The organism is Shewanella sp., assembly GCF_041630135.1.
In the GTDB taxonomy this organism is placed as follows: domain Bacteria; phylum Pseudomonadota; class Gammaproteobacteria; order Enterobacterales; family Shewanellaceae; genus Shewanella.
In genome coordinates this window covers 1-115343 of record NZ_JBFKLW010000003.1, presented here as the reverse complement: position 1 = coordinate 115343, position 115343 = coordinate 1, and the positions used below count along the sequence as shown (strand labels likewise).

89 protein-coding genes and 8 tRNA genes (1 of these 97 running past the window's edge) are annotated in these 115343 nt (G+C 50.5%); 41 read left to right on the top strand and 56 right to left on the bottom strand.

What is annotated here, in order from left to right; genetic code table 11:
* From ABYK60_RS01790 to ABYK60_RS01780, 3 genes are all read right to left on the bottom strand, one after another.
* Positions 1 to 1657, bottom strand: the 5' portion of a protein-coding gene (locus ABYK60_RS01790) for an error-prone DNA polymerase (protein ID WP_372870202.1). 1433 nt of this gene lie to the left of the window's left edge; only the first 1657 of its 3090 coding nucleotides appear in the window; its start codon is at positions 1655 to 1657; the stop codon falls past the left edge of the window.
* Positions 1657 to 3315, bottom strand: coding sequence for a DNA polymerase Y family protein (locus ABYK60_RS01785; RefSeq protein WP_372870201.1), 1659 nt, complete (start codon positions 3313 to 3315; stop codon positions 1657 to 1659). Before ABYK60_RS01785 ends, ABYK60_RS01790 begins: the two co-directional genes overlap by 1 nt.
* An 86-nt stretch (positions 3316 to 3401) precedes the next feature.
* Positions 3402 to 4097, bottom strand: a complete 696-nt coding sequence (locus ABYK60_RS01780) for an ImuA family protein (RefSeq protein ID WP_372870200.1) — start codon at positions 4095 to 4097, stop codon at positions 3402 to 3404.
* A 492-nt stretch (positions 4098 to 4589) separates the two neighbouring features.
* Here ABYK60_RS01780 and ABYK60_RS01775 point away from each other — a divergent pair, with 492 nt between their 5' ends.
* Both ABYK60_RS01775 and ABYK60_RS01770 read left to right on the top strand, forming a co-directional pair.
* The gene (locus ABYK60_RS01775) at positions 4590 to 4952 is read left to right on the top strand and encodes an MGMT family protein (protein WP_372870199.1); all 363 of its coding nucleotides are present in this window, start codon (positions 4590 to 4592) and stop codon (positions 4950 to 4952) included.
* A 14-nt stretch (positions 4953 to 4966) separates the two neighbouring features.
* Positions 4967 to 5713, top strand: a complete 747-nt coding sequence (locus ABYK60_RS01770; RefSeq protein ID WP_372870198.1) for a DUF3108 domain-containing protein — start codon at positions 4967 to 4969, stop codon at positions 5711 to 5713.
* A 72-nt stretch (positions 5714 to 5785) separates the two neighbouring features.
* On the opposite strand, the gene ABYK60_RS01765 is transcribed toward ABYK60_RS01770, so the two are convergent.
* Positions 5786 to 6592, bottom strand: a complete 807-nt coding sequence (locus ABYK60_RS01765; protein WP_372870197.1) for a class II glutamine amidotransferase — start codon at positions 6590 to 6592, stop codon at positions 5786 to 5788.
* Between the two features lie 239 nt (positions 6593 to 6831).
* On the opposite strand from ABYK60_RS01765, the gene fadE reads away from it, so the two are divergent.
* Positions 6832 to 9279 (top strand): acyl-CoA dehydrogenase FadE, encoded by a 2448-nt coding sequence (gene fadE / locus ABYK60_RS01760; protein WP_372870196.1) that lies wholly within the window; start codon positions 6832 to 6834, stop codon positions 9277 to 9279.
* Between the two features lie 457 nt (positions 9280 to 9736).
* On the opposite strand, the gene ABYK60_RS01755 is transcribed toward fadE, so the two are convergent.
* The 3 genes from ABYK60_RS01755 to hutH form a co-directional block, all read right to left on the bottom strand.
* Positions 9737 to 11686: a cation:proton antiporter gene (locus ABYK60_RS01755; protein ID WP_372870195.1), complete on the bottom strand. Its 1950-nt coding sequence runs from the start codon at positions 11684 to 11686 to the stop codon at positions 9737 to 9739.
* An 867-nt stretch (positions 11687 to 12553) separates the two neighbouring features.
* Positions 12554 to 14566 carry a urocanate hydratase gene (locus ABYK60_RS01750; RefSeq protein WP_372870194.1) on the bottom strand — a complete coding sequence of 671 codons (2013 nt, stop codon included), beginning with the start codon at positions 14564 to 14566 and terminating at the stop codon, positions 12554 to 12556.
* A 17-nt stretch (positions 14567 to 14583) separates the two neighbouring features.
* Positions 14584 to 16077: a histidine ammonia-lyase gene (gene hutH, locus ABYK60_RS01745; RefSeq protein WP_372870193.1), complete on the bottom strand. Its 1494-nt coding sequence runs from the start codon at positions 16075 to 16077 to the stop codon at positions 14584 to 14586.
* 204 nt (positions 16078 to 16281) lie between these two features.
* Here hutH and ABYK60_RS01740 point away from each other — a divergent pair, with 204 nt between their 5' ends.
* Positions 16282 to 17175, top strand: coding sequence for a LysR family transcriptional regulator (locus tag ABYK60_RS01740; protein WP_372870192.1), 894 nt, complete (start codon positions 16282 to 16284; stop codon positions 17173 to 17175).
* Between the two features lie 51 nt (positions 17176 to 17226).
* Here ABYK60_RS01740 and ABYK60_RS01735 read toward each other — a convergent pair whose 3' ends face one another.
* A complete protein-coding gene (locus ABYK60_RS01735) occupies positions 17227 to 17655 on the bottom strand; it encodes an Lrp/AsnC family transcriptional regulator (RefSeq protein WP_372870191.1) in 429 nt (142 codons plus the stop codon).
* A 152-nt stretch (positions 17656 to 17807) separates the two neighbouring features.
* On the opposite strand from ABYK60_RS01735, the gene ABYK60_RS01730 reads away from it, so the two are divergent.
* Genes ABYK60_RS01730 through ABYK60_RS01715 form a run of 4 tightly spaced genes read left to right on the top strand, consistent with a single transcriptional unit; the run spans position 17808 to position 22469 of the window.
* Positions 17808 to 19025, top strand: a complete 1218-nt coding sequence (locus ABYK60_RS01730) for an aspartate aminotransferase family protein (RefSeq protein ID WP_372870190.1) — start codon at positions 17808 to 17810, stop codon at positions 19023 to 19025.
* 59 nt (positions 19026 to 19084) lie between these two features.
* Positions 19085 to 20131, top strand: a complete 1047-nt coding sequence (astA, locus tag ABYK60_RS01725; protein ID WP_372870189.1) for an arginine N-succinyltransferase — start codon at positions 19085 to 19087, stop codon at positions 20129 to 20131.
* Positions 20128 to 21615, top strand: coding sequence for a succinylglutamate-semialdehyde dehydrogenase (gene astD / locus ABYK60_RS01720; RefSeq protein WP_372870188.1), 1488 nt, complete (start codon positions 20128 to 20130; stop codon positions 21613 to 21615). The genes astA and astD overlap by 4 nt, the downstream gene beginning before the upstream one ends.
* A gap of 50 nt (positions 21616 to 21665) precedes the next feature.
* Positions 21666 to 22469 carry a DUF1338 domain-containing protein gene (locus ABYK60_RS01715; protein ID WP_372870187.1) on the top strand — a complete coding sequence of 268 codons (804 nt, stop codon included), beginning with the start codon at positions 21666 to 21668 and terminating at the stop codon, positions 22467 to 22469.
* 136 nt (positions 22470 to 22605) lie between these two features.
* Here the strand turns inward: ABYK60_RS01715 and ABYK60_RS01710 are convergent, their stop codons facing one another.
* The 8 genes from ABYK60_RS01710 to ABYK60_RS01675 form a co-directional block, all read right to left on the bottom strand.
* Entirely contained in the window at positions 22606 to 23193 is a 588-nt protein-coding gene (locus ABYK60_RS01710; protein ID WP_372870186.1) for a cytochrome c3 family protein, read from the bottom strand.
* Between the two features lie 8 nt (positions 23194 to 23201).
* On the bottom strand, positions 23202 to 23675 hold the full coding sequence (locus ABYK60_RS01705) for a nitrate reductase cytochrome c-type subunit (protein ID WP_372870185.1): 474 nt from the start codon (positions 23673 to 23675) through the stop codon (positions 23202 to 23204).
* A gap of 11 nt (positions 23676 to 23686) precedes the next feature.
* Positions 23687 to 26176: a nitrate reductase catalytic subunit NapA gene (napA, locus tag ABYK60_RS01700; protein WP_372870211.1), complete on the bottom strand. Its 2490-nt coding sequence runs from the start codon at positions 26174 to 26176 to the stop codon at positions 23687 to 23689.
* 2 nt (positions 26177 to 26178) lie between these two features.
* A complete protein-coding gene (locus ABYK60_RS01695; RefSeq protein ID WP_372870184.1) occupies positions 26179 to 26436 on the bottom strand; it encodes a chaperone NapD in 258 nt (85 codons plus the stop codon).
* A gap of 42 nt (positions 26437 to 26478) precedes the next feature.
* Positions 26479 to 26640, bottom strand: coding sequence for a periplasmic nitrate reductase, NapE protein (locus tag ABYK60_RS01690; protein WP_372870183.1), 162 nt, complete (start codon positions 26638 to 26640; stop codon positions 26479 to 26481).
* A 400-nt stretch (positions 26641 to 27040) separates the two neighbouring features.
* Positions 27041 to 30910: an ATP-dependent RNA helicase HrpA gene (hrpA, locus tag ABYK60_RS01685; protein WP_372870182.1), complete on the bottom strand. Its 3870-nt coding sequence runs from the start codon at positions 30908 to 30910 to the stop codon at positions 27041 to 27043.
* A 108-nt stretch (positions 30911 to 31018) separates the two neighbouring features.
* Complete coding sequence (locus tag ABYK60_RS01680; RefSeq protein ID WP_372870181.1) at positions 31019 to 31435, bottom strand: CBS domain-containing protein; 417 nt, start codon at positions 31433 to 31435, stop codon at positions 31019 to 31021.
* A gap of 128 nt (positions 31436 to 31563) precedes the next feature.
* The gene (locus tag ABYK60_RS01675; protein ID WP_372870210.1) at positions 31564 to 32568 is read right to left on the bottom strand and encodes an isoaspartyl peptidase/L-asparaginase family protein; all 1005 of its coding nucleotides are present in this window, start codon (positions 32566 to 32568) and stop codon (positions 31564 to 31566) included.
* A gap of 207 nt (positions 32569 to 32775) precedes the next feature.
* On the opposite strand from ABYK60_RS01675, the gene ABYK60_RS01670 reads away from it, so the two are divergent.
* Positions 32776 to 34581, top strand: a complete 1806-nt coding sequence (locus ABYK60_RS01670; protein ID WP_372870209.1) for an autotransporter assembly complex family protein — start codon at positions 32776 to 32778, stop codon at positions 34579 to 34581.
* Positions 34578 to 38567 (top strand): translocation/assembly module TamB domain-containing protein, encoded by a 3990-nt coding sequence (locus ABYK60_RS01665; RefSeq protein ID WP_372870180.1) that lies wholly within the window; start codon positions 34578 to 34580, stop codon positions 38565 to 38567. Before ABYK60_RS01670 ends, ABYK60_RS01665 begins: the two co-directional genes overlap by 4 nt.
* A gap of 136 nt (positions 38568 to 38703) precedes the next feature.
* Here the strand turns inward: ABYK60_RS01665 and rplY are convergent, their stop codons facing one another.
* A complete protein-coding gene (gene rplY / locus ABYK60_RS01660; protein WP_372870179.1) occupies positions 38704 to 38991 on the bottom strand; it encodes a 50S ribosomal protein L25 in 288 nt (95 codons plus the stop codon).
* A gap of 378 nt (positions 38992 to 39369) precedes the next feature.
* Here rplY and ABYK60_RS01655 point away from each other — a divergent pair, with 378 nt between their 5' ends.
* Entirely contained in the window at positions 39370 to 39807 is a 438-nt protein-coding gene (locus ABYK60_RS01655) for a hypothetical protein (RefSeq protein ID WP_372870178.1), read from the top strand.
* On the opposite strand, the gene ABYK60_RS01650 is transcribed toward ABYK60_RS01655, so the two are convergent.
* Positions 39731 to 40279: a DUF882 domain-containing protein gene (locus tag ABYK60_RS01650; protein WP_372870177.1), complete on the bottom strand. Its 549-nt coding sequence runs from the start codon at positions 40277 to 40279 to the stop codon at positions 39731 to 39733. The two genes, ABYK60_RS01655 and ABYK60_RS01650, sit on opposite strands and share 77 nt — an antisense overlap.
* Positions 40280 to 40409: 130 nt before the next feature.
* The gene (locus tag ABYK60_RS01645; protein ID WP_372870176.1) at positions 40410 to 41762 is read right to left on the bottom strand and encodes a murein L,D-transpeptidase; all 1353 of its coding nucleotides are present in this window, start codon (positions 41760 to 41762) and stop codon (positions 40410 to 40412) included.
* Between the two features lie 199 nt (positions 41763 to 41961).
* Between ABYK60_RS01645 and ABYK60_RS01640 the strand changes: the two genes are divergently transcribed.
* Entirely contained in the window at positions 41962 to 42237 is a 276-nt protein-coding gene (locus ABYK60_RS01640; RefSeq protein ID WP_372870175.1) for an HU family DNA-binding protein, read from the top strand.
* A 282-nt stretch (positions 42238 to 42519) separates the two neighbouring features.
* Here ABYK60_RS01640 and ABYK60_RS01635 read toward each other — a convergent pair.
* The 8 genes from ABYK60_RS01635 to ABYK60_RS01600 form a co-directional block, all read right to left on the bottom strand.
* Positions 42520 to 42606 (bottom strand) — tRNA-Leu (locus ABYK60_RS01635).
* A 34-nt stretch (positions 42607 to 42640) separates the two neighbouring features.
* A tRNA-Cys gene (locus ABYK60_RS01630) sits at positions 42641 to 42714 on the bottom strand.
* A 30-nt stretch (positions 42715 to 42744) separates the two neighbouring features.
* A tRNA-Gly gene (locus tag ABYK60_RS01625) sits at positions 42745 to 42820 on the bottom strand.
* A gap of 189 nt (positions 42821 to 43009) precedes the next feature.
* Positions 43010 to 43558, bottom strand: coding sequence for a CDP-diacylglycerol--glycerol-3-phosphate 3-phosphatidyltransferase (gene pgsA, locus ABYK60_RS01620; RefSeq protein ID WP_372870174.1), 549 nt, complete (start codon positions 43556 to 43558; stop codon positions 43010 to 43012).
* Positions 43559 to 43605: 47 nt separating this feature from the next.
* Positions 43606 to 45432, bottom strand: coding sequence for an excinuclease ABC subunit UvrC (gene uvrC / locus ABYK60_RS01615; protein ID WP_372870208.1), 1827 nt, complete (start codon positions 45430 to 45432; stop codon positions 43606 to 43608).
* Positions 45429 to 46073, bottom strand: coding sequence for a UvrY/SirA/GacA family response regulator transcription factor (gene uvrY, locus ABYK60_RS01610; RefSeq protein WP_372870173.1), 645 nt, complete (start codon positions 46071 to 46073; stop codon positions 45429 to 45431). The genes uvrC and uvrY overlap by 4 nt, the downstream gene beginning before the upstream one ends.
* Before the next feature lie 287 nt (positions 46074 to 46360).
* A tRNA-Ser gene (locus ABYK60_RS01605) sits at positions 46361 to 46451 on the bottom strand.
* A gap of 321 nt (positions 46452 to 46772) precedes the next feature.
* Positions 46773 to 46863, bottom strand: a tRNA-Ser gene (locus tag ABYK60_RS01600).
* A gap of 182 nt (positions 46864 to 47045) precedes the next feature.
* Here ABYK60_RS01600 and ABYK60_RS01595 point away from each other — a divergent pair.
* The gene (locus tag ABYK60_RS01595) at positions 47046 to 48776 is read left to right on the top strand and encodes a S16 family serine protease (RefSeq protein WP_372870207.1); all 1731 of its coding nucleotides are present in this window, start codon (positions 47046 to 47048) and stop codon (positions 48774 to 48776) included.
* Between the two features lie 78 nt (positions 48777 to 48854).
* Positions 48855 to 49370 carry a bifunctional 3-hydroxydecanoyl-ACP dehydratase/trans-2-decenoyl-ACP isomerase gene (gene fabA / locus ABYK60_RS01590; protein WP_372870172.1) on the top strand — a complete coding sequence of 172 codons (516 nt, stop codon included), beginning with the start codon at positions 48855 to 48857 and terminating at the stop codon, positions 49368 to 49370.
* 118 nt (positions 49371 to 49488) lie between these two features.
* Here the strand turns inward: fabA and rmf are convergent, their stop codons facing one another.
* From rmf to rlmKL, 5 genes are all read right to left on the bottom strand, one after another.
* Positions 49489 to 49665 carry a ribosome modulation factor gene (gene rmf / locus ABYK60_RS01585; protein WP_372870171.1) on the bottom strand — a complete coding sequence of 59 codons (177 nt, stop codon included), beginning with the start codon at positions 49663 to 49665 and terminating at the stop codon, positions 49489 to 49491.
* Between the two features lie 185 nt (positions 49666 to 49850).
* Positions 49851 to 51728 (bottom strand): DUF3466 family protein, encoded by a 1878-nt coding sequence (locus tag ABYK60_RS01580; RefSeq protein WP_372870170.1) that lies wholly within the window; start codon positions 51726 to 51728, stop codon positions 49851 to 49853.
* A gap of 25 nt (positions 51729 to 51753) precedes the next feature.
* The gene (locus ABYK60_RS01575) at positions 51754 to 53670 is read right to left on the bottom strand and encodes an ABC transporter ATP-binding protein (protein ID WP_372870169.1); all 1917 of its coding nucleotides are present in this window, start codon (positions 53668 to 53670) and stop codon (positions 51754 to 51756) included.
* A gap of 44 nt (positions 53671 to 53714) precedes the next feature.
* Positions 53715 to 53948 carry a glutaredoxin family protein gene (locus ABYK60_RS01570; RefSeq protein ID WP_372870168.1) on the bottom strand — a complete coding sequence of 78 codons (234 nt, stop codon included), beginning with the start codon at positions 53946 to 53948 and terminating at the stop codon, positions 53715 to 53717.
* Positions 53941 to 56067: a bifunctional 23S rRNA (guanine(2069)-N(7))-methyltransferase RlmK/23S rRNA (guanine(2445)-N(2))-methyltransferase RlmL gene (gene rlmKL / locus ABYK60_RS01565; RefSeq protein ID WP_372870167.1), complete on the bottom strand. Its 2127-nt coding sequence runs from the start codon at positions 56065 to 56067 to the stop codon at positions 53941 to 53943. The genes ABYK60_RS01570 and rlmKL overlap by 8 nt, the downstream gene beginning before the upstream one ends.
* 312 nt (positions 56068 to 56379) lie before the next feature.
* Between rlmKL and ABYK60_RS01560 the strand changes: the two genes are divergently transcribed.
* The 3 genes from ABYK60_RS01560 (at position 56380) to ABYK60_RS01550 (ending at position 56711) form a co-directional block, all read left to right on the top strand.
* Positions 56380 to 56456: transfer RNA gene (locus ABYK60_RS01560), tRNA-Met, on the top strand.
* Between the two features lie 47 nt (positions 56457 to 56503).
* Positions 56504 to 56591, top strand: a tRNA-OTHER gene (locus ABYK60_RS01555).
* Positions 56592 to 56634: 43 nt separating this feature from the next.
* Positions 56635 to 56711 (top strand) — tRNA-Met (locus ABYK60_RS01550).
* 220 nt (positions 56712 to 56931) lie between these two features.
* Here ABYK60_RS01550 and ABYK60_RS01545 read toward each other — a convergent pair.
* The 17 genes from ABYK60_RS01545 to ABYK60_RS01465 all read right to left on the bottom strand — a co-directional run bounded on the left by ABYK60_RS01545 (position 56932) and on the right by ABYK60_RS01465 (position 80594).
* Positions 56932 to 57504 (bottom strand): DsrE family protein, encoded by a 573-nt coding sequence (locus tag ABYK60_RS01545; RefSeq protein ID WP_372870166.1) that lies wholly within the window; start codon positions 57502 to 57504, stop codon positions 56932 to 56934.
* A 106-nt stretch (positions 57505 to 57610) separates the two neighbouring features.
* Complete coding sequence (locus tag ABYK60_RS01540) at positions 57611 to 58300, bottom strand: SDR family oxidoreductase (protein WP_372870165.1); 690 nt, start codon at positions 58298 to 58300, stop codon at positions 57611 to 57613.
* Positions 58297 to 59187: a CLCA_X family protein gene (locus ABYK60_RS01535; RefSeq protein ID WP_372870164.1), complete on the bottom strand. Its 891-nt coding sequence runs from the start codon at positions 59185 to 59187 to the stop codon at positions 58297 to 58299. The genes ABYK60_RS01540 and ABYK60_RS01535 overlap by 4 nt, the downstream gene beginning before the upstream one ends.
* Before the next feature lie 42 nt (positions 59188 to 59229).
* Complete coding sequence (locus ABYK60_RS01530; RefSeq protein WP_372870163.1) at positions 59230 to 59469, bottom strand: hypothetical protein; 240 nt, start codon at positions 59467 to 59469, stop codon at positions 59230 to 59232.
* A 204-nt stretch (positions 59470 to 59673) separates the two neighbouring features.
* A complete protein-coding gene (locus ABYK60_RS01525) occupies positions 59674 to 60207 on the bottom strand; it encodes a cell division protein ZapC (protein ID WP_372870162.1) in 534 nt (177 codons plus the stop codon).
* Between the two features lie 180 nt (positions 60208 to 60387).
* The gene (gene pyrD / locus ABYK60_RS01520) at positions 60388 to 61407 is read right to left on the bottom strand and encodes a quinone-dependent dihydroorotate dehydrogenase (protein ID WP_372870161.1); all 1020 of its coding nucleotides are present in this window, start codon (positions 61405 to 61407) and stop codon (positions 60388 to 60390) included.
* A 139-nt stretch (positions 61408 to 61546) separates the two neighbouring features.
* Positions 61547 to 66388 (bottom strand): NAD-glutamate dehydrogenase, encoded by a 4842-nt coding sequence (locus tag ABYK60_RS01515; RefSeq protein ID WP_372870160.1) that lies wholly within the window; start codon positions 66386 to 66388, stop codon positions 61547 to 61549.
* A gap of 275 nt (positions 66389 to 66663) precedes the next feature.
* On the bottom strand, positions 66664 to 68970 hold the full coding sequence (locus ABYK60_RS01510; protein ID WP_372870159.1) for an RND family transporter: 2307 nt from the start codon (positions 68968 to 68970) through the stop codon (positions 66664 to 66666).
* Between the two features lie 44 nt (positions 68971 to 69014).
* Positions 69015 to 70022 carry a WD40/YVTN/BNR-like repeat-containing protein gene (locus ABYK60_RS01505; RefSeq protein ID WP_372870158.1) on the bottom strand — a complete coding sequence of 336 codons (1008 nt, stop codon included), beginning with the start codon at positions 70020 to 70022 and terminating at the stop codon, positions 69015 to 69017.
* A gap of 67 nt (positions 70023 to 70089) precedes the next feature.
* Positions 70090 to 71454 carry a DUF1329 domain-containing protein gene (locus ABYK60_RS01500; RefSeq protein WP_372870157.1) on the bottom strand — a complete coding sequence of 455 codons (1365 nt, stop codon included), beginning with the start codon at positions 71452 to 71454 and terminating at the stop codon, positions 70090 to 70092.
* Positions 71455 to 71466: 12 nt separating this feature from the next.
* Positions 71467 to 73536 (bottom strand): DUF1302 domain-containing protein, encoded by a 2070-nt coding sequence (locus ABYK60_RS01495; protein WP_372870156.1) that lies wholly within the window; start codon positions 73534 to 73536, stop codon positions 71467 to 71469.
* A gap of 310 nt (positions 73537 to 73846) precedes the next feature.
* The gene (locus tag ABYK60_RS01490; RefSeq protein ID WP_372870155.1) at positions 73847 to 74065 is read right to left on the bottom strand and encodes a DUF2835 domain-containing protein; all 219 of its coding nucleotides are present in this window, start codon (positions 74063 to 74065) and stop codon (positions 73847 to 73849) included.
* A gap of 60 nt (positions 74066 to 74125) precedes the next feature.
* Positions 74126 to 76684, bottom strand: coding sequence for an aminopeptidase N (pepN, locus tag ABYK60_RS01485; RefSeq protein ID WP_372870154.1), 2559 nt, complete (start codon positions 76682 to 76684; stop codon positions 74126 to 74128).
* A gap of 161 nt (positions 76685 to 76845) precedes the next feature.
* Positions 76846 to 78888: a carboxy terminal-processing peptidase gene (prc, locus tag ABYK60_RS01480; protein WP_372870153.1), complete on the bottom strand. Its 2043-nt coding sequence runs from the start codon at positions 78886 to 78888 to the stop codon at positions 76846 to 76848.
* Positions 78889 to 78917: 29 nt separating this feature from the next.
* Positions 78918 to 79580, bottom strand: a complete 663-nt coding sequence (gene proQ, locus ABYK60_RS01475) for an RNA chaperone ProQ (RefSeq protein WP_372870152.1) — start codon at positions 79578 to 79580, stop codon at positions 78918 to 78920.
* A 249-nt stretch (positions 79581 to 79829) separates the two neighbouring features.
* The gene (locus tag ABYK60_RS01470) at positions 79830 to 80291 is read right to left on the bottom strand and encodes a GAF domain-containing protein (RefSeq protein ID WP_372870151.1); all 462 of its coding nucleotides are present in this window, start codon (positions 80289 to 80291) and stop codon (positions 79830 to 79832) included.
* Positions 80292 to 80309: 18 nt separating this feature from the next.
* Complete coding sequence (locus ABYK60_RS01465) at positions 80310 to 80594, bottom strand: YebG family protein (protein ID WP_372870150.1); 285 nt, start codon at positions 80592 to 80594, stop codon at positions 80310 to 80312.
* Positions 80595 to 80793: 199 nt separating this feature from the next.
* Here ABYK60_RS01465 and ABYK60_RS01460 point away from each other — a divergent pair, with 199 nt between their 5' ends.
* The 4 genes from ABYK60_RS01460 (at position 80794) to ABYK60_RS01445 (ending at position 85222) form a co-directional block, all read left to right on the top strand.
* Entirely contained in the window at positions 80794 to 81417 is a 624-nt protein-coding gene (locus tag ABYK60_RS01460) for a paraquat-inducible protein A (RefSeq protein WP_372870149.1), read from the top strand.
* The gene (locus tag ABYK60_RS01455; RefSeq protein WP_372870148.1) at positions 81414 to 82043 is read left to right on the top strand and encodes a paraquat-inducible protein A; all 630 of its coding nucleotides are present in this window, start codon (positions 81414 to 81416) and stop codon (positions 82041 to 82043) included. The genes ABYK60_RS01460 and ABYK60_RS01455 overlap by 4 nt, the downstream gene beginning before the upstream one ends.
* Positions 82030 to 84642 (top strand): MlaD family protein, encoded by a 2613-nt coding sequence (locus ABYK60_RS01450; protein WP_372870206.1) that lies wholly within the window; start codon positions 82030 to 82032, stop codon positions 84640 to 84642. The genes ABYK60_RS01455 and ABYK60_RS01450 overlap by 14 nt, the downstream gene beginning before the upstream one ends.
* 406 nt (positions 84643 to 85048) lie before the next feature.
* On the top strand, positions 85049 to 85222 hold the full coding sequence (locus tag ABYK60_RS01445; protein ID WP_372870147.1) for a hypothetical protein: 174 nt from the start codon (positions 85049 to 85051) through the stop codon (positions 85220 to 85222).
* Positions 85223 to 85299: 77 nt separating this feature from the next.
* Here the strand turns inward: ABYK60_RS01445 and ABYK60_RS01440 are convergent, their stop codons facing one another.
* Positions 85300 to 86256, bottom strand: a complete 957-nt coding sequence (locus ABYK60_RS01440; RefSeq protein WP_372870146.1) for a pyridoxal-phosphate dependent enzyme — start codon at positions 86254 to 86256, stop codon at positions 85300 to 85302.
* Between the two features lie 212 nt (positions 86257 to 86468).
* On the opposite strand from ABYK60_RS01440, the gene ABYK60_RS01435 reads away from it, so the two are divergent.
* A complete protein-coding gene (locus tag ABYK60_RS01435) occupies positions 86469 to 86876 on the top strand; it encodes a YccF domain-containing protein (RefSeq protein WP_372870145.1) in 408 nt (135 codons plus the stop codon).
* On the opposite strand, the gene ABYK60_RS01430 is transcribed toward ABYK60_RS01435, so the two are convergent.
* Together ABYK60_RS01430 and ABYK60_RS01425 are read right to left on the bottom strand one after the other, a co-directional pair.
* A complete protein-coding gene (locus ABYK60_RS01430; RefSeq protein ID WP_372870205.1) occupies positions 86877 to 87593 on the bottom strand; it encodes a substrate-binding periplasmic protein in 717 nt (238 codons plus the stop codon). It abuts the gene before it with no gap.
* Positions 87594 to 87806: 213 nt separating this feature from the next.
* A complete protein-coding gene (locus ABYK60_RS01425) occupies positions 87807 to 88166 on the bottom strand; it encodes a DUF6508 domain-containing protein (RefSeq protein ID WP_372870144.1) in 360 nt (119 codons plus the stop codon).
* Between the two features lie 169 nt (positions 88167 to 88335).
* On the opposite strand from ABYK60_RS01425, the gene ABYK60_RS01420 reads away from it, so the two are divergent.
* A complete protein-coding gene (locus tag ABYK60_RS01420; RefSeq protein WP_372870143.1) occupies positions 88336 to 88806 on the top strand; it encodes an EVE domain-containing protein in 471 nt (156 codons plus the stop codon).
* A gap of 65 nt (positions 88807 to 88871) precedes the next feature.
* Positions 88872 to 89159, top strand: a complete 288-nt coding sequence (locus ABYK60_RS01415; RefSeq protein WP_372870204.1) for a hypothetical protein — start codon at positions 88872 to 88874, stop codon at positions 89157 to 89159.
* Positions 89160 to 89203: 44 nt separating this feature from the next.
* Here ABYK60_RS01415 and ABYK60_RS01410 read toward each other — a convergent pair whose 3' ends face one another.
* Both ABYK60_RS01410 and ABYK60_RS01405 read right to left on the bottom strand, forming a co-directional pair.
* Entirely contained in the window at positions 89204 to 89998 is a 795-nt protein-coding gene (locus ABYK60_RS01410; protein WP_372870142.1) for a TIGR00266 family protein, read from the bottom strand.
* 93 nt (positions 89999 to 90091) lie between these two features.
* On the bottom strand, positions 90092 to 91006 hold the full coding sequence (locus tag ABYK60_RS01405; protein ID WP_372870141.1) for a LysR family transcriptional regulator: 915 nt from the start codon (positions 91004 to 91006) through the stop codon (positions 90092 to 90094).
* Positions 91007 to 91197: 191 nt separating this feature from the next.
* Between ABYK60_RS01405 and ABYK60_RS01400 the strand changes: the two genes are divergently transcribed.
* The 7 genes from ABYK60_RS01400 (at position 91198) to ggt (ending at position 100557) form a co-directional block, all read left to right on the top strand.
* A complete protein-coding gene (locus ABYK60_RS01400) occupies positions 91198 to 92358 on the top strand; it encodes a homogentisate 1,2-dioxygenase (protein ID WP_372870140.1) in 1161 nt (386 codons plus the stop codon).
* A gap of 44 nt (positions 92359 to 92402) precedes the next feature.
* Positions 92403 to 93440, top strand: a complete 1038-nt coding sequence (gene hppD, locus ABYK60_RS01395) for a 4-hydroxyphenylpyruvate dioxygenase (RefSeq protein WP_372870139.1) — start codon at positions 92403 to 92405, stop codon at positions 93438 to 93440.
* A 311-nt stretch (positions 93441 to 93751) separates the two neighbouring features.
* Positions 93752 to 95218: a multiheme c-type cytochrome gene (locus ABYK60_RS01390; protein ID WP_372870138.1), complete on the top strand. Its 1467-nt coding sequence runs from the start codon at positions 93752 to 93754 to the stop codon at positions 95216 to 95218.
* Between the two features lie 51 nt (positions 95219 to 95269).
* Positions 95270 to 95836: a NapC/NirT family cytochrome c gene (locus ABYK60_RS01385; protein WP_372870137.1), complete on the top strand. Its 567-nt coding sequence runs from the start codon at positions 95270 to 95272 to the stop codon at positions 95834 to 95836.
* A gap of 188 nt (positions 95837 to 96024) precedes the next feature.
* On the top strand, positions 96025 to 97968 hold the full coding sequence (locus tag ABYK60_RS01380; protein WP_372870136.1) for a methyl-accepting chemotaxis protein: 1944 nt from the start codon (positions 96025 to 96027) through the stop codon (positions 97966 to 97968).
* Positions 97969 to 98033: 65 nt separating this feature from the next.
* Positions 98034 to 98654 carry a LysE family translocator gene (locus tag ABYK60_RS01375; protein WP_372870135.1) on the top strand — a complete coding sequence of 207 codons (621 nt, stop codon included), beginning with the start codon at positions 98034 to 98036 and terminating at the stop codon, positions 98652 to 98654.
* Positions 98655 to 98784: 130 nt separating this feature from the next.
* Positions 98785 to 100557 carry a gamma-glutamyltransferase gene (gene ggt / locus ABYK60_RS01370; RefSeq protein ID WP_372870134.1) on the top strand — a complete coding sequence of 591 codons (1773 nt, stop codon included), beginning with the start codon at positions 98785 to 98787 and terminating at the stop codon, positions 100555 to 100557.
* A 94-nt stretch (positions 100558 to 100651) separates the two neighbouring features.
* Here the strand turns inward: ggt and ABYK60_RS01365 are convergent, their stop codons facing one another.
* Positions 100652 to 102127: a dipeptidase gene (locus ABYK60_RS01365; RefSeq protein ID WP_372870133.1), complete on the bottom strand. Its 1476-nt coding sequence runs from the start codon at positions 102125 to 102127 to the stop codon at positions 100652 to 100654.
* Positions 102128 to 102444: 317 nt separating this feature from the next.
* Here ABYK60_RS01365 and ABYK60_RS01360 point away from each other — a divergent pair, with 317 nt between their 5' ends.
* Positions 102445 to 104631 carry a M3 family metallopeptidase gene (locus tag ABYK60_RS01360; RefSeq protein ID WP_372870132.1) on the top strand — a complete coding sequence of 729 codons (2187 nt, stop codon included), beginning with the start codon at positions 102445 to 102447 and terminating at the stop codon, positions 104629 to 104631.
* Between the two features lie 266 nt (positions 104632 to 104897).
* Complete coding sequence (locus tag ABYK60_RS01355) at positions 104898 to 106952, top strand: bifunctional 2',3'-cyclic-nucleotide 2'-phosphodiesterase/3'-nucleotidase (RefSeq protein ID WP_372870131.1); 2055 nt, start codon at positions 104898 to 104900, stop codon at positions 106950 to 106952.
* 505 nt (positions 106953 to 107457) lie between these two features.
* Here ABYK60_RS01355 and ABYK60_RS01350 read toward each other — a convergent pair.
* On the bottom strand, positions 107458 to 108414 hold the full coding sequence (locus ABYK60_RS01350) for an integron integrase (RefSeq protein WP_372870130.1): 957 nt from the start codon (positions 108412 to 108414) through the stop codon (positions 107458 to 107460).
* Positions 108415 to 108736: 322 nt separating this feature from the next.
* Between ABYK60_RS01350 and ABYK60_RS01345 the strand changes: the two genes are divergently transcribed.
* From ABYK60_RS01345 to ABYK60_RS01310, 8 genes are all read left to right on the top strand, one after another.
* On the top strand, positions 108737 to 109012 hold the full coding sequence (locus ABYK60_RS01345) for a hypothetical protein (RefSeq protein WP_372870129.1): 276 nt from the start codon (positions 108737 to 108739) through the stop codon (positions 109010 to 109012).
* Positions 109013 to 109154: 142 nt separating this feature from the next.
* Positions 109155 to 109595, top strand: coding sequence for a hypothetical protein (locus ABYK60_RS01340; protein ID WP_372870128.1), 441 nt, complete (start codon positions 109155 to 109157; stop codon positions 109593 to 109595).
* Between the two features lie 114 nt (positions 109596 to 109709).
* Positions 109710 to 110324: a hypothetical protein gene (locus ABYK60_RS01335; protein ID WP_372870127.1), complete on the top strand. Its 615-nt coding sequence runs from the start codon at positions 109710 to 109712 to the stop codon at positions 110322 to 110324.
* Between the two features lie 101 nt (positions 110325 to 110425).
* Positions 110426 to 110986 carry an NADAR family protein gene (locus ABYK60_RS01330; RefSeq protein ID WP_372870126.1) on the top strand — a complete coding sequence of 187 codons (561 nt, stop codon included), beginning with the start codon at positions 110426 to 110428 and terminating at the stop codon, positions 110984 to 110986.
* A 581-nt stretch (positions 110987 to 111567) separates the two neighbouring features.
* Positions 111568 to 112806, top strand: a complete 1239-nt coding sequence (locus tag ABYK60_RS01325; RefSeq protein WP_372870125.1) for a hypothetical protein — start codon at positions 111568 to 111570, stop codon at positions 112804 to 112806.
* A 630-nt stretch (positions 112807 to 113436) separates the two neighbouring features.
* The gene (locus ABYK60_RS01320) at positions 113437 to 113703 is read left to right on the top strand and encodes a hypothetical protein (protein WP_041416881.1); all 267 of its coding nucleotides are present in this window, start codon (positions 113437 to 113439) and stop codon (positions 113701 to 113703) included.
* A gap of 115 nt (positions 113704 to 113818) precedes the next feature.
* On the top strand, positions 113819 to 114145 hold the full coding sequence (locus ABYK60_RS01315) for a hypothetical protein (RefSeq protein ID WP_372870124.1): 327 nt from the start codon (positions 113819 to 113821) through the stop codon (positions 114143 to 114145).
* 87 nt (positions 114146 to 114232) lie between these two features.
* Positions 114233 to 115294 carry a hypothetical protein gene (locus ABYK60_RS01310; protein ID WP_372870123.1) on the top strand — a complete coding sequence of 354 codons (1062 nt, stop codon included), beginning with the start codon at positions 114233 to 114235 and terminating at the stop codon, positions 115292 to 115294.
* The last annotated feature ends 49 nt before the right edge of the window (positions 115295 to 115343 follow it).

Genomic DNA, 115343 nt, shown 5'->3' with positions numbered 1-115343 from the left:
GCATGCCAAAGGGCTGCTGATGGCGACTGATAAGCTCGAAGCACTTGCGAATGGCAGTCAGCATCCCCAGCGCCAGCACGTCTACTTTCAGCAGTCCCAGCGCCTCCAGATCGTCCTTATCCCACTGAATAACGGTTCTGTCTTCCATGGCAGCGTTTTCGACCGGCACCAACTCAGAGAGTGGCCCGGCAGAAATCACAAAGCCGCCCACATGCTGGGATAAATGACGCGGAAACCCAAGCAAGGACTGCACAAGCTCGCCAAACATGTCGGCGCCGGGCAAATTCGCGGCCAATTGCTCGCGCCAGGGATGGCTCGGGTCGCGCCTGTCGATGCCCTGAATCAGCCTCGCCACCAGCTCTCTGTCCAACCCCAGCACCTTGCCCACCTCCCCCATGGCGCTTTTCAGCCGGTAGGTAATCACGCTCGCCGCCAACGCAGCCCGGTGGCGGCCGTACTTGCGATAAATGTACTGGATCACTTCTTCACGGCGCTCATGCTCAAAGTCCACGTCGATATCCGGCGGCTCGTGACGCTCTTTGGAAATAAAGCGCTCAAACAGCATATTGACCCGGGTGGGATCCACTTCGGTGATCCCAAGGCAAAAGCACACCACAGAATTAGCCGCCGAGCCACGGCCCTGATGCAGAATCCGCTTGCGTCTGGCAAAGCGGACTACGTCGTAAATAGTGAGAAAAAAGTATTCGTATTCAAGCTCATGGATAAGCTTAAGCTCGGCCAGGTATTGACGTTTTACCGCCTCCGGCACCCTTATGCCATAGCGGCGCCGGGCCCCTTTGGCCACCTCTTGGGCAAGGTATTCACTGGCGCTAAACCCGGCTGGCACCAGCTCAGCCGGGTACTCGTACCTGAGCTCATCCAGCGAAAACCGGCATTGGCGGGCAATCTTCTGCGTGTTGGCAATCCACTCCTGCGGATAACGGCGATGAATACTGGCAAGGGGCCGCAGGTAATGCTCTGCGTTCTGACACAGCAGCCCTTCAGCTTCATCAAGCCTCAGGCCCAGACGAATACAGGTGATCACATCCAAAAGCGGCTGACGCGCCGCACTGTGCATCCACACATTACCTGCCGCCACACAGGGAATGCCACAAAGCGCGGATAAACGCATCAGATAGCGTTGCCACAGACTGCCTCCCGCCTCCAGACACTGCTCGGCCAGTAAATACAGCTTGCCCTGCCACGGCGACAACTGCCGCGCCAGATGTTGCTGAGCCGCACGCCATTGCTGCTCAGCACCGGCGATATCCCCCTGATTATGGGGCATGTTCGGCCGCCACAGCAGCACACAATCAGCCACTGGCAGCAACACATCATCCAGACTGATACGATACTCGCCCTTGGGAGCCCTTCTGCGGCAACGGCTGATAAGGCCACACAAGTGACCATAGCCACGGCGACTCGTGGCCAGCAGCACAAAGGTGCCTTCAGGCAGGCGAAATTCACTGCCTACAATCAGCGCTATCCCAGCCTCCACCGCGGCCATATGAGCCTTAACCACACCAGCCACCGAACACTCATCGGTAATGGCGATGGCACTGTAGCCAAGCCTTGCCGCTTCAGCTACCAGCTCATGCGGATGCGAAGCACCCCGTAAAAAACTGTAGTTACTGATGGCATGAAGCTCGGCGTACATTAAAACCAGCCCTGCAAATAAAGTCCTGTGTCACCCTCGCGGCGAAACACCCAGCACAGACCGCCGTCCACATGGCGGGCAAGATAATAATCCCGCGCAGCAGCCTGGGCTTGCGATTTATCCTGCCACCAGGGTTCACGAACTCGCTCCGGACCACGCAATAAAGTAAAGAGTCCCTCTTCGACCACCTCTGGCTGTGGCAATAACCAGGGCGGGCGACAGGCAAATCCCATGCCCGGCGAGGCGTTCCCCTGGAGAGAGTCAGCTGCTGGTATAACCGCCGAGATGGGTAACAAACGGAATGAATGCTCGGGCAGCAACGCAGGCTTTGCCTCCAGACGCCTGACCTTATCAGCACCCAACCTCGCTTCCAATCTGGCAAACAGGCTCAGGCTGGCTCTGTGACTGTCTGTCAGGGTGGCTTTGGACAGTACGCTTCTGGGGACAAATCGGCATTTGTGCAGCGTCAGCGCTATGACAGGAGCCACTAAATGGAAACGCTCAAGCTGCAAACGACACAGGGCAAGTAACCCTTCAGCACTGAACTCGGCAAAGGGATAAGCCAGATGTAAATGAGCACAATCCTGGTGCTTGTCATCCGGGAGCACGGCTTTACAAGCGTTTTTTTCAACACCAACACAATCGCGATAGTGCAGCACCAGTTCCAGCATGGACACCGCCAACTGACGCTGACGCAAAAATAGTGATAACTCTGAAAACATACGCCCAAGCACAAACACCAAAGCATCGAAACTGGCAGCCTCGTACATCAGCTCCACCCGTTGCTGATAACGCTCGCCAGGACAATAAAAGCGCTGTGGATGTTCAAGTCTGCCATCCAACCGCCCCATTAGCTGGATAAACTCTGGGCCAAAACGGATCCCAAGTTCAGCACGGGGTAGCTGAGTCAAAGCGCCTATGGTCTCAAGTCCCATGCCCTGCAACCGTTCCAGCAAAAGCTCCGGGACAGGCAGACTGGATAAAGAACATGACATCATTTGGCTGACCTCATGCTTTACAGCATTTTTGGAGGAAGGCTGAAGCTGTTCTGCTGCCAACATCTTCTGCGCCTGGGGAAAACGCTGCAGTGACTTCCGGGGCATAAAGCGTGAATGCGCGCTTGAGTGAGGCAAAGCCCCTGTTTCCAAGGGATTGCACTCAGAGACAAAGACCGGGCAGCTTCGAGCAAGCACACCGGCAGCCACTGGGGTGTCAGCAAAGGCCATGGCAAAACAACAGCCAAGACGCGACAACGTCGACATCAGCGTCTGGCCAAGAGCCTGCTCTCCACCAAACAACCTGGACATGGAACCCACTTCCAACAGCAGTACATCCCGGCAACGTTCAAAATGCAGTTCAGGTGCCGGAGGTGGCACCACCCGGGCGCTGAAACTATAGCCGTGGCGACACAGCCAATCGCAGCCTTGTTGATGCAGCGAGGCTTCATAGGGGAACGGCTGCAGATCCGGACACAGCTGCGCCGCACTGCCCATACTCTGACCAGCCACCACCCCGGCACTGGCCGCCTGCGGGCAGGCTTTAAGCACACGCGCCTTTATCACATCGTAAAGAATAAGCGGCACTGTTGACGCCAGCCCCTGCACATGGCGCTGATAATCAAGCTCCCAGTTGGGCAGCCATACACCAAGCCAACGCATCAGTCAGCAACCTGAACAGATCTATCACTTGTTAGCCGATAACCCAGACAACACTCATTGATACACCCCATGCTTTATCCCTCGGCTCAGGCACTGCCCCAAGGCCCTTGTACCACCTGCAATGATGATTGCGGGGGTAAGTAACGCACCAGCAGCGGTGAAATACCATCTATCAGCAACTTGTCCTGTGGTTTGCCGCCACGGCGTTTAAGCAGAGTCAGTTCGAGTCTGCCACCGTCCCCACCTGGAGTTAATCCCAAACGCAATGGCAAAGGGTTGCCCTCAGTGGCCTCGATAACCGAGATAATCGCCAGGCACCGGCCCTTTTCTGCGGCCAACTGCAAACGCCGTGCTTCTGTCAGACTCAAACGGTCGAGCCATCCCAGCAGCAGTCTGCAACCACCACTGGCCAGGCTCTGCTCCATAGCCCAGAGTCTGTCTTTGCGCACATCGACATCCACCAAACAAAAGCCCTCCGGGCGCAGGCCATGTTGCAGTAAATATTGTGGATTCAGCTGCCATGGGGCACCCACCACAATAACCGGCTCATCATTTTCGCCCTGAATACGCTTCAGCAAGGGGGTTAGCAGCAACAGCAATTGCGAACCCTGCACCGGGCAACTGAGTTCACACACACCATGGCGCGGCCAGCCGTTATCGGGCAAAGCATCATCTAAAGTCTCAAAACCTGTGGTATAGCCGGTTTGCTGGCAAGTCTGCTGTCCAAGCCAGATATCCTGGCGACCAAGCAGTCTGGAAATATCTTGTGGACTGGTCTTCATAGGGCACCCTCATTCAAACCTGACATCTAAAGCCAAACCAATGATACTGTATAAACATACAGTACACCAAGTTTGGCTTACTTGCCAACCCTCTGAGCCCTCTCCCTGATACCTAAGAGATAAATGATTTTTAATGTGGCTCATAACAGATGTCATGGCCTGGCCTTCTTCCCGATCTAACTGACTGAAATAACGTCTTCAGCACATCCTGTCGGCGAGTCCATCACTGGCATGGTCAGATTAAAACCATGAAAAAAACAAAATTACTACTTATAAATCAATGCGATGACACCAAAATTCACCATCAGATGCTTAGCTGTCAGTACGAAGCTTTTTACAGGGGGGCCGTAATGCCGGAGGGTTCTCACTTGTTTGATGGGGATATATTTACAGTGCGCCACCCACTCGGCAGGCTGGAAGTTATACGGTCGCAGCCAATGCCACTTAAAAGACTGGCTGCTGCCGAAAAGGCCATTTAGTATAGGTGCATGAATGCTTTTGGAAAGTGTATGGATGTCGGCCCTGAGTCCAAGCCGGATCTGGCATATAGTGACCCTTATTCCCGAGGGCAAGGTAATGAGTTACGGCAAAGTAGCCGATCTTGCCGGTCTGCCCGGCCGCGCACGCTATGTATCAAGAGCACTTAAGCTCGCGCCGGATGACCTGGCACTGCCCTGGCACAGAGTAATAAACAGCCAGGGAAAAATTGCCTTCCCCAAAGACACTGAACCCTTTCGATTGCAGCAGGAAAGCCTGCGTCTTGAAGGTGTTATCGTGAACCAAGGCAAGATCAACTTGTCTGAATATGAGTGGCAACCTGACATGGCCACCCTTATATTGAGTCTGCCTTACTGACGCCAAGGAGTTGTATGCGCCAATTTTTGTTATCTGTCGCCCTGCCACTGCTGAGTTTGAGTGCCCTCGGCGGTAATGCCTTTGCCCAAAACTCACTGTCGCCATTTGAGGCCGACTACAAGGTGTTGTACGGCGATATTGGTTTGGGTAAAGCCCATTTCAGTCTGCCTGCACCCGAAGGCAACTATTACGAATATAACTTTACCTGCGAACTGAGCCTGCTTTTTTTAAGTGACGAACGCACTATCAAGAGTAAATTCCGTCGTACCGACCAGGGTCTTGAACCCATGGTATTTATGCATCAGCGCACAGGTACCGGCAGTGATTTCAGCGAACAGGTCGCCTTCCTGAAAGACAAGTCCATTGTTCGCAGCAACTACAAGGGCGAACATGTAGAGCTGCCGTTTGAAAACAAACTCTACGATACCATGATGGTGCAGTTGCAGTTCCGCCAGGATCTGATTGAAGGCAAAGATACCCTCGAATACCACATGGTAAAAGACAACGAAATTGACGATTACTCATTCAAACGTATTGGCGAGGAAATGCTGAATATCGACGGCACCGAGTACCGCACCCTGCGCCTTGAAGTCATTCGCGACAGCAAAAAGCGCAAAACCGTGGTGTGGATGGCACCGGATTTAGCCTATCTGCCGGTACGCATGACTCACTTTGAAAAAGGCGACAAACAACTGGATGTACAGTTGACCGGTTACCGCTTTACCGACACGACGGCCACACCGCTGGCGACTACCCCTTAAACGACACACTGACAATAAAAAGCCGGTACACCCGGCTTCTTATTGTTCTGGATATTTAGACCACTCAGATTATTACCCTGCACCGCCTATAGCCACAAAAGCGCCACCACCAACCACTTCCCCTTTACAAAACAGCTGCCACTGACCTGGCTGCATGATATTCCAGGCCTCGTTATCGGTTAATGGCCGGGTAGCAATCACTGTCACCACATCATTGGGGGTGGTTTCTTTATCAAAATCAATCACCACATCGGTATCTATCAGCTTAGCCTTACCAAAGGGAGCACGGCGGGTGATGTGACTTAAGTTGTTACTGCAAAAACTCATCAGGTAATTGCCTTCGGATAAGATCATATTAAATACACCAAGTGCACGGATCTCTTCCGCAAGTTCAGCTACATAGCCAAAAACCAGCAACATATCATCGGGACGTTCATCACCAAAACGGGCCACCAGCTTTTCCAATATCCAGCAAAACGCCAACTCACTGTCAGTATCCCCAACAGGGCAGAAACGGCGTACAGAAAATTTGTCTTTATAGTCAGTCAACTGGCCATTATGGGCATAGGTCCAGTTAAGGCCCCACAGCTCCCTGTCAAAGGGATGGGTATTTTCAAGCGCCACACAGCCCCGATTTGCCTGACGAATGTGGCTAATCACTGTCTCACTCTTGATGGGATAGGATTTTATCAGGCTGGCAATATGCGATTCACTCGACGGACAAGCGTCTTTAAAAGTTCTGCTGCCCTTGCCTTCATAGAAGGTAATGCCCCAACCATCCACATGGGGGCCGGTTACCCCACCGCGCTCGGCCAGCCCGGTAAAACTGAATACTATATCGGTGGGTACATTGGCACTCATCGCCAGTAATTCACACATATTGAGCACACCTGAAGGTCACAAACACAACAACTAACTTATTGTAACTTTGCCCCTTGTTGATGGGAATGGCAGAACGGGCGAAAAAATTTAAACATTTGTTTGAAAAATGCTTGTGTTCAATCACGGTTAGATTTACTTTTTAATGCGACACAGGTCTGACCACACACTATACTTGTGATCAGGATCGCTTGCATATGACCCGCCTGGAGAAGGGTTATAAATAAAGGAGAACGAGAGTGACTACCCTACTTTGGAGTATCGCGCTGCTTGTAGTGCTTGGAGCCTGCGCTTATTTGCGGGTGTCCCTGATGACCGCTACTGCCGCAGCCGCAATTATGTTGACCGCAGGATGGACTTTGGATGTTGTCGGCCTTTGGGGCGGCATCGCATTTTTGGTTATCGCCCTGCCACTGAATATCAGCAGCATCCGTCAGAGCCTGATCACCCGCCCACTGCTGAAGCTGTACCGTGGGATCATGCCCGAAATGTCTTCCACTGAAAAAGAAGCCATTGATGCTGGCACCACTTGGTGGGAAGCGGATTTATTCGCCGGTAATCCCAACTGGAAAAAGCTGCACAACTACCCCACCGCACGTCTCTCTGCCGAAGAACAAGCTTTTCTCGACGGCCCGGTAAACGAAGTGTGCCGCATGTTAAACGAACACCAGGTATCCCATGAACTGGCAGATCTGCCGGCTGATGTGTGGCAATACCTGAAGGACAACGGCTTCTTCGCGATGATCATCAAGAAGAAGTATGGCGGTCTTGAATTTTCTGCATACGCCCAATCCCGCGTACTGCAAAAGCTGGCAGGTATTTCCAGTGAGTTGGCCTCTTCTGTTGGCGTACCCAACTCTCTGGGGCCAGGCGAACTACTGCAACACTATGGTACCCCTGAGCAGCAGGATCACTACCTGCCACGTCTGGCCAAAGGTCTGGAGGTTCCCTGCTTTGCACTGACCAGCCCTGAAGCCGGTTCAGATGCAGGTGCGATTCCTGACTACGGTGTTGTCTGCAAAGGCGTGTGGAAAGGTGAAGAAGTGCTCGGCATGAAGCTCACCTGGAACAAGCGCTACATTACTCTGGCGCCTATCGCCACTGTACTGGGTCTGGCCTTTAAACTGCGTGATCCTGAGCGTCTGCTCGGCGGCGAAGAAGAGCTCGGCATTACCTGCGCCCTTATTCCTACCGATGTAGAAGGCGTGGAAACCGGTCGTCGCCACTTCCCGCTCAACTGTATGTTCCAAAATGGCCCAACCCGCGGTAAAGACGTGTTTGTACCACTTAGCTTTATCATCGGTGGCCCGAAAATGGCCGGTCAGGGCTGGCGTATGCTGGTTGAATGTCTGTCGGTTGGCCGTGGTATTACGCTGCCATCCAACTCAGCCGGTGGCGTAAAAACCGCCGCACTGGCAACCGGTGCCTATGCCCGTATCCGTCGTCAGTTCAAACTGCCTATCGGTAAGCTGGAAGGTATTGAAGAGCCAATGGCACGCATTGGCGGTAACGCCTACCTGATGGATGCCGTGACCTCGCTCACCACCACCGGCATCGACCTGGGTGAAAAGCCATCGGTTATCTCGGCCATCGTCAAGTATCACCTCACCGACCGTATGCAGAAATGCGTAATTGATGCCATGGACATCCACGGCGGTAAAGGTGTGTGCCTTGGCCCCAACAACTACCTGGGCCGTGGTTATCAGGCTGCACCTATCGCCATTACCGTGGAAGGTGCCAACATCCTCACCCGCTCTATGATTATCTATGGTCAGGGTGCCATTCGCTGCCATCCATACGTACTGGCCGAAATGGATTCAGCCTTCGATACCGATGTACGTCAGGGTTTGAATAAGTTCGATGCCGCCCTTTTTGGCCACATCGGCTTTACCATCAGCAACCTGGTTCGCAGTGTGTGGATGGGGCTCACTGGCAGCCGCTTCTCTAACGCCCCTTATGGCGACAAGACCAAGCGTTACTACCAGCATATGAATCGTTTCAGTGCCAACCTGGCGTTACTGTCAGATCTCGCCATGGCGACTTTGGGCGGCAACCTCAAGCGTAAAGAGCGAATTTCGGCACGTCTTGGTGATATGCTCAGTCAGCTTTATCTGGCTTCTGCCACGTTGAAGCGTTATCAGGATGAAGGTCGTCAGACCGAAGATTTGCCGCTGGTGCAATGGGCGGTTGAAGATGCCCTGTTCAAGCTGCAAGCCTCTTTGGATGAGCTGCTGGACAACTTTCCTGCCGGTCTGGGCGGCGTGCTGCGCGTATTGCTGCTGCCTTTCGGTCGACCACTGAAGCGTCCAAGCGATGTACTGGATCACAAGGTTGCCAAGATCATGCAAACTCCTTGTGCCAGCCGTGAGCGTCTCGGTCAGGGCCAGTTCTGGGAAGCCTGTGACAACAACCCTGTGGGCGTTCAGGAGCAGACCTTCAAGGACATCCTTGCTGCTGAGCCGCTGTACGACAAGGTATGCAAAGCTGCCGGTAAGCGCCTGCCCTTCATGTGGCTGGATCAGGTGGCCGCGGAAGGCAAAGCACTGGGGATCCTCTCAGAAGCGGAGATTGCGCTGCTGGAGAAAGCCGAAATTGGCCGGATGAAGTCTATCAACGTAGACGACTTCGCCCCTGCGGAGCTTATGGCTCAAGCTGAAAAACCCAAAACTCAGGAACAAGCGGCCTGATAAAGTACCGCTAAAATAAAAAGGCGCCTGCGGGCGCCTTTTTATTTCTGTTGATATTCATATTAAGCGACATTTAAGTCGCATAAAAACCTGCACAATTTATTGCAATATTCTACCACCTGAAAAAACCGATACTGGGACAAGCATCCTGAATTTACCTAAGGAAGGGGCGAATAAGTCCCGTGCTTGCTCTGCGTGTGCTTACAGTGAATAGATGCAAGGCACAGTTCGCAGCGAATGGCCCTAGTCCTTCGCAAGAACTGCAACGTCGCAGATACCGCTGCAAGCCACGCCCTGCGGGGCTTTGATTGCAACACCATTTCGGCGTTATTCAACTTCAGCAGGCCTCGTCATGCTGAAGTTGAATGCCTTGAACTGTCGTCGCTATCAAAGCCAGAGCTGTACGAGGACTTGTTCGCACCTTCCCTAATGCTAAACCACCAAATTACCCAGCGGACTACTGTCCATTGCTTTTTTCTCCTACGTCAGCAGAGGACGCCATAGCCATGTCTGGGGCAGTCTGTTCCTGTTGAGCCAACCTTGCAAATGCATCACGCTCGGCTTGCTCCTGCTCTGCTTTGGCTTTATCCAGCGCTTCTTTTTCTTGCTGCTCCCTGGCATATTGCTGGGCTTCAACCGGAATGAGACTGATTAGCTCAATACCTGTGGCTGGAATTTCACAACCCGCAGTCACAATACGCAGCTTGTCGCCCTGCAGATATACCAGGGGCAACACACTCTCACCGTAACGCCGGAAAAACTCCACCAGGGTGAAGCTTTCACGCAGAGTCGTGCTTTTCAAAATGCCACCACGGGCCATCTGGCTGGCAATTTTGGCGTAAGTCACACCCTCACCGAACAGGCAAAGCCTTTTCTTATAAGCTTCTGAGGCTTGATGACGGGCGCTGGTGCCTTCCATATTGTTGAGGCCAAATACCTTCTCAGAGCCAAAGTAATCCTGAAAATGAAAGCTCACCAAGGGATTCAACTGCCTATAGGGTGACAAAACCAACACCCGACCAATGCCGGTTAAATCAAGATAAGTTTCCGCGTGTTCTGAAGCCGGATTACCAAAATACACAGGAATATTGTCCATCCGCGCCAGGCGAATGTTGTCCCAGTTGGTATCGGCAAGCATCACTTTAATATTTTTCGCTTTGAGTAATTTCGCCATCTCGCGTGAAAAGGCAGAAGCGCCGAAAAACAAAATCCCTTGAACAGAACCTGCTTTTACCTTCAAAAAACGCGCCCATCTTCCGGCCGTAAGACTCTGGATCACCACTGTCCCAATGATGATAAGAAACACCATCGGCACTATTTTTTCAGCGCCTGAAACACCCAGTTCTTCAAGCTTGATGGCAAATAATGATGAAATAGCTGCTGCCACAATCCCTCTTGGTGCCACCCAGCTTAAAAACCATTTATCCGCTGTGGAGAGATTGGTTCCTATTCCAGAAAGCCACACACTGATGGGACGTGCCACCAACATAGCCACCGCCAGCACACCTATTGCGCCCCAGCCAAGATCCATCATGGCAGAAGAATCCAATCTTGCAGCCAGCAAAATAAACAGCGCTGAAATCATCAGTACTGTCAGGGTTTCTTTAAATTCAAGAATGTCAGCAATATCCACTCCGCGCATATTGGCTAACCAGATGCCCATTACAGTGACAGTAAGCAGACCGGATTCTTCTTGCAGCAAGTTTGAACCGACAAAGGTGCCCAACATCACAGTCAGCACAGCGGTGTTTCGTAAATAGTGAGGCAAGAGATCGCGACGCAGCACCCAGCCGATTAAATAACCCATAGCAGCCCCGGCACCGAACCCCAGCGCAAGAATGGAGGCAAACGACATGAGAATGTGACTGGTGGCATCCTGAGACGCTGCAATATATTCAAATACCAAAACCGCCAGCACGGCGCCTATGGGATCTATCACAATACCTTCCCAGCGAAGGACACTGGCAAGTTGCGACTTGGGACGCACACTGCGCAGCATGGGCACAATTACAGTGGGTCCGGTCACCACAACCAAGGCACCAAACAACAATGCCAGCGCCCAGTCAAAATGCATAAAGTAATGAGTCGCAAGTGAAATGGCTACCCAGGTGACGACCATTCCTATGGTGACAAGGTGAGTCACCATACGGCCATAATCCTTGATTTCTTTAAAGTTAAGAGTCAATGACCCCTCAAACAATATGATGGCCACACCAAGAGAGATCAGCGGGAATAGCAACTCGCCAAAAATTGCATCAGGCTTCAGAATACCCAATCCGGGTCCCAACAGCAGTCCACACAGCAACAGAGGTAAAATTGCCGGTAAACGTAATTTCCAACCCAACCACTGGCAAAACAGCGATAAAACGCCGATTAACGCCAAAATGCCCGTGATGTATTCAACCATGTCGCAGTCCTTGAACGATTAAGACACTGAAATTGTTCAGAGTTAAAAGATAGCTCTATATTCATCTTATCTGGTTTTCACCCGATTAACATCAATCCTGAAACTCAGTGTCTGCCACTGCAGGCCTCAGGCGATGGCAGCAACTTCATCTGTCGATCATGTTTATGAATATTTCTGATCCGGGCTTTGACTGAAGCCGACTCGTCTTTCATTGCCATTTGAAAAAACTGACGTGTTTCGCCCAAATAGGTAACATGTTGCCTGCTGAGTTCGTAAAACCCGTGATACGCCCAGGCTCTGACAAATTTATTGGTATCGCTCAGTTGGTACTTTAAAAAGGTATACAGCTTGTCACAGTCTTCGCTTGCTATGGGTAAATACGGCATACACTGCAGCAAATGAAGCCGTGTTTCCCACCTCGCGGCAGTACTGAAACACCCATACACAGCCCTGACTTGCAATTCATCAAGTTGATGGCCGGATTCAAGCCAGGCTTTTAACAGCCATGACGCCTCCCTGGTGCATTGTCCCTTTTGCAACAAAGCCAAAATATCAGCTGAAAAATGCCCTTCATTGCCATGGCGGCTAAGCAAGACCTTCAAATCAATAGCCGATTGACCTTCCGCACTGTTCAATTCATGTTCAAGGGTCACGGTTGTCTCCTGCAATGGATGCTGGTCGTGTGGCCTGTAAAAGCCTTCAAGTCAATTTAAGCTGACATAGTCAAATAAGCAGAGAGAATTGACCATGGTGCTTTAGCGTATTCCATTCTCTGTGATTAAAGGTTCACTCGCCGTCAGTATCATTCGGCTACCAATAAAAAACGCCCACTGGGGGCGTTTTTCAATAAGGCATCACATTACCAGATTAAAATTTCAGGGCGTTGATGATGTTGTCATCGACACAACTGGCAAGAGTCACCTTCAGTTTAGGCGTGCGGGCCATTTCCCGTTTGATAGCAAAATTGGCCTCTTCGTTACGGGCCCAGCTGCGACGGGCAATACCGTTGTTCACATCAAACAGCAGCATGGATTTTAAACGGCGCTCTGCAGCCTCGCTACCATCGAGTAACATGCCAAAGCCACCGTTGATCACTTCGCCCCAACCTACCCCGCCACCATTGTGGATAGAGACCCAGGTGGCACCGCGGAAGCTATCACCAATTACGTTATGAATGGCCATATCGGCAGTAAAACGGCTGCCATCATAGATGTTGGAGGTTTCACGGAATGGTGAGTCAGTACCGCTCACATCGTGGTGGTCTCGACCAAGCACCACTGGGCCGATTTCACCGCGATTAATAGCATCGTTAAAGGCCTTGGCGATTTCCATGCGCCCTTCAGCGTCAGCATAGAGGATACGCGCCTGAGAGCCCACCACCAGCCGGTTTTCTTTGGCGTCCTTAATCCAGGTGATGTTGTCCTGCATCTGCTGCTGAATTTCTTCCGGTGAGTGAGCCATAATGCGCTCAAGCACCTCGGCGGCAATCGCATCAGTCTTGTCCAAGTCGGCGCTGTTACCTGAGGTGCACACCCAGCGGAATGGGCCAAAGCCATAGTCAAAGCACATCGGGCCCAGAATATCCTGCACGTAAGATGGATACCTGAAGTCAATACCGTTGTCGGCCATCACATCGCCTCCGGCGCGGGAGGCTTCCAGCAGGAAGGCATTGCCGTAGTCAAAAAAGTAAGTGCCCTTGGCGGTATGGCGATTAATCGCATCAGCATGGCGCTTGAGGGTGGCCTGAACCTTGGTTTTAAACAGCTCTGGCTCCTCACGAATCAAACGATTTGACTCATCGTAGCTGATATCCACCGGGTAGTAGCCGCCTGACCAGGGGTTGTGCAGGGACGTTTGATCCGAGCCCAGATGCACAAAAATATCATGCTCATCGAACGCTTCCCATACGTTTACCACGTTGCCGATAAAGGCAATAGACACCACTTCGTCGTTGGCCTGAGCCTGTTTAACCCGGGCAACCAGTGCATCCATGTTGTCGATAAGCTCATCCACCCAGCCCTGGGCGTGGCGCTTGGTGGCGGCCTTGGGGTTGACCTCGGCGCACACGGTAATACAACCGGCAATGTTACCGGCCTTGGGCTGGGCACCACTCATGCCGCCAAGTCCGGCGGTGAGGAAAATCTTGCCTTTAGGGCTGTCACCTTTTTCCAGTACCTTACGGAAACCGTTCATCACGGTAATAGTAGTGCCGTGCACAATGCCCTGAGGGCCTATGTACATAAAGGAGCCTGCGGTCATCTGGCCATACTGGGTCACGCCAAGAGCATTAAAACGCTCCCAGTCGTCTGGCTTGGAGTAGTTAGGGATCATCATGCCGTTGGTCACCACTACCCTTGGTGCATCCACAGACGATGGGAACAATCCCATTGGATGGCCAGAGTAAAGGTGCAGGGTCTGATCCGCTTCCATCTCGCTTAAGTACTTCATGGTGAGGCGATACTGGGCCCAGTTCTGGAACACAGCGCCATTGCCACCGTAAGTGATTAGCTCTTCGGGATGCTGAGCCACGGCCGGGTCAAGGTTGTTATCGACCATCAGCATAATGGCGGCGGCCTGCTCGCACTTGGCGGGATAGTCAGAGATTGCGCGGGCCTTCATCGCGTATTCTGGCTTGAAGCGGTACATGTAAATGCGGCCAAAATCGTTCAATTCTTTGGCAAACTCTGCAGCCAGTTCCTGATGCCACTCGGCCGGGAAATAACGCAGCGCATTACGTACTGCCAGCTGCTTTTCAGCGGCGGTGAGAATGTCTTTACGCTTGGGAGCGCGGTTGGCATCGGCCGGATAGGGCTTTGGTACAGGCAGCTCGGTTGGGATCCCTTGTTTGATTTGTTCAGCAAAAGTCATATTGGTTTCCATGCTTGTCATCCTCCCCCTTACTTCACGGTAAAGGCCTGAGCCTTCACCAGCGCAATAATGGCATCAATATCGGGCTTGAGCAGGCGGTCTTCTTCGAGCTTGGCCACTTTTTCACGAATGAGCGCATGGTTTTGCTCAATGATGTCTGAGCAGCGGTTGGGACGGCGAAAATCAATGGCCTGGGCGGCATACATCAGCTCAATAGCGAAGATTTTCTCAAGGTTACCCAAGATCTGATTCAGCTTACGGCCCGAGATACTGCCCATGGACACATGGTCTTCCTGGCCCATGGAGGTGGGCACGCTGTCGGCCGATGGCGGGAAGCACAGGGATTTGTTTTCGGTAACCAGCGCTGCGGTGACGTACTGAGGGATCATCATGCCAGAGTTAAGACCACCCGAGGTGGTGAGCAGACGCGGCAACCCATGCAGGCCTTCGAGCAGCAAATAGCAACGGCGGTCTGAAATATTACCCAGCTCAGCCGCAGCAATGGAGGTGTAATCCAGTACCATGGCCAGCGGCTGGCCGTGGAAACCGCCACCGGAAATGGCCTCTTCGGCACTGATGACGATCGGGTTGTCGGTGACCGAATTCATTTCAATTTCGGCCAGCTCTTTCAAATGGTTGTAAGCGTTACGCGAGGCGCCGTGAACCTGCGGGATACAGCGCAGCGAGTATGGATCCTGCACCCGATCGCAATCTTCGTGAGAGGCCATGTTCTCAGAGTCTTTGAAGAAGCTGCGCATACGGGCGGCCACTTCGATGTTGCCGGCAAAGGGGCGAATTTCGTGCAGCTCGGCACGAAATGGCGACTGACTGCCCTGCATGCCTTCAATGCTCATGGCACCGGCCATGTCGGCCAAATCCAGCAAATAGCCCATCTTGGTCAGGGCTGTGATGGCGTGGGACAAAATAAACTGGGTACCGTTAATGAGCGCCAGGCCTTCTTTGGCGTGCAGCTCCAGCGGCTCAAGACCATGAGCCTTTAGCACCTCACGGGCAGACACTATCTTTTCGCCCTGCCAGAATTCACCTTCGCCGAGCAGCGGCAAAAACAGATGCGACAGCGGCGCCAAATCGCCGGATGCGCCCACAGAGCCCTGCTCAGGCACCACAGGAATCAAGTCAAGGGCGATAAAGGCCAGCATACGCTCAACCACGTCGAGACGAATACCGGAAAAGCCCTGACTGAGTGCATGCACCTTGGTGATAAGCATCAGCTTGGAGATGGATTTGGCAATGGGTTCGCCCACGCCCACTGCGTGGGTGATGAGCAGGTTCTTTTGCAGCAGGTGAGTTTCGGCAGGGGAAATCTGGGTATCGCACAGGGGGCCAAAGCCGGTGTTGATGCCGTAAATGGCTTTATCGGATGCGGCCATCAGATCCACGTTATGGCGGCTGGCGTTGATCTTGTCGATGGCTTGCTGGCAGAGCTCTGCCTGAATACTGCCGTTGGCAATGCCGTTTACGGTTTCGAGAGTGAGATGGTCAACACCATATCTAAAACGCATCTTTGGCTCCTAACAATTTGTTTTATCGTTTTTATTTGTGGGCAAAACCCATGGTTTACCCCTATTGCCCCCATGCTAGCTTGCCGCTGAAGTTTTATAAATGCACAATAACCGTAATTCATTCCGGATTTATCGAACTATTGTCTGGCAGGTTTGTTGGCAACTGAGCAGCATTCGATAGACAGCCACCACAGGAAAGCATAAGTGCAGGTTCATGACGTCGATTTAAAACTGCTGAGGATATTCGTGGCCATAGTGGAGTGCGGCGGCCTGTCGGCGGCCGAATCCAGGCTTAACATTGGCCGCTCCACCATCAGCGCTCACTTGTCAGATTTGGAAGTGCGCCTCGGCATTAAACTCTGTAAGCGCGGCCGCAGCGGTTTTGAACTGACCGAATCCGGCAGGGTGACCTATCAGGCATCACTTGAGCTGTTGCAGCATTGCGACGCCTTTGCATCCACAGTGGCCAGCGCCAAACAGGAGCTTGCCGGCCGGGTCAGCATTGCGGTTATTGATACTCTGGTGAGTGACCCGCGCTGCGACATCGCAGGGGTGATTTCGGCGCTGAAGGCAAAGAGCAACCATATTCAGTTCGATATCAACGTATGTGAGGCGCGGGAGGTGGAAACCTCGGTGGTCAACGGCCGCTCTTTGGTAGGGATTGGCGTAAGCCGTCATCATCTACGCGGACTCGATTACCATCCGCTGCATAATGAAACCAACTACTTATATTGCGGTGTGGGCCATCCACTGTTTGATAGCACTGCAGACAAAATGCCAAAATTGCTGCAAAACGCCGAGGTGATCACCAGTAACTACATGCGCGACAAAGAGATGCGCAATGATGATCTTAACTATCAGAACACCGCCACCGCCTACCATGATGAAGGCATCGCCCATCTTATTCTATCGGGCAAGTTTATTGGCTATCTGCCGGAGCATTACGCCAGCCATTGGGTCGAAAAAGGCCTGTTTAAGGCCATTTTGCCGCAAAAGTATTCCTACCAGATCCCGGTGATGCTAATCACTTCCAAGAGTCATACGGCCACGCCACTGGCCAGCGCGCTCATTGCAGAAATTAAACAATGCCACCTGTGATAAACAGTTGAAAACCAATCGCCAAAAAACACAACCTCAGACTGCCTGCCGTTAACGTTTAAATTTGGTTTCCAGAATAACCGATGAGGTGGTGCGCTCTACCCCATCCAGGTTGCCAATATCATCCAGCAGGTGGCTGAGCTGCTCTGTAGTTTGCGCCTGTACCACAGCAATCAGGTCATACTCACCACTGATGGCGTAGAGCTCACTGATCCTGTGCATCTTCTTTAATTCCACATTCGTTTTGGTGGTGAACTTTTGCTTTACCTTAATGGCCACATGGGCCGACACCAGATGGCTTGTGTAGGCTTCACCAAGCTCTACACCATAACCTTTAATCACACCGGTTTGCTCCAGACGGGCAATACGGGTCTGCACCGTTGAGCGCGATAAATCCAATGCACGGGCCAGATCCGATACGCTGATACGGGCATCGTTTTTCAGCAACGCCAGCAGACGCTCATCTTCTTTGCTTATCATTTTGCCAAACAACCCCGTTAAATTGACCAGTCGAGTTGCAATATTGTCATTTTTGCCACTGCAATTTGCAACTTATGCTCAATATAATACAGGGATAACTAAAGAAAGGGCCTTGAGCCCACAATAAAACAATACAAAAACAGAGGCTTTGCATGCATATCAACAGAAGTTTATTCGATGAAGTGATGGTACCCAACTACGCACCATCTCAGATAATTCCGGTCAAAGGTGAAGGCTCGCGTCTTTGGGATCAACAAGGCCGCGAATTTATTGATTTCGCCGGTGGTATCGCCGTTAACTGTTTGGGTCATTGTCATCCCGTACTTGTCAATGCCCTGACTGAGCAGGCCCAAAAGCTGTGGCACCTGTCCAATACCATGACCAACGAGCCGGCGTTGATGCTGGCCCAACAGTTGGTTGATAACACCTTTGCCGAGAAGGTCTACTTTGCCAACTCAGGCGCCGAAGCCAACGAGGCCGCCCTGAAACTGGTTCGCCGCGTGGCCTTGAACAAGTTTGGCGCTGATAAGTCACAGATTATTGCTTTTAAACAAGGCTTCCATGGCCGCACCCTGTTTACCGTATCTGTGGGTGGCCAGCCTGCTTACTCCGATGGTTTTGGTCCCAAGCCAGCCGATATCGACCATGCCGAATACAACAATCTCGACAGCTTGAAAGCACTGATTTCTGACCGCACCTGCGCCGTGGTACTGGAGCCGCTGCAGGGCGAAGGCGGCATCATCAACCCAACCCCTGAATTCATCAAGGGCGTGCGTGGGCTTTGTGACCAGCACAATGCTCTGCTGGTATTCGATGAAGTACAAACAGGCGTCGGCCGCACCGGCGAGCTGTATGCCTATATGGGTCTGGGCGTCACCCCTGATGTACTGACTACAGCCAAGGCACTTGGCGGTGGTTTCCCCATTGGCGCCATGCTCACCACCACTGAACTGGCCAAGCATCTGGTTGTAGGCACCCACGGCAGCACCTACGGCGGTAATCCGCTGGCCTGTGCCGTTGGCCTGGCTGCTTTTAATACCGTCAACACCCCCGAAGTATTAAATGGCGTAAAACAGCGTGAGCAGCTGTTCCGCGACGGTCTGTTGGCGATTAATGAGAAGTACAAGGTATTTACCGAAGTACGTGGTAAGGGTCTGCTTCTGGGCGCTGCACTCAATGCCGATTACGCAGGTAAAGCCAGAGACTTTATGTTGGCTGCCGCAGAAGAAGGCCTGCTGGTCCTGATGGCTGGCCAAAATGTTGTTCGATTTGCGCCGTCGCTGATCATTCCTGAGCAGGATATTGCACAGGGTCTGGCTCGCTTTGAGGTTGCCATCGCCAAGTTGGTTGCCAAGCTTAACGCGGCCTAAGACCTTGAACGGCCGGAGTTTGATCCGGCCGTCTTCATGCACATCAAGAGAACAGCATTATGTTATTGATCCGTCCAATTCAGGGCTCGGACTATCCTGCGCTGCGAACCATGGCCGAGGAATCCGGTGCAGGCTTTACTTCCCTGCCCCTCGATGAACAAAAACTGACTCAAAAGATTGCCCATTCAGAGCACAGCTTTAGTGCCTCAATTGATAGACCCGGAGACCAGGGTTATCTGTTTGTGCTCGAAGACACCCAAACTGGCGAAATCCTGGGAGTGTCAGGCATTGAAGCCTCTGTCGGTCTTTCCAGCCCCTTATATCACTTCCATAAAAGCACAGTGGTACATCAGTGCAAAGAGCTGGATATCTTCAATCCGGTTGAGGTGCTGACCATGGGCAATGATTACACGGGGGTTACTGAAATTTGTACCCTGTTCCTGCGTGAACCATTCAGAGTTGGGCTCAACGGGCGTTTACTGTCCAAAGTACGCTTTATGTTTATGGCCGAGCATCCGAAACGTTTTGCCAAACTGGTGATTGCCGAAATGCGCGGCGCAGCAGATGAGAACGGTCAGCCCCCCTTCTGGAAATGGCTGCAACAAAGTTTCTTCAATATGGCATTTTCCAAGGCCGATTACCTGATTGGTGTTGGCAACAAAGGCTTTATTGCCGACCTGATGCCCCGCTATCCCATCTATGTTGATTTATTGCCCGAAGCGGCCCGAAATACCATAGGCCAGGTGCACGAAAATACAATTCCTGCACTTAAGCTTCTGGAAAACGAAGGCTTTATGCATCGCGGCTATGTGGATCTGTTCGATGCAGGCCCTACAGTGGAAGCCCAGCTTAAACAAATCAAGTCGGTACGCCAAAGCCACAGAGTCAAGGTGGTGATCAGTCAAAACCCGGCAGAACACAAAGGCGAATTTCAGCTGGCAGTCTGTAACTGTGACAGCGAAGCATTCCGCGCCACTGTCACTGATGAGTGCCGCCTGGACACCGAAACCCACAGCATTCTGATGAGCCCTGCTATGGCAGACCTGCTAAAGGTCAACGAAGGCGAACTGGTCCGTTACTTAAATCTCGACAAGGGGGCCAAATGAGTCCAGTTATTGAAAACCCATCAAACTGCCAGTTTTTTAATGGCGTCTGGCACGTTGGACACGGCAAGACTTTCACTTCAATCAATCCCGCTACCGGCGAAACTGTCTGGTGTGGAAATGGCGCCGATGCCGGGCAGGTCGATACTGCGGTAAAAGCTGCCCGTAGTGCTTTTTATCACTGGTCAGCCATGCCGCTCGTTGAACGTGTGGCCATTGTTCAGGCCTTTGCTGCACGGCTGACTGAACACAGTGAAGCCATGGCGCGACTTATTGCTGAAGAAACCGGCAAAGCGCTGTGGGAAAGCCGTACCGAAGTGGCTGCCATGACCGGCAAAATCGCCATTTCCATCAAGGCCCACAGCGAACGCACCGGCACGGTGGAAAACCCCATGCCGGGAGCCCGCGCCTTTATTCGTCACAAGCCCCATGGCGTAGTGGCGGTATTTGGGCCTTATAACTTCCCCGGTCATCTGCCCAACGGCCATATAGTGCCCGCGCTGATTGCCGGTAACACTGTGCTGTTCAAACCCTCGGAACTGACACCAAAAGTGGCCCAGTTTACCGTTAAGCTGTGGCAAAACGCAGGCTTGCCTGCTGGTGTAATTAACCTGCTGCAGGGCGAAGTGGAAACCGGCAAGGCGCTGGCTGGCCATCCGGGTATCGATGGTCTGTTCTTCACCGGTAGCTCAAACACGGGTCACCTGCTGCATCAGCAGTATGCCGGTCAGCCGGGTAAGATCCTGGCGTTGGAAATGGGCGGTAACAACCCGCTTATAGTTAACAATGTGGCCAATATCGATGCTGCAGTGCACGACATCATCCAATCAGCCTTTATCTCCAGCGGTCAGCGCTGCACCTGTGCCAGACGCCTGTTTGTTAAAAACGACGCCAACGGTGATGCTATTCTGACCAAGCTGATCGAAGCCACCCGCCAAATCCGCGTGGATCAACCCTTTGCCGAGATCCAACCATTTTATGGTGCCATGATAAGCGCCAAAGCGGCGGCCGCCATGGTTAAGGCTCAGGCTGATATCCAGGCTCTTGGCGGAGTATCACTAATTGAACTGACCCAGCCTGACTCGGCTCTGGGCTTTGTGACTCCCGGCATCATAGATGTGACTCAGGCAGCAGCACTGCCGGACGAAGAACACTTTGGCCCACTGCTTAAGGTGTACCGTTACGACGACTTCGACGCTGCCATCGACGAAGCCAACAACACCGCCTTTGGTCTGTCTGCAGGATTGCTGGCCGACAACGAAGCTGATTACGAACACTTTTTCGGCCGTATCCGCGCCGGCATTGTTAACTGGAACAAACCCATTACCGGTGCATCCAGTGCAGCGCCCTTCGGCGGTATTGGTGCCAGTGGTAACCACAGAGCCAGCGCCTACTATGCAGCCGACTACTGCGCTTATCCGGTGTCATCAGTGGAAGCAAGCAGCGTTAGCCTGCCGGCGAACCTGAGCCCGGGACTTGTTATTTAATTTAACCAAACCAACACGTACCAAACGTTAGCATTACCAGGATTAACAACATGCACACCCAGATTAATGAACTCTTCTCCAACCTTTGGCAGGACTATGTGTCAGTCACTCCTTCTGCACAGAAGATCCACGCTCTGCTCGGCTCTTCACAGCAGGATGACGTGCAAAACGACCATATCGCGCTGCGCACCTTCAACATCGAGAAGATTAACCTGGAAAAACTGGCCGCTCACTTTCTGGCCCTGGGCTATGTGGAGTGTGGCGAGTACCACTTCGAAGCCAAAAAGCTCTATGCAAAACACTTCGAGCACCCGGATGCCACCCAACCCAAAGTATTTATTTCCGAACTGCTGCTGGAGAAATGCTCGCCCGAGCTGCAAGCCACAGTACACAAGCTGGTTGAGCAAATCGATGTTGCGGCCGTGACTGCTGATAACTTCCTCTACTCAGGCCGTCACTGGCACATAGACCAGGCCACCTATGAAACCCTGCTGACTGAAAGCGAGTATGCGGCCTGGGTTTCTGTATGGGGTTTCCGCGCCAACCACTTCACCGTATCAGTTAACGCCCTGAAAAACTTTGAGTCTCTGACTTCTGTGAATGATGCCCTCAAGGCCGCCGGTTTTGCGCTGAATACCTCAGGCGGCGAAATCAAAGGCAGTGAAGAAGTGAAACTTAAGCAGTCATCTACCCTGGCTGACGAGGCCATAGTAGAGTTCACCGATGGCAAGCGGATGGTACCAAGCTGTTTCTATGAATTTGCCCGCCGCTTCCCACTCGAAGATGGCCGCCTGTATCCAGGCTTTGTGGCAGCCTCAGCTGACAAGATATTTGAGAGCACCAACGCGCGCTAAGTTTTAAAAAAAGCAAAAAGCCCGGCCATAGCCGGGCTTTTTTAATGGGGGTTAACTACTGCGTGGCTGACAGTAAAACCTTCAAGGAATAAAAAACCGTGGCAAGCCACGGTTTTTTTATTCAGTTTACACTGGGTTACCAGCCTTTAACACCAGACATGTCAGGCAGGTGGTGCGCAATACCCTTGTGGCAGTCGATACAGGTCTTTTCGCCGCTGGCCAGTGAGGTGGAGTGCATTTGCGCTGCCCTCGGTGACTGACGGGTAAAGTCCATGTAATCAAAGTTGTGGCAGTTACGGCACTCCAGCGAGTCATTCGCCTTTAAACGTGCCCATTCGTGCTCTGCCAACTCGCGGCGCTTGGCCTCGAACTTCTCACGGGTGTTGATAGTACCAAATATCTTGCCCCAAACTTCTTTTGATGCCTGCATTTTACGGGCAATCTTATCGGTCCAGTTATGTGGCACATGGCAATCAGGACAGGTTGCACGCACACCGCTTCGGTTAGTGAAGTGGATAGTCGTCTTCAGTTCTTCATAGACGTTGTTTTCCATTTCATGACAACCGATACAGAACGCTTCCTGGTTGGTCGCCTCCAGGGCGGTGTTAAAACCACCCCAGAAGATGATGCCAGCCACAAAACCACCGAGGGTCAGGAAACCTAAGCTATAGTGCACACTGGGTTTCCTGAGTACTTGCCAAATTTTATTAAGCTTTTCCCACATAGTAACTCCTAGTGCTTAGCCTTTGGCTGTTCGGCTTTCAACAGGTGATCAATGTCAATAAACTCGTTGTCAACCAGTGGCTTAGCATCCAGCTGTGGAACGTGGCACTGCACACAGAAGTAACGGCGTGGTGACAGATCCGCCAGGAAGTTATTCTCCCTGTCCATATAGTGAGTCACACTGACCATAGGAGCCTGAGACTCACCGGTACGGGTGCGGGCGTGGCACGACATACACTTGTTCACTTTCAGATCCAGCTGGTAGCCGTCAATCTTGTGTGGAATGACAGGCGGCTGCATCGGATAGTTACGCGCTTGTTTTACGTCTTTGTTCATCACCTGTTGCATGGCAGGCGGTGTCACCTCAACGTGCAATGGTGCCTGACGCAAAGTAGCAATTTTTTCATCGGTTACTGTGCCGGCATTGGCCAGACAGGCGAAGGCAACCAGAGCAAGCGCAGAGAGTGTTTTCATTGTTTTCATTGTTTGTCTCCTCAAGCCTTCAACACTTTGACAGCACATTTCTTGAAGTCCGTCTGTTTGGACAGAGGGTCTGTCGCATCCAGAGTTACCTTGTTGATCAGCTGACTGGCGTCAAACCAAGGAACAAACACCAAACCTTTAGGTGGCTTGTTACGACCACGGGTCTCAACACGGGTAAGCATTTCACCACGACGTGATACCACCTTAACCTCATCACCACGGCGCAGACCACGAGCCTTGGCATCATCCGGGTGCATAAAGCAAACAGCATCCGGGAAGGCCTTATAAAGCTCAGGAACACGCTGAGTCATAGAACCTGAGTGCCAATGCTCCAACACACGGCCGGTAGACAGCCACATATCGTATTCGGCATCAGGAGATTCTGCAGGCGGCTCGTATGGCAGTGCGAAAATCACTGCTTTGCCGTCCGGCTTGCCGTAGAACTCAAAACCTTTGCCTGGCTTCACATACGGATCTGAGCCCTCACGGTAGCGCCACAGAGTCTCTTTGCCATCCACTACAGGCCAGCGCAGACCATGGGCTTCGTGATACATATCGAAGGGAGCCAAATCGTGGGCATGGCCGCGGCCGAAGGTGGCGTACTCTTCAAACAGACCCTTTTGCACGTAGAAACCAAAGTGTTCAGCTTCATCGTTGGCATACTTGGCGTCGCGGTCGGCCAGCGGGAACTTGTCTACGTTACCGTTCTTGTACAGCACTTCGTAAAGGGTTTTGCCCTTGTAAGATGGGTTCGCTTCCAGCACGTCTTTTGGCCACACTTCATCAGTGGTAAAGCGCTTGGAGAACTCCATCAGCTGCCACAGATCTGAACGTGACTCGCCTGGTGCCTTCACCAACTGGTGCCAGAACTGGGTACGACGTTCGGCGTTACCGTAGGCGCCCTCTTTTTCAACCCACATGGCGGTTGGCAGAATAAGGTCGGCAGCCTGAGTGGTCACAGTCGGGTACGCATCTGACACCACAATAAAGTTGGCAGGGTTGCGATAGCCGGGCAGGGTTTCTTCCATCATGTTAGGCGCAGCCTGCATGTTGTTGTTTACCTGCACCCAGTAAGCATTGATGTCACCGTCTTTCAGACGACGGTTCTGCTCTACCGCGTGGTAGCCTGGCTTCGGAGGAATAATGCCGTCAGGGATTTTCCAGATACCTTCAGCGATAGCACGGTGCTTGGGATTGGCCACTACCATGTCTGCAGGCAGACGGTGAGCAAAAGTACCCACTTCACGTGCGGTACCACAGGCAGAAGGCTGACCGGTCAGCGAGAATGGGCTGTTGCCGGGAGTAGAGATCTTGCCTGTCAGCAGGTGGATGTTGTAAATCAGGTTGTTACACCATACGCCGCGGGTATGCTGGTTAACACCCATGGTCCAGAAGGAGGTAACCTTGGTGTTGGGATCGGCATACAGTTTGGCAAGTTCCACCAGCTTGTCTTCAGACACGCCGGACATCTTGGCTGTCTTCTCAAGTGTGTACTCAGACACAAAGTCTTTAAACGCAGCGAAATCGATGGGGCTCGATTCCCCTGCCGTGGCAACGTTTTTCGCCTTTTGCTGCAATGGGTGGGTCGCACGCAGACCGTAACCAATATCAGTCACACCCTCACGGAAGTTAACATGCTTCTTAACGAAGTCATGATTTACCATGTCGTTTTGGATGATGTAGTTGGCGATAAAGTTGAGAATGACCAGATCTGAGTGTGGAGTGAAGACCACAGGCAAGTCGGCAAGTTCAAAGGAGCGGTGCTCGAAAGTAGACAGCACGGCAACTTTGACATGGGGAGCGCTCAGGCGACGATCAGTCACGCGGCTCCACAGAATAGGGTGCATTTCTGCCATGTTGGAGCCCCACAGCACAAAGGCGTCGGCAGCTTCCATATCGTCATAGCAGCCCATAGGCTCATCCATACCGAAGGTGCGCATAAAGCCCACTACGGCTGAGGCCATACAGTGACGGGCGTTAGGGTCGATGTTGTTTGAACCGAAACCGGCTTTCATCAGCTTGGATGCAGCATAACCTTCCCACACTGTCCACTGACCTGAACCAAACATACCGATTGCAGTTGGGCCCTTGGCTTTGATGGTGGCTTTCCACTTTTCGGCCATGATATCGAAAGCACTGTCCCAGCTGACTGGGGTGAATTCGCCGTTTTTATCGTATTGACCGTTGGTCATACGCAGCATTGGGGTTTGCAGACGATCTTTGCCGTACATAATCTTGGAGAGGAAGTAACCTTTGATACAGTTAAGACCGCGGTTTACTTCACTGTTGGCATCGCCGTGGGTGGCCACAACACGGCCTTCACGGGTTGCGACCATCACAGAACAACCGGTACCACAAAAACGGCATGGTGCCTTGTTCCAGTCAAGCTTGGTCTGCTCGGAGCTGGTAATCAGGTTACTGGCACCGGCTGGCATAGCCAACCCGGCAACACCGGCCGCAGCGATTGCCGCATTGGCCTTCATAAAGTCACGTCTGTTCATTTTCATTGCTCATCCTCTTCCAGCACTTCACTCTGGTGATAGACCATGGTGGCTGACATCACACCAGGCAGCGCATTAATGGCCTCGATACTGGCCAAAATGTCTTTCTGGGAGCTGCCCTCAAGCACCACTACCAACTTGACCTCGTTGTTGACGGAAAGCTCGGCACCGGCCATTTCCATGATTTGGCCACGCACCTCGGACATCTTTTCCGGTAACACCTGGACAATCAGGCTGGTTACATGAAGTTCATTGCTCATTGGACATTCCACTACAGTTAAATTTATTCTGGTTTTTGTGCATCAACCGGCACCTGGCGGCCCGGTAAAGATTTGGCCAAGCCAGATGGCGAAGCCTAAGGCTGCCACCAGACCAACGGCCAGCAGTGGCGCCAGGAATACGGTCAGAAAGATAAAGATCTTCAGCTCCAGGCTCTTTTCATTGTTTTGGGGATGGGAACTCATGTGTCCTCCGTTGGCCTCGGGCAATGCCCACTGTGTGCCATGACTCTTTACTGAAGGTTCAGAAGGTTACAGCAGCTTTTCTTTCGGGTCTGATCATACCTGTCCAGTGTTAACAAACTGTATACCCCTAAATCGGTAATCGGATAGGCACTTGATCCAGATCATCTATTTACTGCTATTTGTAGTCTGATCATGATTATCAAACGCTAATTTCGATTGTTTACAGCCTCATAAGCAGAAACAAGCTATTCAGCACCCACTAAACCTAGGCTAAAAATACCGCAGTTGGCCAGCAGTAAAAGGTGGAATTTTGAAAAATATTTACAAAGGGGTATTAATCTAAAAAAAAGGGCCGTGATCTTGATCACGCCCCCTATTCCCAATGAGTAAACTTACAGACTTATTGGTGAATATGCAGTAATACCCGTTTTTCAGAAATCGGCACCGATGTACCAAGCACCTGGGCAAATAATGAAACCCTGAGCTCTTCTATTAACCAACGCGCTTCCTGTAAATGCGCTGGTGCAGGCTGACTCTTGGGCACCTTGGCAAGCTGCGCCTCAAGCGCCTGTTCTACTTTATGAATTGATAATAACTGTAGCTTATCCCTTACCGGGTCCACCGGCAGTTTTTCCAGTCGGTATTCAATGGCCTTCAGGTAGCGGATCACATCCGCCAACCGCCCATGACCACAATCACCGACAAAACCTTTGTAAACCAAACTGTCCAGCTGGGTTTGGATATCGCTCATAGCGAAGGCGATATCGAGGCTTATTTTGCCTTTCAGACGTTTTTTAATGGCGTTGTGCAGAGTAAGAATTTGCTCAACTTTAAGCGCCAATCCTTCGGCCACTTCATTAAGGCTGGCGCGAACTTTGTCTCTTGCCAGCTCGAAGCCAGACCGGTCACGCACATTGAGCTGTTCAGAGTCGATTATCTGCGCCACTGCCGCATCGATAATGTCGTCTATCAGCAGCTGCACCTGACCAAAGGGATTAAAGTACATGGCGAGTTTGGCTTTATTGGGTAATGCCTGCTGTAAATGCTTAACTGGCGATGGAATATTGATCAGCAGCAAACGACGCACCCCCTGAGCGTGGGCCTTTGCTGCCTGGTGCTCATCGTCAAAAAGCTGTACCGCCACACTGTCTTTTTCATCCACCAGTGCAGGATAGGCCTTCACTTCGTAGTTGCCCTTGCGACGCTGGAATTGCTCAGGCAGTGCCTCAATGGTCCACCCAGTCAGCCCCGACTGCTCAATGCCCGACCTGGCGACCTGACGAATGGCTTTGGCCACCACCTCCTGTAAACTGGCCTTGAGCGCATCCAAATCCCGTCCCTGCCCTACCAACTTGCCCTTGTCATCCTCAATTTTGAAATTCATCTTGAGGTGCACTGGCAGCTCGTCAGTGTTGAAGTCATCTGCAGACACCCGGGTGCCTGTCATTCTGAGCAGCCTGTGGCATAAGGAATCCAGCAGCGGCATCTCCTGCGACATGGCCTCCACGGCGGCACGGGCATAATCCGGCGCCGGCACAAAATTACGCCTAAGCGCCTTGGGCAAGGATTTAATCAGCGCGACACATTTCTCTTCACGAAGGCCAGGTACCAGGAAATCAAAACCTGTGTCTTCCACCTGATTAAGCAATGCCACCGGTATATGCACGCTGACGCCATCATCCTCAGTGCCGGGTTCAAACTGATAACTCAAGGCAAAACGTAAATTGCCCTGATGCCACTTATCGGGAAAATCAAGTTTGGAGACATGCCCTGTGCTGCGGGCATAGAGCATTTCTTCGCTGAAGTTTAAAAGCTCAGGCTGTTTACGCCTGGCCTCTTTCCACCAGCTGTAGAGGCGTGGCGCATTATAAATACCTTCAGGCAAGCGCTCATTGTAGAAATCAAAAAGCACCTGCTCGTCCACCAGAATGTCACGGCGGCGGGATTTGTGCTCCAACTCTTCCACGTCCTGAAGCAGCTGTTGATTATGCAGGAAAAAGGCTTCGCGGGTTTTGAGCTGCCCTTCCGCCAGAGCGCTGCGGATAAATATCTCCCGCGCTTCGATAGCATTGATGGGGCCGTACTGAACCTTACGGCGATTCACGACGGAAAGCCCATAAAGCACCTGATTCTCGAACGCGACCACCGCCCCCTGATTAGCCTCAAAATGGGGCTCGTTATGCTGCTTTTTAATCAGGTGTGCTGCCAGCTCCTCAAGCCACTCCGGCTCAATTTTGGCGCAGCCACGGGCAAACAACCGACTGGTTTCGGTAAGCTCTGCAGCGACAATCCACTTGGGACCTTTTTTCGCCAGCGGCGAGCCGGGAAACACATAAAAACGGCGATTGCGGGCGCCCAGGTATTCGTTGTTGTTGTCCTTAAAACCAATATGGCTAAGCAAGCCTGACAACAAGGCACGGTGCAGGCTGTCGTAGTCGGCAGGCACACTGTTTAACTTGAACTTAAGCTCATGCACACTCTGGCGCACCTGAGTGTACAAGTCCTGCCATTCGCGCACCCGCAAATAAGCCAGGTAATCCTGTTTACACAGTTTGCGGAACTGGCTGGCAGAGAGCGCCTTTTGCTGCTCCTTGATGTAGTTCCACAGATTCAGCAAGGACACAAAGTCCGAGTCTTTATCGGCAAAACGGCTGTGAGCCTCATCGGCGGCCTGCTTTTTCTCAAGCGGACGCTCGCGGGGATCCTGAATAGACAGCGCAGAGGTTACCACCAGAGCTTCGTGCAGCGCCCCCTTGTTCGCTGCTTCAATCACCATGCGGGCAAGACGTGGATCGAGCGGCACATGGGCAAGCTTGCGCCCAAGGGGGGTCATGTGTGGCAAGCCCTTTTTAAGGGTGATGGCTTGCAACTCTTCGAGCAGCAAGAAGCCGTCTTTGATATGGCGCTCATCCGGCGGCTGGATAAAGGGGAAGCCCTTGATATCACCAAGCCCGATGGAGAGCATCTGCAGAATGACCGATGCCAGGTTAGTGCGCAGAATCTCAGGGTCGGTAAATTCCGGCCGCGATAGAAAATCCTGTTCAGCATAAAGGCGAATACAAATGCCCGGCCCTACCCGGCCACAGCGTCCCTGACGCTGGTTGGCGCTGGCCTGACTGATGGGCTCAATCGGCAAACGCTGCACCTTGGTACGATAGCTGTAGCGGCTGATTCGGGCGGTGCCCGGATCAATCACATAACGAATGCCGGGCACGGTAAGCGAGGTTTCTGCCACGTTAGTGGCAAGCACAATCCGCCTCCCTGTGTGGGATTTAAATACTTTGGATTGCTCACCGTAAGAAAGCCGTGCGTACAAGGGTAGAACTTCGGTATCGCGGTAATTGCGTCTGGACAGCTGCTCTGCAGTGTCGCGGATTTCCCGCTCGCCGTTCATAAAAATGAGAATATCGCCCGGGCCTTCAGCCAACAGCTCGTCAACGGCTTCAAAAATGCCATCCATTAAGTCCAGATCAGGCTCATCATCCTTCACCAGTGGCCGGTAGCGGGTTTCCACCGGATAGGTCCGTCCAGAGACTTCAATCACAGGGGCGTTGTTGAAGTGCCTGGAGAAACGGTCAACATCGATAGTTGCCGAGGTGATGATGACTTTCAGATCGGGCCGCCTTGGCAGCAGCTCTTTCAAATAGCCAAGGATAAAATCGATATTAAGGCTGCGCTCGTGGGCCTCGTCGATTATCAGGGTATCGTATTGATTCAGAAATTTATCGGATGACAGCTCTGCCAGCAAAATGCCATCAGTCATCAGCTTCACATAGCTGTTTTCATTAATGGCATCGGCAAAGCGCACCTTAAAGCCCACCGCCTCACCCAAGGGACTTTGCAACTCCTCGGCCACCCGGGTGGCAACACTGCGCGCCGCCAGGCGACGAGGCTGAGTATGGCCAATCAGACCACGGCTGCCACGGCCAAGCTCAAGGCAAATTTTCGGCAGCTGAGTGGTTTTACCCGAACCGGTTTCACCGGCCACAATAACCACCTGATGAGCGGCAATGGCCGCCGCGATGTCATCTTTTTTCTGGGAAACCGGCAGATTTTCGGGATAGCTGATGTTGGGACGGTTATTCAGCCGCTCAGTAACCCTGCCCCTTGCAGCCTGTGCACGCTCGCTAAGCGCGTCACGCTTTTCATTACGCACAGCCTCGTCCGACAAGCGTTCAAGCTCCCTGAGCTCACGGCGAATACGCACCACATCAGTTTGAAAACATTCCTGTAAATAGGCACGGGAGAGAGGGTGTACTGCAGCGCTCAAATCTGGGATCTCCAGCGATAATCAAAGCACAGGATCCTAACAAGAAGTGTCGGTTTTTGGTATAAAAAAGCCCCGACAGGCGGGGCTTTTTTGCGCAGTCATGCTGTGTCAGGCAGGAGCCAGGTAACATTGCTGCATATACGTATTCATCGCAGCCAGCACATTGGTACGGTTGATGGTACCAATCACCCTGCCATTTTCGACAACCGGATAAATTTTTGGCTTAAGTCCGGTCATTTGCTCTGCAAGGCGCAGCATGCTGTCCTCAGGTGTGACAGACAATACATCAGAGCGCATGCAGTCTGCCACTGTGGCCGTTAAATCGCAGTGGTAGCTGCTTTTTAACATCACAGCCAGACAATCCTGTTGGGACAAAAAACCCACCAGATGCCGTTCTTTATCGACTACCGGCGCACCATTTTTTTTATTCTGAAGTAGCATTTCGACCGCGGTGGCAATTGTCATGTCGGGATTAAGCAAAATGGCTTGCCTGTCCATATGCTCCCTGACTTTAATTGAATCCATGGCATTCCCCTGTCAGTTGTTTCACTTCCAAGTGTAGAAAAAAACATCGCTCCTTGCCTGTCAAGCTAATCGATTGCATCAATCGATTAGCTAAAATGGCTGCAAATCCCGGGGTTGGCCTCTCATTGTTATTTGTCACGCCAAATCATGATGACGGGTTCTTCTTTGCCAACCCTGCTGGCGCGGTACATGCCTTCGGTATTAAAAGGGGTTGCTACATTGCCATTGGCATCAATGGCAATCACACCGCCACTGCCACCAGCGTCCAGCAAACGCTGATTGATGACCTCATCGGCGGCCTGGATAACATTCTTTTGCTGGTATTTGATCCGGGCACAAATATCGCCAGCCACATGGTATCGGATAAAGTACTCGCCATGCCCCGTGGCCGACACTGCACAAACGCCATTTTCGGCATAGGTGCCAGCCCCAATCACAGGTGAATCACCTATTCGGCCAAAGCGCTTGGCGGTCATACCGCCGGTAGAGGTACCGGCGGCAAGATTACCATTTTTATCCAGTGCCACCGCACCGACAGTACCGAACTTGTAATCCAAATCGAGACTGGTGGCCGATGCCTGAAAATCTTTTGCTGCACTTTCTGCGGCGTTGATTTTGGCTTTGGCATCCAATAACTGCTGATAGCGGCTGTCAGTATCAAAGGTATTACCCGGCACCAGGGGCATACCCTGCACCAGTGCAAACTCTTCAGCGCCACTGCCGGCAAGCATCACATGGTCTGACTTATTCATTACCAGCAGCGCCAGATCAATGGGATTTTTGATGTGCTTAACCCCGGCAACAGCGCCGGCATTCATGGTGTTGCCATCCATCACAGATGCATCCAGCTCATGGGCACCATCAAAGGTGTAAACCGCTCCGATGCCAGCATTGAACAGAGGGCTGTCTTCCAGAATATTGATTGCGGCTTTGATGGCATCCAGGCTGTCCCCCCCTCTGGCCAATATCCTGTGTCCGGCGTTGACAGCTTCTTCGAGGGTGTCGCGGTAAGCCTGCTCCTGCTCTTCGGTCAATTTTGCCTTGGAAATGGTGCCGGCACCGCCGTGAATGGCAATACCGTACGGTGCTTTGGTGTCGGCTGAAGATGGCATAATGGCTCCGAGGCTGAGCATCAGGGTTAATAGGGCGAGCTGTTTGTTCATTGTTATCCTGCTTTTGTGTGACAAGCCTGTGTTCTTTTTAACGATTTTACGTTTTAAACTCAATCCCGACCTTGCTGTTGCCTTAACTTGAAGCGACAATTGGAGCCAAAGGAATATTGACTGCGATCCAGGAATTCTGCGCCCTTGAACTCTCGTTTTGCTATCGCCATTACAGCGATGATTGCCTCTTTGTTGCCTGCGGCAGCCCAAGCAGCAGACCCTTTGCTGCGAGTTAACGTGTCCGGCGTAGACGAAGCCCTGCACAAAAACATTCTTGCTCACCTTGGCACCTTGCCCGAGTCAGAAGTACAGCGCCGCGCTTTTTTGTTCAACGTGGATGATGCCGTTGGTGCCGCCCTGCAATCGGTGGGCTACTATCACGGCGAAGTAACCCAAACCCTCAACCGCAACGAAAAAGGCCCATGGGAACTGGTACTGACAGTCATCCCGGGGGAGCCAACCCGTATCGACTGGGTCGATTTTCGCTTTGCCGGCGACATGCTTAACGATCGGACTTTCGCCCGTTGGTTGGATAACGTCAGCCTGCGCCCCGGTGATGTGCTAAACCATGGGCGTTACGAGACATTTAAAGCAGAACTTGGTGCTATCGCACTCTCCCGGGGCTACTTTGACGGCGAATATTCCAAAGCGGAAATCCGGGTAAACCGCGATGAAAATCGCGCCACCATCAGCCTCCACTTTAACTCTGGTATTCGTTACCGATTCGGCGATGTTAATTTCGACGGTGACACGTTGGAAGACGGCTTTCTGGACAAGCTTATCCCTTTCGATAAGGACACCCATTACGCAACACGCAGATTATCGACTTTTAACAGCAAGTTACAGGAAACCGGTTACTTTCGCTCCATAAAGGTATTACCTCAGCTGGACAAGGCCAAGGATAACGAAGTGCCTGTTCGGGTAGAGCTTGAAAACCGGCCTGATCATTCGATAGAACTGGGTTTGGGTGCCGACATTGGCAGCAGTACAGATAAGTCGTTCGAGCCCAGGGTCAGGGTGACCTGGCGCACGCCGCAAATTAATCGCTATGGTCATTCCCAGGAGACCAGTATCGAATGGTCTCCTGACAGGCCCAAATTCTTAACCACCTATACCATCCCTCTTACTCATCCGCTGGACGATCAACTTAAAATCCGCATGGGGTTATTGCGCGACAAATATGGGGTCAGCCAGATTTATGATTCTGAAAAGCTTGATTTCACCAATACAGGACAGTTGGACTCTACCAAAGGGTTGCTTGGCGTTGTGCGTACCCAGCGGCTGCAGTCTGGCTGGCTGTGGGGTTACTCGCTTGACTATATTCAGGAATCCTACACACAGTCAGAAACAGATTATGATCCGCGCTTTATTCTCGCCGGCATGAGCCTATCAAGCACAGTAAGAGGCGATGCGTCCCTGGATCCCAAGTGGGGTTATCGTCATTCCTACAGTCTGGACTATGCAGATCCCAGTTTAGGCTCTGAAACCCGCTTAACCCGCATTCAGGCCAAGTTCAAGTGGATAGAAACCTTCTTCGAAAAACACCGGATAGTCGCCCGTGCCGACTTTGGTGTGAATCTGGTAGCCGATTCGGACGTCGCCCTTGTACCTCCTTCACTGCGCTTCTTTGCCGGTGGCGATCAAAGTATTCGAGGCTATGCCTATCAGGAGCTTGGCCCTTATTACGAATACACTACGGCCGAAGGCCAGGTTGGCCGTGAAGTGGGAGGAGGACGTTATCTCGCGGTTGGCAGCGTGGAATATCAATACTATCTGACGCCCACATGGCGTTTGGGCAGTTTTGTTGATGCAGGTAACGCCTTCGACAAAGACCAATTCGAACCCGTCATTGCAGTCGGTGGCGGTGTGCACTGGATTTCACCCATTGGCCCTATCAAGCTGGATCTCGGAGTCGGACTGAACGAAACAGAAACCCTGGAACGCTCCTGGCGAATTCATCTGACCATGGGGAGCGAACTATGACACAGGACGTCAAAGCGAGCGCCACCACAAAGACTTCAGCGATGAAACCCTGGTATCACCCCTGGCGTCTGTTCAAACTGGTGGTGCGTCTCGCTATTTATTTACCGCTCAGTCTGCTGGTGATATTGGCATTGTTGCTGGGCACGCCCTTCGGAGCTCATATCGGCGTTGGCCTTGCATCCAAATTTGTGCCGGGCTTTTCGGCCGAGTATCAAGGCGGAACCTTGAACCGTGAACTTACGCTCGCCGGTATATCATGGTTCATGCCCGGCATTCAGCTAAAGGCCCAATCCTTATCAGTGCGATGGCAACCCTCATGCCTGCTGACGAGTGGCGTATGTGTAAAACAACTGATGCTGGACGGTGTCGATGTAACAATCGACACGGCCGCCCTACCCAAGTCAGACGCTGCGGAAGAAACGCCTTCCGGCCCGCTGATATTGCCTGTTACCCTGGCGCTGGACAGCGCCGAAATTCGTAAAGTCACGGTGCAACTTGACGACATGCGATTTGGCGCAGAGTTGCTAACCGCAGGCGCTAGCTGGCAAAAGGATGGCCTGTGGATTGAACACCTCGGCAGCGATGGGCTACTGATTGAAATCCCCGCAACCGCAGAAGAAAACGCTGGCACGGCCTCGCTGCCAGGGAAAGGTTCGACCGGAAATGCCGGTGGCGAAGATAATCCGGATTCAGCATGGCCACTGGCGTCGCTGCCGGAAATCCGCCTGCCAATGGATATTCATCTCAGGAGCGCACTGCTTAAAAACTCTCAGCTGAAAATCGCTGACCGTGACGATAAATTCTCCCTGATACAAGCCAGCGCTGATTTTGAAGGCAGTCAGCTTTCCATAACTGAATTGATTGTTCACCATCCGGAGGCAAGTCTTGAACTTCAGGGTGCGGCAGAACTCCTTGGCAACTACCCGCTCACCTTAAAACTTGTTGTCGAGACTGATTCACCATCACTGATGCCGGAGCTTGGCAGGCAGCAACTCGCACTTACCGCAAGCGGCACCTTCGATGCCTTTAGCGCTGAAATAGAAGCCACAGGCTCTGCTGAGCTCAATATGGCACTGGAAGCATCCTTAGCAAACCCAAGTATTCCTTTTAATCTGACTCTGGATGCCCGCCGGTTGGGATGGCCAATAGTCCAGCCAGAGTATCAGGCAAGCAATTTAAAACTCAGCGCCAAGGGCGACCTGAACAGGCAAGAAGCCAACTTCAGCGGCACTGTTCAAACGCCCTTCCATAGCCCCCTTGGTCTGAGTGCATCACTGACCAATATGCAGCAGATTGTCAGCATTGACCTGCTTAACATCAAAGGAGAACCGGGGGACATTCAACTCACTGGCAGCCTGAAGTATGCCAATGACCTCAGCTGGGATGCCAACATTGCCTTTAAGGATTTAACACCATCGGCATTTATCCTGCCGGCTCCCAGTACCGCGCCTGAGACCAAACCAGCCAAACCCAATAATGTGCAGGTCAGCACAGCAACGGGTAACGGTACCTTGTCGAAGCATGACGGAAAACAAACGACCATGACGCCGCCGGACACACACAGTCCGGAGCCTAAACAGCCAAACCCGTTGCCCGCAGGCACTCTCGACGGCCGTTTACGACTAACGGGCAACCTGGCAAACGGGTGGCAACTTGGAATAAGCGATACTGACATCCAGGGTGAGCTCGATGGCTACCCTGTCACCGTAAAAGGTGATGTAAATATCAATCATGAGTTTTTCCTTAGTGCCAACCACTTTGTTTTAAGTGCTATGGGGGCGGCCATTGAGGTCAATGGTGACGTTAAAAAAGACTGGGCGTTGAATGGGGTCATCCGGGCTCCGGATTTATCGCTTATTTCGCCAGCGGTTGCAGGTCGGTTTAACGCAGATTTCACTGTCAGCGGTGCCCAGCAAGACCCCTTTATCAACCTCGATGCCACGGGTGCTGAGTTCAAGGCCGGAGCCATCAGCCTTGAAGGCCTGAGCATCAAAGGTATGTATCAGCCTAAAGCCAGCCACGAATTTGCCCTCTCCATTAAGGGACAGCAACTGAGCCTTGGCGAGCGCAAGCTATCCCAGGTGACCATAGGTGCAAAAGGCGATCTTAATGCCCAACGCCTGCGTGCCGAGACTTTTGGCGATTTGCGACTGGATACAGTGTTGCACGCTGAAATCAACCACAAACGTCAGCAAATAAATGCTGTGATGAGCCGCTTCAATCTGGGAAGTGAGCTCGGTGATTGGCAATTATCTAAAGATCTGGAGTTAAGCTGGGATCTGGGCAACAGCAATGGCAGTATCAACGACGCCTGCCTGATACAGGACAGCAACACCCTGTGTCTGGCACGCCCAGCCAAACTGGGTAAAATCGGTGATGTAACCTTGAGCTTCAGAGGCGCTCCCGGCGCCATTATCGACCGCCTGTTACCACACAATATCGACTGGCAGGGTGATGCAAGTCTGGATGCTCATCTTATGTGGTCGCCCAAACGTAAACCCACAGGCACACTGGATTTGATTTTCGCACCTGGCAAGGTGCTGCTTACCCGCCCCAAAGGACAGATTGTTGATGTAACTTACGAAGATTTGCATCTGAATGCCACTCTCGATGCTGATGCGCTTAACACCCGTATCAAATTCCTGTCAGGACGATTGGCCAGCATGGAAAGTGAACTTAGCGTAAAAGTCACTCCAGACAGAACCCTTGCTGGCTTTGTCAGGTTGGACAACATCAAACTTGAGGCGCTGAAGGAGTTTTTACCCCAACTCGATACGCTTGAGGGACAAATCACCAGTAATCTGAAACTGGGAGGCTCCCTGATGGTACCGGAAGTCAGCGGCGATTTGCATCTTGTTAAAGGCGCCTTCTCGGCAAGTGCCAACCCCACCCTGATCAGCGATGTGGATATGGCGGTGAATTTCGCCGGCCAGCGTGCCCAGATCAAAGGTGACTGGCAAATGGGTGATGGCCCCGGTGAACTCAGTGGAAACATCACCTGGCCCGAAGGTCAATTCTCCGGTGACATGCTGATTAAAGGCAACAAGTTGGCGATTATCGTACCACCCATGGCGCTACTGGACGTGTCGCCGGATCTCAAGCTGGTGTTCGATGCCAAAACCATGGATGTCAAAGGCGCGGTCAATATCCCTACCGGACATATCAAGCTGGTGCAACTTGCTGAGGGCGGCGTCGCAGTATCGAATGATGTAGTGTTCGATGACTCCATCGCTGCTGCAGAACAAAAAAGCAGCCCGTACGGCATTATTGCAGACCTGAACATCCGCGTTGGCGATCAGGTGCAAATCGAGGGTATGGGCCTTAAAGGTAAGCTGGATGGTACGATTCGCTTGCGTCAGCAGGCTTTCAAACCTCCACTGCTGTTTGGGAACGTCAAAGTGCTGAACGGCAGCTACAAATTTATGGGCCAAACACTGAAAATCCCCAAGGGCGAAGTACAATTTGTCGGACCTCCCCAACTTCCCAACCTTAACATAGAAGCCATACGCGAAATTAAAGAAGAAGATATGGTCGCCGGCGTGCGAATTACAGGCACGGGTAAAGCGCCGGAAGTGACACTGTTCTCTAATCCTTCAAAAGAACAAGCTGAAATCCTCTCTTACATCATCAAAGGTAAGGGGTTCGACAGTAATGGCAGTGGCGATAACAATGCCCTGATGATGGGCGCCGCACTGTCACTGAGTTCATCCCTGTCTGGCGGAGCCATCAACAGCATTGGCGATACAGCTACTTCGCTGGTGGAAAAATTCGGCTTCTCCAATGTGCAACTGGATGCCAACGATGAAGGTCGGGTAGCCATCAGCGGCTATATCGGTGAAGATTTGATGGTGAAATATGGCGTGGGCGTGTTTAACCCGGGCTACGAAATGACAGTAAGGTATTACCTGTTATCGCAACTGTACCTGGAAACAGTCTCAGGCACATTGGGCCAATCGCTGGATATATACTACAACTTCGATCTCTGACGATTATTATTACGCCAGACAAAGGCCGATGAATTCTTCGGCCTTTGTCTTTCATGCCCGTAGAAACCAGGCAAAGGGCGACACCCTGGCACAAAAAAAGCGCCACAAGGGCGCTTTTTTCCGGCAAAGCCGTCGATTAGGCGTAAACGAAGTCTACGTGATCGATCATTGGCTTAAATACGTGACGCTGCATAGCCTGAGCGCGCACTTTAACTTCTTTGCCGTCCAGAACGATGGTCAGATCGCTGGTGTAGAAATCATCGTTGGTCTGGATGTTGATGATGTCCTTGTGATCGAAAACGATAGCAACAGGCTCTTTACCAGTACCATAGATAACAGCAGGAACTTTACCCTCACGACGCAGGCGGCGGCTCGAACCTTTCCCGATCTCAGTGCGGGTTTGTGCAACAATAGTGTAAGACATGTATTTATCACTCATATCAGATAGTTAAAATGCAAATTGATTTTCGACCAACCAATAAGCACCTGCTTTGGAAACCCCAAAGCGCGCGAAGTCTACCATAGCACTGACTTATCAGCAAGTAAGCCCCTAAAGCCGCCCTGTTTTAGACGTCAGCGACCCCATTGGCGATGGTGTTATCAAGTGCCGCTGACAAAGCCATTCGCCCGCTCACCCATGATAACTAGACAACCTCTGAATACGCTGGCTTGATAAACAAAGTTTGCAATTGTAACAATAAAGAAAAGCCTGTGGTTACAAAGGGTTGTTGCGTGACATAGATCACACCCTACCCCATTGCACACTGCTAATCTTCTGCCATCAGATTGACGGAGTCCAATCATGGCAACCCACATCATGTGCATTAACGAGGTAAACCGCCAATGGCAGGGATGCAGCTTGTTGCTGAACACATTGATGAATCAACTGGAGTACAAGTTTGACAGCCTGGCTATCTCTGCTGACGCAGTTGACCTGTTACTGGCCGAAGCCATGGCGTGCGTGGCAGAGCTGGATGCCCTGGCGAATCGTCTGGGTGGTAAACAACGTCCGCAGGCATTCAGGCAATTCTATTGCAAGCTGTCCACTACGCTGTCTGACTGGCAATTAAAAAGGGAGCAATCCAGCTTACGCGCCGGCTGTTACTCCCTGTTAAGAGATTACCTGCTATTGGTGCCCTTAGTGTCTGGATGGCATCAGGCCATTACCAGCTGCGAACCCGACCAACATCAACATGAACAAAACCTGACTGGGGATAATACCCAACGCCACCCAGTTTAAGTTCCTTCGCAGCATCGCGAATTTTTTGCAATTTAATGCCCGGAATTGCGATATCTATCGCCTTACCTTCCATATGCAGGCTCTTTTTGGCCACTCCGCCACTTTTTTTGGCCAACATGGCATTTGTGTGCGGTGAACGGTAACCCGAAATTATGTGGATAGTCTCACGGCTTTTTAAGTTTTCTTGCAAATAATAAAGCAGGTCAAACAACCGCTTATCCATTGGAGCTGCTACATTGGCCCGATGATCGCGCAATAATTGATTAAAGCCCTTTAAAATTGGCTTCTGATATTTCCCGTCAACCCAGTAAGCCCCCTCGCTTACTTCGCCGGTATGGCGGTTTAACATACTCAGCATCCTGCTGCCCTGGGTTGAACGACTGGCATATGCCGGATTGGAAATCATAGACACCATCGCAGCACTGCCCAGCCCAAGCAATATCTGCCTGCGTGCAGGAGAGAAGTCAGTCACTCAGTCACCTTTGTATTATTTTTAAACAAATCGGCCAGAAAATATAACGAAAGCCCCGTTTGATCAAGCTTTATGCTTCATCAATTTGACGGGGATCAGAGGGGAAATGGTGGCAAACTGCGAAATATTATTAGGGCGTTCGTTGAGCAACCAACTGATTATCTTTACGTATGTCGTAAACATCATCCCTGAATTGCGCCTTCCCGTTATTGTCTATCCAACTGGTCCAATATACAAAGCGTACTGGCAGGCGAGTCTCTAGTCTGAACCATTGGGTACGCTCCGGTGTATTCACGCTGGACTGCCACAATCGGGGATCTGTGACCCGCTCACGAGCGAGCCAATTTGCCAACTCAGCAATTTTTTCAACTCTGACGCAGCCCGAGGAAAGTGCCCGCATCGACTTTTTGAACAGCCCCTTATCAGGCGTGTCATGCAAATACACACTGTCATCATTGGCAAAAAATAATTTGAAACGTCCCAACGCGTTTTCTGGCCCGGGTCTCTGCTCCAAAAGATAGGGGAATTTGCCATGAGCAGCCTGTTGATAAAACTCATCTGTTTCATTAATCATCTGCCCCTGCCTGTCCCAGACGATAAAACCTTTTGATGAAAGATAGTGCGCATCTTCCCTTAATTTGGGCAGCACATCATATCTGACTAACCTGCGGGGTACCCGCCATGAAGGATTGACAACAACGGCACTGATTTCACTTTCCAGAACCGGTGTTTTCCGGCTGGGCTTGCCAACGATAACTCTGGATTGAAGTACTTGTTTCCCATCGTTATATAGCGTCAGCTCAAAGGCGGGAATATTCACCAACACCATACTTGAAGGCATGGCAAGGAATTCCGCCGACTGGAGCAAGTAGTTGCGCGTCAGCATCTGTGCCTTTTCCCGGGGATGAAGATTCAGCCAATGCAGGGTTTTTTCCCCGACAGCACCATCATCCTTAAGACCGTGGCGACGTTGAAAGCGCTTTACAGCTTCCACAAGTTGCCCCTGATAAGTGGCCGAGGAGACCGACGCACCGGATAAGTCGCCGCTTAGTGTGAGTTTATGGGCAAGTAATGGCACTGTTTTATGGTTATTACCGGGACGCAGCACGCCCTCAATCTCTATAACTTGCCAGTTCGCCCCTTCCTGCCAAAGCAATTGCCGAATTTCATTCATCAGTGCCAGATATTGGGAATTGGGCTCCAAAGCAATCAGTCTGGATGAAAGGCTGCTGCCGCTGGCATTTCCGGGCTCTATACCGTAACGCAGCCACTCCGCTTTCAGTGTTTGATAGTCCCTTTCCAATGCATCTTCAGTGAGTTCGAATGATTGCATCAAAGGCAAAAGTGGCGACGCCTTGTCCTGCTGTGCAAGGATAAACAAGCTAGCCTGCTCCCGCATCAACTGACGGCTGTATTCGGCTTCTCCGGCCGATAACAGAGGCGATAGCAGCATAAGGAGAAAAACTATCAGCAGTCTTTTCATCGATGCCCCCTGACTTAACAAGCTGTCCTTATTACAGCATGGCACCTGACAGCATTCCTGCCATACATCGGTGGACTGACTTGTTTCGCTGCGTGGATAGAAAGCCAGCATTCAAATAAAAATCAGAGAATTAACCTTGAATGCGTCACTCAAGCTGCTATAACTGGCGCCTTTTCCATTGTGCAGTCGGAGAAACCGGATGAATAAAACAGACCTTAGCCGCCACCTTGCCAAAGAGCATAGCCTTTCATTGCCGCAGGCAAAACGATTGCTCGACGAGATCCTGGCACAAATTACACGCGCGCTGGAGGAAGGAGAAACCCTGTACTTACCGCTGTTTGGCACATTTGAACTCAGATACTATCTGCCAAGACAGTACCGCAATCCGCAGACCGGGGAAATGATGGAAGCCCCGGGCTACAACCAGCCGAGCTTCAAGCCAGCACCAGCGCTGAAACAACTTATTGCCGGATAGCCTGCTAATCTCATCAATCCGCGAGCCTTGATGCCCCTTACACAGCGTTCTTTTCACCATGCGGTGCCAACTGTGGGCCATCAGGGCTTAAGGCACTAATTTCAGAAAAGTCATATCCGGCAGTGTGATTATCAAGTGACACAAATTTAGATTTTCCCAATTCTTTAAACTATTGACACGAAAAATCACTCAGCCACGTGGTTGACGGTTGCTGAATATGGCACAGTAATTGGTGCTTATTACGATTCTCTAATTGGGAAGATAGAAACTGCTTGATTTGAATGGTACCCGAGGACGGACTTGAACCGTCACGACGTTACCGTCGAGGGATTTTAAATCCCTTGTGTCTACCGATTCCACCACTCGGGCAAAGTGTCGATGCTTCGTTAAAGCTCTCGAAAAGTGGAGGCGCGACCCGGAGGCGAACCGAGATCGACGGATTTGCAATCCGCAGCATAGCCATTCTGCCATCGCGCCATCTTGTACCAAGCTTCCGGGGAGGAAGATTGGAGCGACATATCGGGTTCGAACCGATGACCTATACCTTGGCAAGGTATCGCTCTACCAACTGAGCTAATGTCGCGTTTTTTACTTTAAAAGTATTTTTTCAAATAACGTGCTTTTAAAGCGTTTGCATTCAAAGTTTCCCCTGACTGCGGATTGGCATTCTACCGATTTAACCCCGGCTGTCAAACGCTTATTTTCACTTAAAATCCTGTATGCACACTAAATAAACGACCTGCATCAGAAACATGCAGTTAGCGCGCAGTTCTTACTCAGCGGTGAGATCTTTCCAGGCCGCCATGATATAGCTCATCATCGACCAGAAGGTCAGAACAGCGGCAAAATAGAAGAGCCCGTAGGCCAAATCAATTAAAAAGGCATTGGGTTTCCAGATAAGCCCGATGATGGCCACCATTTGCGCCGCCGTTTTATACTTGCCAATCCAGGACACGGCGACCGCACCACGCTTGCCAATTTCCGCCATCCATTCACGCAGCGCAGAGATCACAATCTCACGGCCAATCATCAACAGTGCCGGCAGGGTCATCCAGGGCGAGTTGTAGTCTGCAACCAGCAGCACCAGAGCCGTTACCACCATCACCTTATCGGCGACGGGGTCCAAAAAGGCACCGAAACGGGTGAGTTGGCCTAGTTTCCGGGCGGCGTATCCATCAAGCGCATCGGTAATAGCCGCCAACCAGAACACAAATGCTGCGGCAAAAGGTGCCCAGCTGTAGGGAAGATAAAAGAACACCACGAAAACCGGCAACAGTAACAGCCGGAAGAAGGTCAAAGCGATGGGTAAGTTAAACGGCATGGGAGACCCTGGAATTCAAAAGCAGCGCCAATCTTGCCTGATTTTTATCACCCCCGCAATGTGTCATGGATAGTTTGCGCCATTTCTGCGCTGATCCCGGGAACCTTTGCCAGCTCTGCCACACTGGCGTTTTTAACCTGCTGTAATCCACCGAGATATTGCAACAATGCCTTGCGTCTTTTTGGCCCTATGCCGGGGATGGATTCCAGGCTGGAGGTATTGCGGGTTTGCTGGCGCTTGGCTCTGTGACCGGTAATGGCAAATCGGTGTGACTCGTCGCGAATATGTTGAATTAAATGCAGCGCAGGATTGTCAGACTCAAGGGAAAACTCGGCCTCGCTGCCACCAAAAATCAGGGTTTCGAGTCCGGGTTTGCGGCTCTCCCCTTTGGCAACACCAACCAATAAAGGCTGACGGTCCATATCGGCAAACTTGTCTTTCACTATGGCCATGGCGGCGCGCAGCTGCCCCAGGCCGCCATCAATAAACAGCACATCCGGCACCTTGCCGGTGCGTTCAATTTTATCGAAGCGGCGCGATAGTGCCTGTGCCATGGCGGCATAGTCGTCGCCGCCGGTGATACCGGTAATATTGTAGCGGCGATACTCGCTCTTATGTGGCCCTTCGCGGTTAAACACCACGCAGGAAGCGACTGTACTTTCGCCCATGGTGTGGCTGATATCAAAGCACTCCATCCGCTGGATAGGCGCGCCAAGCCCAAGCACTTCTTCAAGAAGCTCCATCCGCTGCTCAACGGTACTCTTGTGGGCCAGCTTGGTGGCCACCGCATTGGCGGCATTGGTACTGGCGAGGCGTAAAAAAGCCGCCCGCTCTGCCCTCACCCGGGTTTTGATTTCCAGCTTATGACCGAGGGAGTGCTGCATTGCCGCCTCAAGCTCGTGCAAATCTTCAAAGTCATCCCCCAGCACCACGTCTTTGGGAATACTGCGGTGGGCTTCGTTGCCCAAATAAAACTGCAGCATGAAGGCGCGCAGCACTTCGGCAAGCTCGGTAGCATCGGGCACCGCCGGGAAATAGCTGCGGCTGCCGAAAATCTTGCCTTCGCGGATAAACAGAATATGAAAACAGGCGATTCCAGAGGCGTAATGCACCCCGATAACGTCCATATCCCCTTGCTGGCCGGATACATTTTGCTGCTCAGCCACCTTACGAAGCGCCTGGATTTGGTCGCGGTAACGGGCTGCGGCCTCATATTCCATTGCCATGGCTGCCGCTTCCATTTTGGTCACCAGAGCCGCTATCACTTGCTGGTCTTTACCACGCAGGAACAGTGTCGCGAGCCGCACCTGTTCGCTGTAATCCTCGTCGCTGATTTTTCCAACACAGGGCGCCGAACAGCGGCCAATCTGATACTGCAAACAGGGTCGTGAACGGGCACGGTAGTAGGCATCTTCACATTGGCGGATGGGAAACAGCTTCTGCATTAAATTCAGGCTTTCCCGCACGGCGCCGCCATTGGGATATGGCCCGAAATATTCGCCCTTCTCACGCTGGGCGCCGCGATGGTAAGCCAGCCTGGGGTGGCTATGGCGGCTTAGCAGAATATAAGGATATGACTTGTCGTCTCTGAGCAGCACATTGTATTTGGGCATGTACTGCTTGATGTAGTCGTTTTCAAGAATAAGGGCTTCGGTTTCGCTGTGGGTCAGGGTGACATCCACATTGGCGATATTTCTCACCAGCGCCTGAGTTTTTACGTTGGGCAGATTGGTCCGAAAATATGAGGACAGGCGCTTTTTTAAATCTTTGGCTTTACCGACGTAAATTACATCGCCGGCGGCATCGTACATACGATACACGCCGCTGGCGCTGGAGACGGTTTTCAGGAAAGTTTTGCTGTCGAACACGCTCAGAACTTGCCGGGGTCGATGATTTTATGGCGGATTGCCAGACGGGTCAGCTCCACATCGCTGCTGATGCCCAGTTTGGCAAACAGACGGTAACGGTAGCTGTTCACGGTTTTCGGGCTCAGATTCAGCTGCTCGGCAATGTCATTTACCTTCATGCTGTTAATAATCATCATGGCAATTTGCAGTTCACGTTCGGACAGCTGATTAAACGGATTTTCATCGGTTTGGGTAAGTTGACTGAGTGCCATTTGCTGGGCTATCTCTGGTGCCAGAAAACGCTGACCACAGGCGACCTGGCGAATGGCATGGATCACTTCAGGCGGGCGGGCACTTTTACTTAGAAAGCCAAAGGCACCGGCCTGCATCACCTTGGTTGGAAACGGATCTTCGGTGTGCATCGACAACATGATGATCCGTGAGTGGGGTTGGTAGCGCAGAATTTTACGGGTCGCTTCGATACCGCCAATGCCCGGCATATTCATGTCCATCAGCACCACATCGGCCTCGTTCTGTTTGGCCCAACTGACGGCAGTTTCTCCGTCTGGTGCCTCACCTACTACCTTAATGCCACGTTCGTCTTCCAGGATCCTGCGGATCCCGGTGCGAACCAGCTCGTGATCGTCGACTAAATATACAGAAATCAAGTTAACACCACCCTGTTAGTTTTTGTTATTACAACACCAGAGACAATCCATGAGCCCAGCTGGGTTAATTTATCCCAACTGCCGCTCTCTGGCAAAGTATTCCGCTTGCAAACTGGCGGTTACAACAGCATCGGTCACGGGCGCTATGACACTGTTATTAAGGTGATTTAACTGGCAGCTTTTATAAGCTGAAGCATCAGACACAATAGCGATGAATGTAGCTAAGGAAGCTGAGCGGACACATAAGCAAAAAGGCGCTGCCTTGTGAGCAGCGCCTTCTTAGAATATGGCGGAGGAGCAGGGATTTGAACCCTGGGTGGGCTATAAACCCACGCCGGTTTTCAAGACCGGTGCATTAAACCACTCTGCCACCCCTCCGAACGAGACGCATAATATCTGTGAGCCGTGGTGCTGTAAACCCTAATTTTGCTTTTTTGTGTCGATTGCTCATTTGCCCGCCAAACCGCTGAAAATCTGACTGGCTCATCTGAGAAACGGCTCACAAAAGAGAAGGTGCGAATGAGTACCAAGCTTGCTCCGCATGAGCTTACAGTGGATGGATGCAAGGCTCAGTTCGCATCGCAGTGAATGGCCATAGTGCTTCGCCAGAATTGTAACGTCGCAGATACCGCTTTAAGCCCTTTTGGCCCTGAAAACGAAAAAGGCGCTGCCTTGTGAGCAGCGCCTTTCCCTTAAATATGGCGGAGGAGCAGGGATTTGAACCCTGGGTGGGCTATAAACCCACGCCGGTTTTCAAGACCGGTGCATTAAACCACTCTGCCACCCCTCCGAACGAGACGCATAATAGCTTCGGGCTTTCTCGCTGTAAACCTCTTTTATTAAAAAAACAATCGATTGCTTAGGCTTTGTGCAAACTGTTTTCCTTTTCACCACACTCAGGCTTATTGACGCTGATTACAACGCCGCAGGATATGCTAAAATCGGCGCAACGATGATTTTTCAATGACTTTTATGCACCCTTCTTGTATTCCCGCTGCGCGACTCTCTCCTTCATTTACGCTGCCAAGCGGATTAGCTCACGATCCGGGTATAGGCCATTTACTGCTTTGTCAGGACAGACTGACCGATGCCTTTGCACTGACCAGCAAACTGCAGAGCCAGCACATGTTTTTGGCTGATTTTGCCGGTGTTCATCGCCCCGCTTTGTTTAAAGCACTGGCGCAGGCATATCCAAGGCCACAAAAAGAGCTGGTTGCCCGCCGAGGCGGCGACAGCACTGAGCTTCAGTGGCAAGACATTCAACCCGGCAGCCATGGCTGTATTACCAAAGAGCGCGGTCTGTACACCTTGCTTGGTGCTCGCCTGACCCGCGCTGACTTGATTGGACGCATTGAGGACGATGGTAAAGGCAAGAGCCAATACCAGCCCGGCGCTCTGGCAAGCTTTGCCTATGTGTTTATTGATGTAGAAGCCGTGTATCGACGCGAAGGCCTGTGGCAACTACTGTTGAATGTGTTGGACACTGGCAGCTACAAGGTCGGCAAAGATATGCAGGTACCGCTGCAATCGAGCATTATTCTGGTCGGCAGCGCGATGCAATATGCAGAGCTCAGAAGCCACGATGCAAGCTTTGTCCGTCATTTCCCTCTGCTGGGAGAAATGGCACATGAGCTGAACCTGACGCAGAAGTCTGAGCTGGAATATGGCCTGTGGTTAAATGCACTGGCCAATGAAGCAGGTTACCGTTTGCAGGACTCTGCGATGGCGCCTCTGTTCGCGTTTTCCTCTCGGGAATGTGAACACCAACAGCGATTGTCGCTGGCAAGTCAGGACATGGTACAGCTGTTCGCTCAAGCAGCCGCCTACGGTCAAAGCAGTGACATCAGCGGTGCGGATATTGAAAAAGCCCTGCGCCAACAGCAGCGTCGCCATAACAGCTCCGAGCGTTTCTCTGCACAAAGCTTCGATGACAGCTTTATCAACCTGCCGACCAGCGGCGAGATGGTTGGCCAAATCAATGGTCTGACCGTTATCGACAGTGTCGACTACGCCTATGGCGAACCTGCCCGCATTACCACCACAGTGCACTATGGTGATGGTGAAGTTGCCGACATTGAGCGCAAGTCCGAGCTTGGCGGTAACATCCACGCCAAGGGCATGATGATCCTCTCCGCCTGTTTGTATCGAATTTTTGGCCGCGATGCACCACTGCATCTCAACGCCAACATAGTGTTTGAACAGTCCTATCAGGAAATTGATGGCGACAGTGCCTCTCTGGCCGAATACTGCTGTTTGATGTCTGCTATTGCAGAGCAGCCAATAAAACAATCACTTGCAATAACAGGTGCCTTGGATCAATTTGGCAATGTGCAAGCCATTGGCGGCGTAAATGAAAAAATTGAAGGCTTCTTTAACCTGTGTGAGCGCCGTGGCCTTAGCGGGGAACAGGGGGTGATCATTCCCAAAGCCAACATGCTGCAGCTGAATCTGGCGCCCAAGATCATAGAGGCCGTGTCCAAGGGCTTATTCCATGTGTATCAGGTCGCCCATATGGACGAGGCTGTTGAACTGTTAATGTCGTTGCCCGCGGGTGTTGCCGACGAAGAGCACAACTTCCCACAGAATAGCCTTTATGGGCTGGTACAAGCCCGGCTGGACAAACTGGCAGGTGACGAGCCTGATGATTTACCAGAAGGATTTTTTGCCAAACTACTCGCAAAATGGCCATTTTCACGTAGCTAAAAAGGTGGTTGGACTTGTTTGGCTTACAGCTGTTCGCTAATCTTGGCCACTCTTAATGATGGAGCGGTAACTATTACAATGACTAAAGCAAACAGCTACACCAAAGAAGAACTGATCGCCTGTGGCCACGGCGAACTTCTTGGCAAGAATTCTCCCCGTCTGCCTGTCGATAACATGCTGATGATCGATCGCATCACCACCATCAACGACGATGGCGGCGCTTTCGGTAAAGGGGAAATCGTAGCCGAGCTGGATATCAATCCGGATCTTTGGTTTTTTGGTTGCCACTTCGTTGAGGATCCTGTGATGCCGGGCTGTCTTGGCCTAGATGCCATGTGGCAGCTGGTTGGCTTCTTCCTGGCATGGGAAGGCGCTCAGGGTAAAGGCCGCGCACTGGGCGTGGGAGAAGTGAAGTTCACCGGTCAGGTACTGCCGGGAGCCAAGAAGGTTACTTACCGTCTTAATATTAAGCGCACTATTCACCGTAAGCTGGTGATGGGTATCGCCGATGCCAGCCTGGAAGTGGATGGCCGTGAAATCTATACCGCCACCGATCTGAAAGTAGGCGTGTTTACCGACACCTCCACCTTCTAAGCCGACCCGGCACTTAACGCAGAACACCGGCCATGGCCGGTGTTTTTGTTGGTAGCTGCAGCCAGAATCTCAGCCACAAAAATGCCCTCTTCTCAGGGAGGGCAAAGTTTGCTGTGCATTACTTGGTAAAGAGCCCGGACATTCGGCCGTCTACCCCCTCACGCCAGCCTCCAAGCCATTGTGAGCGTGAATCTAGACTGTTGTAAGGGCACATCTCTTTTGAACGTCCCCCGGCTCCAGCCTGAAAACCTTTGGAAAAAGCTCTGTCCATACGATCTCGTTTTTGTCTCTTCATGCAAGCGTCCTCTGTTCTACATAAACAAGAAGCAACAGCTTCATAGTTAGAAATAAGACTTTTCAGAGCCAAGATCAATCTAAAAATCCGTCAATTTTATCGTTCAAATATTAAGCTATTGAGACAGCATGGAAAAAAAATCGGGCCTTTTACAGGCCCCGATTGAAAATCTAAGTACTAACGGATCAATCTTTGCGCCGGCGCAGCCAAATCAAAGGCAGCAAGAACAAACCAATCAGGGTTGCAGCGCCTTTACGCTCGTACTTTTCACCACCGGTGTCACTGTCGACAAAAGTACAGGCGGTAGCACCAGTACCAGCAGGCTCCAACACCACTGCACGAGGCAGATATGAAGTTACCGGATTACCGTTGCCATCCAGTTCAAACGTATATTTGCCATTTTCAACCACAGGTAGACCATTCTCGTCTACTTTATAGACCGGCTTGCGAATAAAGGCTGTACCAACGATTACACCAGCTTCGTTAATGCCATTGGCTTCTACAACTTGAATATCCGTGCTGTAGGTCAGGGTCTTACCGCTACTATCTTCAACCTCAACTTTATGACGCTGCCAATTGCCATCGCTGCCCTTTTCAAGGCCTTTTGACTCACAGGTAAGCAGACTGTTCAGGTTTGAAAATTCACCACCCTCTTTAGCGTTCATGTCGAACAAGAAACCTGCTTTGGGACGTGGTTTATCTTTTTCATGAGTGGTTTCGATATAACCGACAACCTGACCTTTGTTGTTTATGGCTTTACCACGACTCGACAAATCTGAGAGTGTGTTATAGAAATCATTTGGTACTATCGGCTTGGTACCTGCAGACTTAGTATCGTAGTAAAAGAACTTATCTCGTGGGTAACCCTGAACGTAACTGTTATACGATCCAACAAGAATACCACTATCATTGACATCGTAAGCAATTGAACTACGTACATTTTCAACACTTGTTACCGGCACCCAATTGTAGCTGTAACTACCATCTTCATTACGGGTCCAAAACGCGGCGTCCATACGAAAATAGTCTTTATTACCGTTACGATTAACATGTGAACGTCCTGCAACAGTTCCTTCGCTATTAATACCCAATCCCTGAGCTGTGTACGTAAGTGTCGAATCGGAAGGCGGAGTCAATCCCAACGGCAGCTCTTTACCTGTGGCATTGTCATTATCTATTTCCCAAACATAAGCGCGTGTCTGGTACTGGAGATTGCGACTGCCTGAAGCATTGGGGTACTGCTCGTTCTGTATACATATATCAAGTGGCAAGGCGTTTTCAGTACCAACTTTATCCAAACATGCTTGAGCACGTTCACGTCCGTACTTGGAAATATCAACGCTCGCATAACCGGTAACTATATTTCCGCTTATCGCTGTCGCAGCCGATGCTCCACCCAAATACACTTTTTTATCAGCTTCACCGGTTTTGTTACTTGTGTATTCAACGTAAGGGGGCAACAACGCCACTTCCGCAGAATCCGTTTTCACCACGCCACGGATTTCATAGTCACGGTAATACCAATAGTCCTGATTTGTATCAGACCCTGTGTACTCCATTTTCTTCTCTGGCCCAGTCATGGCACCAATCTTCACTCCATCTTCCGAGATGTCGTAAAAGTATGTATCAACCGAATTGATGGATTCAGGCACAGTCACATCAGTATCTTTGGGATCTGTTGTACCATTAATACTTTCAAAGGTCGGTACCCAGGCACCCGATGCACCATTGGCAGATGCGGTAAAAGTAAAATTATTGGCAACTATTGGCTTAAGGATCGAATAGCTGATTTTTTCTTCAGCTGAAATACCATCATCCACATCGACGATACCCCCCTCAATATCATCCTCAGACAGCTTCTTACGGCCTTTGGCGATACCCACCAGCTCATTATTGGCATTTACTGCCGTAGCATAGCCGGTACGGGTGCCTTCGAGGGTGCCCTTAAGGTCAAAATCTTCGAGGTTCTTAATTTCGTAAACCGGTGCGGCCTGAGCACTTCCAAGTGCACCCAGCACACCCAAAGCCACCAGGGACAATGCCTTTTCCAACTGTAACTTCATTAATAACTTCCTAATTTTAATAGGTTTACTTCATTGATTCGAGCTCTTCCCAACGCTCAAAGCAAAGCTCTAACTCTTGTTCTTTCTCACCGAGCAAACTCAGACGGGCATTGACCGCGTCCTGAGGCTGCCCATAAAACTCGGGGGTATTCACTTCCTGTTGCAGCGCCTCAATCTCGGCTTCGAGCTGCTCCATCCGCTCAGGCAGGGCTTCCAGCTCCCGCTGCAATTTGTAAGACAGCTTCTTCTGCGTTTTCACTTCAGGCTGCTGTTTTACCACAGCTGTCTGAGCTTGGACACTCTTTTGCCCCTCGGGTTCCGCAGCTGCAACGTAGAATTTGGCTCCCTGCGCCACTGCATCCTGATAGCCACCCACATATTCGGCCCAGCGGCCATTGCCGGTAAACCACCAACTGCTGGTCACGGTATTATCAATAAAGGCCCGGTCGTGGCTGACAATAAGCAAGGTGCCATCATAGTCAGCCAGCATGGACTCCAGCAGTTCCAGCGTTTCGATATCCAGATCGTTGGTGGGCTCATCGAGAATGATAAGGTTGGCCGGGCGCAGCAGCAGTCTGGCGAGCAACAGACGGTTCTTTTCCCCGCCTGACAGCGCCTTCACCGGGGTCCGGGCCCGCGCAGGAGAAAATAAGAAGTCCTGCAGGTAGCTCAGAATATGGCGGTCATTGCCGTTGACGGTTACCGTCTGTTTGCCCTCTCCCACGTTTTCTTCGACGGTTTTTTCTTCGTCGAGGTTTTCGCGGTACTGGTCAAAGTAGGCAATTTCCAGCTTGGTGCCGGTTTTCAGATTACCGGACTGAGGCTCCAGCTGACCAATCAGCAGTTTAATCAGGGTCGATTTACCGCAGCCATTGGGGCCAATCAGCGCAATACGGTCGCCACGCATCACACTCACGGAAAAATCGCGTACCAAATCTTTGTCGGCGAGGTTGAAGTTCAGGCTATCAACATCAAACACCAGCTTGCCGCTGCGCTCACCTTCAGCCACCGCCATGCGCACATTGCCCTGACGGTTAATACGCTCTTTGCGCTCCATCCTGAGCGCCTTGAGCGCCCTTACCCGGCCTTCGTTACGGGTACGGCGGGCCTTGATCCCCTGACGGATCCACACTTCTTCGTCGGCGAGCTTCTTGTCGAACTGGGCGTTGGCTTCAGCTTCCAGACGCAACCATTCAGCTTTGCCTTCAAGATAAGCCTGATAGGAACCCGGCCAGGACGTCACCACGCCGCGGTCGAGATCCAGAATGCGGGTGGCCATACGACTGATAAAGCCGCGGTCGTGACTGATAAACACGATAGCGCCTTTAAAGCCCAGCAGAAACTGCTCCAGCCACTCGATGGTATCTATATCTAGGTGGTTGGTCGGCTCGTCGAGCAGCAGCAGGTCCGGCTCACTCACCAGCGCGCGGGCCAGTGCCACTTTACGCTGCCAGCCACCGGAAAGTTCGCTCAGCGGCTTGTCCGGATCCAGTCCAAGGCGTTTACAATGCGCCTGAATGCGGCTATCGAGCTGCCAGCCATTCAGATGGTCAAGCTTAGCCTGCAAGCCTTCCATTTCTTTGAGCATCCGCTCCTGTGCGACTGAATCTGCAGAAGCCAGGTCGTGAGACAACTGATGATACCGGTCCAGCACATCGCCCACTTCTTTCAGGCCCTGGGCAATATAGCGATAAACTGTGCCCGACTCCGCCTTGGGCGGATCTTGCTGCAAACGGCTGATACGCACGTCGGTGGCAATATTCAGCTCACCATCGTCAAGATGGGACTCGCCATCGATAAGTTTAAGCAAGGTGGATTTGCCGGCACCATTGCGACCGACAATACACACTCGCTCACCGGCCTCAATGCTGAGGTCAGCATTTTTAAGCAGGGGAATGTAACCATAGGCCAAAGAGCCATTGGTGATACGAACAAGACTCACATCAACATCCTTTACACTGGTGTTCGCAGGAACACTGTTTCTTTTTAAGCGGCAGCTTCACTGAAAGAGGCAAGCGCTTCGCTGTCGAAGGGCCAGCCAAGCTCTGCTGAATCCAGGGTACGCAGCACAACCGGAATGCGTACGCCATAACGCTCTGCCAACTGTTCATCGTCACAGATATCTACCAGTTCATAGGCCAGACCGGCATCCAACAGCAATGCCTCGGCCTGATGACACAGATGACAGCCGTCAGTGTGATACAAAATAAACTCAGCCATGGGTCACTACCCAGCAGTTATGGATTTGCGGGTTGCGGGCATAATCCATCGGCAGAACTTTGTCATCGATATTGACCGCCTTAAGCCCTTCGGCGTTCAGCGCCTCCATATCCATCTTGAACTTGCGTTTGTTGTTGGAGAACAGGATTTCGCCGCCGGGATTGAGCAAACGCTTAAGCGACACCAGCAAGGCCACATGGTCACGCTGCACATCGAAAGAATCTTCCATACGCTTAGAGTTAGAAAAAGTCGGCGGGTCGATGAAAATCAGATCAAATTTTTGCTGACAATCACGGATCCACTGCAGGCAGTCAGCCTGCTCGAAATAATACTGACGACCCACCAGACCATTGAGCATAAAGTTATCTTTTGCCCAGTTAAGGTAGGTATTGGACATATCCACTGTGGTCACCGACTTGGCGCCACCTTTACCTGCGTGCACAGAAGCGCTGCCGGTGTAGGCAAACAGGTTCAGCACATCCCTGCCCTTAGACTTTTCGCCCACCAGTTTGCGGGTCAGTCGGTGGTCCAGAAAGAGGCCAGTATCCAGATAATCACTGAGGTTAAGCTTAAAGCGGCAACCGTATTCGGTGGTGGTCAGCTCCAGCTTCTCGGCATCCAGCTTCTGATACTGATTGGTGCCCTTCTGGCGCTCACGGGTCTTGAGCACAATCTTTTCGGGGTCAATACCGAGCGCCCGCGGCAGGGCCAGCAGCACGTCGGTCAGACGGCGCTTGGTCACGGTTTCAGGGATGGACGATGGCGCGGCGTATTCCTGCACCACTACGTAATCAAGGTATCTGTCCACCGCCACGTTGTATTCAGGGATATCGGCATCGTACAGGCGATAGCTGTCGATTCCTTCACGCTTGGCCCATTTTTCCAGCTGCTTGACGTTTTTCTTCAGACGATTGGCAAAAGGTGCTGCAATTTCACCGCCCTGGCTCGCCTGCTCGGGAGCCACTTCACGGCGGGTACTGTTGGCATGCAGGATGTACAGGTTAAAGGCACACTCCAGCGCGCCGTTAAACATCTTCATCTGCTTGTCTGCTTTCAGTTTAAGTGATGACACCAGCTCCATATCGCTGCACAGCAGACCGAGTTTCCAGCCACCGAAGCTTTGCTTAAACTTTTCACCCAGTTGGAAGTAAAGCTGCAGCAAGCTGGTCACGTTGCCCAAACGCTCGCCATAGGGCGGGTTGGTCAGCAGCATACCGCCTTCAACCGGCGGTTCAATGTTCAGCACATTGGCAACTTTGAGTTCAATAAATTCAAACACACCGGCGGCGTTGGCATTACGTTTGGCCAGCGCAATAACCCGCGAATCAATATCCGAGCCATAAAACTTGAGCTGACAACGGCTTTTACCCAAAGAAGCGCGAGCCTTGGCTTCTTCCTTAATCTGAGTCCAGATCGCTGAGTTATGACGGTGCCAGTGCTCAAAGCCAAAACGCTCACGCAGCAGCCCGGGCGCCATATCACAGGCCATCATGGCCGCTTCAATCAGTACTGTGCCACTGCCACAGAAAGGGTCAAGCAAAGCAGTTGGATTCTCGGCCCAACCACTGCGATACAGCATATTGGCCGCCAGGTTCTCTTTCAGCGGCGCCTCGCCCGTATTACCACGGTAACCACGCTGGTGCAGTGCCGGACCTGAGAAATTAAGGCCTATGGTAATTTTGCCACGGCCATAATGGGCGTCGATGCGAATATCCGGGTTACCTTTCACCACGTCCGGGCGTGACAGTTCATCATCACGGAAACGATCGACCACGGCGTCTTTTATCTTAAGCGCACCGAACTGGCTGTTTTTGATAAAACCGCCGGTGCCATGAAAATCGATGCTGAAGGTGCAGCGATTGGAAAAATGGGCAGGCCAATCGATGCTGTACGCCGCGTTATAGAGCTGCTCAGGAGTTTCACATTCACCATTGAACAGGATAATGACAATACGGCTTGCCAGTCGGCTCCACAGAGTAATGCGGTAGCCCTGCTCCAGATTGGCACTGAAATAAACACCTGCTACGCTCTCACGCACCTCAGAGGCGCCCAGGGCTTCAAGCTCCTTGGCGAGTGCATATTCAAAGCCCTTGGGGGCAGCGGCAAAAAAGTTAAACATCGAAATTACGCCTGCAGAAAATCAAAGGGCACATTATACCCGTTTAGCCCCTTAAAAGATAAGCAATCTTGGGCGGCGCAGCCTAAAGCGGCGCTTTATCAGGCAGGAGCCACGCCGCTGGAGCAATTTCCTTCAGCTTCTGCTTAAATCCCCCTCAGCTTGCAGGATATTTGGGCAGTTACACACAAATCCGGGAATTTCCCTTGTAATTGGATTTCAGGATAGTTATAGTTCGCCCCGCTTCGACGCTGAGGGCTGAAATACAGAGCCTGAAGCACTCTTTAACAAGAGAAGAAGCCGTGACAATTCGGACGCGGGATGGAGCAGCATGGTAGCTCGTCGGGCTCATAACCCGAAGGTCGTCGGTTCAAATCCGGCTCCCGCAACCAACTTTCTGGCTGGCAGAAAGACTCAAAAAAAACAGCAAATAATCGGATGCAGGATGGAGCAGCATGGTAGCTCGTCGGGCTCACTCTTAATAATAGAGTCGAAGGTCGTCGGTTCAAATCCAGATCCCGCAACCAATTCCTCAATTAAGAATTTAAACTGATTGCATCAACATCCGGACGCGGGATGGAGCAGCATGGTAGCTCGTCGGGCTCATAACCCGAAGGTCGTCGGTTCAAATCCGGCTCCCGCAACCACTTTTCTAAAGTACTCCCCCCAAATAGATAGCCAAAACTGTCTCATTCAGTTTGCCATGTTTATTCTGTTTACTTTCTCGCGCTGGGCTTCCTGATTTTTGTATGGTTTATTTTTTTCTATGGCTCAAAGATCCATTCGCCGGTAACCCGCCCACCCCATGCCAAACAAAAAGCACCGGCCGGGCCAGTGCTTTGGAACTTATCGATTAAACTACCGCAGTCAAAACGGATTTAAACTATAACCTTGTTGCTGCAACTGTGCATGGGCGGTCATGGCTGACAGAGACATCTCAACCCCCGGGAACAGCAAATTATTGTCGATGCCATAGTAAGAGGCAGTTTGTCCGCACACCATAATGCGCACGCCGTTATTCATTAACGCTTTGAGCAATACCGAATGGCTGTTGCCCCGTGCAAGCTTTTTGAAATGGGCATCGTCATCCAACACATCAAAAACCGCTTTGCCATGAATAACCAACGCCAACTTAATGTTGTCGGGATTAACGCCTGCTGCAGCATGCATATTCAGAAACCGCGCCAGGCTTTCAATACCGCGATTCAGTTTGCCAGGCTCACTCTGATTACCCAGGTCAAACGCCACTCTAAAGTGCTGATCCTTTGGAACAGGATAAGTTTGCTTCACCCTGGTGGCGACCTCACCATAGCCTTCAATCAAGGGGCCGGATTTAAAGTCGCCCGCCCCCGCCTGTACCTGAGTCGTTAAACCCAGCGCCAACAGCGCTGCGACTCCCCATATGCCGCCTTTCCCGGCTCGCATTGACCAAGACCCCATGGTGCCTCCCGCATTGTTAATCATATGTAAACTCAGTCTTGAGTTTGACATAGCCTGCCGCGAGACTCAATAAAAGAACATGATTAACATCAATAAGATGGCATACTTACCAAGGAATAATCCTGCCCTGATAATCAAAAAAACCACCGCTTTGTGACGCAGTTAAACTTTCAATCACCCGATATAACCCCTGAGCCGAAGTAGTGGTATCAATCAAAGCACCCGGGCCGCCCATGTCAGTTTTCACCCATCCCGGATGCAGTGCCACCGCTTTGACTTTGAAAGGCGCAAAATCAATCGCCAGGGACTTAGTGACTGCATTTTGCGCCGCTTTGGCAGAACGATACAAATAGGCGCCACCGCTGCCGTTATCGGCCATGCTGCCCATCTTTGAGGTCAGGTTGGCGATAACGCCCTGCCCCTGACACAAGCCATCGGTCAACGCTTCCACGAGCTTCATCGGACCAATACAATTCACGGCGAACAGCGTATGCCATTCATCTTCCGGAGTGTTCCCACGCATCACACCGCGGGGGCCATAGTAGCCTGCGTTATTGATTAACCGGTGGACAGGCCTGCCTGCCAACGCGTCTCCAACAACGGCAATAGCGTCGGCAGAGCTGATGTCCAGCTCAAACAGTTCAAGCCCTTCATTAGTGTCCATCAGGGCATGCAATGCCTTTGCTTCATCCGGATGACGGCAACAGGCTGCCACATCGCAGCCAGCGGTCAAATAAAGCTCAGTCAGTGCTAGACCTATACCTCGGTTGGCTCCGGTGATTACTACTTGCATCATGTTGATCCTCGTTGTCGTTTCTCAAGTGCCTTGCCAAGCAAGCCGAAATAGGCCTGAATTTGCTGCATAATGGCCTGGCGATGGCGATTATCGGGAAAGGCGCCGACAGGCATGGCGCCCCACTGGCGACTGGTTATACCATGTACTGACGCACTATTTTCCGTACCAGTCACCAGATAGGGATTGATAAGCCATTTGGGACTGATTTCACCGCTTTGCATATCAACATATTCAAATACAGCATGGGTCTCTATCGCAGCTTCAAAGGCACGCGCCATTAATTCAGACGGATGGGAAAAATAGAGCCGGCCAACGGATTTATCCAACGTAATTGCACGGTACATATAGTCGCTTGGCTGCTCACCGTCGGGGCTTAACAGCACGCACCGGAACAGTGCATCCAGTCTGTCATTAAGCGGGTGGCAAAGCAGAGGTACATCTTTAAGCCAAAGCTCACTGGCAAATCGTCCGTTAACTCCGCGGCCTACATCCATGGCAAGGCCACAAATATAGTGATCAAAGGCATGCCAGAACTCATGGGCCAGTGCTCCGGCTCCAGCGTGTTTGGCAAGTGCCAACGTGCGCTCACAAGGTGAATAGTGGGCCATAACCCCCTGCTGTCCGCCGTGGCCAAAAGCCAGGTTGAGTTGCTCCCTCAGCCCCAACGCTATCGGCGGCAATCCCAATACCAGAGCTAAATCCGCCAGCGCATCAAATACCATATTGGCAGCTATCAGTGACTCACTGCGGCTCACCCAGCGGCCAACACGCACATGACCGAGGCCAAAGTGCTGTTTCACGTCTAGAAAAGTCACCTGTTCACCGTCACGGTGATCAGGGCCCTGACGCACTCTTGCCTGACTCCGCTGCATTCGCTCAAGCTGCATTCAGGTAATCAACTCCTTTATCCATCGCTTTGCCCTGCACTATTATTCGCCCTTCATCCGGTTAATTTGTCGTCCGACATCAAACCCTTCGTCAGTGACTATGGTTTCCAGCACCTGAATTCGCTGTTTGAGTTCAAGGATTTCGTCCCGCAATGCCTCGAACTCGGCTCGTTGTTCGCTGCCGAGGCGTTGCTGCCGCTCTCGCAGCCGCATAAATTGCAGTATGAACCCACCGGTTACAGCGATAATCGGAATAAGTAACGCCAACATGCCCATATTCATAACAGTCTCTCCACTTAGTCTTGGCCTATTATGGCGAGCGCGATTACACCATGCCAGTAACATAGGTCATTTGTTTACCGGTTTAAAAAATGGCGTTGGAACAGTTAAAAGCTGTAAAAAGGAAAAGGACGCCGATGGCGTCCTTTAGAATATTTGCGAGACAACAAGCGATAGCAGAAATTATCCAGTTAGCTTCCGGCTTAATCAGGCGGCCACGGTTTGGCGATTAATACGGGGCTCATGCAAACGGTTATGCATCACCTTGATGGTTTCAAATTGCCCGAGACGTTTACCGTCACCTAAATCACATGCTTTCCCCAGCAACATAACCAACGCTGCCTGTAAACCGTTTTCAACGACCATTACCAAATGGCGTTCACCATGGCATTTAAGTTCAAACACCTTACCCATATCGGCGAAAACACAAATGTCACTGGCTTCGAAAAACCAGGACTTGGGCATTTGAGGTTTGAGCATAAAATGTGCAGCTGTTGCATTGAGTGTAATTTGAACAGCAGCGGCATCAGTAATTTTCAGGCGTTTTTGCACACGGTCAAGCAAGTCTATATAGAACTTGGCGTGTTCAACGCTAAATTCCATATTACCCAACGCATCCGGAATAAGGAGCTTGGCTTTGTAAGGAGTCAGAAATTCCATTTCCAAACCTAACGAAACGCTTAATACACCGTAAGCATCGTTATATCTCCATTGCCAATCCGTTTGTGGCATTAATAACATAACGTATACCCGCAAATTAGTTTATCAAGAGCATCATAGATGATTATTTACCCAATATCAAAAACTTTTTCCTGCGATATGACTTAGTTAACAATGCGTTAGAGAAGACAATCTGATCATAAATCGATCGTTTCGGATCGGCATGAAGAAAAAAGGATCGCTTTCGCGATCCTTTTGCTGTTATTTTGAACTATAGCTTTGAACTATGTCTTTTATTAATTTTGGCCCCTGATAAATAAAGCCTGAATATATTTGAACCAGGGTTGCGCCTGCATCAAATTTAGCCATTGCGTCTTGAGCAGAATTGATCCCACCAACTCCTATGATCGGGATCGCCCCTTTTAATTCAGTTGCCAACTGTTTAATGACCTTAGTTGATAATTCAGTCAAAGGCTTACCTGAAAGACCACCGGTTTCATTCGCATTGGCAAGACCACTTACGCCATCACGGCTTAACGTTGTATTGGTGGCAATGGCAGCATCAAATTTATTTTTGATCAAAGATTGTGCAATGCTGGCAATTTCTTCTTCAGTCAGATCCGGGGCAATTTTAAGGGCAATTGGCACATATTTTCCGTGCTTTTCTGCCAGGTCAGTTTGTTTTGCTTTAAGGGAGGCCAGTAGATCGTCGAGCAGATCGCCATACTGCAAAGTACGCAATCCCGGCGTATTTGGTGACGAAATGTTTACCGCAATATATGCCGCGTAGGCATATACCTTGTCCATACAGATCAGGTAATCATTTTTGCCCTCTTCCACCGGCGTATCTTTATTCTTACCAATGTTCACCCCAACCAGGATATCGGTTTTCTTGGCCTTGAGATTGGCCACCAGATTATCGACACCTTTGTTGTTGAACCCCATGCGGTTGATAATGCCTTTGGCAGGCTTCAAGCGGAACAGACGCGGCAAATCGTTTCCGGGCTGAGGACGTGGCGTTACAGTACCCACTTCTACATGACCAAATCCCATGGCGTGAAACGCATCAATCGCTTCACCGTCTTTATCCAAACCTGCAGCCAAACCCACAGGGTTTGGAAAGGTGATCCCCATGCAAGTCACAGGCTTACGGGCAATAGACTGGGCGTAAAAGGCCGTTAACGGGGTATTGGCGGTACGCTTGAGGCTGCCTATGGCCAGATTGTGGGCTCGCTCAGGATCCATTTGAAACATGACTGACTGCGCGATTTTGTAAAACATTGGATCTCCTTGGATTTTAATGTTCGTTGGTCATGAGGCCAGGCTGCCTGCAGGGTAAGGCGCACAGTTTACAGCAGCACTGTGTTTTTAGCCAAAAAAAGCCCCGGCAATTGCCAGGGCTTGATTAGCTGCAATACGCTTACTTGTGACCTTCGCAATGAAGGATCAGCAGGTTAAGCTCGCGCAGAGCGACCGAGAACTTGGCAAATTCATGGCTTTGCGTAGTCTTGAAGTCAGCCAGCATATGGAACCAGCGCTCAAGCAGCACACGGTTTACGTCGATCCAGCTTTCAATAATGGCATCCGCAGTACAGGTATCACTGCAGGTACGCAGTACCACTGAGCTCAGAGCGCGCTGCTGCCAATCCAGCTCCTCACGGAAAGCGGCACGGGCCAACGCCTGCCAGTGGTTGGCAACCGGCTGAGCACTGATCTGCTCGAGGAACCAGTGTAATTCAACCTTGGCACCCAACCTGAAGTAGGTTTCGGCAACCAGAGCAACCGGCTTGCTTTCATTCTGGGCAATCTGGGCAATATCCAGTGCCGAGAACAAGGTGCTCATATTGGCAATAACCCTGGCCACATCGCTGTCAACCTGCTCTCTTTCCAAAGCATGTACTTCAGCACTGATAGCCTCGACTTCTTCAGCCACCATGTACTGATGCACATTGGCTTTCAGCTCATCGAATACTGGCTTAAAGAAGGCCACTGTCTGCTCGATGCTGTTATTACGGTTTCTGTGACGCAGGAACCAGCGACAGGCGCGGCGCACATTGCGGCGCAACTGATGCAGCATCTCGAGTTGAACCACTGCTGGAACGACACCGTTTTGAGTACTGATGGCCTTGGTAAGCTGAGCCAAACCAAAGACTTCGCGAGCCATACTGTAGCAAATCGCCACTTCGGCCACTGTGGCACCAGTCTCATCCTGCATACGCTGAACGAAGTTCAGACCCATGTCGTTTACCAGCTCGTTAGCCAGAGAAGTGGCAATGATTTCACCACGCAGTGGATGGCTGGTCATCTTGTGGGCATAAAGCTCCTGCAGTTTCTGCGGGAAGTAGCTCACCAATAACTTGGACAGGAAGCTGTCTTCAGTAATTTCTGGGGTGACCAGTTGCTCTTTCAGCACCATTTTGGCATAGGCAACCAATACCGACAGCTCAGGACGGGTCAGAGGCTTACCAGCGGCAAGGCGCTCTGCCAGTTCATCGTCGCTTGGCAGGAATTCCAGCGCGCGATCGAGTTTGCCTTCTTTCTCAAGATAATGGATGAAACGAACCTGTTCTTTAAGCTGTTCAGCGCCACGAACCTGAGTTACAGAGATAGTACGGGTCTGATCCTTACAATCCTGCAATACGATTTCACTGACTTCATCGGTCATCTCTTCCAGCAGACGGTTACGCTGCTTCAATGTCATTTCGCCTTCAGCCACCATGGCGTTCAGCAAAATCTTGATGTTAACCTCATTATCAGAGCAATCCACACCACCTACGTTATCCACGAAGTCGGTGTTCATACGGCCACCATTCATGGTGTATTCGATACGGCCAAGCTGAGTGCAACCCAGGTTGCCCCCTTCACCGATGATCTTGGCACGCACATCACGGCCATTCACCCGCAGACCGTCGTTGGCACGATCGCCCACTTCAGCGTTGGTTTCACGGGCTGACTTGACATAAGTGCCGATACCGCCGTTCCAAATCAGGTCCACTTCCATTTTGAGCAGCTCTTTGATGAGCTCTGTAGGATTCATGGCAGACTTGTCGGTACCGAGCATCGCCTTCATTTGCGGGCTCAGAGTGATGGACTTGGCACTACGCAGGAAGATGCCACCGCCTTTTGAGATAAGTTCACGGTTGTAATCATCCCAACTGGACCGTGGCAAGTCGAACAGACGCTGACGCTCTTTAAAGGTTGCGGCCGCATCCGGCGTTGGGTCGATAAAGATGTGCATGTGGTTGAATGCGGCCACCAGGCAGGTGTGCTCAGACAGCAACATACCGTTACCGAATACGTCACCGGCCATGTCACCTATACCCAAACAGGTAAAGTCGGTTGTCTGACAATCAATGCCGATTTCACGGAAGTGGCGCTTAACGGATTCCCAGCCACCCTTGGCGGTAATCCCCATCTTTTTGTGGTCATAACCGTTGGATCCGCCTGACGCAAAAGCATCACCCAGCCAGTGGTTGTACTCGATAGAAATGGCATTGGCGATGTCAGAGAAAGTCGCGGTGCCTTTGTCAGCAGCCACTACCAGGTAGGCATCGTCTTCATCGTGACGCACCACATCTACCGGCGGTACGATTTCGCCGTTGATGATGTTGTCTGTTACATCCAACAGACCACGGATAAAGATGCGGTAGCATTCCTGACCTTCGGTAAAGAAGGCTTCACGGCTGCCATCCATGGGAGGCTGCTTACACACGAAGCCACCCTTGGCGCCCACAGGCACAATCACAGTGTTCTTAACGTTTTGTGCTTTCACCAGACCCAGTACTTCGGTACGGAAGTCTTCACGGCGATCAGACCAGCGCAGACCACCACGGGCAACCTTACCACCACGCAGGTGCACGCCTTCCACTCTTGGGCTGTAGACAAAGATTTCAAATGCCGGAAGTGGCTTTGGCATCTCGGGGATCATACGTGGAATGTACTTAAAGGAGATGTAGTCCTTGCTTTCTCCGGCCGCATTGGTCTGGTAGAAGTTGGTTCGCACTGTGGCGTTGATCAGGTCCAGATAGCGGCGGATGATACGGTCATCATCGAGACTCGCCACATCTTCCAAACGCAGGTTCAACTGCTCCTGGAACTTGGTCAGAGTGCGGGTCTTCAGTTTTGGATTGAACTTGCGGATGAACATTTTCACCAGCAGATCAGCAATTTCGGGATAGCGGGCGAACGTTTGCTCGATATAGGCCTGGCTGAAGGTGGCGTCAATCTGACGCATGTACTTGGCATAGGCACGCAAAATAGAGACTTCGCGACCGGCAAGACCGGTAGACAGCACCAAGCGGTTGAAGCCGTCATCTTCCAGCTTCTTATTCCACACCTGAGCCAGCGCAGTCTGGAATCTGTCCTGACTGTCGGCGAGGTTTTCGGTGTTGCCACCGGTCACCATCATCAGGAAGTCCAGGATCCAGAAGGTGGCACCATCGGGGGTTTTCACTTCATACGGACGTTCGTTAATCACCCGCAGACCGAAGTTCTCCAGCATTGGCAGTACATCGGACAGGTGAATTGGCTCATCCTTATGGAACAGCTTCAGGCGTACCTTGTTGCTGTTAAGTGCCGCTTCCTGTGGCTGGTAGAACAACATGCCAAGCTTGTGTTCTTCGTCCAGCGCTTCGAGCTGCTGAATATCCACCACTGAGGCATTAGGCAACACATCTTCTTTGTAAGATCGTGAGAACGCAGTCAGGTAGCGCTTGGACAGGCGGTTACCCTGCTCTTCGCCCATGGCGTGATTAAGTGAGGCATACAGCTTGTCTTCCCAGCTGCGGGCGGCTTCAATCAGATTGTTTTCAATGGTGGCCACATCTACATCCATATTATTGTTATCGACTTTCACTATGTAGTAGGTTCTGGCGAGAATGGACTCAGAGAAATAAGTGGTGAACTCCACTTCTTCTTTACTCTGGAAGTGCTGTGCCAGAATACGCTGCGTGTCCTGACGCAGCTTGGTGTTATATCTGTCCTTGGAAACATACACGAGACATGACAGGAAACGACCAAAGCCGTCTTTGCGTACAAACAGTTTCAGTTTGTCGCGATCCTGCATTTCAAGTACACCGTGAGCCACGTGTGCCAGTTCTTCTTCACTGGACTGAATAATCTCATCACGGGGCAGGTTTTCCAGGATATTCACCAGAGCCTTGTAATCATGTGACTTGGGCACCAGACCAGAATTATCCAGGACACGCTGTACCTTTTGTGCCAGCAGCGGAATTTCACGCGGACTGCGGTTGTAAAGGTTAGAGGCGTAGAGGCCGACAAATCTGTCTTCACCCACTACATTACCCTTGGTATCGAAACGCTTGATGCCGATGTAGTCGACATATGCCGGACGGTGTACACGGCTCTTGGTGCTGCTTTTGGTCAGAATAAGCAGTGAGCTATCGAGAGCTTCTTTACGGGCATTGTCAGACAGAGTCGACAGCATCAGGCTCTCAACCTTATGCTTACCGGGCTTGTTCATCAGCCCCAAACCGGATTCGAGATTTGGCACCAGCTCCATATCGCCTTCAACACGCTTCAAATCGTATTGACGATAACCCAACAGGGTGAAGTGGTGGTTATTCAGGTAAGTCAGGAATGCGACAGCTTCATCAAGCTCTTCTTTGGCACCCGGGAATGGACGCTTGGGCAACTCCTCAATGGTCTGCTTGAGCTTTTCAGACATCACCTGCCAATCGCTTACTGCAGCGCTCACATCTGAGAGAACCGACTGGATTTCACCCAGCAGTTTCTTCAAGTCAGCTTCAGAGCTCTGACGGTCGATTTCAATCAGGAATACGGCAACCTTGTCGGCATCTTCCGGGCTGTCCTTCACAAAAGCAACACTGTCGATACCCGCTTCACTGCGACTGATAGCAAGTGGTGTATGCAGCATCATATGGGTGGTCACGCCAATACGATTCAACGCCATACCGAGCGAATCGGTCAAAAATGGCATATCCGTCTGGATAACCTCAATAATCGTATGTGATGACTGCCAGCCATGTTTGGCCTGACTTGGGTTATATACGCGAATATGGCTTTCACCTGCTTTGGTCTTGCCCAGCGCATTCCACAAACTCAGCACAGCACCGTAGAGGTCACTGTCTGTGCGGGCATGGAGGTCATCTTTTGACATGTGGGCATAGAGGCAGGTAGCAAACTGTTCTAATTGCTTTGCTTGTGAATTCGGGACTTTGGAATGGATCAAACTGACTACGTTTTCGAGCAGTACTGAAGGCATTGCATCTTTCAAGGCCATGTTGCTGTTTCCTTAAGCGTCTATGGCAGCGCTTTATTCATTTTATGGATGCTTCCGACGTATGACCCCGGGAAATTTTTGTGACCAAGGTCATGGCGCGCAGTTTATTACTAAACCATACGATTTTCGAGGAAAATTTTAGTGGTAGATCCTGTGGAAATCCAGTAACGGCGGGACTTTAACGGAATGTTAAGAACAAGGATTCACATCAAAAGAGTAACTATGCAGTGCGCTGTTTAAAACAAAAGGGGAGCAAAGCTCCCCAATGTCAGTGTTTATCGGCGCTTTGGCCAGAACAATGCTGTCAATGCCGGCAGAATAATAATGGCACCCAGCATATTTACCAGGAACATGAACGTCAGCAAAATTCCCATATCCATCTGGAATTTAAGTGCCGAGAAGAACCAGGTACTTACCCCAATCGCCAAGGTCAGACCAGTGAAAATAACCGCACTGCCCCGCTCCTGCAACGCCTCAAGGTATGCCTGCTGTACTGCCATGCCGTCACGCAGTTTTACCGCCATAGTCGACAGAATATAAATGCCATAATCCACGCCAATCCCCACACCAAGTGCAATCACAGGTAAGGTACTGACCGCAAGGCCGATTTCGAGTTTTGTCATCAGTGCCTGAGCCAGCGTCGATACCACATACAATGGCAGGATAACCGCGATGGTGGCTCGAATAGAGCGGAAACTTGCCAGACACAATACGAACACAGCGCCATAGACATAAAGCATCATCGGCGTTTGCGCCTCGGCCACCGCCTCATTGGTGGCCGCCATTACGCCCACCGGGCCTGAGGCCAACCTAAACTGGATTTTATCGGTATCAAGTTCTGCCGACACCGCCTTCACCTTGGCAACCACAGCCTCAATGGTTTCTGCTTTGTGATCTGTCAGGAACAAATACACAGGCATTACCGAGCAGTCACCGTTCAGAAGTCCTGAAGTAGTCGGTATTTGTCCTACGGCCTGTACCAGACTGGATGTGTTACGCGGCAGGACTTCCCACTTGGGGTTACCCTCGTTAAAACCGGCGTTAACCTTACGGGCAATAGAAGCAAGACTGGCGGTTGATTCAACGCCGGGTGTATTACCCACCTGCCACTCGAATTCACCTATCCTCTCCAGAGCATCGTGGTAGGTACAGGCTTCAGGATATGCCTCAGTGATGATGGTCATCACATCGGTAGTGATACTGAAATGATCAGTAATGAAGAAGGTGTCCTGATTGTAACGGCTGTCGGCATGGAGCGCCGGAGCCCCGCCCTGCAAGTCACCAATCTTCATCTGACTGGCACCTTGAAGCCCCAGCATGTATACCCCGGCTGTGGCAAGCAGCACCACCACAGCAACCCGAATATCGGCAAAGCGCGAGAATGGCTGCCAGAAGGCCTTGGCCCGCTCAGCGCGGCCACTGTCTTCCTTGGCTTTGATATCAAAGAAGGAAATCACCACCGGCAGCAAAATCAGGTTGGTGAAGATAATTACTGCCACCCCCAGAGAGGCAGAAATGGCAAGCTCACGGATAATACCAATGTCGATAGCAAGCAGGGTAATAAAACCCACGGTATCGGACAGCAGTGCCACACCACCGGGCACCAGCAAGCTTCTGAATGCAGATGCTGCAGCCGCCTTGGTTTGCTGACCATCCAGTATCCGTTGACGCACTGCGTTGATGATTTGCACCCCGTGGCTTACACCAATTGCAAACACCAAAAATGGCACCAAAATCGACATGGGATCGAGACCAAAACCAACGACGGTTAACAGACCCAGCTGCCAAACCACCGCCATTAAACTACATGCCAGTGGCAGCAAAGTCAGCACAACAGAGCGACTGAACAGGAATACCATTACCGCGGTAATCGCAATGGCAATCAGAAAGAACAGAACTACCCCTTTGGCACCATCTGCAACGTCACCAGCCATCTTGGCAAAACCAATGATGTGCACCTTAATGGTGTCGGTTTCATACTTGCCCCGGAGTTCATTTTCAAGTTTGGCAGCAAAGGCTATTGTATCGAGCAATTCACCGGTTTTGGGGTCAAAATCCATCAACTGTGCCGAGACCATAGCGGCACTGTAATCCTCAGCAATCAAGCGCCCGACAATACCTGCCTTTTCTATGTTGTCCCTCACCACCGCAAGACCCATCTCATCATTCACATAATCGGCAGGAATGACAGGTCCACCGGCGAAACCATCCTCAACGACTTCCGTGAAGCGGGTCGACGGAGAAAACAGTGACTTCACCTGTGAGCGTTCAATGCCGGGAATAAAAAACAGCTGGTCGTGGACGTTTTTCAATGCATCAAAAAACACCGGATTAAAAATGTTACCGCTGGTGTCCTCAACAGCCACCATGATGGAGTTGGCACCGCCAAAATCCTTCTGATGCTTAAGGTAAGTCTGCATATAACTGTGATTAAGCGGAATATTCTTTACGAAGGCCGCATCCATTTTCAATTGGCTGGCCTGATAGCCCAAAAAGGCTGTCAGCAGAATAAAAATGCTAATCACCCATCCACGGTGACGAAAAAGAAAGCTTTCAAAGCCGTTGACCAATTTTTCCAACATCGCTCAGGTCCTGTTTTTATCGTTATAAAAGCGTGAGTAAATCATTATTCAAGTGCAGCGCTGAGAGCCAATACCCCTTTGGCACCAACCAACCAGACTTCACCTTTGGGATCCTGTGCTGCCGCCACCAAATTTTCGCCCTGGCGACGAGCTACCAACTTAATATCACCGGCAGCCGTCTTTTCGAGCACGACACCGGCATTTCCGACAAAATAGACACTGCCATTGGAACTGGCAAGGGCGCCATTAATACTGGACTCCACAGGAAGATCCAACTGTTGCCACTCATCAAGAGCCGGACCAGCCTCAAAAATATGGCCTCGAAGCCCCATCACATAAACCGCATCCCCATGTTGAACAGCAGAAAACATCGACCCTTCATAATCAAAGGGTAAACGCTCAAAGCTCTCTCCGCCATCCGAAGAAACCGATACCAATCCCAATTCCCCGACCATCAGCAAGCGACCATCATCCAATAAGATCATTCGGTTAAAATGAGGAAGTAGAGACGCTTTTTCAATAGCATAAACCTCGGGGTCGGTTTCTTTTAACTCATTGAGGTAATTGCGATCCTCCTCAAACAGCAGGGCTTCATGGAACACATTGGACCAACTTGCACCACCATCCATCGTCTTATAGAACAAACCATAAGCACCAATGGCAAAACCTGTTGATTCATTGATGAACAATATATCCATAAAAGGGCGTTCCAGTTCGGGTGCCTCGAACTGTTTAATCCAGGTGTTACCACCATCTTTGGTATGAATGATGGTTGCATCATGCCCCACTGCCCATCCCTTCATCGGATTAATGAAAAACACCTTGTTCAGCTGAGCCCGGGTGGGCGTTTCAACCTGTTGCCAGCTCTCACCGCCCAACAAGACGTGTCCTCGCTCACCCACTGCAACCATAATGTCACCGGCTCGGCTGACATCCAGCAAGAGTCCTTTGGAAGCGTTGGGCTGAAGTTGATGAGATGGGGAGGTGCCTGCCAAAGCAGAAGTCATGGCAGCTAACAAGCAGGATAGGGACAACAAGGTACGCAGCAACATAAAAACTTCCTAATGCTGAAAAATCGGGGCGCCTGCAGCGCCCCTTGTCATCAGAAGACCCGGATGATTAACGCACACCTTCGCGACGCAGCGCATCAGGTGTAAAGTCAGCGGCAGACAATTTTGCATCAAAATTATACATGCTACCTTCATTATCCAGACCTATGGCCAAATAACGACGTGACTGCAGGTCATGGAACACTTCCAGCGTACTCCAATGTGTGGGCACTTCGTAGTAGTTCAGACCATGAGCGAATGCAACCCGATAGAGTTCATCACGGTTGTCATACATGTCAGTGGCCGATACCTGCCAAGAGTCCTCATCCAAGTAAAAAACGCGAGTCTTGTAAATATGGCGCATGCCATCTTTCAACGTCGCTTTTACTTCCCATACACGGTGTTTTTCCCAACGAACCAACTCTGGGTTAATGTGACCCGGCGTCAGAATTTCATCGTACTTAACACTGTTTGAATGCAGCTTATAGTCATTGTAAGGAATAAGAATTTCTTTCTTTCCTACCAACTCCCAGTTATAGCGGCTGGGTGAACCGTTGAACATATCGTAGTCGTCGGTGGTACGCAGGCCGTCAGATACGGTACCTGGGGTATCGAATGCGACGTTAGGCGCTTTACGTACCCGGCGCTGACCTGTGTTATAGGTCCAGGCCTGACGTGGCAATGCTTCCTGATCAACCGTCTCTTTAACCAACAGTGCAGTACCTGCCAGTCGGGCAGGCTGAGTCACAACCTGCTTGAACAGAGCCAGAGTATTGGCATCTTTCAGCTTCTCCGGAGTCATATCCGGCTGAGAGTACTCGAAGCGCAGCTGTTCAGACAGCTCAACCAGAGTATAACCGCCCCCCTTGGCCGGAGCAGCCTGGTTACGCTGGGTTTCGATATCTACTCCACGGAAACGCAATACGTGGTTCCAGATAGCTTCCAAACCATTCTGCGGGATTGGGAACGGAATACCGACAGCTGCGCCGATCACGCCATTACCACCCTGCACCATTTCAGCACGTGTCGCATTGGCTTTGGTTGCGTCATATACCCACTGAGGCACGGAAGCGCTGCGACGTGTCTGATACACGTTCATTTTGAAGGTGTCCGGATACAGCTCAAACATCTTGATTTGACCGGGGGTCAGCAGGCTCTTGTACTGCTCCAGATTGGCCTTGCTTACCGTGTATTCAACCTTATCTGCTGCAAACGGGTTTGGATGATGATCACCCTTTTTGTAACCGGATGGAGCTGAGGTAATACCGCCATCCCATGCAGGAATGGAACCGTCGGCATTAGCGGCCATTTCTGCTCCAAGTGGAGTCAGACTGGTGCCCAGCTTTGCCGCATCGGCCTCGGAGACTTTCGCCATTGCAGCACCGCCACTGAGGGCAAAAAGGACTGCTGCTGACAATATCGTAAGTTTCTGCATTGTTATTGTCCCTTAGATAGAATACTTGATATTGAACGATACATAGTCACGATCGCTCATGGCGTTGGTGGTACCTACCCCACCGAAAAAGCTGCTGTAGGACAAATCGGCGCCCCAGCGGCTCTGGTAATCAAAGTTGACGCCCACAGCAACGGATTTACGTCCCTCGGTGAACAAAAACAGTGGGTCAGGTGTAATACCGTCAACATCATGTGACCAAATAACTCTTGGTGACACGTTGATTCCCGCAAACAGGTTATTGTAGTCAGCCTTAGCTACGAGGCGATATCCCCATGCAAAATCAGTTGGGAAAGGGTTGGTTTCAGGTCCGTTATGTACTACCTGCAACACACCCTCATAGCCGTCACGACCGCCGCTGCGTGCAGTTCCTGGACCATTGAGACGTAACTCATCATGGCTTGGCATATCGTGGATCCAGATACCACCGACTTCAGCAAGCATGGTCAGGTTGTCAGTGCCAAGGGTCGGACCAAATAAATGCGTCAGGGTAAACTGTGCCTGAGTGGTATCAACCCGGATGAAGCCTTCAGCATAATCGCCGGGCTTAACTTCCTTGCCGAAATACTCTGGATACTGTGAGAGATTATCGAAGAAACTGTAGTCTCCGCCCACCACGTTTGAATTGGCCAACTGCTGCGGCATGGCCGCAAACAAAAGTTCAACGTCATCAATCTGCAACGGCTCATCTTTACGGTGAGCGATTTCACCCGCAACTGATGTATCTCCAAGCAGGGTATTGAAACTGAAGCCGTACAATTGGATGTCTTCAGGATAAACAATTTGTGCTTTCGAGAAACTGTCAAGGTTCAACAACAGGTCGCGATCTATGTTTGGTGCAGCACCTACTGCGAACATATCCGTCATCAGCGGAACCAAATCAAAGTTGGCTGCGGTGCCGCTGATCAATGGACGTCTGCTGTGATAGTTCATGTAATAAAGGCCGAATTCTGTTTCACCCAGCCAAGGTGCATAGTAGCCAACCTTAAAACCATATTGACCATCATCACTGGCTTCAGCTTCGTCCTCAACCAAAGTTACTTTGGTTGGGTATGCCAAAGCAGCACGGATCAGACCCACAGAATCATTGGCAAAAGCGCCGGCACGGATCATCTCGCCCAAACGTGCGTATTCAGCCTGCAGGAAATCAAGATTGATATCGGGGTTGGCATTAAAGCCAAGTTGAGCATTCTGCTGATAGCCACCATAACCTGCAAAATCGTTAGTGGCAAAAATCGACCCTGGGGTCGGAACCCAAATAGGCTCCCAATCGTATTGATAGAAAGCTTCAACGCTCAGATTTTCATTAATACCGAACGATGCCCACACCATGCCTTGTGGACGGAAGGCTTCTTTAAGTTCGGCGCCGGGCGCATTGAGAATATTCAGATCAACCGGGTTGATTACACCGATACCGTGAGCGATAAGGGTGCTTTCGCCCCAAGACACTACCTGCTTACCAACCCGAATAGTCAGCGGATTCTGGCCATCGTTGAAATCGAAATTCGCATAGACAAAGGCATCCAGCAGACGGACATCTTTACACTGTACTTCTGAGGCGCGCTTGTCGGCACAGGGATCAAACTCCTTGCCAGTGATGGGGTCAGAATAGCCAAAGCTGCCATCGTTGAGTTTGCGATCGTAGAAATACATACCACGGGCAAAGAGACCAAAGTTCTCATATTTCAGCGACAGTTCGTGAAGACCTTTGAAAATTTCAGAAGTGGTATCACCCTGGGAATAGAGCAGATTACTTAAGTCGTTGTTGCTTGAATAGGAACCAGGCTGAGCCCAAATCTCAGCAGAGGTATATTTGGTGTTACCAAACGCGGAATAGTTGGACCAATCAAATCTGGGATGATTAACCTTACCGATTTGGTCGTTCCAATCGCGCTTATCCACACGCCAACTGGCACCCACTGTAAAGGTTGAGTCAAACGAGCCCTTTACATCACCCCAATCAAATGACACCGCCTGAGCGCTGGGCAGGATACCCATACTCAGGGCTGACGCTACCCCCAAAGCAAGCGCCGTCTTGTTAAAACCCTTTTTAACAATCTTCATGTTAGCTTCTCTCCGTAACCTGCTGGATTCTTTTTTATAGGTATTGCAACCAACACTTGGTTAGCCTACAGGTAACACCATTGTTACAGCAATTGCTGCGCTACGGCAAGGCGAGAGCTGAGAAAATTTTCCAAAGAATTGAGTACTTAGCAGTGATTTTGACCTGGATCTAACGGGTGAAATTTGAATTTATTTTGCGGGTCAGGCAATTCGACGACAACTGGTAGGATTAGTCAGCTTTTTTCAATAGCTTATAAATTTGCAACATCAGTAAATAAGATAAATCAAATCAATCAAACGTTTAAAGTTATTACTCTAATTTGTTCAGTGACACAAAATTACCGCTTTTGTCCAACTCAAGACGAAAGAGTCCGTTAACCCCGTCCCTTGTCACAAATGGCCTGAAGTGCCTTCCATTGATCCAAACTACCCTGCCCTGAAGATCCTTAACCTGAACCATGGTTGCAGCCCCTTGATAGTAGGGTAAAAAATCATCGAAACTGATGCGAAGTTTAAAGAAAAGTTCCAACGAGCTGAACTCCAAAACGACAGAAAGCCGGACAGCAAGGTTACCGTCCGGCGACCGGTATTAATGTGCCAGCGCGCGGGACACTTTTTCAAACAAGTCCCGTGACAACTCAGGCATTGCCAACAATTCGTTCAAACAGGCCTTCATCTTTTGCTTACGACCTTCATCGAACTTTCCAAACTGGATCAGCGGCGTGATGATCCGCGCGGCAACCTGAGGATTCACGCCATTAAGTTGCTTGAGGTAACGGGTCAACAGCTGATAGCCTTCGCCATCCTCGCGGTGGAACTGCACCGGATTATTGGCGGCAAAACAGCCTATCAACGACCGCACCCGATTTGGATTATTAAGGCTGAACGCCTTATGGCCAACCAAAGCATCAATGCGGCCTGGTACCGAATCATCCTGACGACTGGCCTGCAACATAAACCATTTGTCCATCACCAGTGGCGTATCCACCCAGCGCGCCTCGAAGCGTGAAAGCAGGCTATCAAGGCAATCAAGCTCCCCGGCCATGGCAGCGCCGAGGGCAGCCAGTGAGTCTGTCATATTATTGCTGTCAATGAACTGAGACTCGACCATTTCTTCCGGGCACAAACCGCCGCGTGCAAGCAGCGCAAGGCAGGCATTTTTAAGGGCACGAGCCGGGGCTGAATCAACCTTTTGAAGCTCGCGATAACGCACCAACAGCTCATCTTCAAGATTGGCCGACAGCTCTTCAAGCACGAATGTCCGCGCCGCAACCAACGCTTCTAAGTTCACGCTGCTCACCTGCTCAATCAAGGCATTAATTGACGGTATATTGAGGATTTCTGCCGCCAACTCGGTATCCAGTGTTTCATCCAATAACACTGCACGGAAGGCATCTGCCACCCGGGTATCGAGCGCCATATCACCGCCGGCAAGGAGCGCATTCACGTTGTCCCAAATAGCACGGCTGATAAGACTTACCGAAGCTTCCCAGCGAGCCACTTCTGAGTTTGCATGGCGCATCAGACTGATAAGCTGCGCGGTGGTAAAGTCGTACTCAAGCTTCACCGGAGCTGAGAAGTTTTGCAGCAGGGAGGGTACAGGCCTGGCACTTAAGCCCTCAAACACAAACTCATTGTGGGCGGCTTTAACATCAAGCACCTTGTTGACAATCGACGTGCCATCGTCGCCAAGCAGCTCCACATCAAAGGGAATGTGCATCGGCTGGGCATGGTCACCCGCCTGAGGCGGCAATTGCTGTAAAACCACCAGATGATATTGACCGCTTGCGGCATCAAAGCTGTCAGAAACCTTGAGTGTTGGTGTACCAGCCTGGTTATACCACAAACGGAACTGGCTTAAATCCACGCCGCTGGCATCTTCCATTGCCGCGACAAAGTCGTCACAGGTCACTGCCTGACCGTCGTGACGCTGGAAATAAAGTTTCATCCCGGCCTGAAACCCTTCTTCGCCCAACAAGGTGTGCATCATGCGAATAACTTCAGCACCCTTGTTATATACAGTCACCGTGTAGAAGTTATTCATCTCAATCACGCTTTGAGGACGAATGGGATGAGCCATAGGGCCAGAATCTTCAGCAAACTGCTGATTTTTAATCACCTTAATTGCCTGAATGCGATTTACTGCACGGGAGCCCACGTCTGAGCTGAATTCCTGATCGCGAAACACGGTCAGCCCTTCTTTCAGGCTCAGCTGGAACCAGTCACGACAGGTGACTCTGTTACCTGTCCAATTGTGGAAGTATTCGTGACCCACTACGGACTCAATGCCGTGGAAATCATCATCGGTGGCGCTTTCGGTATCGGCGAGCACATACTTGGTGTTAAAGATATTTAGACCCTTGTTTTCCATGGCGCCCATATTAAAAAAGTCAACCGCCACAATCATGTAGATATCAAGGTCGTACTCCAGCCCAAAGCGGCTTTCATCCCAGGCCATGGATTTTTTAAGGCTGGCCATCGCATGGTGAGCCTTGTGCAAGTTACCCTTATCAACAAAGACTTCCAGCGCCACATTGCGGCCACTCTGGGTCACAAAGTTGTCTTGCAACAGGTCAAAATCACCCGCCACCAGTGCAAACAGATAACTAGGCTTGGGGAACGGGTCTTCCCACACCACATAATGACGGTCACCCCCAAACTCACCTGTCTCAACCTTGTTGCCATTACTCAAAAGAAATGGGAAACCGGCTTTGGGCGCATCGATACGTACCCGATATTTGGCCAGCACGTCCGGGCGGTCAAGGAAATAGGTTATGCGGCGAAAACCTTCGGCTTCACACTGAGTGCAATAAGCACCATCAGACATATACAAGCCTTCGAGACTAGTGTTGCCAAGCGGATCGAGCTGGGTCTCAATTTCCAATATAAAGCTATCGGGCACCGAGTCGAGCTTAAGCTGTCCCTGCAACACTTGAGCCTCTGCATCCTTACCATTCACCTTCACTGAAATGAGCTTGAAACCTTCGCCATCCAGCAGCAGCGGCTCCCCTTCACGGCAGCGCCTGATCTGACTTGTGGCCACTACCCGGGTATTCGACGGTTCAAGGGAAATATTGAGCTGCAACTCATCAACGGTAAATGCTGGGGAAAGGTAATCTTTTAAATGCTTTGCCTGAACTTCTGACATACAAAATTCCTGTTTTATTCGACCATGGCATCCAGTCCTGTGTCCGATATCGGATGCGACATGCTGTATTACATGTAACATGGCCAAGTCTATTCAAATAGTTGTGGCACTGAGTCATGGTTAAAAAAAACGCGCCGAAGCGCGTTTTTTCTTGTTTTCGCTTAGCGCTGGTGGTTTGCCAGCTTACCGGCGTCTACCAGATCCAGCGTAATGTAGGCAGTTTCGTCAAGGAATGGATCCGGTGCATCCAACTCTTTATCGATATCATCGAGACTGACAACCTTATCCAAGCCTGCACGTTGTCTGCGTTCGTTGGTGCGATCCAGCTGTTTTTTATCATCAGCTTCTCGCTCTGCAATCCGCTCACTTTCCACCAGTGACACTGACTTCTCTTTATGCTGCTTTTTATACTCGTCTATGTCTTGATAGATATAACCAAACTCGACATCTTTCTTGATGCGCTGTTGATGCCGGGCGTCAAGCTCTGCGACCAAGGGCGATGAAATTTCGGCCACCATGTTGTACTGGGCCACTGGCACCTTATCCCAAGGCAGTGCGTTATCTTCTTCAGCCTCACCGTATTCACCAGGCTCAAGTGCGCTCGGGAATGGAATGTCCGGAGTTACGCCCTTAAGCTGAGTACTGCCACCATTAATGCGGTAGAACTTCTGAATGGTGTACTGCACATGGCCAACCGGTTTCTCGTACAGATCATAAATGCGGGCGAGCCCTTTGTGCTGCTGCACAGTACCTTTACCAAAGGTAGACTCACCAACAATGAGTGCACGTTGGTAATCCTGCAAAGCCGCAGCAAAAATCTCAGAGGCTGAGGCACTGTATCTGTCTACCATCACTGTTAAAGGGCCGGAGTACGTAACCTTACCGTCATTATCTCTGTGCTGGGAAACTCTGCCGTTAGCATCACGAACCTGCACCACAGGCCCCATATCAATGAATAACCCGGTCAGCAGTACGGCTTCGGTCAGGGCGCCACCACCATTGCCACGCAGGTCAATAATGATGCCTTCGACCTTTGCTTCGTTCAGTGTCTGCAGTTCTTTCGCAACATCCTGGGACAGATTCATATAAAAGCCAGGAATTTGGATTACGCCCACCTTGCGGTTAGCATATTGACCTTCCGTTGGCTCAATCACCTTGGAGGTAGCTGCGCGATCTTCGAGGCGAATTTTATCGCGCACCAAGGTCACTTCCATTGGCTTGGCATTGGAGCCACCCTTCTTAGGCAAAATTTGCAGGGTAACTTTGCTGCCTTTGGGGCCTTTAATCAGGTCAACCACATCATCAAGACGCCAGCCGATAACATCAACTACAGCCCCGCCTTCCTGACCTACACCAATAATTCGGTCTTCCGGTGACAGTTTTTCACTGCTGGCAGCAGGGCCACCGGCCACCATGCTCTTGATAACGGTATAGTCATCGTCCATCTGCAGTACTGCACCTATACCTTCAAGGCTCAAGTTCATTTCCATTTGGAAACGCTCGGCATTGCGGGGAGACAGGTAGCTGGTATGGGGTTCTATGCTGCGGGAAAACGCATTCATCACGCTTTGGAATACATCTTCGCTCTGGGTCTGGCCGAGTCGTTTGATGGCATTGTTATAGCGCTTCTGCAGCACTTCAACAATGTCAGGCCAGGCTTTTCCGGTTAGCTTAAGATTAAGGGCATCGTACTTTACCCGCTGACGCCAGAGTTCGTGCACCTCGGCTTCATCTTTCGCCCAGGGCGCATCTTCGCGATCATAATCATATTTATCACCAGCCAAGGTGAAATCCATTTCTTTATCGAGCAATGAAAGCGCGTAAGCAAACCCTTCGTAGCGACGTTTCTGCGCCAAATCGAACATTGCATAAGCTGCTGTCAGATCGCCGGACTTCAACATGTCATCAAACTGATGGCGATACTTGTCAAAGGTTGCCAAATCAGCTTGAGTCAGTACATTTCTGCGGTAATCAAGCTGCTTTAGAAAACGATCGTAAATCTGTTCGGAGAAAGAATCATCCAAGCTGAATCTGTGATAGTGCGAGCGGGTAAAGAGGTCTGCTACCCGCTTGGAAGCCACTTTATGCTGTGGCTCCTGCACTAAAGAAGGCAACTCATCGATTTGAATTGCGGGGGCTAAGGCCCACGCTGAAGATCCCATCAGGATCCCGGCGATCGAAACCGCCAGAGAAAATTTTCTCATCAACAAGCTACTCCTTAAACTTCAATAAATTACAGCAGTATATACTCGGCGCCCACTTTCACTGTCAAGCCCGAATCCAGCTGCACATGGACATCTCCTTTATTGATATCCACGATAGACCCGGCAACTGGGGATTGGCCGAGCTTTACATTTACACGTTGTGACACTTTAAGCTCTTCCAACTTAGCCGGAACCAGGTTGACAGCGGCTGGTTGAACTTTAGGAGCCGTGCGTCCGGTCTTATCCTTGGCAACAGGCTTGGCGGTGCGACGTGGCTGTGTTTCAGGCTTACGCTTGGGCTTTCGTGGAGCCTTATCAGCGCTGTCCCCTTCTGCTTTGCTGCGTTCAGCGCGCTTGGCCTTCGCCTTATCCTGACTTTCTTTCAGTGTAGCCTGTGCGTGGTCAATGTGTTCCTGCTCAAGTTCACCACATGGGTTACCGTCCAAATCGACGCGAATCGCACCGGCCTTGATGCACTTCAGATAACGCCAGCTACTGGTGTAACGGCGTAGCGCCACTCGCAGCTGAGTCTTACTGACCTTAGAATCATCAGCCAACCTTTCAGCCAAATCTTGAAACAATCCAATCTTCAGTGGCTTAGCTTCACCCTCGGCCACGAAGCACAAAGGAAAGGTTTCATATAAATACGCAAGAATCGCGTTGGTGTCGGTCAACTTTTCTGTTGATTCCATCTTTACTTCCACAGTTACTAGGTATGTCTGTTCTGCATACAAACACTTGCAGAACATAGGTTATTCTTGATTATCAGCCGCAAAGGCCAACACACAAATTAGCATCTTACAGGCGCACGCCAAAGCGTTAATAATCATTGTTAACAATTTTTATCATTAGCTGGGCATTAACAACAAGCGCACGCGCAAGCTGCCTATTATAGTGACAGCCCGAACGATTGCGACTGCGAATTACCTAAAACTGCTGACTTATTGACCAAACAAGGCCTTTTCGAAGACGCGCACCAACCCTTCGAGACCGGTTTGATCTGCTTCATCAAACCGATTAAAGCGAGGACTGTCGATATCCAGCACCGCAACCACCTCACCGTTATGCCTGACGGGCACCACAATTTCAGAGTTAGAGGCAGAGTCGCAGGCGATGTGTCCTTCAAACTGGTGTACATCGGCAATACGCTGAGTCGTATCGGAAGCCGCTGCAGTACCACAGACACCTTTACCCCATGGGATCCGGGTACAGGCTACTTTTCCCTGGAACGGGCCAAGCACCAGCAATTGATCTCTGCGCACGTAGAAACCGACCCAGTTCAAGTCTTCCAGATGTTCATTCAATAACGCCGAGAAGTTTGCCATAGCGGCAACCAAATCGTCTTCACCTGCCAGTAAAGCCTCGGCCTGGCGCTGTAAAGTATCGTAAAATGCGTGCTTCATACTGTTATCTGCAACCTCTTATTCTGCATCTGCCTTTTTGGCAGCTTTTTTGGGTTGCGCAACCGGCTTGGCAGGTGCGGCCCCCTTGAGCAGCGATGTTAAATCATCTTTATTGGTCGCAAAATAGAACGCCAGCTTTTCGGTGGTTGCTTCATCCAAACCGCAATCGGCATTACCAATGAAAGGGATGAGGCTGTCAGCGATATCCAGCATCTTGTCGTAGGCATCTGCCTCCTTTTTCGATGTAAATGTCATCTTTTCAACCCCGTCTCTGACCACCACATACTGTGTGATTACTGCCATGATAGCCCTCTACCTGTTTATTTATACAGTAACGCAGTTTCACAGTTTTTATCTACATATGCAAGTGTTTAGCTTATTCTGATACACTCCAGCTTTGTAGGCGTTCCATTTTTCTGTACTTGCAGCGCTGATTATTCCCACGTAGTGCTGAATAACACATTTATAAAGTGGCAAGCCAAAGGATTAGCAATTCGCGACTATGCACCACGACGAAATAGACAATTCTGTGATCCTGTGCCGGGCCTGCGACCTTGCTGTCAGGCGCCGGGCGCTTCCAAGTGGCGTCAGAGCCCTGTGTCCTCGCTGCCACACAGCACTTTACGATGCGCCATACTGCTCAGTTAATGGCATGCTGGCGCTATGCCTGTCAGCCATTGCACTGTTCCTTCCGGCGAATCTGTTTCCGGTGCTCGAACTTCATTTTCTTGGCTCTATCCGCACAGCTACCGTAATAGAGGGAGCTTTGGCAGTGATGGATTTAGGCTATTGGATAGTGGGCATAGCAGTTTTGGTCGCCGCTGTAGTCGGACCGGCAATGCTGATTGCATCAATTTTGTGTCAGATACTGTTAGTGAAATCTGGCCTCCAACGCCCATGGCAAAGAGAAGCCTATACCTGGCTGCTGCGAAATCATGGGATTTTCAGCCAGCTCACAATGCTTGAAATTTACGTTATCAGCTTTTTGGTTTCAGCTTTTCAGTTATCTGATTTTTCAGACATATATTTTGGTATAGGCACCTTCTGTTTTACCATGCTGTTCCTTGTTACCCTGTTTTTACAGCGGGAGTACAATATCGAACATATGTGGGGACATCTGAAATGAGCACCGAATGGCCAACAACCGGCAAGCAAATCGGCCTCTGTCAGTGTCGGGTATGTCGCGAAATCAACCCGATCAGTGCAAGTCAATGCCGACGTTGCGGTGCAGATAATACCGCGCGGGATTATGCCAGCGTACAAAAAAGCTGGGCACTGTTAATTACCTCGGCCATCTTACTGATCCCCGCTAATGTCTATCCCATAACAACCCTGGTAAATCAGGGGCGGGTGACCCATGACACTATTTTCAGTGGCATCAAACACCTGGTGCATTCAGACATGCTCCCAATTGCCATTATTGTGTTCACCGCCAGTATTCTGGTGCCCTGGCTTAAAATTGCAGGGTTGGCGACCTATCTTATGGCAATCAGCTTTAACTTACCGATTTCTAAGCAAAAGCTTATGGCAGGGTTTCATGTTATTGAGTGGATTGGCCGCTGGTCTATGCTCGACCTTTTTGTGATTTCGCTGACTGTCGCTCTGGTCAACATGGGGCAGTTGCTTGATGCCAAACCTGCTCCGGCTGCGACTGCGTTTGCATTGGTAATACTGCTGACTCAATTGGCAGCCAAGGTATTGGACACTCGTTTACTCTGGGATCGATTGGAACATAATGATGACAAACATTGAAGCTCCAAAGGTGGTGAAAAAAAAGCTTTTTTCCCCGGTTTGGCTCCTTCCTCTCGTAGCCATGGCCCTTGCCGCATGGCTTGGTATTAAAAGCATCCGCGAGTCGGGTGTAGAAATTATCGTCCACTTTCCCAGCGCCACAGGTATTGACGTAGGTAAAACCCTGGTGAAATACCAGGGGTTAACGGTGGGTAAAGTAACAGATATCGCGATGGATGAAGACCTCATTGGCGTTAACGTGACGGTGATGATGGACTACCGTTCAGGCCCATATCTGCGCGAGGACTCACAATTTTGGTTGGTATCCCCCAAGGCCTCCATCACCGGAGTATCGGGACTCGATGCACTGTTTTCTGGCAATTATATTGCCGTTCAGCCCGGCCAGGGCGACAGTGCCACCCGATTTGAAGCCTTACGTGAAGCCCCCCCTCTTGCACCGGGTAATGAAGGCATTCTGGTGGAGCTCACCACAGATAAACTGGGTTCACTTGATGTAGGTTCTACCCTGTACTTCAGGCAAATTCCTGTCGGTAACGTAGTCAGTTACCGCCTGGAAGGTAACCAGCGTATCGTTGTTGGCGCCTTCATTCAGCAACAATATGCACATTTGGTTAAAAAGGACAGCCGCTTCTGGAACGTGTCGGGGCTGAGCATCGATGCATCATTACAGGGGATAAAAGTAGAAAGTGAGAGTCTGGCATCCCTGCTCGCCGGTGGAATAAGCTTCAGCACTTCAAATTCTGTTGAAAATGCCAGCCATGGTGACAGTTTTGTGCTCCACAGTAACGAAACTGATGCCCTTGGTGGATTCAGCATCAGCTTGCTCGCTGAGGATGCCAACAACCTGGCCGTTGGCACTCAGGTTATGTACCGCGGCCTTGAAATTGGCAAAGTTGTGGCAATTGAGCTTACCGATGCAGGTGTCCGCCTGAGCCTGTTTATTAACCATGACCAGGGCCACCTTCTTGGCAGTGACAGCCGGTTCTGGCGCGAAGGTGCGGATGTATCCCTCAGTGGTATCAAGCATGCGTCCCGATTGTTAACCGGTGACGTAATTGCCATGTTGCCCGGCGACGGAAAGCGGCAGGACAGTTATCCACTTGAAACCGCGGCGCCTGACTTTATGTTTGCCGAAAAAGCCAAATTTACGGTGCGAAGCGAGCGCAGCGATGCTCAGACAGGCAGTGAAATTCGTTATCGTAATGTCCCCATCGGCCATATCACCTCGGTGAAGCTCGCCGATGACTTTACTTCTGTTGAATACAGTGCGGAAATCTATCCGGAGTTTAAACGCTTACTGACACAAGACAGCTATCTGGTGCCAGAGTCGGCCTTCAGCGTCGATGCATCCTTAAAAGGTGTAAAGCTGGCCGTGGGAGACACATCCGTACTGCTTAACGGTGCCCTACGACTGATTAAAGGTAACGGCTCCCCACTGAATAACAACGCTGAACTAGCACTTTACTCCTCTACAGATGCGCTTGAGAAAAGTAAATCCGTGGCAAATCAAATATCAGTGACTCTTCACGCAGCAGAGGCCCATGGCCTTGAAAGCGGCAGTCCTGTCTATTACAAAAAAATGCAGATTGGCGAAGTGAAAAAGGTGAATTGGAAAGCCAGCGATGATGTGTTCAACATCAGCCTTGCAATAGACAAACCCTTCGCCAGCCTGATTGGTAACAACACCCTCTACTGGAAGTACAGCGCCGTATCTGTAGATGCAAGCTTAAAAGGGCTTAAGTTGGACGTTGCTTCACTGCCGGGACTCCTCAGTGGTGGCATCGGCCTGTCGATAATAAAAGAGGACAAGGTCAACAGCCCAGGCCATTTGTACGCCAGTGAAGCTCTGGCTCTGGCTCAGGCGTATCCCGTTGAACTGACCCTGCCAGCCAGTGCCCGGCTGACTGACGGCGCCACAATACGTTATCAGGGACATCAGGTGGGTGAAGTTACCGAGGTTCGCCTTGGCGAAAACCTTGACGTACTGAGCGCCCATGCCTATCTCTACGGCAAGTATGCAGACAATTTCACCCGCGAAGATTCTGTGTATGTGGTCGAAGATGCCGAAATTTCATTGCAGGGCATAAAAGCCCCCGAAGCCTTATTAACCGGAGCCTTTATTTCTGTGTATCCCGGTACGAGCACATCTCGCAGCACTAAATTTACCACCAGCGAAATGCCTGATCATTACGCAGCAGTCAACAGTGATGCGCTGAAACTCACCCTTGAGCGCCCTTCTCTGGGCTCGGTGAAGGTGGGCAGCCAAATCTTCTATCGAGGCATAGCCGTAGGGGCTGTGGACGGCTATACACTGAGCGGCGATGGTAACAGGGTTGAATTATTTGCGCATATAGACGGTCGATATCGCGACCTGGTAAATCAAAGCAGTGTTTTTTTTGATTTGTCAGGTGTGAATTTTGAATTTGGGCTATTTTCCGGTGCCAAGATGCAAACCGGCTCCTTGGAAACCATTCTCGCCGGCGGCATTGGCTTGGCAACAAAACAGAAAACCTCTGACCAAAATCGCCTGGCTGATGGTGCTGTCTTTCCGCTTTTCAAAGAAGCCGATGAAAAGTGGCTCGAATGGGCGCCTCGCTGAGACAACCTTTCCTGCTCACATTCCGTATTCTTACACATATAAAAAAGGTCGCCGGTGGCGACCTTTTTTATATGCTTGCCAACCAATTTGGCATGATTAACCTTGGTAACAGCAACCGTGCTTCTTAATTCAGCTGGCGTTGTAAAGCCCCGGCCTCCAGGTCACAGAAGCTTCTCAATACTGTCATTGGACTGTCACTCATTACTGCTCAAATGCAACATATACCTGCAAACGTATTGTTTTGCCTGTCAGCACAATCGTTCGCCAATAACTTGTAATCCCTAAAGCAATCAGTTAATCTCGACGGTCCTCACAACCGTCTTTTGCAAACAATTGCTAAGGATATTTTATAGTTAGATTAGCTTCGCCCCATTCAGGCGAGATAAACAGATAAGGAGTGTGGCTTATGTCATACATATTAGATGGCCATGAAATCAGCGTGGCATTCCCGGTAAATTCGATTTCACTCAATAAAACCTCTATCGCCTTCACCGACAAACACGGTAAAAATCGGCGAACCTTCTCAAAGCGCACCGAAGCGCTGAAGTTTATGGAGTGGTTGCTGAGCACCAACAAGTAAACTGCCGGAAACGGAACGTCTCAATCCTCTCACTTTTCCGTTCCATTTCACCGCAAGCCTGAGCAGGAAATACAATTTCACAGGTATTTTCCGGCCCAGGCCTTATTATGTTCAAACCACTGCCCAAACTTGCGCCTGTATCTGGCGGCCATGGACACGTTACCCCTGAGCCCGCCCTGATGTACATACAGCCAATGCACGCTGTGACCATCACACCCAGCCTCCTGCTGCATCAATGTCCTCAATACCAGTAAGCCACAAGGGTCGTACAAGAGTTCAAACTCGGTACCCTGTGCCAACATCTGGCCCCAGATCTCAAGCTCAGTTAATTTAAGGCCGGCGTAATGATGTTTTCCAGCAACCACCTTCGGATGCAGCGCAGGGTCGGCAATCAGCTCCGAAAACTGGGCCTTAAGATAGCAGTCATCCCCTACCACTGGGCAGGTAAACACCTCGATTGCCGGTGCGTTTTCAAAAAAATACTCATTCAGATATAACGCAGTGGTACCTGTGCCCGAAGGCAAAAACACCCGCAGCTCGCCGATGTCTTGATTATCTGCCCAAGCACAGATTTCTGCGGCCAATGTTCTCACCCCTTCCCTGGCCAAGGCACAACGTCCACCTTCAGGTACATAAAGGCACTGATGGCGGTCTGCGGCTTTCAGACGCACCGTTTCGACATACTCACGGGCTGACATACCCTTAGAACCAACCGGCAACACCTGTGCGCCAAATCCAAGGGCGCCACCATAGTTCCCACTGGGGCTGGTATCTATGGCTGTCGCAATATGGTCGACATAAAACTCAAGCCGCCAGCCTTTTTCATGGGCTAGCGCAGCCAACGAAAACAGCGAGTTGGATTGTGGCGAACCATAACCAATCAGGGTATTCACTTCTGGGAATTCACCGGTTCGCAGCGCCGCAAATTTACGCGCCTTGTTGCCACTGAAAGGCTCCGGTAGCAAATCATCCCGCTTAAGCCACAGAGGGCGGCCAAAAAAAGATATCTGTTCGACCGGACTTGGGTTGTTCATATAGGCATTCTAGGCACAAGTTACTGATGGTGCAGTTTACCCCTTCTAAGGCTTTGTATCAGCTTCAATACATGGTGAAAATCGCCACTAAGAGGTGCCTGGGGCGTTCCGCCTAAGGGATAAAACAAGTATCCAACTGAATTATATACACATTAATCTTGGCCTTAGTTTTGCAAGCAACAAGTTATAACAACGCGTAATAAGGAGACTCTATGAGCGTTTTACGACTCATTTTTAACATCGCCTGGTTTATTCTGGGTGGCTTCGTAATGGGCCTTGCCTGGTGGCTTGCCGGGCTATTGTGCTTTATCAGCATTATTGGTATTCCGTTTGGGCGCTCCTGCTTTGTAATTGGTGAACTTGCGTTCTGGCCTTTTGGGCAGGATCATATATCCCGCAGAGAACTGACCGGACTAGAAGATTTTGGTACCGGCCCCATGGGGATGGTGGGGAATATAGTCTGGTTTTTGCTGTTTGGTATTTGGCTGGCAATTGGGCACATCACTCACGCACTGGCATGCTTTATAACAATAATTGGCATTCCGTTCGGCATTCAGCATCTTAAGCTTGCGCTGCTGAGTTTGACTCCCATTGGCCGGACTGTGGTATCCCGCGCCTGATCACTCCAAATCTTCTGGCAGGTGATCGGCCATTATCTCTGCTACATCGATACGTTGCAGGCCTTCATTAAGGATGGCCTGCCAACGTCGCCCTTCAGGCGTATTTTTGAAAGCGACATACAGATGCTTATTCGCCAATAGCTGGCTGTTAAGTTGAACTTTATCAGCCAGAGGTTTAAGTTTTGCCTGCCTTAACAGATAACGCATTACGTACACATCTATCACAGCTGCATCTATTCGACCTGCCGCGACTTTCTTGATGTTGTATTCATCTGAAGTCACAGCCTCAGCTACTTGCAGGTCATCAGCAATAGCTCTGTCCAGCTCCTCCGTATTTACGTAATCCTGTACAACGCCCAAACGGTAAGCGCGCAAATCTTTAATGGATACCCAACTGATAGGGTGTTTACGTTGCTCTATCAGGCCCAGCGGACTCATACCCATAGGCAACGAGAATACAAATTCAACAGTATCGTAGTAGTATTCCGGGAAATATCCGACATATGGCGTATTACTTTGGTGGGCAAGCTTTACCGCTCTGCTCCAGGGATAAAAATCCACCTCCAATTGGTGTCCCATGGCGGCAAATGCAGCTTTTGCAACTGCGATTGAAGCGCCCTCTGCTGGTAGATTCTTGCCGGAGTAAGGTGGCCAATGAAGAGAAGTAAGGCGGATTATTTCGGCATAAGCCGCCCCCTGGCATGCCAAGCATGTCATTAGCAGGAACAACTTACCGACCCTGCCCCCAGTAATTGGCATACAATTCCGTCTATTAAAGCTACTTTATGGCTTCAGTATAGCAAGCATCAGAGCAAATCAATTTATCAGCAGTGAAAACACACCGACGCTCTAGCGGGTACAATTCGGAACCTCGACGTAATCACCGCAGCAGATGTTTTACCTGCGTTTTTTTGACATGCATCCCCGGAGTCAATTATCAATCGACAACTGCCACAGTTCATCCAAACGAGCCATCAGCGCGCAAAGAACCCCCTGACGTCGTAAGTTTTCCATTACCCCGGGACTGAATCGCTCAAGTCTTAACATGGCACTGATGATAACCCGGCAATCATGTACAGATGCGGTTTCAAGATATGCGGGTTTATCAACCAGATGGGTGCGTTCATACCAGTCCTTCCAGTCAAAAGCCGCCAATTCAAGCCGGGATGCTTTTAACTTCGTATGAAAAGCACTGGCGTCTTCACAGGACAAATCATGTTCACCCGCAGCTAGCCAGGGCAGAAACGGGCGATACAGGCCAAAACTTTCGCGGGTTATTGCAAGAGCCATATATACCTCCGGTTAGCAGTAATGCATTCAGTTTGAATCAGGCATATTTCATACCAACGTCAGCATCTGTGATAACGACTGAACACTGGCTGAATGACATAAAAATCCTTGCCGTTGTCCAAAGCCACCGTAAACTGGGTGTTAAGTAACGCTAGTGATGAGATTTTTGATGAATTATTGGCTGATGAAGTCCGAACCCGATGAGTTTAGCATCGACGATTTGGCCAAACGGCCTAATCAAATGGAAGGCTGGAATGGCATTCGCAACTACCAGGCACGAAACTTTATGCGAGATGCAATGCAAATTGGTGACAGGGTGTTCTTTTACCATTCAAGCTGCAAAGTTCCGGCGGTGGTCGGCATTGCCGAAGTGGCCAGCGACATCTATCCGGATGCCAGTGCCTGGGATCCCGAGTCGCCCTATTACGACCCAAAATCCACGCCGGAGTCGCCCCGTTGGTTGCAACGGGATATTCGTTTTATCAAACGCTTTGCCAAACCAGTTACCCTCAGTGCCATCAAGAGCCATCCCGGGCTTGGTGATATGCTGCTGGTACAAAAAGGCTCGCGTTTGAGCATACAGCCGGTAGATGAAGAGCACTGGCAACTTATCCACCAGATGGCAGGTGAAAACCTTTAAGGAGAGCAGCAGTGAAAAACAAATTAATATTTACGTTGTTGGCAGCCGCTATCAGCACGGGTGCTATGGCGAAAAACGAAAAAGAGCACAAAGAGCACAAAGAGCACAAAGCAGAGGGTAAACATAAATCCCTGCCTCCCGGATTACAGAAAAAAGTCGCCCGGGGAGAGCCCTTACCACCCGGCTGGCAGAAAAAATATCACCGTGGTGATGTGCTGGATATCGACCACTATGACAGAGGCACCATTCTGGGTCCCATAGGCAGGGATGGCGAAGTGACCATTAAAATCGATGATACTCTGTTCAAAATTCACGATAAAACCCGCAAAATTCTGGACATTATAAACAACTAAAAAAGGGAGCCAGCCGGCTCCCTTTTTGTTGCTGTTGGTAAGGATCAGTCGCCATCCAGCATTCGACCTATGCCGCCAAGTACTGAACCTTCACCGCGGCTTGACCCACCAGCCGAAGGTGCATGGGCAATAATACGGTCTGCCATCCGGGAAAACGGTAAGCTTTGCAGCCACACTGTGCCATGACCACTGAGGGTAGCCAAAAACAGACCTTCACCGCCAAATACCATGGACTTAAGCGAACCTGCCCGCTGAATGTCGTAATCGATGCCGGGGGTAAAGCCCACCAAACAGCCGGTATCCACCCGCAGCGTCTCACCTCTGAGCTCTTTCCTGATAAGGGTACCACCGGCATGTACGAAGGCCATACCATCACCCTTGAGCTTTTGCATGATAAAGCCTTCACCACCAAAGAAACCTGTCCCCAGACGCTTGTTAAAGGTCATGGTGATTTGGGTGCCAAGGGCTGCTGCGAGGAAACTGTCTTTTTGTAAAATCAGTTCCCCACCCAGCTCAGCCATATCCAGCGGGAGAATCGTGCCGGGATAGGGCGCCGAAAATGATACCCGGCGTTTGCCGTACCCCTGGTTGGTAAAGTGAGTCATAAACAGGCTCTCACCGGTAAGCATACGTTTGCCCGCTCCCATGAGGGCACCAAAAAAGCCGGACTCTGGCTCGGAGCCATCACCCATACGGGCCTCAAACTGAATGCCCTCTTCCATGTAAGTCATGGCACCGGCCTCGGCAATTACAGTTTCTCCGGGATCCAGCTCCACTTCCACCAGCTGCATGCTTTCGCCGCGAATTTCATAGTCCACTTCGTGACAACGTCTCATCATCCTTTCCCCATCTGACGTTTAACGGATGTGGCTCAACATACGACATAATATGTCATCTGTCAGCCGTGAAATGTAAATGTCTGTGTCAATAACTTAACCAAGTCCCTCAGGGATCCCCATGGGTTCTTTGGCAAACTCCTCCAAAATCAGCTCAGTAAAGAGCCTGCCGGCGCGGCCCAGGGGGCGCTCCAATGTCGATACCAGTTGTGGCACGAAGGTGTAACGGCTGCCGCCCACAAAGTCGATTTCAGTCAGAAGACCTGCTTTAAGTTCATCGCGCACCAAAAAGTCAGGCATCCAACCAAATCCCAACCCTTTTAACAGCGCGTTCTTTTTCATAATAAAACCGGAGAGGTAAAACACTTTGTCACCGCCAAATTGCAGCTCGTCTCGGTAGGTTTTCACCGGCGATGAGTCTTCGATGGTCAGCTCAACGTGCTGCTGTAATTCGGTCAATGTCAGTTGCAATCGACCCGCCAGCGGATGATGGGGGGCGGCAACAAGTACACTGGTAATACTTGGTAGCGGCTTGGCGTGATAATAAGGGCCGGTGCGATAATCCTTTACCAACATTAGATCGGCGTTGTCACGCTCAAACCTGTGCTGTACCCCGCCCAAGAACTCCATATTAAGTTGAATTTTAGTGGGAATTTGATGTTCGGCCATGCGCTTTAGTGCTGTCATGATCGGTTCCATCGGCAAGGCGCCGTCAATTACCAGCTCAAGCTTGGGCTCCCAGCCCTCACTGAATCGGCTCGCGAGGTGCTCTATGTTGGCAAGATGGGATAACAGTCGCTGGCCTTCAGCGAGGATAACCCGCCCTTCGGCGGTGAGCTCGGCGCGGTACTGCTCGCGGGATAACAAACTAACTCCCAGGTGCTGCTCAAGTTTTTTAATCTGATAACTCACCGCCGACTGAGCCTTGTGCAACCGCTCAGCAGCCTTGGCAAAGCTGCCCTCTTCCACCAGCACTTCCAGTACCTTAAAAGCATCTACATCAATGCGCATCCGCCTTCTCCCGGCTCAGACAATGAACAAAAGCGTAACGCCATCGTTACCATCAAATTTTTAGATTGTGATTACCGATTTATTATTCTTTTTTTTGTACAAGTCGGCAACTAAATTGATACCCAGATCACATATAGCGCCAATAGGGCGGGTAAATGGGCCTGAATAAGCCCTACAGAGGATAAGAACAAATGCCATTTTATGTGAAGCAAGGTCAGATCCCGCACAAGCGCCATATCGCGTTTGCCAAGGAAAATGGAGAGCTTTACCGCGAAGAGCTGTTCTCTACCCACGGGTTTTCGAACATCTATTCCAACAAGTACCACCACAATATGCCCACCAAGGCGCTGGAAGTGGCTCCCATGTCACTCACTCACGGCGACAGCTGGGTCGATTCTCTGGTACAAAACTATAAGCTGGACTCACGTCTCGCCGACAGTGAAGGTAATTTCTTCTCTGCCCGCAACAAGATTTTCTTTAACTCAGACGTGGCGCTCTACACCGCCAAGGTAACTGCCGACACCGACGAGTTTTACCGTAACGCCTATGCCGATGAAGTGGTGTTTGTCCACGAAGGTGACGGCGTACTCTTGTCTGAATATGGCGAGCTTGAAGTTAAAAAGTGGGACTATCTGGTCATCCCGCGCGGCACGACTTATCAGCTGAAGTTCAACGATTACAGCAATGTTCGCCTGTTCGTGGTTGAGTCATTCACCATGGTGGAGATCCCTAAGCATTTCCGTAACGAATACGGCCAACTGCTGGAATCGGCTCCCTATTGCGAGCGCGATATCCGCGTGCCCGAACTTAAGGACGCCGTGGTTGAGCGCGGAAACTTCCCGCTGGTGTGCAAGTTTGGCGACAAATATCAGCTGACTCATCTGGAATGGCATCCATTCGATTTGGTTGGCTGGGACGGCTTTGTGTACCCCTGGGCCTTCAATATCACCGAATACGCACCCAAGGTGGGCAAAATCCACCTGCCACCGTCGGATCATCTGCTGTTTGTGGCCAGAAACTTTGTTATCTGTAACTTTGTGCCACGCCCATACGATTTCCACCCACAGGCCATTCCGGCCCCGTACTACCATAACAATATCGACAGCGACGAAGTGCTCTATTACGTCGACGGTGATTTTATGAGCCGTACCGGCATTGAAGCCGGTTACATCACCCTGCACCAGAAAGGCGTGGCCCACGGCCCGCAGCCTGGCCGCACCGAGGCGTCCATCGGTAAGAAGGACACCTACGAGTACGCCGTGATGGTAGACACCTTTGCGCCGCTGCAGCTGACCGAACACGTGAAAAACTGCATGGCACCCGATTACAACCGCTCCTGGCTCGAAGACTAATCACAACAATTCCAGGCAGCAATCCATTGAAAGAGGACAAGACAATGGCAAGCGAAACCAATCCACTGGGCCTGCTCGGCATCGAATTTACCGAGTTTGCCACCCCAGATAACGATTTCATGCACAAGGTGTTTCTGGACTTTGGCTTTTCCATGCTGAAAAAGCACAAGGAAAAGGACATCTACTATTACCAGCAAAACGACATCAACTTTTTGATGAATCGCGACCGCGCCGGTTTCTCTGCCGGTTTTGCCAAGTCTCACGGCCCGGCCATCACCTCCATGGGCTGGCGTGTGGAAGATGCCGAGTACGCCTACAAGCACGCGGTTGAGCGTGGCGCCAAGGCCGCCCCGGATGAAGTGAAAGATCTGCCCTACCCAGCCATTTACGGCATTGGTGACAGCCTGATCTATTTCATCGACCGTTTCGGCGATGACAACATCTACGCCACCGACTTTGTTGACCTGGCTGAACCTGTGATTGTGCAGGAAAAAGGCTTTATGGAAGTCGACCACCTGACCAACAACGTCTACAAGGGCACCATGGAGCAGTGGTCAAACTTCTACAAAGACGTATTTGGCTTTACCGAAGTGCGTTACTTCGACATCAAGGGCTCACAGACAGCACTGATCTCTTACGCGCTTCGTTCACCCGACGGCAGCTTCTGTATTCCCATCAACGAAGGTAAAGGCGACGATCGTAACCAGATTGACGAATACCTGCGTGAATACAATGGCCCGGGCGTGCAGCACCTGGCGTTCCGCAGCCGTGATATCGTGGCATCGCTGGATGCGATGGAAGGCTCCTCTATCCAGACGCTGGATATCATCCCCGAATACTACGACACCATCTTTGAAAAACTGCCTCAGGTAACTGAAGACAGAGAGCGCATCAAGCATCACCAAATTCTGGTGGACGGCGATGAGTCCGGCTATTTGCTGCAGATTTTCACCAAGAACCTGTTTGGTCCTATCTTTATCGAAATCATCCAGCGTAAGAACAACTTAGGCTTCGGTGAAGGTAACTTCAAGGCGCTGTTCGAGTCTATCGAGCGCGATCAGGTCCGCCGCGGCGTGCTCTGAACCGGCCAATTCTTAAGCCAGACTGAAAACCGCCGCACCTGCGGCGGTTTTTTCCATCTCTACCACCACCATCACACCATTGGCAAATTGCCAACACCCATCATGGTTTGCCTCTTTTTATGCCCAAAAGCATGAAGATCTGCTTTTTGTGATCCGCATCACCTTCGCATCCGGCCTGCATTGATTTAAATCAAGATGCAAATGTGTTGCAGGTTTAGATTGGCTACATTGCCGCCACATCTGGTTAGCAATACATTAGCAAGATATAAATAAAACAGTGAGTTAACAGGAATGCATTTGAGGAACTCTATATGGATTATTCGCGAAACCTGCGACGGTGCCTGTCGCTGCTCTTGCCGGCAATAGCCGCGCTAAGCCTCAGTCTGTCCCCCGCCAGCCAAGCCGAGCCCAAGGCGCTGGTGCTCAAACCCTTTAAAACCCTCAGTGACGAAAGCGCCCAATGCGCAGGCTGTCACAAAGAAAAGAACCCATCCCTTTATGCCCAATGGGGCCGCTCAAAGCACTACGGTGCCAATGTGGGCTGTTACGAGTGTCACAAAGCTGACCCTTCTGATAAAGATGCCATCAAACACGAAGGCTTCAACATCGCTGTTATCGTTTCTCCCAAAGACTGCAGCCAGTGCCACAATCAGGAAGTGGAAGAGTTTACCAAGAGCCACCATGCCGATGCCGGTAAGATAATGGGCTCACTGGATAACTTCCTTGCTGAAGTGGTAGAAGGTGCCATGACCTTCAACGGTAAGTCCCCAGCGGCAGTCAATGGCTGCTGGCAATGCCACGGCTCTGAAGTCAAGGTGCTGGAAAACGGCGATTTGGATCCGACCACCTGGCCTAACACAGGTATTGGCCGTATTAACCCGGACGGCTCTATTGGCGCCTGTAGCGCCTGCCACCAGCGCCACGAGTTTTCCATGGTGCAGGCCCGTCGTCCAGAGGCATGCGGCAAGTGTCACCTGGGTCCCGATCACCCACAAAAAGAAGTGTATGACGAGTCCAAGCACGGCATTAACTTCTATGCCAACGTCGATAGGATGAACCTGGATTCCGCCAAGTGGATTGTGGGTGAGGACTATGATGCTGCGCCTACCTGCGCAACCTGCCACATGTCTGCCACCCGTGAGCAACCGGTAACCCACGATGTGGGAGACCGTATCAGCTGGACACTGCGCCCTGCCGTATCTGAGAAAGTTGATGCCGCCGCCAAGGCTCAGGGTAAGCAGGTCAAACCCTGGGAAGAACGTCGCAAGGACATGATGGACGTATGTCAGGCATGCCATACCAAATCCATGGTCGACAGCTTCTACCAGCAGTTTGATTCGCTGGTGAATCTGTACAATGACAAGTTTGCCTCCCCCGGCAAAAAGCTGATGGCCACCCTTAAAGCCGAAGGCATGCTGACAGACACAGGTTTCGACGAAGAAATCGAGTGGACCTGGTTCTACCTGTGGCACCACGAAGGTCGCCGCGCACGCCATGGTGCAGCCATGCAGGCGCCCGATTATGCCCAGTGGCATGGTATGTTTGAAGTGGCTGAACGCTTCTACGTCGAGATGGTTCCTCAATATCTGGAAGTCGTTGAGAAAGCCGAGCATGCGGGCAATAAAGAAGGTGCCGAACGTGCCCGCAAGGTACTGGATGAAATCCTGTCTCGTCCCGAGCATTCCTGGTTCACCGGCAATGAGCCGGAAGAACTGAAGAAAGCCCGTCTCGAGGCCCAAAAAGCCTTTAAAGCCCGTTATCTGGGTGAGAGTAAATAAGACCTTTGAAGGGGCGGCAGCCCGCCCCTTCTTCACAGGGAGGATTTCCTCGTGAGTGAACAGGGTAAACCGAGTCGGGTGCAGCGTATTTGGCGCTGGCTGAGACGACCACTGGCACTGGGGATCCCTATCGGGATATTCGTGCTGGTTGCGGCGGGAGCATCATTTCAGGGAATGATGGTGCTATCCAACCACAATGAGTTCTGTTTCAGCTGTCACCTGACAATGGACACCATAGTCCAGGAATATCAAGCCTCCGCCCACTATGGCGATGGCGAAACCATTCCCGCAACCTGTGCCGACTGTCATGTGCCCCATACTTTTATCGACAAAATGAAGGTAAAAATTGTGGCAACCAAAGACATCTACCACATGATGGTAGGCACTGTAACCATGGAGAACTTTGAAGAGCTTCGTCCGGCCATGGCCGAAAGTGTTTGGGAAACTTTTAAAAAGAATGATTCCCAAAGCTGCCGCCACTGCCATCAGGGTGACAATTTTGACCTGGCAAAACAACCTCAGCGCGCGAGATTAAATCATGAGCGCATTGCTGAGCGTGGTGAAACCTGTGTCGATTGCCATCAGGGGCTCACCCATAAACGCATAGTCAGCCGCTAGTTTATACGACCGACTCATAGCTAATATCTATTTACAAAACATCTCCCATCTCCAAACCAAGGTCGCCTGCGGGCGGCCTTCTTTTTGGGCAAAACTGGAGTTAATCCAAATGAAGATCATACTGTAATAACAAGGAAACCAGCTTCAGGCATCAGGGATAGCTCACGTCAGCACCGGAGTATTCTGTTGTGTTCAATCTGAAACAATACAAGATAAAAACCGTGGTTTCTGCGGGAATGGCACTGGCACTTTTTTTATCCATGCTGCTCTCCACCCTGATCTACATCAGCCAGTTTTCAGCCATGTTCAGACAAATAACCGAGGATCAGCACCTGCCAAATCTGCTGGGTAAAGCCAGTGCTGAAATAGAAACCGCGCTGGCCGAGCCCATGTCCATGGCCAAAGCAATTGCAGCCAATCATTACGCCAAAGCATGGCAAGCCCGGGGCGAAAGCCCGGATGAATTGCCAGAGCTCACGGCATTTCTCAATGCCTTCACCACAGATCCAAGAGTCATCACTGTGTTTTGGATTTCCGTCGACAGTGGCAACTACTACACCAAAGAAGGCCTGTTCAAATCTTTGAGCCGCAGCAATGAGCGCGATGCCTGGTTCTATGCTTATCTTGACTCAGGTAAACCTGTCGAATTGGCGCTGGACACAGACGAAGTCACCGGCAAGCTCACTGTGTTCATTAATGTCACCGTGGCCAACCCCACCACTGGCAAAACCATGGCCGTGGCCGGGCTTGGTGTCGATGTCAGCCGGATTTCAGAACAGGTAAACAACACTCAGGTCAGCGAACGTGGCTACCTGTTTATGCTTGATGACAAGGGCAACATCGCTGCCCACAAAGAGAAGCGATTGCTGGATTCACCACTTAAAAACCTTGAAGGGTTTGCAGGGCTGGCGTCTCAAATCATGGCAGTACAAGGCTATGAACTGCTGGAGGCCAGCCTCAATCATGAAGAAGTATATCTGGGGGTATCAAGGCTCAGCACAGCAGATTGGCGTCTGGTCACGGTACTGCCCAAATCAGAAACCGATGAACAGGTTAACAGCGTCATTCTGATGTCTGTCGCTGCCAGTATTATCATCGCCATTATTTTCATTGCAATGTCAATGCAGCTTGCCGGTCGGGTCAGTCGAACCATCAGCGGTGTAGGTGAAGAACTCATCAGCATGTCTCGGGACAGGGGCAATCTGGATAAACGCCTCAGTGAAAAATACGATACCGAAGTAGGTATTTTGGGGCGTGGATTTAACGCCATCATGGTAAAAATAGCCAGTCTGGTGGACGAAATAGTGCAAGGCGAATCTGCTATCAGGCTCAGCGTAACCCAAATGGAAACGTCGGCTCATGAGGCAAGAAAACATGCTGCCGCCCAACGAGAACAAACTGAACAGGTTGCCACTGCCATCAACCAAATGGGACAGACTATTTCTGAAGTCTCCTCAGTAGCACACAAAATTGCAGCGGATACCGAAACCGCACTGACCGAAGTTGGTCAAACCGGCACTGTGATGCAAAGCCTGTCAAACAGTATGTCTGATCTTGCAAACCAAATGACTACCACCCACAGCACCATGAATGATTTGGCCAGTCAGGCGCAGGCCATCAACTCGGTGGTCGATGTTATCAGTGGCATATCAGAGCAAACCAATCTGCTGGCACTCAATGCTGCAATTGAAGCTGCCCGTGCCGGTGAGTTGGGCCGGGGATTCGCGGTAGTGGCCGATGAGGTACGGACTCTGGCAAGCAGAACCCAGGACTCCACGGCTGAAATCAGAGCACAAATCGACCGATTGCAACAGGTGGTGGCTCAATCCTGCCAGGCCATCGCGCAGGGCGCCAATCTTAGCAATAAACTGTCCGAAGATGCAGGCAGCACCACCATGGCACTGAATTCGGTACGGGAAAAATTTGACCATATCAACGAAGGCAATCACCAGGTCGCCGCAGCCACAGAGCAGCAGGCAAGTGTGGTTGAGCACATCAATCAGGCGGCACACATCATTGCCGATACTGCAGACAGAATTAATCAGTCGGCCAACCTGAGTGTGGAAGAAACCTCCAAGCTGAAACAGCAAGCCCAGCGAATGGCGACCTCGGTAAAAGTATTTCGTCAGTAAAGGATTGAGTGAAAAAAGAGGACAGGGTTAAACTGTCCTCCCTTTTCTTTACGCCAGTGCCGAGTATGCCTGATTTCACCCTGTTGGCTGTGTTTATCCCTACATTTCTGTTCGTTTCCATTACCCCCGGGATGTGTATGACCCTCGCCATGACCCTCGGCATGAGTATTGGTGTACGAAAAAGTCTGTGGATGATGGCCGGTGAGCTGGTGGGTGTTGGCTTAGTGGCATTGGCAGCGGTACTGGGTGTAGCCGCCATTATGCTGAATTATCCGCAGATTTTCGCCACACTGAAATACCTAGGCGGCGCTTATCTGGTCTACCTTGGCATTAACCTGTGGCGCTCCCGCGGCAAATTTGCCTTAAGCGCTGAACCCGGCCCCAGCCCGCATCCAATGGCACTGATTAGCCAGGGATTCTTAACCGCCGTGGCTAACCCGAAAGGCTGGGCATTTATGGTATCTCTGCTGCCTCCCTTTATTAACGTTGAGCATCCCGTGGCACCGCAGTTGGTGGCATTGCTGTCCATTATTCTCACCACCGAATTTGCCTGCCTGCTGCTGTACGCCAGTGGTGGTAAAAGCCTTAAAGCACTGCTGAATCGTGGAGACAATCTCACATTGCTCAACCGGATAGCCGGCAGTTTAATGGCATTTGTCGGGCTGTGGCTGGCCTTTGGCGGCTGACGCAGCCTCCGAGCCAACCGCAGCGCTCCCATAAACACAGTCACACCATTGCAAAACACGCCTCTTGCAGGCACAGTGACATGTCACCGAATGTAAAAAATACAAAACAAAAAATTTCTGGGGAATACCAATGAAACCACAGCCAGGAGCCTTTACCCTGAAAGGGCTGGCACTCGCCCTTGCCATCGCCCTGCCCTTCGCCGCAAGCCTTCCGGCACAAGCCAAGCTGCCCACTAAATCCGTATTGGATGACAGTGCTATTTTCAGTGAAATGGCCACTGCCCAGCCGGTTTTTGGCAAATATGGCATGGTCTCAAGTCAGGAGGCGCTGGCCACCCGAATCGGCGTGGACATTCTGAAAAAAGGCGGCAATGCCGTAGATGCTGCCGTGGCAGTGGGGTTCGCGCTGGCGGTTACCTTGCCCCGTGCCGGTAATCTGGGGGGCGGCGGCTTTATGCTGGTACATCTGGCAAAGGACAACAAAACCATTGCCATCGATTACCGTGAAACGGCACCGAATGCCGCCAAACGGGATATGTTCCTCGATGAACAGGGCAATGCCGTGGATGAGCTCAGCCGCAGCCACGGGCTGGCAGTGGGCGTTCCCGGCACAGTGATGGGTATGGAACTGGCGCTTAAGAAATATGGCACCCTGCCCCTCGCAGAGGTAATTGCCCCGGCAATAGACCTCGCTGAAAACGGCGTGGAAGTCACGGCTGAACTGGCAAGCTCCCTGGCCGGGCTGCAAAACTGGATTGCCAGATGGCCAACGTCCGCAGAAATTTTTTACCCCAACGACGGGCAAAATCTCACCGTGGGCCAACAGCTGGTGCAAAAAGACCTGGCTGCAAGTCTGAAGCGGATAAGTAAAGCCGGCAGTAAAGGCTTCTATGAAGGCGAAACGGCACAAAAGCTGGTGTCAGCGATTCAGGAAGCCGGTGGCATTATGTCGCTGGACGATCTTAAGGCGTACAAGGTGATGGAGCGCGAGCCGGTACGGGGCAGCTACCGTGGACTTGAGGTGGTCTCCATGCCGCCGCCAAGCTCCGGCGGCATTCACATCATTCAAATGCTCAATGTACTGGAGCATTTCCCCATGGGTGAACTTGGCCACAACAGTGCCCAAAGCATTCACTTTATGGCAGAGACCATGAAGCGAGCCTATGCCGATCGCAGTGAATATCTGGGCGACCCTGACTTTGTTAAAGTGCCGGTTTCGGCACTGACCAGCAAGGCCTATGGCGATGCCATTGCCAGGTCCATAGCCGCCAATAAGGCCACGCCTTCCGATGACATCAAGCCGGGTCAGCTGGCGCCATACGAGAGTGACCAGACCACCCACTATTCGGTTGTTGATAAATGGGGCAATGCGGTATCCAATACTTATACCCTGAACTTCAGTTATGGCTCGGGTATGGTGGCAAAGGGCACAGGTATATTGCTGAATAATGAAATGGACGATTTCGCCGCCAAACCAGGTAGCCCCAATGGTTACGGTTTGCTGGGTGGTGATGCCAACGCGGTTGAACCGCAAAAACGGCCGCTGTCGTCCATGAGCCCGACCATAGTGATGAAAGACGGCAAACCTTTTATCGTCACCGGCAGCCCCGGCGGATCGCGCATCATCAATACCGTGCTGCAAATCATCATGAACCTGGTGGATTACGACCTGAACATCGCCGAGGCCAGCATAGCACCGCGAGTTCATCATCAGTGGTATCCCGATGAAATCCGCACCGAACGCACCCTGAATGTGGATACCCGCCGTTTACTGGAGGCTATGGGCCACAAGGTCAACGTCAAACATGCCATGGGCTCGACCCAGTCGATAGTGGTGACTGAAGAAGGCATATATGGCGCCTCCGACCCGCGCCAGGCCGCCAGCGAGACACTGGGTTATTGAATTCAGTACTAAGCAGTAATCCGCCATAACGAAAAAGCGCCCTTAGGGGCGCTTTTTGCTACTGGTCTGCCGGTATTACACCGGTTTTTGCAAACTAATCCCGCATTGCCAGCTCCACCAGTGCCGCCGTGTACATTTCCAGATTCAACCTGAGCTGCGCCTTGGTGATAAACTCATTTTCACTGTGTCCGGTATATTCCACCCCGGGCATGGCCGGACCAAAGCTCAGGGCATTGGGGAATAACTTGGCATTGGTAGAGCCACCAATAGCAATGGGTTTTGGATCGGCGGTATTGGTGTAATGGCCATACACGCCAAGCAGGGTGTCAAGATGGGGGGCATTATCAATCACCATGGGCATGCCCCAGTAAGTATCTACGTCAGCAACCTGAGTCCCCCTCGCCTGCTGCCAGCCATCAATGGCCTCGTTGGCAAGTTTATCCAGCTCCTGCGGCGTGCGGCCCACAGGCCGGCGCAAATTAAGGGTCAGCTCGGTTCCATCCTTAGTCTGGGATATCAGCGTCGGTGCCAGCGTCATCGGGCCCATAAAATCATCACGGTAACCAAGCTTGCCAAAACGCTCAGCGTAAAGCCCGGTGCCTACCAGCGAATGTAAAAAGTCCACCGTAACGGCCGCCGTGGTCATGGGCCACTCGGGGATGCTGCCATCTGCGGTGGGGGTAAGTAGCTCAGCGAGATACGCCACTGCATTGATACCATCTTCCGGCGTGGAGGAATGCGCCGCCTTACCTGTTACCTGAATGACCAGCCCCTGTGGATCATCAATAAAGCTTGTCTTCACGGGCAGCGTAACGGCTCTGGCTTTCAGCGCCGCGAGCAACTCAGGTGTGGGTTGTTGGATCAATGCGCTGGCCTGCTGTGGGATCTGGCTGGCAAAACTGCCACCATAAAAATGCTTCAGTACCGGCGTATCAGCGCCCACTTTCACCATTACCCGCGGCAGACTGAGCTTGATTTGGCTCCAGCCCTTCTCTGCGGTTACCACCGGGTATTCGGCATCCAGGGTGATATTAATATCCGCGGGAGTATAAGTTTTCAGGAATGCCTTCAGGGGATCCCAGTCCGACTCCTCCGCCATATACACCAGCAACTCAATACGCCGCTTGAGCACTATGCCGCTGTCTTTGATGGCCTTCATGGCATAAAGCGCGGTGGCAATCGGTCCCTTGTCATCTTCAGTACCGCGCCCCACCAGTTTGCCGTCAGCCGTTTCTGTCATTTCATAAGGGCTTTGCGGCCAGAGGCCCGGGTCGGCAGGCTGCACATCGCCATGGGTAATCACCCCTACCTTTTTCACGTTTGCTCCGCCACCCTCAGGGGAAAGACTTATCAGCATCACATAGCCATTGTCTTCCACCTCAAGTCCCAGCATCCGGGCCTTTACCCCGAGCGCACGTTTAAAATCGGCAAACACAGGATCTGTGTCCGGCGTCAGCCCCTCTCGGGCGCGGGTGTCGTAGCTCACCAAATCACGTAAGGTATCAATTTGTGCTTGCTGATAATGTGCCAGCGCATGTGCCGCCACACCTTGTGCCATTTCAGAAGGCATGGGCAACTCCTTAGACTGAGCTGACCATGCCAGCAATGGAATCAACACACCACAGACGAAGAATTTATGACCTTTATTATTGTTTTTCATGGTTAACCGCTAAAAGGGACTAAAACCCAAGTTTGCCATAGACACAGGGCAGGAATTAAGCATTCACTCATCCTTTGTTACAAGAATTTTGCCCCACCACTTGGTCTACCGGGGCTGGCATGTTAAACAAGGGGGCTGGCGGCGGGTTAACGCTGAGGCGAAACAACTCCAAGACAATCATAAAAGCCGCCAAACAAAAAAATACATTCAGCTAAAGGAAGACCACCATGAAGGGACAAGCCCTGAAACCCCTCGTTGCTGCCGTGGCATTGACACTCGGCCTGACTGCCTGTGGCAATGACAACACCACCCAAACCGAATCAACGGCAGCAGAGGTTAAAACATCCGCCGCCAAGGTTGCCGAGCCAGCAGCAGTTGCAGCAATAAACCCCTTCTTTGAGCCCTATAACACTTATCAGGACATTCCGGCCTTCGACAAAATTGAAGAAGCCCACTACCTGCCAGCCTATGAAGAAGCGATTAAGCGCCAGAAGGCTGAAATTCAGGCCATTATCGACAATCCTGAGGCGCCCTCTTTTGCCAACACCATCGAAGCCATGGAGAAAGGCGGAGAGCTCATCAGCCGCGTTTCGGCGGTGTTTTACAACCTGACATCCGCCGACACTACGCCCGGCCTGCAGGCAATTTCCAAAGAAGTGTCGCCCATGCTGTCATCGGCCCGTGATGATATTTTCCTTAACGACAAGCTGTTTGCACGGGTAAAGGCCGTGTATGAACAGCGCGACACTCTGGAACTCAACACCGCCCAGAGCCGATTGCTCGAAAACACCTACAAGGCCTTCAGCCGTGGCGGTGCCAACCTCGATGACGCAGGTAAAGCCAAGCTGCGTGAGCTGAACGAAAAAATTGGCAAACTCAGTCTGGAATTCGGTGACAACGTATTGGCCGAAACCAACAGTTTCGAGCTGGTCGTGGACAACAAAGATGATTTGGCCGGTTTGCCACAGAGTGTAATTGATGTGGCCGCCGCTACCGCCAAAAGCCGTGGCAAAGAAGGCAAATGGGTATTCACCACCTCACGCCCCTCCATCACCCCATTTTTGACCTACGCCGACAACCGTGAACTGCGTCAGCAGCTGTACACCGCCTATGTTGAGCGTGGCAATCACAACGACGCCCAGGATAACAAAAAGGCGCTGGCCCAAATCGCCGCCCTGCGCGCCGAACGAGCCAAGCTTTTGGGCTACAAAACCCATGCCCACTATGTGTTGGAAGAAAATACCGCCAAAGACCCGGCCAACGTGTATGCGCTGCTGGACAAGGTATGGCCAGCTGCCATTAATCAGGCCAAGTCTGAAGTGGCAGAGATGCAAAAGCTGATTGACGCCGAAGGCGGCGACTTCAAACTTGCCCCCTGGGACTGGGATTACTACGCCGATAAAATTCGCGTGGCCAAATACAGCTTTAACGAGCAGGATACCCGCCCCTATTTCTCGCTGGATGCCACCATTGAAGGCGTATTCTACACTGCCAACCGCCTGTTTGGTTTGACCTTTAAAGAGCGCAGCGACCTGCCCAAGTACCATGAAGACGTGCGTACCTGGGAAGTGTTCGATAAAGACGGCAAACTGCTGGCCATCTTTATGGGCGACTACTACGTCCGCGATTCCAAACGAGGCGGCGCCTGGATGAACGCCTACCGCTCTCAAAGCGGCCTGGGTGACGACCGCGTAGTGCCCATTATCGTCAACGTGCTCAACTACCCACGCCCAACCGCGTCTGAGCCTTCGCTGCTGACCTTCGATGAAGCCAGCACCCTGTTCCACGAATTTGGCCACGCCCTGCATGGCATGCTGTCCAATGTGCAGTACGAGGCGCAGTCCGGCACCTCAGTACCACGGGACTACGTGGAGTTTCCCTCTCAGGTGACTGAAAACTGGATGACGCAGCCGGAAGTGCTGTCACAATTTGCCAAGCACTATAAAACCGGTGAAGTGATCCCCGATGAACTGGTGAAGAAAATCCAGGCCGCCAGCAAATTCAATCAGGGCTTTGCCACTGTTGAGTATCTGGCCGCCACCAAGCTGGATCTCGATTGGCACACGCTTGAGAGCAGCGAAGTACAGGATGCCGCCGCCTTCGAAGCTGCAAGCCTCAAGAAAATGGGCCTGATTGAAGAAATCGCCCCACGCTACCGCTCAACTTACTTCAGCCACATTTTCTCCGGCGGTTATTCAGCCGGATACTATGGCTACATCTGGGCTGATATTCTGGGCGCCGACGCGTTTGAGGCCTTCCGCGAGAAAGGCATTTTCAATCAGGACACTGCCAAAGCGTTTCGCGACACTGTGCTGTCGCAGGGCGGCAGTGAAGACCCGATGAAACTGTACCGCGAGTTCCGTGGCAAAGAAGCCAGCATTGAGCCGCTGCTGAAGAGCCGCGGCCTGCTGTAAAGGTTTTTCCGGCATCACCATCAAGCGCCCCGAGGGGCGCTTTTTTTATTGCCGAAAAATTGCACTGCCCGCCACTCACCCTGGTTCAGAATCCCGCCAGTACTCAACCGGATTACAAATTGATACTCGATTTGAACTCTCCGATCACATTCTTGCAGCCATTAGAGCTGATACTCTAGCCGCGCCCAACGCAGCACTGCGCTTGGATGGATGATGGAGCGTGCCCAAAGAGGTGCGCCCGGGGTAAATAATCAAGAGAGATCAATATGAATCAAAAACATTTGTTGGCGGTAACCATCGCTGCGGCACTGGGCGTCAGCGCCTGTGGCTCAGACAACGACAAAGTAGAAAAAGAAGTACTGGTGGACTTGCGGGTGATGGAAACCAGTGATTTGCATACCAACATCATGGACTTTAACTATTACAGCGGCAAAGAAGACCCAACTATCGGACTGGCTCGCACAGCCAGCCTCATCAAGTCTGCCGCCCATGAAGCTCCCAACCACGTTTTGGTAGATAACGGCGACCTTTTGCAAGGCAGCCCCATGGGCGACTACATGGCCAAAATTGGCATTGCCGATGGCGCTGTGCATCCTGCCTACAAGGCCATGAACCTGCTGGGCTACAGCGTCGGTAACATCGGCAACCATGAATTCAATTACGGCCTGGACTTTCTTGAAAAATCTCTGGCCGGTGCCGAGTTCCCCTACATCAATGCCAACGTATACTGTGCCGACGATAACGGCTGCTGGAAAGGCATCAGCAAGGGCGAGAACCTGTTCACTCCTTATCTGATTGAAGAAAAAGAAGTGATTGACCAACACGGCGATAAACACACCCTGAAAATCGGCTATATCGGCTTTGTACCACCACAAATCATGCTATGGGACAAACAAAACCTCACCGGTAAGGTAGAGCCTGCTGACATAGTGGAAACCGCGCAAAAATACGTGCCGGAAATGAAAGCCAAAGGCGCCGATATCATTATCGCCATTCCCCATTCCGGCATTGGCTCGGTGGAAAACCCAGGCGATCCCATGGCGGAAAATGCCACCTACGCCCTCACCCGGATTGAAGGCATAGACGCCATTATGTTCGGCCACAGTCACTCTATCTTCCCCCATGCCCGCTACAGTGACCTGCCCAATACTGATATTGAAAAGGGACTGCTGAACGGCGTGGCCGCCGTAATGCCCGGCCGTTGGGGCGATAACCTGGGTGTGGTTGACTTCAAACTGACGCGCAAAAATGGTGAATGGACAGTGCTCGACGTAAAAACCGAAGCTCGTCCCATCTTTGACGGCGCCAACAAAACCCCTCTTGTTGAAGCTGATAAAGACATTCACGATGCGGTTGAGCTCGAACATCAGGGCACCCTCGCCTTTGTGGACGAGCCCATCGGTGTGGCCGCGGCAGACATGTACAGCTTCCTCACCCTGGTGCAGGACGACCCGACAGTACAAATCGTATCAGACGCCCAAATTGCCAACGTGAAGGCCAAACTGCCACCTTCATTGGCGCACCTGCCGGTAATCTCAGCGTCGGCACCGTTCAAGGCTGGTGGTCGCCACGGCACCACCTCAGACGCGGATCAATATGTACAGGTGGACAAAGGTGCCCTGACCTTCAAAAACGCTGCGGATCTCTATGTCTACCCCAACACCATGGTGGCAGTTAAAGCGACCGGCGCACAGCTGAAGGACTGGCTGGAATGCTCAGCCAATCAGTTCAACCAGATTGACCCCAACAAAACCGAGCCACAGTCACTTATCAACTGGGCCGGACACCCAACCTACAACTTCGACGTGTTGGATGGCATGACCTACAAGATTGACGTCACCCAGCCGAGTAAATTCGACCGTGACTGCAAAGTTGTAAATGAAAACGCCAACCGCATCGTCGATTTGGCCTTTGAGGACGGAGAAGGCAAAATCTTTAGCGGCGAAGAGCTGATGGCCAAGGAGTTCATTGTCGCCTCCAACAACTACCGCGCCTTTGGCGGCAAATTTGCCGGCACCGGCAGCGACCATGTGGTGCTGGAACTGCCCGACACCAACCGCGAGGCACTGGCGGCCTACATTACCGCCGAGTCCAAATACAATGAAACCACCGGCAAGTACGACGGCATGGTAAACCCCACCGCCGACTACAACTGGGACTTTGTGACCATCAACAGCGCGGTGACACTGGATGTGCGCTTTGAAACCCAGGACAGCCCCAAGGCCGATGCCTTTATCGAGCAAAACAAACAGCGTGCCATGACCAAGGTCGGAAAAGACGAACTCGGTTACGCTGTGTATCGCATCGATTTAAGCAACTGATAACCGGCAGCAGTTAACATTTGCTGACAAACCCCAAAAGCGCCTGCGGGCGCTTTTTTTTTACCATCACCACCAGGCTGAGCTGAAGCGTCAAGCCCGCCAACATCACCTCCGGATCCGGCATGTGTGCCGCTGACGACACTCATAGTGTCAGCCCGCCATGGGCTGCAACCGGTTTACACTGTGTCCCGCTGTCAACAGCTCGTGTTCACTTATGAGTTCAGCTCCATCTTTCACCTTGAAATAGTATCTGTACTCCATTACCTTAGACCTTCAAGTCATGCCTTAAAATGGACGTAAAATCAGGGTATAAGCGGCAGCCCATCCGTTTGATGAGCTAAAAAAGTAAGGATACTCCGGCAATCTGGTGGCCTGAACCTGTGCGGTAGCCATGGCGTTTTCCGGTAGCCACAATGGTGAATCGGGAATGGTGAATGGTGAATTGGGAATGGTGAATTGGGAATGAAGAGTCATGAATAGTGAGTCGTGAATCGGGATGGCATAGTCACAGCCGATCGAGGGGGCTGACTGTTCCGGCGTAATGTTGTCCCAGCACATGGGTATAAATCTGAGTAGTCTTCAGGTCATTATGACCAAGCAGCTCCTGCACAGTACGGATATCGTATCCGGCCTGCAAAAGATGAGTGGCAAAGCTGTGGCGAAAGGTATGGCAGCTGATTTTTTTATAGAGTCCAATTTTTTGTCCGGCGATGGAGAGCGCCTTTCGCACCAAGCTTTCATGTAGATGATGGCGACACAGTTCACCTGTTTCGGGATGTACACACAGGGTCGTGCTCGGAAATATAAACATCCAGGCAGGACTGCGAAAAGCAGAAGGATATTTACGCCCAAGTGCATGGGGCAAAGACGGACCAACCCCAAGCGCATTATCTTTTTGCTGAATGGCAATACTGCTGGATATCCGCAATTGCAGCCATGGGACGCAGGATGCCGCGAGCAACGTTTGCCGATCTTTATTGCCTTTGCCATCGCGCACAGTAACACATAGTCTGTCCAGATCCACATCCTGGATCCGCAGGCGCAGACACTCGGAAACACGTAAGCCGCTGCCGTAAAGCATTTGAACAATCTGAGATGCTGCACCATCAAGTTCTGTAATAATTTGCGCGACTTGCACTGCTGACAGCACCACAGGTAAACGCCTTTGTTTAGTCGCCAGAGAGAAACCGAGGTCACCCAGCTCAATATGCAAAAACTTTTGGTATAAAAACGCCAAAGCATTCAGCGCCACTTTTTGCGTATTAATAGCAACATGGCGTTCAACCGCAAGATAAGTTAAAAATGCGGCGATCTCTTCTTTGCCAAGGGTTTCCGGATGGCGCTTATGGTTAAAGAGAATGTAGCGTTTGATCCAATGCAGATAAGCATGTTCAGTGCGTATGCTATATCCGCGTAGACGCATATCATCTCTGATGGCGCGAAGAAAGGGACTCTGACTCATGCCAACCTCCAAATGCTGTATATATGAACAGTATTATCGAGATTTTGACGATTTCAAGTCAGAGTTGATCCTGACAGTTCTCCGGTTATCCGACCCGTGAAAATATTCTTTTACTTTAATATCAATAGGTTAATATTTGGCGTATAAAAATAATAGGCGGGATCCAAGGAGATAACGAGAATGCTCATTTTCATCGTAAATTTATCTGGACAAAATGACGTAACTTAATAATTATTAAAACAATTAACATGCTCGCTTTGCACTGGTCAGAGGTGCTAAATGAGCATTCTCATTATTAAAATGTTATGTGTCTGAGTGAAAAATGGAAATTACCATATTACAAGTTGTTGGAATGATCCTTATAGCTTTCGGAGGCTACGGGTTTTATAAAGGTTTTATCTCCTGGTCTATTGAAGTTCGCCCTGGTTCTAGTCCACGCGACCGTGGGTTTCATATCGACCTAACCCCAGAACCATTGAAATGGCGCAAGGAAGGAAAATTTGAAGGAAAGTGGGTACGTCCCGTTTGCTCAATTATTTTAATATTAGGCATAGTGCTTCTATTTATACCGAGTGAAACTATTACCTTTAAAATATAAATATGGGAATCGTCAACTTTACAACACATAACAAGTTGCTTAATTTCGTTCCGGCCACAAGTGGCCTCCACGGGACGCGGCTGGCGCCGCGCCCTTTAGCAAGGCGTTAGCATCACTAGAATAGACAACATTAGGAGTTTAAATGAAAACGATACTTAGCCTTATTTTGTTACTTATTTCTTCGCTTGTATTTTCCAGCGAAATGATAGTGCAAACGAAAGATGGAAAAAAACACAGATTTGATACTAGTAAAATTTCAAAGGTTTATTTTTTAGAGAATGAAAAAACATTCTCCGTCAAAGAGTATGTAATAAATACAAAATTTCTTTGGATAGACAAAACTGTAGGTAAGGAATTAGGGATAATTACTTTTTCATCAGATGGCAGTGCTTACCCTTCATGGAGTCGCGTAAAAAACACATGGGAAATTGACGAAAATAATGACTTGATAATTTATACTGACGGATACTTGTATGTAAACAGATTTAAATTGAACAAATCTAATAATTACTTTAATGGAGCTCGAGACAAATCAAGCAATAGAAAAGATGGTGTAATTTCTTTACTTAAACCCGTAAAGTAAAACACTGCAGTTGTAATGCTAACAAGCACCAGCAAGTCGAAGGCTTAGTCATTGCGGCTCGCCTTCATGACTAAGCCTCGCTTGTGGCGAGCGTTATGTGTAAAGGAGAGTTAATTGACGAATCAAGATCCATTAATGAAACTTGTTGAAATCGTGAACGATCAGATTAAACAGGGAAAAAGTGAAGATGAAATAGTTGGGCTTTTAATTTCTTCAGGGTTAAATGAGAACAAAGCTAGGCATGTTTTTGCAACTGTTAAATCCTCGCGGTCTAGCCATTTTAGTAGAATTATACGCTTTGTAACTATTGTATTAGTCATATTATCAAGTCTCGGCTTTATTCTGCTTACTGCTATTGGCGAGTCGAAATTTGTAGCTCAAGCTAAGTTACTAGCGTTCATATTTTTCATTTGCTTTGTTCTTTTTGGCATCATGGCAGGCATCAAAGGTAAGGCAATGGTTTACGCTAGGTTAGTTAATTCTGGCATCTGGTTAGTATCGTCTTTCATGCTTATGCTCGCTATGTTTCTACATCCAGGCTGGGATAGTAAATGGTTTGGTACAGGTGGTGGTTGGCGTGGTCAAATTGTGTCCTTGTTAGGCAATGCTATCTATAACATCGGTTCAACTGGCGTAGCCTATATACTAGCGGCTTTGTCCATGCTTATTCTTTTGTTGTTTTGGGCAGAGACTCATAGGCTTAAAACTCAAGACTACGGTGCAATTTAGCACATAACAAGGCGCTGTTTCGGACTGGTTTTCCGCTGCGCTCCAAACCAGCCGCAAAGCGCGGCGTTAAGCGCACGCATACATCAAGTATTGGAAGAAAATTGAAGATTAGAACAAGAGAAGAGCTTATCGATTTTGTAAACCACGGAAATAAGGTGAAGTATGTCTTTTTTTGGGGGCATCAAGAAAAAGGTGGCCAAGTCACAAAGAGCTGCTTTAGCCAGTGGTATGACTCAAAATTCGAAGAAGACGGTAAAGAATTTATCACGGCCGAGCACTACATGATGTATCACAAGGCTAAGTTGTTTGGTGATAACAAAGCGTGTGAGAAAGTTCTTTCTGCTAGCAATCCGGGAGAAGCTAAGGCCGTTGGCCGTGAGGTACTTGGTTTCGAGCAAGAATTATGGGACGAGAAACGATTTGAGATTGTGGTCAATGCAAATCTGGCAAAGTTCTCTCAAAATCCAGAGCTAAAGGAGTTTTTGCTAAATACCGGAAATCGAGTATTAGTCGAAGCTAGCCCAGTAGATAAAATATGGGGCATTGGTTTGGCTCAAGACAATTCAGCGTCTGAGAATCCTAATACATGGAAAGGTCTCAATCTTTTAGGGTTTGCGCTCATGGAAGTTAGAGATCAGCTTATAAATCAGGCAAGCGCTTAACAAGTGAAGGCACAGGATTTAAAAAGCTGCACTCCTTCGTCGTTTCACTTTTTAAACCAGTGCTTCAGGCGTTAAGCATCCACGAATATGAAGAACAAGTGCCCAAAATGTAAGTCTGAAAACATCATTGATCAGCGTTGGCTGTACCCTATGAGCCCAAATGTATGTCACGACTGCGGTCTTAAGTGGGAGCCTACGCTATTCGTCAGAATTTTCCTTCCCTCTTGGGTTTTGGTACTCGCTTTGGCAGTTGTCTCCGGCGCTACTAAAAATGAGTTTTGGAAATCTGATCTTGGGGCAGTGGTCTTATTCAGTTACTTAGCTCTATTATTAATTGCACCTACAGTAGGCTGGTATCTCCATCCATATAAGGTGTGGGGCGGCAGCGAATTGGTTCGTAAACTGGTAAATTACGGCTGCCTCGGGTCAATGTTAGTTGTTGCAGTTTTTTATTATACAAATGCTTAACAAAGCCAAGCACGAACGCCAGCAGAGCTGGCTGGACCTACATTCCGCAGCTTCGCTGCTCCATTTCGGCCCGTGTTGGCAGCGTTAAGCGGCAAAGGAGTTTGAATCTACCTATGAATTTTAATCAAAGATTAGAATGTGATACTTGCGAACAACATATTGATTGCCGTATCGGGATGTCTAATAGGGATGTCCAACCAATTAGTTTTGCATGCCCTACCTGTGGAGAAGGTATAACTATTGAGCTAAATTTGGGTAAAGGATTTAAATATAAAGGTGCTAAATCTATCCACTTTGAAGGCCCTTTTACCAATGAAAATCCATTCATTGATCTACATTTGGATTTCCCTGTTAAATTTGGCGAATATAAAATGGGCCATACCCCATTTTTGATGGCTCATTCAAGAATAGGTCATGAGAATTTTCAAATTCATAACACAAGATTAAATGCGCTAAACTTGCTGTACCCTAAGTTAGATGACTTTAAACGTATTCTCCGTCTTTATGCTAAAAACCCAAAATTATTTGGTCAGTTATGTGAATCAAAATTTGGTGAAAAGTTGCGTTCAGAGAAGCCGCAAGATTTAAATCTTGCACTTTATTGTGTTATTGCAAAGGTATTTTTCCCTTTCTCAATGCCAGACGAAAATGCAGACTCTGTAAAATTGCATATGAGGGCTATTCACGATGCTTTAAGTAAAAGCAAAGATGGCTTTAATGCATACATGAGCGAGATTTTTGAGACTGGTTTTTTACATAATATGCAGAAAGATTGCCTTGATATTTACCCTCAGATACTTGCAGGTGAACTTGCGTTTCGTCCCGCACTATTTCTAGATTTTGATGATAACTATGAAAAAGAGTTTGTGGCATTTAGAGTGTCAGCACACGACTTTCAAACTTATAAAGATCTTTACAAAGATATTTCTGAAGTAATGTCACGTCAATTGGTTCTAGTTGCTGGGCTCAATAATCTAATTCATCGTGGTGACTTTAATAAGTTTAAAGATGTAGGTAAGACAACCCCGAAATCACTTCATGCATATGCTGATTTACCATATGGATTTAAAGCCAGTCATTTAGATGATTGTTGGTACAATATTGCTGACGGCTCGGTAAATAATCAGTTACGAAACTCAATCGCACATGTAAAGGTCGAGTACAATGAAGTCACTCAATTAATTACATATTTCCCTAAAAAGGAAGGTATAAAACAAGAGAAAGCAGAAAAAATCTACTTCCTTGATTTTATGAGGAATATATTGATTTCTTATAGGGAAATGCATCGTATGCATCAGTTAATTAAGTGCTTGTTTAATTATTACTATTTAATTCATCAAAAAGCTGCTTAACAAGCTAATTCAGCAGGACAAAAAACAGCTGGCTTTTGCTCCTTCGTCGCTAAGTTTAGCCAGCTATTTTATTGCCTCTGATTGGGGCGTTAGCTGTTCAAGGAAGAATATGCGGAAATTTGATAAACCATTATTCTGGGTATATGCGAAGACGAAGGACTTGACTATTTCTCAACCTAAAGGCTTTTTAGTCTTAGTCGCCGTAATTATTGCGACATCAATTGCATTTGGCAGTTTTAGGGATCTAGTTTGGGTTACATACTTTCTATCATTATTGACAATGTTTTTTCCTATATCGTTCACCCTAGTTTTAGTGCGTTTAAAATTTAATTACGCCGTAAATGAAATTCCCACACCTGGAGTCGCTTACATTTTACAGAGTAATGTTGGCACTAAAGCAGTGAGTTTAATGTCATGTTTGATTTCGATTTATATATCCACTCTGTTATACATGTTTTTAATCATGTCAGCAGTTGCTGCTGTAGCTATACCTATAATGACCGTGATGTCACAATTATACAGCTAACAAGGCGCTCAAGCTGACCACCAACGCGTGGCATTTTTGCTTCGCAAAGTATATGCCACGGTCTGCGGCAGCTTAGCTTGGCGTTAGCCATACAAGGAAGATTTGTGCAGATTACAGTTAAAGGACCAAGGTTTTGGTGCCAGGAAGACGAAGACAAGTTTTTTGAGTGGATTTACTCTCTACCAAATTATCAATCGGTGACGGGACGTGGCTTGGATTTAATCATTGAGCTGAATGAGCCAGTTTCGCAAAGTACGATAAACCAGTTATTCGTGTTATTTAAACGTTGGGAGCTAGACTTTAACGCTTTGGCTCCTTTAAAAAATATCAACAAAAGCCATATTGCTTGGGTTAATGAGTTCTTCAAGTAAAGTATAGCTAACAAGGCGCATCGAGCGCAGCCTGCGGCTGCTGGGACGTCAAACGCTAACGCGTTTTCAGCCCGTGTGCTTTGCGTTATGTTTTTTGTCATGTGGAAGCTTGAGAGTGTTGAGTAAAATTAATATCAAAAAAGCATTGGGTATTTTGCTTGTCGGCGTTATTGCTTTTGTAGCTTATTACGAGTCGAATATTGCCTACGATAATCTGGAAAAAATGTCCGTAGCAATAGAGGTTTACGAATCAATAATTTCAGAATATGAGAATGCTGCGGAAGTTGATGAGCTAAAAATGAAAGGGCTTAAAGGACAGTTGGCGGAGATTGAACCAAGGAAAGCTGTTTACAAATCTTCCATGGGTTTCAGTTCAACTCTTGGATTATTAGCAGCTTTATTTACTGTTATAACGTGGTTCCGGCGTAGTGAAAAAACATAACAATCGCCATCAAAATGCCGCTTCGCGGCTCGACTCGCAACACGTTGCTCGCGTTTGTGGCGGGCGTTATGCCGTTCGGAGATATCAATGAATGATTCGATAAGATCAAAACTTCCGTTTTTATTTCTTGTCTTTATTTCGATATGGTGGGGTTTCTATTACCAATCTAACAGCAAGCTAAATGATTATGGCAGCGCGAATTTTGAATGGCTGTTTCTTTTTGATGCATTAGTAGTACTACCGATAATTTGCTTCTTCTGTACTAAAGATAAAAAGGAAGGATTGATAAAAGCAGTTGTTTTGAGCTGCTTAGCGGTTCTGATCGGTAGTTACATTATTCCTGAGCAAAGTAAACTGATCTGGCATCATCTTGAAAATGGTCGCTATTTTGTCTTGGCTGTTATTCTATTGTTTGAACTTGTTGCAATTTTAACAGTGTATCTTGCGATTAAATCAGCCATCGGTAAGAGTCAAGATCCCGATCTTTCGATAGAAAATCCAATAAAAAAATACTTAGGTCAAAGTCCTGTTGCGTCTTTATTGACTTTCGAAACGAGGATGTGGACATTTGCTTTTTTTTCACACCGCATCAAACCAGAACATTTCAGAGGTGAACAACACTTTACCTATCATCAGAAAGATGGAGCAAAAAGTAACTTGCTAGGTTTCATCTTCCTCATTGCGTTTGAAATACCAATTATGCACCTGGTGTTGCACTTTATCTGGTCACCACTCGCCGCAAATATTGTTACCTTACTCACGATTTTTAGTTTGATATTTTTTATTGCAGAGTATCGGGCACTTTCGAGAAGGCCGATTTCTTTAGTTTGTAATAAGTTATTGGTTCGTTATGGGCTTTATCAGCCTTTGGTAATACCGTTAGAGAACATAGTTAAAATTGAAAGTAATAACAAGTTTGTTCATCGATCGAAATTTGTAAAGCGTTACAATTACTCAGGTAATCCAAATATCAGAATTGAACTTTCAGAACCGTTGGGGTCGGTTAATTCAATTTACATTGGTGTTGATAATCCTGAGTATTTTATCTCAGCTTTAGTAGATTCAGTATCACGGCATAACAAACGAATCTTATCGCCAGCAAAAATCGCTGGCTGCGACGTCAACCCGCTGCGCGGCTTTCCGCGCTAGATTTTGGCGTAATAGCTCATGAGGATATATGGATAGCTCCGAAAAAGTT

What these genes read in the sequence shown, in the direction of transcription:
- ABYK60_RS01785 (WP_372870201.1), bottom strand. Translation starts at nt 3,315, where the DNA reads ATGCGTTGGCTTGGTGTATGGCTGCCCAACTGGGAGCTTGATTATCAG.
- ABYK60_RS01780 (WP_372870200.1), bottom strand. Translation starts at nt 4,097, where the DNA reads ATGAAGACCAGTCCACAAGATATTTCCAGACTGCTTGGTCGCCAGGAT.
- ABYK60_RS01775 (WP_372870199.1), top strand. Translation starts at nt 4,590, where the DNA reads ATGCTTTTGGAAAGTGTATGGATGTCGGCCCTGAGTCCAAGCCGGATC.
- ABYK60_RS01770 (WP_372870198.1), top strand. Translation starts at nt 4,967, where the DNA reads ATGCGCCAATTTTTGTTATCTGTCGCCCTGCCACTGCTGAGTTTGAGT.
- ABYK60_RS01765 (WP_372870197.1), bottom strand. Translation starts at nt 6,592, where the DNA reads ATGTGTGAATTACTGGCGATGAGTGCCAATGTACCCACCGATATAGTA.
- ABYK60_RS01755 (WP_372870195.1), bottom strand. Translation starts at nt 11,686, where the DNA reads ATGGTTGAATACATCACGGGCATTTTGGCGTTAATCGGCGTTTTATCG.
- ABYK60_RS01750 (WP_372870194.1), bottom strand. Translation starts at nt 14,566, where the DNA reads ATGGAAACCAATATGACTTTTGCTGAACAAATCAAACAAGGGATCCCA.
- hutH (WP_372870193.1), bottom strand. Translation starts at nt 16,077, where the DNA reads ATGCGTTTTAGATATGGTGTTGACCATCTCACTCTCGAAACCGTAAAC.
- ABYK60_RS01735 (WP_372870191.1), bottom strand. Translation starts at nt 17,655, where the DNA reads ATGATAAGCAAAGAAGATGAGCGTCTGCTGGCGTTGCTGAAAAACGAT.
- ABYK60_RS01730 (WP_372870190.1), top strand. Translation starts at nt 17,808, where the DNA reads ATGCATATCAACAGAAGTTTATTCGATGAAGTGATGGTACCCAACTAC.
- astA (WP_372870189.1), top strand. Translation starts at nt 19,085, where the DNA reads ATGTTATTGATCCGTCCAATTCAGGGCTCGGACTATCCTGCGCTGCGA.
- astD (WP_372870188.1), top strand. Translation starts at nt 20,128, where the DNA reads ATGAGTCCAGTTATTGAAAACCCATCAAACTGCCAGTTTTTTAATGGC.
- ABYK60_RS01715 (WP_372870187.1), top strand. Translation starts at nt 21,666, where the DNA reads ATGCACACCCAGATTAATGAACTCTTCTCCAACCTTTGGCAGGACTAT.
- ABYK60_RS01710 (WP_372870186.1), bottom strand. Translation starts at nt 23,193, where the DNA reads ATGTGGGAAAAGCTTAATAAAATTTGGCAAGTACTCAGGAAACCCAGT.
- ABYK60_RS01705 (WP_372870185.1), bottom strand. Translation starts at nt 23,675, where the DNA reads ATGAAAACAATGAAAACACTCTCTGCGCTTGCTCTGGTTGCCTTCGCC.
- napA (WP_372870211.1), bottom strand. Translation starts at nt 26,176, where the DNA reads ATGAACAGACGTGACTTTATGAAGGCCAATGCGGCAATCGCTGCGGCC.
- ABYK60_RS01695 (WP_372870184.1), bottom strand. Translation starts at nt 26,436, where the DNA reads ATGAGCAATGAACTTCATGTAACCAGCCTGATTGTCCAGGTGTTACCG.
- ABYK60_RS01690 (WP_372870183.1), bottom strand. Translation starts at nt 26,640, where the DNA reads ATGAGTTCCCATCCCCAAAACAATGAAAAGAGCCTGGAGCTGAAGATC.
- ABYK60_RS01680 (WP_372870181.1), bottom strand. Translation starts at nt 31,435, where the DNA reads ATGGATTCAATTAAAGTCAGGGAGCATATGGACAGGCAAGCCATTTTG.
- ABYK60_RS01675 (WP_372870210.1), bottom strand. Translation starts at nt 32,568, where the DNA reads ATGCTCAGCCTCGGAGCCATTATGCCATCTTCAGCCGACACCAAAGCA.
- ABYK60_RS01670 (WP_372870209.1), top strand. Translation starts at nt 32,776, where the DNA reads ATGATTGCCTCTTTGTTGCCTGCGGCAGCCCAAGCAGCAGACCCTTTG.
- ABYK60_RS01665 (WP_372870180.1), top strand. Translation starts at nt 34,578, where the DNA reads ATGACACAGGACGTCAAAGCGAGCGCCACCACAAAGACTTCAGCGATG.
- rplY (WP_372870179.1), bottom strand. Translation starts at nt 38,991, where the DNA reads ATGTCTTACACTATTGTTGCACAAACCCGCACTGAGATCGGGAAAGGT.
- ABYK60_RS01655 (WP_372870178.1), top strand. Translation starts at nt 39,370, where the DNA reads ATGGCAACCCACATCATGTGCATTAACGAGGTAAACCGCCAATGGCAG.
- ABYK60_RS01645 (WP_372870176.1), bottom strand. Translation starts at nt 41,762, where the DNA reads ATGAAAAGACTGCTGATAGTTTTTCTCCTTATGCTGCTATCGCCTCTG.
- ABYK60_RS01640 (WP_372870175.1), top strand. Translation starts at nt 41,962, where the DNA reads ATGAATAAAACAGACCTTAGCCGCCACCTTGCCAAAGAGCATAGCCTT.
- pgsA (WP_372870174.1), bottom strand. Translation starts at nt 43,558, where the DNA reads ATGCCGTTTAACTTACCCATCGCTTTGACCTTCTTCCGGCTGTTACTG.
- ABYK60_RS01595 (WP_372870207.1), top strand. Translation starts at nt 47,046, where the DNA reads ATGCACCCTTCTTGTATTCCCGCTGCGCGACTCTCTCCTTCATTTACG.
- fabA (WP_372870172.1), top strand. Translation starts at nt 48,855, where the DNA reads ATGACTAAAGCAAACAGCTACACCAAAGAAGAACTGATCGCCTGTGGC.
- rmf (WP_372870171.1), bottom strand. Translation starts at nt 49,665, where the DNA reads ATGAAGAGACAAAAACGAGATCGTATGGACAGAGCTTTTTCCAAAGGT.
- ABYK60_RS01580 (WP_372870170.1), bottom strand. Translation starts at nt 51,728, where the DNA reads ATGAAGTTACAGTTGGAAAAGGCATTGTCCCTGGTGGCTTTGGGTGTG.
- ABYK60_RS01570 (WP_372870168.1), bottom strand. Translation starts at nt 53,948, where the DNA reads ATGGCTGAGTTTATTTTGTATCACACTGACGGCTGTCATCTGTGTCAT.
- rlmKL (WP_372870167.1), bottom strand. Translation starts at nt 56,067, where the DNA reads ATGTTTAACTTTTTTGCCGCTGCCCCCAAGGGCTTTGAATATGCACTC.
- ABYK60_RS01545 (WP_372870166.1), bottom strand. Translation starts at nt 57,504, where the DNA reads ATGGGGTCTTGGTCAATGCGAGCCGGGAAAGGCGGCATATGGGGAGTC.
- ABYK60_RS01540 (WP_372870165.1), bottom strand. Translation starts at nt 58,300, where the DNA reads ATGATGCAAGTAGTAATCACCGGAGCCAACCGAGGTATAGGTCTAGCA.
- ABYK60_RS01535 (WP_372870164.1), bottom strand. Translation starts at nt 59,187, where the DNA reads ATGCAGCTTGAGCGAATGCAGCGGAGTCAGGCAAGAGTGCGTCAGGGC.
- ABYK60_RS01530 (WP_372870163.1), bottom strand. Translation starts at nt 59,469, where the DNA reads ATGAATATGGGCATGTTGGCGTTACTTATTCCGATTATCGCTGTAACC.
- ABYK60_RS01525 (WP_372870162.1), bottom strand. Translation starts at nt 60,207, where the DNA reads ATGTTATTAATGCCACAAACGGATTGGCAATGGAGATATAACGATGCT.
- pyrD (WP_372870161.1), bottom strand. Translation starts at nt 61,407, where the DNA reads ATGTTTTACAAAATCGCGCAGTCAGTCATGTTTCAAATGGATCCTGAG.
- ABYK60_RS01515 (WP_372870160.1), bottom strand. Translation starts at nt 66,388, where the DNA reads ATGGCCTTGAAAGATGCAATGCCTTCAGTACTGCTCGAAAACGTAGTC.
- ABYK60_RS01510 (WP_372870159.1), bottom strand. Translation starts at nt 68,970, where the DNA reads ATGTTGGAAAAATTGGTCAACGGCTTTGAAAGCTTTCTTTTTCGTCAC.
- ABYK60_RS01505 (WP_372870158.1), bottom strand. Translation starts at nt 70,022, where the DNA reads ATGTTGCTGCGTACCTTGTTGTCCCTATCCTGCTTGTTAGCTGCCATG.
- ABYK60_RS01500 (WP_372870157.1), bottom strand. Translation starts at nt 71,454, where the DNA reads ATGCAGAAACTTACGATATTGTCAGCAGCAGTCCTTTTTGCCCTCAGT.
- ABYK60_RS01495 (WP_372870156.1), bottom strand. Translation starts at nt 73,536, where the DNA reads ATGAAGATTGTTAAAAAGGGTTTTAACAAGACGGCGCTTGCTTTGGGG.
- pepN (WP_372870154.1), bottom strand. Translation starts at nt 76,684, where the DNA reads ATGTCAGAAGTTCAGGCAAAGCATTTAAAAGATTACCTTTCCCCAGCA.
- prc (WP_372870153.1), bottom strand. Translation starts at nt 78,888, where the DNA reads ATGAGAAAATTTTCTCTGGCGGTTTCGATCGCCGGGATCCTGATGGGA.
- proQ (WP_372870152.1), bottom strand. Translation starts at nt 79,580, where the DNA reads ATGGAATCAACAGAAAAGTTGACCGACACCAACGCGATTCTTGCGTAT.
- ABYK60_RS01470 (WP_372870151.1), bottom strand. Translation starts at nt 80,291, where the DNA reads ATGAAGCACGCATTTTACGATACTTTACAGCGCCAGGCCGAGGCTTTA.
- ABYK60_RS01465 (WP_372870150.1), bottom strand. Translation starts at nt 80,594, where the DNA reads ATGGCAGTAATCACACAGTATGTGGTGGTCAGAGACGGGGTTGAAAAG.
- ABYK60_RS01460 (WP_372870149.1), top strand. Translation starts at nt 80,794, where the DNA reads ATGCACCACGACGAAATAGACAATTCTGTGATCCTGTGCCGGGCCTGC.
- ABYK60_RS01455 (WP_372870148.1), top strand. Translation starts at nt 81,414, where the DNA reads ATGAGCACCGAATGGCCAACAACCGGCAAGCAAATCGGCCTCTGTCAG.
- ABYK60_RS01450 (WP_372870206.1), top strand. Translation starts at nt 82,030, where the DNA reads ATGACAAACATTGAAGCTCCAAAGGTGGTGAAAAAAAAGCTTTTTTCC.
- ABYK60_RS01445 (WP_372870147.1), top strand. Translation starts at nt 85,049, where the DNA reads ATGTCATACATATTAGATGGCCATGAAATCAGCGTGGCATTCCCGGTA.
- ABYK60_RS01440 (WP_372870146.1), bottom strand. Translation starts at nt 86,256, where the DNA reads ATGAACAACCCAAGTCCGGTCGAACAGATATCTTTTTTTGGCCGCCCT.
- ABYK60_RS01435 (WP_372870145.1), top strand. Translation starts at nt 86,469, where the DNA reads ATGAGCGTTTTACGACTCATTTTTAACATCGCCTGGTTTATTCTGGGT.
- ABYK60_RS01430 (WP_372870205.1), bottom strand. Translation starts at nt 87,593, where the DNA reads ATGACATGCTTGGCATGCCAGGGGGCGGCTTATGCCGAAATAATCCGC.
- ABYK60_RS01425 (WP_372870144.1), bottom strand. Translation starts at nt 88,166, where the DNA reads ATGGCTCTTGCAATAACCCGCGAAAGTTTTGGCCTGTATCGCCCGTTT.
- ABYK60_RS01420 (WP_372870143.1), top strand. Translation starts at nt 88,336, where the DNA reads ATGAATTATTGGCTGATGAAGTCCGAACCCGATGAGTTTAGCATCGAC.
- ABYK60_RS01415 (WP_372870204.1), top strand. Translation starts at nt 88,872, where the DNA reads ATGGCGAAAAACGAAAAAGAGCACAAAGAGCACAAAGAGCACAAAGCA.
- ABYK60_RS01410 (WP_372870142.1), bottom strand. Translation starts at nt 89,998, where the DNA reads ATGATGAGACGTTGTCACGAAGTGGACTATGAAATTCGCGGCGAAAGC.
- ABYK60_RS01405 (WP_372870141.1), bottom strand. Translation starts at nt 91,006, where the DNA reads ATGCGCATTGATGTAGATGCTTTTAAGGTACTGGAAGTGCTGGTGGAA.
- ABYK60_RS01400 (WP_372870140.1), top strand. Translation starts at nt 91,198, where the DNA reads ATGCCATTTTATGTGAAGCAAGGTCAGATCCCGCACAAGCGCCATATC.
- hppD (WP_372870139.1), top strand. Translation starts at nt 92,403, where the DNA reads ATGGCAAGCGAAACCAATCCACTGGGCCTGCTCGGCATCGAATTTACC.
- ABYK60_RS01390 (WP_372870138.1), top strand. Translation starts at nt 93,752, where the DNA reads ATGGATTATTCGCGAAACCTGCGACGGTGCCTGTCGCTGCTCTTGCCG.
- ABYK60_RS01375 (WP_372870135.1), top strand. Translation starts at nt 98,034, where the DNA reads ATGCCTGATTTCACCCTGTTGGCTGTGTTTATCCCTACATTTCTGTTC.
- ggt (WP_372870134.1), top strand. Translation starts at nt 98,785, where the DNA reads ATGAAACCACAGCCAGGAGCCTTTACCCTGAAAGGGCTGGCACTCGCC.
- ABYK60_RS01365 (WP_372870133.1), bottom strand. Translation starts at nt 102,127, where the DNA reads ATGCCTTCTGAAATGGCACAAGGTGTGGCGGCACATGCGCTGGCACAT.
- ABYK60_RS01360 (WP_372870132.1), top strand. Translation starts at nt 102,445, where the DNA reads ATGAAGGGACAAGCCCTGAAACCCCTCGTTGCTGCCGTGGCATTGACA.
- ABYK60_RS01355 (WP_372870131.1), top strand. Translation starts at nt 104,898, where the DNA reads ATGAATCAAAAACATTTGTTGGCGGTAACCATCGCTGCGGCACTGGGC.
- ABYK60_RS01350 (WP_372870130.1), bottom strand. Translation starts at nt 108,414, where the DNA reads ATGAGTCAGAGTCCCTTTCTTCGCGCCATCAGAGATGATATGCGTCTA.
- ABYK60_RS01345 (WP_372870129.1), top strand. Translation starts at nt 108,737, where the DNA reads ATGGAAATTACCATATTACAAGTTGTTGGAATGATCCTTATAGCTTTC.
- ABYK60_RS01340 (WP_372870128.1), top strand. Translation starts at nt 109,155, where the DNA reads ATGAAAACGATACTTAGCCTTATTTTGTTACTTATTTCTTCGCTTGTA.
- ABYK60_RS01325 (WP_372870125.1), top strand. Translation starts at nt 111,568, where the DNA reads ATGAATTTTAATCAAAGATTAGAATGTGATACTTGCGAACAACATATT.
- ABYK60_RS01310 (WP_372870123.1), top strand. Translation starts at nt 114,233, where the DNA reads ATGAATGATTCGATAAGATCAAAACTTCCGTTTTTATTTCTTGTCTTT.